This window comes from Nocardioides bruguierae, from assembly GCF_023554635.1.
In the GTDB taxonomy this organism is placed as follows: domain Bacteria; phylum Actinomycetota; class Actinomycetes; order Propionibacteriales; family Nocardioidaceae; genus Nocardioides; species Nocardioides bruguierae.
This window is the reverse complement of sequence record NZ_JAMJPH010000010.1, coordinates 113381-207172: the sequence shown is the minus strand read 5'-3', so window position 1 is coordinate 207172 and position 93792 is coordinate 113381. Positions and strand designations below refer to the sequence as shown.

The following is a 93792-nucleotide window of genomic DNA, read 5'->3' as shown; positions in this document are numbered from 1 at the left end:
CGGTTACGGGGGGGGCCCCCGGGGGGGGGGGGCCCGGGGGGGGGCGGGGGGGGGGGGGGGGGGGCGGGGGCGGGGCGGGGGGCGGCCCGCGGGGGGGGCCCCGGCCGCCCGGCCCGGGCGACGTCAGCGGGTCACAGGTTGATCATGTGACCGGCGATGCCGTGGACGGCCTCCTTCACGGCCTCCGACAGGGTCGGGTGCGCGAAGACGTTGCGGGCGATCTCGTCCGCGGTGAGGTCCCACTTCTGGGCCAGGGTGAGCGCGGGGAGCTGCTCGGTCACGTCGGGGCCGATCATGTGGGCGCCGAGGATCTCGTTGTGCTCGGCGTCGGCGACGATCTTGACGAAGCCGACGGCCTCGCCGAGACCCTGGGCCTTGCCGTTCGCGGAGAACGGGAAGGTGGCGGTCTTGACGTCGTAGCCCTTGTCCTTGGCCTGCTGCTCGGAGTAGCCGAAGGAGCCGATCTGCGGCTGGCAGTAGGTGGCGCGCGGGATGAAGTCGAACTCCACCGGCATGGTCTCCTCGCCGGCGATGACCTCGGCAGCCACGATGCCCATGGCCTCGGCCACGTGGGCGAGCATCATCTTGCCGGTGACGTCACCGATCGCGTAGACGTGCTCGACGTTGGTGCGGCCGTACTCGTCGATGGCGATGGCGCCGCGGTCGGTGAGGGCCACGCCCGTGCTCTCCAGGCCGTAGCCCTCCACGCGCGGCGCGAAGCCGAACGCGGCGAGCATCTTGTCGGCCTCGAGCACCTGCGAGTCGCCGCCCGCGGCGGGGCTGACGGTCACGCGGACGCCGGAGCCGGTGTCCTCGACCTTCTCGCACTTGGTGGAGGTCAGGACCTTCACGCCGAGCTTCTTGTAGTGCTTGGCCAGCTCCTTGGACACGTCCGCGTCCTCGGCCGGGACCATCCGGTCGGCGAACTCGACGATGGTGACGTCCACGCCGAAGTTCTTCATCACGTAGGCGAACTCGACGCCGATCGCGCCGGAGCCGCCGATGATGATCGAGGAGGGCAGCTCGGAGTCGAGGATCTGCTCCTCGTAGGTCACCACGTTGGCGGACTTCTCGATGCCCGGGAGCATCCGCACCTGCGCACCGGCGGCGACGATCAGGTCGGTGCAGGTGTAGGAGGTCACCGAGCCGTCGGCGGCCTTCACGTCGAGCGACGTGGGGCCGGTCAGGGTGCCCCGTCCGTCGATCTCGGTGATCTTGTTCTTCTTCATGAGGTAGTGGACGCCCTTGACGATGCCCTCGCTGACCTTGCGCGAGCGGGCGTGCGTGGGACCGAAGGACATCGAGGCGTCGCCCTCGATGCCGTACTTGGCCTTGTCGTGCGTCAGCAGGTGGGAGAGCTCGGCGTTCTTCAGCAGCGCCTTGGAGGGGATGCAGCCGACGTTGAGGCAGACACCGCCCCAGTACTTCTCCTCGACCACGGCGACGGACTTCCCGAGCTGAGCCGCGCGGATCGCAGCGACGTAGCCCCCGGGGCCGGCACCAAGAACCAGAACATCGAAGTGGGTCACGGGGCCACCCTAGTCGCCGGGCCGGAGGCGTTAACCTTCGGTCCCGTGACGCTGTACGCCGCCTACGGCAGCAACATGGACCCCGCCCGCATGAGCGAGCGCTGCCCGCACTCCCCGCTGGACACCACGGGGTGGCTCAACGGGTGGCGCCTGACGTTCGGCGGCGAGGAGCACGGCTGGGACGGGGCGCTCCCGACGATCGTCCAGGACCCCTTCGAGCAGGTCTTCGTCGCGCTCTACGACGTGACCCGCGAGGACGAGCGGGTGCTCGACGAGGTCGAGATGGCCTCCTCCGGCCTGTACCGCAAGACCAAGGTGCGGATCTCGACGATGAGTGGCGAGCGGGTCGCCTGGGCCTACGTGCTGGACGCCTACGAGGGCGGGCTGCCCTCGGCGCTCAACCTCGGCGTGCTGGCCGACGCGGCCGAGGCCGCCGACGCGCCCAGCGACTACGTCACGGCCCTGCGCACGCGCCCCTGCCGGTCCACGGGCCTCTGACGGGTTTCCCTGCGAGATCCCTGCGAGATCCCTGAGGACACCGGGGCGACACGCGGGGCGACGGCCCAGCACGTAGGGTCCTCCCGTGACCTCCGAGCAGTCCTCCGCGCAGACGTCCCCCTCCGCACTCGCCGAGCAGGCAGCCGCCCGGCTCGCCGAGATCACCGGCGTCGAGAAGCACGACGTCGCGCTCGTGCTGGGCTCCGGCTGGCTGCCGGCCGCGGCCTCCCTGGGCGAGGCAGACGTCGAGGTCCCCGTCACCGAGCTGCCGGGCTTCTCGGCCGCCGCGGTGGCCGGCCACAGCGGCACAGTGCGCTCCCTGCAGCTGGGCGAGAAGCGGCTGCTCCTCTTCGGCTCCCGCACCCACTACTACGAGGGCAAGGGCGTGGACGCCGTCGTGCACGGCGTCCGCACGGCCGCGGCCGCCGGCTGCAGCACCATCGTGCTGACCAACGGCTGCGGCGGCCTCAAGGAGACCTGGTCCCCCGGCACCCCGGTGCTGATCTCCGACCACATCAACCTCACCGGCCGCTCGCCGATCGTGGGCGCGAACTTCGTCGACCTCACCGACCTGTACTCCTCCCGGCTGCGCACGCTGTGCCGCGAGCTGGACCCGACCCTCGACGAGGGCGTGTACGTGCAGTTCCCCGGCCCCCACTACGAGACCCCCGCCGAGATCGGCATGGTCCGCGCCATCGGCGGCACGCTGGTCGGCATGAGCACCACGCTCGAGGCCATCGCCGCCCGCGAGGCCGGCATGGAGGTGCTCGGGCTCAGCCTCGTCACCAACCTGGCCGCCGGCATCACCGGCGAGCCGCTGGACCACGCCGAGGTGCTCGAGGCCGGCCGCGAGGCAGCCGAGCGGATGGGGGACCTGCTGGCCCGCGTCGTCCCCGCGCTCTGAGCGCCGGCGCGCCGCCACCCCCGGCCCGGCGCGCCCCACCACGAAGCAGCCCCGGCGGTCACCACCCCGCCTCCCCCTCGCCCGACTGCTCCCCGAGAACCGGTACGACCACTCCTGAGAGGTCCGAGACGTTGTCCTCCGAGCAGACGCCCGAGACGCAAGACACCAGCACCAACCCCGGCACGACCCCTGGCACCGATCCCGCCCGCACCGACCCGCGTGAGCTGGGCCGTGCGACGCGCGCCAAGCTGGTCGAGGCCGCGACCCGCGCCTTCGCCGAGCACGGGGCCTTCAACGCCTCGCTGCTCGACATCACCCGGCAGGCGGGGCAGCGCAACCGCGGTGCCGTCCACTACCACTTCGGCTCCCGCGAGAAGCTGCTCGCGGCAGTGCTCGAGCAGCACGCCGACTTCCTCGCCGAGCGCGAGCTGCGGCTGCTCGAGGTGGCCCGCTCGCGGCCGGTGACCGACCTGGCCTCCGCGGTCGAGCCGGCGGTGCGGCCCATGGTCGAGCTGGCCGGCACGGGGTGGCGCGGACGCTGCTACCCGGTGATCCTCGGCGAGCTGGTGGCCGAGGAGATCCTGGACGAGGAGCCGGACCTGCGCGCCGCGGTCGAGCACAGCGGCGGCTACGCCGTCTTCGAGCTCATCGCCCGGCGGATGCCGCCGATGTCCGAGGCGCTGCTGCGGGAGCGGCTCAGCCTGTTCAGCGGCTTCGCGCTGCGCGCGATCGGTGACCGGTCCCGCGCGCTGGACCGCGCCGAGCGGGGCGAGGCCGGACCGCACCACCGCCCGCAGCTCGACGAGGACGGCTTCGTGGCCAACCTGGTGGGCATGTCGGTGGCGATGCTCACCGCCCCGGTGCCCGACCCCGAGCCGGCGTTCCTCGCCGACCCCACCGGATGACCCACCTCTCCACCGCCATGCGCGAGGGCTCGCGCGCCGAGCACGAGGCGGCCGAGTCCTCCGCGTTCATGGCGACGCTGCTCGACGGCGGCATCGCACCCGCCGGCTACGTCGCCTACCTGGCCCGGCTGCGCCGGGTCTACGAGGCGCTGGAGCGGGTCGGGCGGACGCTGGCCGCGTCCGGGGACGCGGCGGCGGCCGCCGTCCACGACCCCGACCTCGAGCGCCTGCCCGCCCTCGACGCGGACCTCGCCCACTGGGCACGGGGCCGGGCAACGGGCGGCTGGGCACCGGGGGCGGCGCACGACGTCCACTCCCCCGCCACCGACGCCTACGTCGCCGCGATCGAGGCCTCGGCCTCCTGGGGCGGCGCCTACGCCGCCCACCACTACACCCGCTACCTGGGCGACCTCTCCGGCGGCCAGGCGATCGGCCGCGTGCTCCGGCGCCACTACGACCTGGCCGGCGACGGGGTGGCCTTCTACGACTTCGCCGCCGTGCCGAGGCCGAAGCCGTACAAGGACGCCTACCGCGCCCGGCTGGACGCGCTGGGGCTTCCCCCGGACCAGGCGGACCGCGTGGTGGCCGAGGTGCAGCATGCGTTCCGCCTCAACCAGGCCCTCTTCGCCGAGCTGGACGAGGAGCTGGGCCTGACCCCCGCTCCCACCGCCTGACCAGCCCCGACCGTCAGGTGAGGCCCTCGGGGCCACCCGCGCGGCCACGGGCTTGACCTGGAGCATGCTCCAGGTCGCAGACTGGAGAGGTGCCCGCAACCGCCGCCTCTACCGCCCCCACTCCCAGCACCGTGGCCACCGGGCTCCCGATCGCGGAGGCCGCGACCAGCAGCGGGCTGACCGCGGACACCCTGCGCTACTACGAGAAGGACGGCCTGATGCTGCGGCCGGTGCCGCGCACGGCGACCGGGCAGCGGCGCTACCAGCCCGAGGACCTGCGGTGGATCGCCCTGGTCACGAGGCTGCGCGCAACCGGCATGCCCGTGCGCGACGTGCGGCGCTACGCCGACCTCGTGCGCGCCGGCGACGGCAACGAGCCCGCACGCCTGGCGCTGCTGCGCGAGCACCGGCAGGTCGTGCTCGCCCAGCTCGCCGACGTCACGGAGCACCTGGGCGCCATCGACGCCAAGATCGGCATCTACGAGGACCGGCTGGCCGGGGTCGCCGACCTCTCACCCGCCCGGTCTTGACCTGGAGCGCGCTCCAAGGGGTTCGGTGGTGCCCATGACGCAGACGATCACGACCACCCGCACGCTGGGCACCGCCGACGCCGCCCTCACCGTCTCCACCCTCGGGCTCGGCTGCATGGGGATGAGCGAGTTCTACGGCACCCCGGACGAGGCCGGGGGCATCGCCACGATCGGCCGCGCGCTCGACCTCGGCGTCACCTTCCTCGACACCGCCGACATGTACGGCCCCTTCACCAACGAGCGCCTGGTCGGCCGGGCCATCGCCGGGCGTCGCGACGAGGTCGTCCTGGCCACCAAGTTCGGCAACGAGCGCGCCGAGGACGGCACCCGGCTCGGCATCAACGGTCGCCCCGAGTACGTCCGGGCCGCCTGCGACGCCTCGCTGGCGCGCCTCGGCGTCGACCACCTGGACCTCTACTACCAGCACCGGGTCGACCCCACCGTCCCGATCGAGGAGACCGTGGGCGCCATGGCCGAGCTCGTGGCCGCCGGCAAGGTGCGGCACCTGGGCCTCTCCGAGGCCTCGGCCGAGACGATCCGGCGCGCCCACGCCACCCACCCGATCACCGCGCTGCAGACGGAGTACTCCCTGTTCACCCGCGACCTGGAGGACGCCATCCTCCCCGTGCTGCGCGAGCTCGGCATCGGCCTGGTGCCCTACTCCCCGCTCGGGCGCGGCATCCTCACCGGCGCCTACGCCCCCGCCGAGGGCGACTCCCGCTCCAGCGCGTACTTCCCGCGGCTCAACGGCGAGAACCTCGTCACCAACCAGGCGCTCGTCGACGCCCTCGCGGCGATCGCCGCGCGCCAGGGCTGCACCCCCGGCCAGCTCGCCCTGGCCTGGGTGCTCGCGCAGGGCGAGGACGTGGCGCCCATCCCCGGCACCAAGCGCGTGCGCTACCTGGAGGAGAACGTCGGCGCCGCCGCCGTCAGCCTGGACGAGGCGGTGCTGGCCGAGATCGAGCAGGCCGTGCCCCGTGGCGCCGTCGCGGGCGCCCGCTACGGCGACATGAGCAGCATCGACGCCTGAGCCGCCCGACGACCACGCCGATGTCGGAGAGCGACCTCGTCGGCTCCTCCTCCCGGGCCCGGGAGCGCTAGCGTCGGACCCGTGAGCACCGCCGACCCCGCCGCCCGCGACCTGCCCGCCCTCCTCGACGCCGCCCGGGCGTGGCTGGCCCAGGACCCCGACCCGGCGACCCGCGCCGAGCTGGAGGGCGTCGTGGCCGCGGTCGGGAGCGGCGACGCCGCGGCCGAGGCGGACCTCGCGGGCCGCTTCGACGGCACCCTGGAGTTCGGCACGGCCGGTCTGCGCGGGGCGCTGGGTGCCGGCCCGAACCGGATGAACCGGGTCGTGGTGGGGCGGGCCGCGGCGGGCCTGGCCGCCTACCTGCGTGCGCAGGGCGCGAGCGAGAAGGACACCGTGGTCGTCGGCTACGACGCCCGGCACAACTCCGACGTGTTCGCCCGCGACACCTGCGAGATCGTGCAGGCCGCCGGCCTGCGGGCGCTGCTGCTGCCGCGGCCGCTGCCCACCCCGCTCGTCCCCTTCACGATCCGCGACCTGGGGTGCGTGGCCGGCGTGATGGTGACCGCGAGCCACAACCCGCCGCAGGACAACGGCTACAAGGTCTACCTCGGGGACGGCTCCCAGATCGTCCCGCCCGCGGACGCCGGCATCGCCGCCGAGATCGCGGCCGTCGGTGACCTCGGCGACGTGCCGCGCTCACAGGCCTGGCGGACGCTGGACGAGGCCGTCGTCGACCGCTACCTCGACACCGCGGCCGGCCTCGTCGCCGACGGCCCCCGGGACCTGGCGCTGGTCTACACCCCGCTGCACGGCGTCGGCGCCGCCCCGGTCGCCCAGGTGCTCGAGCAGGCCGGGTTCGCCCCGGCCCAGGTCGTGGCCGAGCAGGAGGAGCCCGACCCCGACTTCCCCACCGTGGCCTTCCCGAACCCCGAGGAGCCCGGCGCGATGGACCTCGCGCTCGCGCTGGCCGCCCGCACGGACGCCGACCTCGTGGTCGCCAACGACCCGGACGCGGACCGGTGCGCGGCCGCGGTGCCCACCCCGACCGGGTGGCGCATGCTGCGTGGCGACGAGGTCGGCGCGCTGCTGGCGCACCACCTGCTGACCCGGGGCGCGCGCGGCACGCTGGCCACCTCGATCGTGTCGTCCTCGCTGCTCGGGCGGATGGCCCGCGCGGCCGGCCTCCCCTACGCCGAGACCCTCACCGGGTTCAAGTGGATCGGCCGCGTCGACGGCCTCGCGTTCGGCTACGAGGAGGCGCTGGGCTACTGCTGCGACCCCGAGAACGTCAAGGACAAGGACGGGGTCACCGCCCTGCTGCTGCTGTGCGAGCTGGCCGCGGCCACCAAGGCCGAGGGGCGCACGCTGACCGACGTGCTCGACGACCTCGCGCGCGACCACGGGCTGCACGCCACCGACCAGCTCTCCGTGCGGGTCGCCGACGTCGCGCTCATCACCGACGCCATGGCGCGGCTGCGGGCCACCCCGCCGACCAGCCTCGGCGGGCTGGCGGTCCAGGCCGCCGACGACCTCGCGGAGGGCTCGGCCGACCTGCCGCCGACCGAGGGCCTGCGGTACCAGCTGGAGGGCGGGGCGCGCGTCGTCGTCCGCCCCAGCGGCACCGAGCCCAAGCTCAAGGCCTACCTCGAGGTCGTCGTGCCGGTCACCGACCTCGGTGACGTGGGTGGCGACGCGGCGGACGCCGTGGAGGCGGCCCGGGTCGCCGCGGCCACCCGCCTGGACGCCCTGCGCGGGGACCTCTCCCTGGCCCTCGGCCTCTGAGCCCTGGCTCGGACGGGCTCGGACGGGCTCGGACGGGCTCGGACCAGGGCTCAGACCAGGAACGCCACGACGCTGACCACGACGGTGACGGCCAGCAGGCCGATCTCGAGCCACGCCGGCGTCCGCGTCACCTCGGTCAGCAGGGCCTCCTGCTCGGGCGAGCGGCGAGCGATGTCCCGGTTGCCGCGCTCCTCGTTGGCCCGCTCGCCGATGCGCTGCTCGACGAAGTCGGCATAGACGACCTTCGCGTCGGTCTGGAGCCCCTCGCCGGGCACCGGGGACATGGCCAGGTCCCGGGTGCTGCGCGGCTTCTTGGCGGCCTGGCGCCACGAGCGGCCGGCGGCCGGGGAGGTGAACTTGCGTCCGCCCACCACGACGACCAGCACCTGCTGCACCAGCACGCTGGTGATGCCGGCCAGGGGCACGGTCACGGTCTCGAAGGAGTTCACGAGCACGAGCCGGTCGCCGACGATCCGCAGGCGGGGCTTGAGCATCGTGGCCCACGCGAGCACCCCCAGGACGGCGGCGATGCCGGCGACGGGCGCGGAGGCCCCGGCCCCGAGCACGGCGAGCACGACCAGCAGCAGGCAGATCGCGATGCCGATCGTCCCGGTCACCCGACCCGAGGTCGGGGCGAACCGCTCGACGGCGTGCTCGCCGGAGGTGCCGGCGCTCGAGGGGGGCGTGCTCATGGGGACCCAGGCTACGTGGTCGGCGGGTGGGGCCCGCCTCGTCGGATGCCAGGCCGGGGCCCCGGCCGCCGAGGCGGCTCCCGCGGCCCGTCCCGCCTATGCTGGCCGACCGTGAGCACCGAGCAGACCCCCAGCACCAGCCAGCCCGCCGACGCCCCGACCCCGGCGCAGGTCGCCCGCGCGATCGACCACACGCTGCTCAAGCCCGAGGCCACCCGCGGCGACGTGGCCGCCCTCGTCGCCGAGGCCGCCGAGCTGGGCACCTACTCGGTCTGCGTCTCCCCCTCCATGCTGCCCCTCGACGTGCCGGCCGGCCTGAAGGTCGCCGTGGTCTGCGGCTTCCCCTCCGGCAAGCACACCTCCGCGGTCAAGGCCGCCGAGGCCGCCGAGTCGGTGCGCCTGGGCGCGGACGAGATCGACATGGTCATCGACGTCGGCGCCGCCCGCGAGGGCCGGTTCGAGGACGTGCAGGCCGACGTGGCCGCCGTCCGGGCCGCCGCCCCCGCGCCGACCGTGCTGAAGGTCATCATCGAGTCCGCCGCGCTGGACGACGACCAGGTCGTCGGCGTGTGCCGCGCGTCCGCGGCCGCCGGCGCCGACTTCGTGAAGACCTCCACGGGTTTCCACCCCGCGGGCGGTGCGACCGAGCACGCCGTGCGCCTGATGAAGCAGACCGTGGGCGACGCGCTCGAGGTCAAGGCCTCCGGCGGCGTCCGGACCCTCGAGCAGGCCCGCGCCATGATGGCCGCCGGCGCCACCCGCCTCGGCGTCTCCGGCTCCCGCGCGCTGCTGGCCGGCGACGGCTCCGGCGCGGCCGGCTACTGAGCCACCCCGCCGGCGAGGAGGGGACCGTGCGCGCCCAGGTGATCGTGCTGGCCGGGCCGTCGGGGTCGGGCAAGTCCCGGCTCGCCGAGCGGCTCGGCCTGCCGGTGCTGCGGCTCGACGACTTCTACAAGGACGGCGACGACCCGACGCTCCCCCTCATCACCCACGGCGCGAACGCGGGGCTGGTGGACTGGGACCACCCCGACTCCTGGCACCCCGGGGACGCGCTGGCGGCCATGGCCGCGCTGTGCCGCGACGGACGGGCGGAGGTGCCGGTCTACGAGATCGCCGCGAACGGCCGCACCGGCACCCACGTGGTCGACCTGGCCGGGTCCCCCCTGTTCGTGGCCGAGGGCATCTTCGCCGCGGACGTCGTGGCCGGCGCCCGGGCCTCGGACCTGCTCGCGGCCGCCTACTGCGTGCGCCGCTCGGTGCTGCGCACCTTCTGGCTGCGCCTCACGCGGGACCTGCGCGAGCACCGCAAGCCCCCGCTGGTGCTGCTGCGCCGCGGTGTCGTGCTGGCCCGGGGCCAGCGCGGCGTGGTGGCCGACGCGGTGGGCAAGGGCTGCGTGCCCCGCACGCCCGACGAGGTCCTCACCGAGGTCGCGGCGCTGCGGGACGCACGGGTCCGATGACGCCCCCGGGGCCTCCGCGTCGCTCCCCGGCCGACTGGCCGGAGTGGGCCCGGCTGCGGCAGCCCGACCGGTACAGCTGTGGGCCGTCGTCCCTGGTCGTGGCGCGGTGGTGCGCCCGGGAGGAGGCCCCGACGGCGCTGGAGCACGACTTCGCGGCCGTCGTCCTCGCCACCCACCGGGCCGAGGGCCGGCGCTGGCCGCGCGTGCTGGGCCTGGCGCCCTGGGACCTCGCCGCGGCGCTGGGCCGCGACCCGGGCGGTCGCTGGTCGTGGTGGGCGGGGGTGCGGTCGGTGCGCGCCGGGGCGGTCGTCGAGGACGTGCTGGCCCACGCCCGCCGCGAGGTCGCGGTGCCCGTCTACGTCGGTGACCGGTGGCTGCCGCGGCACGTGGTGCTGGTGGTGGGCGTCGCGGACGGGGACGGCTGGGCCGTCTACGACCCCGCTCGTGGGCAGCTGGGCGCCGTCTCGCCGGCCCAGGTGCGCGAGGGTCGGCTGCCGGTCGGGCGCTGGACGCGGGTGTGGTTCCCGGTCCTGCCCGGCCCTGACCAACGCCTGACCAGTCCTGACCAGGCCTGACCAGCCCTGACCCGGTACGAGTGCCCGCCCGTCAGAGGGTGGCGACGACGACCCGGACGACCAGCCACGCCAGCGGCACGGCCAGCCCGACGGCGGCGAGCAGCCGGGCCAGGGCCCAGGCGGTGCCGCCCGCACCCAGGCGCGGGTCGGCCGCGGCGAGCACCACCTGGTCGGTGCGGAGGCGGTCGTAGCGCAGCGCCACCCGCTCCCCCACCCGCGGCACGGGCGGGGTGGTGCCGCTCAGCGTCTCGGCCCGCACGAGGCCGCCGTCGGGCAGCCTCCACTGGACGAGGTGGAAGTAGACGGTGGTCGGCTCCCCCGCCAGCGAGACGTCCTTGGCCCGGGTCTGGAGCACCTCGCCCTCGGCGGGCACCGCACGGCTCTCGAAGTCGGCGGCCTCCGCCCGCTGGCGTCCCGCACGCACCGCCAGCCGGGCGGCCGCGGCGAGCATGAGCACCGCCGCCACGAGCACGACGACGTCGACGCCGGACAGACCCATGCCGCTCCCCACCCTTCCGCTCGACCCTGCCGGCCCCGGACCCCCGCGGGGTCCCTCAGCCCTCGGCTCGCAGCGCGGCGTAGCCGGGCTTGATGACGTCCTCGATGATCGCCAGGCGCTCGTCGAAGGGCAGGAACGCCGACTTCATCGCGTTGACGGTGAACCACTGGAGACGGTCGAGGTCGAAGCCGAACGCCTCCACCAGGTCGGCCATCTCGTCGGTCATCGAGGTGCGGCTCATCAGCCGGTTGTCGGTGTTGACGGTGACGCGGAAGCGCAGGTCGGTGAGCAGGCCGATGGGGTGCTCGGCGATCGAGGCCGCGGCCCCGGTCTGCACGTTGGAGGCCGGCGCCAGCTCCAGCGGGACGCGCTTGTCCCGGACGTAGGAGGCCAGCGGGCCGAGGTGGACGGTGCCGTCCTCGGCCACGGTGATGTCGTCGACGATGCGGACGCCGTGGCCGAGCCGGTCCGCGCCGCACCACTGCAGCGCCTCCCAGATGGAGGGCAGGCCGAACGCCTCGCCGGCGTGGATGGTGATGTGCCCGTTGGCGCGCTTGACCTTCTCGAAGGCGTCCAGGTGCCGGGTGGGAGGGAAGCCGGCCTCGGCGCCGGCGATGTCGAAGCCGGCTACGCCCCGGTCGCGCCAGGCGATGGCCAGGTCGGCGATCTCGCTGGAGCGGGCAGCGTGCCGCATCGCGGTCAGCAGCTGGCGCACGACGATGCGGCCGCCGGCGGCGGCACAGCCCTCGTCGATGCCCTGCCGGACGGCCTCGACGGTCTCGTCCAGGCTCAGCCCGGCCTCGGTGTGCTGCTCGGGGGCCCACCGCAGCTCGGCGTAGACGACGCCGTCGGCCACCAGGTCCTCGACGCACTCGCGCGCCACGCGGGTCAGCGCCGCGGCGGTCTGCATGACGCCGACGGTGTGCGCGAAGGTCTCCAGGTAGCGCTCCAGCGAGCCGGAGTCCGCCGCCTCGGCGAACCAGGTCGCCAGGTCGTCCGCGGTGTCGGCGGGCAGCGCGTGGCCGACCTCGCCGGCCAGCTCCAGCACCGTGCGCGGTCGCAGGCCGCCGTCCAGGTGGTCGTGCAGGACGACCTTGGGCGCGCGCCGCACCTGCTCACGGGTGGGCAGGGAGGCGGTGGTGGGACCAGGGGTGGCGGCGGGGGTAGGTTGCGCGGGGGTGACGCTCATGAGCGTCATCCAACCACCTGACCACTCCCCCGGATGAGTCCGCACCGCCGCGGCCCAGGAGCTCCCCGTGATCGTCTTCACCACCGTCGAGGAGGTGCTCGCGGCCGCGGGCACCGAGCTGGGCACCTCCGACTGGCTCACCGTCGACCAGGCGCGCGTGGACGCGTTCGCCGACGCCACCGGCGACCACCAGTGGATCCACGTGGACCTGGCCCGCGCGGCCACCTCCACCTTCGGCGGCACCATCGCCCACGGCTTCCTCACCCTGTCGCTGCTGCCGGCGCTCGGGGCGGGCGTCTACCGGTTCGACACCCCGGGCGCGGTGCTCAACTACGGCCTGGACAAGGTGCGCTTCCCGGCGCCGCTGCCGGTCGGCCGACGCGTGCGCACCCACGTGCGGATGGCCGCGGCCGAGGACACCGGCGCCGGTGTGCGCGCCACCCTGGTGCACACGGTCGAGATCGAGGACCACCCGCGGCCCGCCTGCGTGGCCGAGACCCTCGTGCTGCTGGTCGCCCAGCCGGCCTGAGGCTCAGCGCTTGACGGCCGTGAGGGTGTAGGACGCGGCCAGGCGGTCGCGTCCCTCGCGCAGCGCGAACTCGCCCCCGCCGACCGGCTCCATGGCGCCGGGCAGCGCGTTCCAGGGCACGGAGTCGTGCTCGGCCAGCGAGGTCAGCGTGAGCCCCGCGTCGAGCAGGCCCTGGACGATCTCGCCGAGACCGTGGTTCCACTCGTGGGTCGTGCTCGCGGTGAAGACGTGGTCGGTCTCGACGTAGGTGCCGGCGTCGGAGAAGACCAGCGGCTCGGCGGTCTCGAAGTACGGGTACCGCGCGACCAGCAGGTCGTCGGCGCGCTCGTCGTCCAGCGCCCACAGCATCGGGTGCCCCTCGCGCAGGAACAGCCGCCCGCCGGGAGCGAGCAGCCCGGCGACGACCCGCGCCCAGGCGGCGACGTCGGGCAGCCAGCACAGCGCCCCGATGCCGGTGTAGACGAGGTCGAAGGACGCCGGCTCGAGCACGGCGCCCGCCGCGTGGACCTCGGACTCCACGTACTCGACCTCCGCCCCGGCGCGGGCCGCCAGGTCGCGGGCCTGGGCCAGCGAGGCGCCCGAGAGGTCCAGCCCCGTCATCCGCGCGCCCAGCCGGTGCAGGGAGAGGGTGTCGGTGCCGATGTGGCACTGGAGGTGCACGCCACGCAGGCCCGTGAGGTCGCCGAGGCGCGCACGGTCGAACGCCACCACGTCCGAGACCGCGGTCGGGTCGGCGAGCAGCCGGTCGAGCGCGTAGTCGGGCGAGGCCGCGTGCGCGGCGGCCCGGTCGTCCCAGCTGTCCCGGTTGACGCGGGCGTACTCCGGCAGGTCGTCCATGCCCCGGAGCGTAGGCCCGCTCAGCGGGCCAGGCGGGTCACCAGGTGCTCGGCGAACGCGTCCGCGACGGCGGGCACGAGGTCGAGGTAGAGCCCGGGCTCGACCAGCTCGACCTCGCTGACCACGAGCATCCCGTCCATCTCCAGCAGGTCGACGCGGGCGTAGTCGAGCGCCTCCTCCCGGCCGAGCAGCTTCTGCGTGGCCTCGACGGCCGCGCGGGCCAGCGCGCCGGCGTCGGGGTCGACCGGCACGGCGACGCTGGTGCCGCCGTACTCCTCGTGCACCCGCACGTCGGCGCCGTCCCCGGCGGAGCCGGGCCGCTTGTCGACCTGGGCGACGGGGCGGCCGGCGACGAGCACCACCGAGGACTCGCCCCGCGTGCGCACGGACGCCACCAGCGGCTGGGCCAGCCAGGGGCCGGGCGTCAGCCCGAGCAGGCGCGGGTCCTCGAGCCCGGTGGCGACCACGAGCCCCTGCCCGCTGGCCCCCACGCGCGGCTTGACCACCAGGGTGCCCCAGCGCTCGAACGCCGGACGCAGCCCGCCGACGACGTCCTCGACCTCGATGGGCACGCTCGGCACCGTCCACACCTCGGCGGACAGGCGCAGGAGGTACTCCTTGTCGCTGCTCCAGGTCATCGCGTCGGCGCCGTTGAGCAGCACCGTCGCGTCCTCGACGGCCCGGGCCCACGTCAGGAACGCCTCCGGCCGCAGGTGGTAGTCCCAGGTCGCGCGCACGGCGACGAGGTCGGCGCCCGCCCAGTCCACGGACGGGTCGTCCCAGACGGCCCAGGCGGCGTCGACACCGCGCGTGGCGAGCGCCGCGACGAGGGCGTCCCCGCCGGGCTCGCCCTGCGGCAGCAGCGCGCAGGTGGCCAGCAGGACGCGGGGCCGCGCCGTGCTCACGCGATCCGGTCGATCAGCAGCGGGCCGGGGGTGACCTCGGTGCCCGGGGCCGCGACCTCCCAGCCGCCCTCGAGCGAGGCCAGGGCCCGGTCGAAGCGCTCGGGGGTGTCGGTGAGCAGCGTGAACAGCGGCTGGCCCGCGGTGACCACGTCACCGGGGCGGGCGTGCCAGCGCACGCCGGCACCGGCCTGCACCGGGTCCTCCTGGCGGGCGCGACCGGCGCCGAGGCGCCAGGCGGCCAGGCCGACGGCCATCGCGTCGAGGCGGGCCAGCACGCCGTCGCTCGGCGCGGTCACCACGTGCGACTCCTGCGCCACCGGGAGGGTCGCGTCCGGGTCGCCGCCCTGGGCGGAGATCATCCGGCGCCAGGCGTCCATGGCCGAGCCGTCGGCGAGCTTGTCGGCGGGGTCGACGTCGGTGACGCCGGCGCCCGTGAGCATCTCGCGGGCCAGGGCGAGGGTCAGCTCGACCACGTCGGCGGGGCCACCGCCGGCGAGCACCTCGACGGACTCCTGCACCTCGATGGCGTTGCCGGCGGTGAGGCCGAGCGGCACGGACATGTCGGTGAGCAGCGCGGTGGTGCGCACGCCCGCGTCGGTGCCGAGCTCGACCATGGTGCGGGCCAGCTCGCGGGCCTTGTCGAGGTCCTTCATGAACGCGCCCGTGCCGACCTTCACGTCGAGCACGAGCGCACCGGTGCCCTCGGCGATCTTCTTGCTCATGATCGAGGAGGCGATCAGCGGGATCGCCTCGACGGTGCCGGTGACGTCGCGCAGGGCGTAGAGCTTCTTGTCGGCCGGGGCCAGGCCGGAGCCGGCGGCGCACACCACGGCGCCGACGTCCTCGAGCTGGGCCATCATCTCGGCGTTGGAGAGGCCGGCGCGCCAGCCGGGGATCGACTCCAGCTTGTCCAGGGTGCCGCCCGTGTGGCCGAGGCCGCGGCCCGAGAGCTGGGGCACGGCGACGCCGCAGGCGGCCACGAGCGGGGCGAGCGGGAGGGTGATCTTGTCCCCGACGCCGCCGGTGGAGTGCTTGTCGGCGGTGGGGCGCGAGAGCGCGCCGAAGTCCATCCGCTCGCCGGAGGCGATCATCGCGGCCGTCCAGCGGGCGATCTCGCGGCGGTCCATGCCGTTGAGCAGGATGGCCATGGCCAGCGACGACATCTGCTCGTGGGCCACCTCGCCGCGCGTGTAGGCGTCGATGACCCAGTCGATCTGGCTGTCGGACAGAGCGGCGCCGTCGCGCTTGGCGACGATCACCTCCACCGCGTCGTGCACTGCTGGTCCTCCTGGTCAGGTCCTGTGGGGCTCGCGGGGCGAGACGGGCGGGACCGCCGCCCGGGAGGGCGAGCCTGCCACAGCCACGCCCGGGCGGCGCAGCCGCCGGGCTCAGCGACCCGCGCAGGGCTCCGGGGCGTCCACGGGCTCCTCGGCCGGGCGCGCCGCGTCCCGGCCGGCGCGCCCCAGGCGGGAGCGACGCACCCCGACCACGACGGCGACCAGCGCCGCGACGGCGGCTGCCGCGACGAGGACGCGGCCGGGCGCCGCCGTCCAGAAGGCCTCGAGGACCGCGAGCCCGACGGTGAGGTAGACGCTCGCCCAGAGCGCGGCGCCGACCCCCAGGGCGGGCAGGTAGCGGCGCAGGGGCATCCGCAGGCTGCCCGCGGCGGCGTTGACCGCCGTCTGCACGCCGACGGTGAGGAAGCACAGGGTCACGGCCGGGGCGCCGAAGCGGCGCACGGTGCCCTCGGCCCGGACGACGGCCGGCCGCTCGAGCCAGGCCCGGCGACCGTCGTCGCGGGCGGCCACCCCGCGGGCGCCGCGGGCCAGGGCGTAGGTCGCCCCGCCGCGCGCGAACGCGACGACGACGAGGAAGCAGAAGAGCGGGACCACCGGCCAGTCGGGCACGGCAGCCAGTGTGCCCGCCGGACCGGCCCCTCCCCAGGGGTCCAACGGCACCGGTCCGGTGGCCGGGGGTCACGCCGGTCGGGCTCAGCCCGCGACCGGCACCCGGGTGTGCCCGCGCAGCACGAACGTGCCCCGCCGCACGCGCTCTCCGGCCAGGTGCAGGCCGGGTCGCCGTTCGCGCAGCACGGCCAGCGCCTCGGCGAGCTCGGCGCGGGCCAGCGGGGCGCCGAGGCAGAAGTGCACGCCGACGCCGAAGGAGAGGTGCGGGTTGGGGTCGCGGCCGGGCACGAACGTGTCGGGGTCGGCGAACACCGCCGGGTCGCGGTTGGCGGCGCCGGGCAGCGCGCAGACCCGCTCGCCCCGCCCGACCACGACGGAGCCCGGCCCCTCCCCCAGCCGGACCGGCTCGCTCGCGGTCCGCACGAACAGCTGGAGCGCCGCGTCCACCCGGAGCAGCTCCTCGACGGCGAGTGCGACGGGCGCCCCGGCCAGCGCCTGCTCGAGGGTGCGCCCCTGCGAGGCCGGCGCCGTCGGGTCCGGCGCCGTCGAGTCCAGCGTTGTCGGGTCCAGCGCAGCGACGAGTCCGTTGCCGAGCACGTTGACCGAGGCCTCGTGCCCGGCGTTGAGCAGCAGGACGACGGCGGCCACCACCTCGTCCTGCGAGAGCTCGGTGGCCACCAGGTCGCTGACCAGGTCGGCGGCCGGGCGTCGGCGCCGGTGCGCGGCCAGGTCGCGCACGAGCGCGGCGAAGTCCACCGACGCCGACACCGCCGCGTCCACCACCGCGGGGCCGGGGTCGACCTCGTACATGCGGACGATCGCCTGCGACCACCGCCGCAGGTCGCCGACGTGCGCCCTCGGCACGCCCAGCAGCTCGGCGATGACGAGCACCGGCAGGGGCTCGGCGTACGCGGTGACCAGGTCGAACCGGTCGGGGCCGGCCTCCTCCAGCAGCCCGGCGGCGACCTCGCGCACCCGGGGGCGCAGCCGCTCGACGTGACCGCGGGAGAAGGCGGAGGCGACCGGGCGCCGCAGCCGGGTGTGCGTGGGCGGCTCGTGCTCCATCATCTGGTGCCGGTGCAGCAGGTTGAACGGCTCGAGCGCGTCCCGGGGCTCGCGGTCGACCCAGCGCCGGCCGAGGCGGCGGTCGCGCTGGACCTGCCCGACCGTGGCGTGGGTGAAGGTCAGCCACGTCTGCGACGGCTCGTGCCAGGCCACCGGGTGGCGGGCCCGCTCCCGCGCCAGGGCCGGGTAGGGGTCGGCCAGGAACGCGGGGTCGCTCAGGTCAAGCGAGGTCGTGGGGGCCGAAGGCATCCGGCAGCACCTCGCTCATGGACCGCAGGCCGGCCACGGTGAGCAGGCGTAGGTCGGGGCCGCCGTTCTCGAACAGCAGCTGGCGGCAGCGGCCGCACGGCATGATCACCTGACCCTCGCCCCCGACGCAGACGAAGTGCGTGAGGCGACCGCCCCCGGTCAGGTGCAGCTGGCTGACCAGTCCGCACTCGGCGCACAGGCCGACGCCGTAGGCGGCGTTCTCCACGTTGCACCCGGTCACGAGCCGGCCGTCCTCGACGACGGCCGCGGCGCCGACCGCGTAGCCGGAGTAGGGCGCGTAGGCGTGCCGCATCGCGGCGGTGGCGGCCTCCTGGAGCGCCGACCAGTCGAAGCCGTCCGCGGCGGTGGCCTCGGCGGCCAGCGGGTCGGGCTGGGCGGTGGCGGGGGTCGGCTCGGCGGCGTCCATGGGTCCATCCTGCCCCGGGTCGCGGCGTCGGCCCGCACTGGTCCGGTGCCGGTCCGGCGCCCGCCGTGACCGAGCCGTGACCCGCGTCCCCCGTCCCGTCACCCGGCCGGGTGGCGGGCCGGCGGGCTGCAACGCTCGTTGCAGCGGTCACAGCGGGGAGCGTGACGTCCGGCTCCGCTGGACGGGACGTACGCCGCAGTAGACCGGCCCGGAGCGATGGATCTTTCGTTTCAAACATCGCAACTCGATAACCATCCGGTCCCGAGCCGCGACAAACGGGGGTCGAACCTGAAGTTTCCGTTAACGTCCCACCGATGCCCCCAGCCGGACGCGGGGCCACCCACACATCCTGATGGAGGAATCGAAGTGAAGAAGATGCGGAAGGCCGGTCTCGGCCTCTCCCTGGCCGTCGCGGCCAGCCTGGCGCTCACGTCCTGCGGCGAGGCTCCCGACGAGACGACCAGCTCCGACAGTGGCGAGACCACCTCGGACTTCCTCCCCTGCATCGTCTCCGACGCGGGCGGCTTCGACGACAAGTCGTTCAACCAGCTCTCCTACGAAGGCGTCCAGCAGGCCGCCGACGAGCTCGGTGCCGACTTCAAGGCCGTCGAGTCCAACTCGGAGTCGGACTACGCCCCCAACATGGAGAGCCTCGTGGCCGAGGGCTGCGACGTCATCGTCTCCGTCGGCTTCGCGCTCTCCGCCGCGACCGTCGAGTCCGCCACGGCGAACCCGGACCTGCCCTACGTCCTCATCGACGACCAGGCCGACAACGACTTCGACGGCACCAAGGACGCGGACAACATCAAGCCGCTCCTCTACGACACCGCCCAGGCCGCGTTCCTGGCCGGCTACGCCGCCGCCGACTTCTCCAAGACCGGCACCGTCGGCACCTACGGCGGCGCCGAGTACCCGACCGTGACCATCTTCATGGACGGCTACTACCAGGGCGTGCAGTACTACAACGAGCAGAAGGGCGCCGACGTCCAGGTCGTCGGCTGGGACGGCTCGACCGGCAGCTTCACCGGCGGCTTCTCCGCCAACCAGAAGGCCACCAACACCGCCCAGCAGATCCTCGACCAGGGCGCGGACGTCATCCTCCCCGTCGGTGGTCCGATCTACCAGGGCGCGCTCACCGCGATCGCCGACTCCGGCTCCGACGCCGTCATGATCGGCACGGACGCCGACCTGTACGAGTCCGACCCGAACAGCCAGGACGTCGTCTTCACCTCGATCCTGAAGAACATGAAGCTCTCGACCTACGAGGCCGTCATGTCCGTCGCGGACGAGGACTTCGACGCCGAGGCCTACGTCGGCACGCTCGACAACGACGGTGTCGGCATCGCGTCCTTCCACGACTACGAGGGCGAGGTCTCCGACTCCCTCCAGGGCGAGCTGGACGACATCACCGCCGGCATCATCGACGGGTCCATCCCCGTCACGTCCTACCTGAACTGAGCCCGTCCGCCCCGGGCACGCCCGAGGCCACGGCACCGAGGGGGGTCGACCACGTGGTCGGCCCCCCTCGGGCGCGTGCTGGTCTCGTGCGCTCCCGCCTCGTTCCCTAGGATCGCGAGCATGCAGCTGGCACTGCGCAACATCACCAAGCGCTTCGGAGCGCTCGTCGCCAACGACCACATCTCCCTGACCGTCGAGCCCGGGGAGGTGCACTGCCTCCTCGGCGAGAACGGCGCCGGCAAGTCGACGCTGATGAACGTCCTCTACGGCCTCTACCAGGCCGACGAGGGCGAGATCGTCCTGGACGGGGAGGTGCAGAGCTTCGCCGGCCCCGGTGACGCGATCGCCTCGGGCATCGGCATGGTCCACCAGCACTTCATGCTGGTGCCGGTCTTCACCGTCGCGGAGAACGTCGTGCTGGGCAACGAGCAGACCGGCTTCGCCGGGAAGCTCGACCTGGAGGCCGCCCGCGAGAAGGTCCGCGAGATCTCGGCACGGTTCGGCTTCCACGTCGACCCCGACGCCGTCGTCGAGGACCTCCCCGTCGGCGTCCAGCAGCGCGTCGAGATCATCAAGGCGCTCTCCCGCGACGCGAAGGTCCTCGTCTTCGACGAGCCGACCGCGGTGCTCACCCCGCAGGAGACCGACGAGCTGATGGGCATCATGCGCCAGCTCAAGTCCTCCGGGGTCGGGATCGTCTTCATCACCCACAAGCTCCGCGAGGTGCGCGAGGTGGCGGACCGGATCACGGTCATCCGCCTCGGCAAGGTCGTCGGCGAGGCCGAGCCGACCGCCAGCAACACCGAGCTGGCCTCGCTCATGGTGGGTCGCGCCGTCGAGCTGACCGTCCAGAAGGACGCCCCGACCCTCGGGGACGACGCGCTCGTGGTCTCCGACCTCGTGGTCCGCGACGACACCGGCCTCGCCCACGTCAACGGCATGACCTTCACCGTGCGCGCCGGCGAGGTGCTGTGCGTGGCCGGCGTGCAGGGCAACGGGCAGACCGAGCTCACCGAGGCGCTCATGGGCCTCCAGGAGCACGTGGCCGGGTCCATCACGCTGGACGGCAAGGAGCTCGTCGGCCGCAACGTGCGCCAGGTGCTCGACTCCGGCGTGGGCTTCGTGCCCGAGGACCGCCAGGTCGACGGCCTGGTCAGCTCCTTCACCATCGCCGAGAACCTCATGCTCGACCGCAGCTTCTCCGGCCCGTTCGTGAGCGCCGGCACCGTGCGCCGGGCCGACCTGGACGCCTTCGCCCAGGCCAAGCTCGAGGAGTACGACGTCCGCGCCCCCGGCATCACCACGCAGGCGGGCAACCTCTCGGGCGGCAACCAGCAGAAGGTCGTCGTGGCTCGCGAGCTGTCGAAGGACCTGCGGCTCCTCGTGGCCGCGCAACCCACCCGCGGCGTGGACGTCGGCTCGATCGAGTTCATCCACAAGCAGATCATCGCCACGCGAGACGCCGGCGTACCCGTCGTGGTCGTCTCGACCGAGCTCGACGAGGTCGTGGCCCTCGCAGACAGGATCATGGTCGTGTACCGAGGTCAGATCGTCGGCATCGTCCCCGCGGACACCCCGCGCGACGTGCTCGGGCTGATGATGACCGGTGAGCGTCCGGCGGGGGTGGCCTGATGAGCGACGACGACGCCGCCACCGCCCAGGCCTCCCCTCCCCCGGAGAGCGAGCAGCCGACGCCGCCGGAGCAGCACAACTACTGGCACACCGTGCTGCGCTCCATCACCCAGGGCAACGCGCTGGTCGCGGTGGGCGCGATCATCCTGGCCGTCCTGGTCGGCTCGCTGATGATCCTGTTCACCGACGAGGAGGTCCGCACGACCTTCGGCTACATCGGTGCGCGCCCCAGCGACTTCTTCGCCGCGTCCTGGAACGCGATCGAGGGGGCGTACTCGGCGCTGTTCCGCGGGTCGGTCTACAACACCAACGCGGACGACTTCCTCTCCGGCATCCGACCCTTGACCGAGACCCTGAAGTACGCGGCACCGCTGATCCTCGCGGGCCTCGGCGTCGGCCTGGCCTTCCGGGCCGGCATGTTCAACATCGGTGGCCAGGGCCAGATGCTGCTGGCCGGCGGCGCCGCCGGCTGGATCGCGCTCTCGGAGTCGCTCTCCTCGCTGACCATCTGGATCCACCTGCCGCTGGCGATCATCGTGGGCGCCCTGGCCGGTGCCCTGTGGGCCGGGCTCGCGGGCCTGCTCAAGGCGCGCACCGGCGCGCACGAGGTGATCGTCACGATCATGCTCAACTACGTCGGCTACTACCTGCTGTTCTTCGCGCTCTCGCGGCAGGGCCTGCTCCAGCAGCCCGGCTCGTCGAACCCGAAGTCGGCGCCCGCGCAGGACACCGCGATCCTCCCCGACCTGCTCGGGGACCGCTTCAACCTGCACGCCGGCTTCCTGCTCGCCGTCGCGGCCGTCGCCTTCTGCTGGTGGCTGCTGAACCGCTCGGCGCTGGGCTACCGGTTCCGCGCGGTGGGCGAGAACCCGCACGCCGCCCGCACCGCCGGCATCGACGTCGGCCGCACCTACGTGGCCGCGATGCTGATCGCCGGTGCCCTCGTGGGCCTGGCCGGCGTGAACCAGGTGCTGGGCACCGTCACCAGTGGCGTCGCCCTCGACCTGGACTCCGGCATCGGCTTCGACGCCATCACCGTGGCCCTCCTCGGGCGCTCGCGGCCGATCGGCATCTTCTTCGCGGGCCTGCTCTTCGGCGCCTTCAAGTCCGGCGGCTTCCTGATGCAGGCCTCGGAGGGCATCCCGGTCGACATCGTGCTGGTCGTGCAGTCCCTCATCGTCCTGTTCCTCGCGGCTCCGCCCCTCGTGCGGGCCGTCTTCCGCCTGCCCACGAAGGAGGCCGCATGAGCACCACCGCCCCCGCCTCCGCGCCGGTCGCGTCGCCGGACCGGGTCGAGATCGTCCCGCGCAAGGTCCCGGTGATCCTCACGGTGATCACGGTGGCCCTCGCGCTGGCCGTGGCCCTGGGCGCCCAGGACGGCGACACCACGTTCCGCCTGGCCACCGGCAAGGACCTCTTCCAGCTGCCCGACGTGGTCGTCCCCGCGGAGCTGACCGCGTGGATCGGGATCGTCGTGATGGCCCTGGTCTCCGTCGACTCCTGGCGCCGGCAGCTCACCGGGCACCGCACCCCGATGTGGGAGACGGCGCTGTACGCCGTGGTCGGTCTCCTGGCGTTCCTGGCCTGGGCCGCCGCGGACGGCACCATCCCCATGGTCGGCCTGCTGTCCGGCTCGCTGGCCCTGGCCGTCCCGCTCGTCTTCGGCGCCCTGGGCGGCGTGCTCGGCGAGCGGGCGGGCGTCGTGAACATCGCGATCGAGGGGCAGCTGCTCTTCGGCGCGTTCGCCGCAGCCATCGTCGGTTCCCTGGCCGCTCCCCCGCTGGTCTCCGCGCTGGGCGAGAGCGCCGGTGACTTCACCGGCGCGATCGTCGCCTCGGCGGGTGCCGCGTTCGCGGGCATGCTCGTCGCGGTGCTGCTGGCCGTGTTCGCGGTCCGCTACTTCGTCGAGCAGGTGATCGTCGGTGTCGTGCTCAACGTGCTGGTCATCGGCGTCACGAGCTTCATGTTCAGCCAGGTGCTCGCGCCCAACGCGGCCACGCTGAACTCGCCGCCGCGGTTCCGCGCCATCGACATCCCGATCCTGGGCGACATCCCGCTCATCGGTCCGGTGCTGTTCCGGCAGACCCTGCTCGTCTACGCGCTCTACGTGGCCGTGGCACTGGTGACCTTCGCGCTGTGGCGCACCCGGTGGGGCCTGCGGCTGCGGGCCGTCGGCGAGCACCCGAAGGCCGCCGACACCGTGGGCATCAAGGTGAACCGCACCCGGTTCCGCACCGTGCTGCTCGCGGGCGCCATCGCCGGCCTGGGCGGCGCCTCGTACACGCTGGTGGCCGTCTCGCAGTTCAACCGGGAGATGACCGGCGGCGCGGGCTACATCGCCCTGGCGGCGGTCATCTTCGGCAAGTGGGACCCCATCCGGGCCACGCTGGCCGCCCTGCTGTTCGGCTTCGCCTCCCAGCTCCAGGGCACCCTGTCGGTCATCGGCTCGCCGGTGCCCAGCCAGTTCATGCTGATGCTGCCCTACGTGGTGACGCTGTTCGCCGTCGCCGGCCTGGTCGGGCACTCCCGGCCGCCCGCGGCGTCCGGGCAGCCGTACAAGCTCGGCTAGCACTCCTCGGGCGGCCGCACGGCCGTCCCACGCAGCACGAGGGCCGGTCCTCCCCGCGGGGAGGACCGGCCCTCACTGCGTCCAGCGAGGGCTCACCGGTACTCGCACGGGTCGTTGCTCGTCAGGGTGGTGGAGGTGACGCGCCAGTCCGGACCCTCGCGGACCAGGAGGTCGGTGGTCTGGGCGAATGCGACGGCGGGCTCGACCGGCTTGCGCGTGCGCGCGTCCACGTCGACCGCGCTGTTGCGGAAGCAGGTCAGGACGCGGGCCCGGTCGCCGGTGACGCTGACCCGGCGCACTCCCAGGATTGCCCCGCCCATCTGGTCGTGGCCCTGGCGGGCCAGCTCGCGGCTGTAGGAGACGACGAACGCGGCGGCCGCACCGGTGGCCAGCTCGTGGACGCGGCCCTGGTCGACGCGCTGGGTGCGGAACGAGCGCAGCCGCTCGTCCCAGTAGGCCAGGTGCACGTCGAGGACGGCGCGTTGCTCGGCGTCGAGGCGCCGCGGCTCCCGCCCGGCGATCAGCTCACCGTCGCGGGGGTCGCGCGGCACGGTCCGGTCCGCGCCGTCTTTCGAGCCGTCCGTCGCGCCGGCGTCGGCGCCGGCCGAGGCGTCCGGATCATCGGGCGCGGCCGCACTGGGGGATGCGTCGAGCTCGATCTCCTCGGTGGCACCGCCGTCGTCCGCGCAGCCCGCGGTGGCCAGGAGCGCGGCGAGCACCAGTGCCGGTGCCGCGACGCGCGCGCGGGGGCGCCGCTGGGAGTGGCGTCGCACAGGTCGTCCTTCCCGAGGAGTGATCCGACCCAGCCACGGTGCCCGCGTCAGGAAGGACTAAACACCCGTTGCCCCACCGGGCGCCGCGAGCGAGGTGAGCGAGGTGAGCGAGGTGAGTGCTGCGCCCGCGAGCATCCGCGCGCCCACGCCGATGGCGGCCTCGTCGACGACGAGGTCGCCCTGGTGCAGGTCGTAGACCCGGCCTCCGGGCGTCCGCGTGCCGAGCCGGAACATCGCGCCCGGCACGGTGTCGGTGTACCAGCCGAAGTCCTCGCCGCCGAGGCTCTGCACGGCCTGGTCGGCGTGGCCGGGGCCGAGCAGGGCGGCGGCGGTTGCGGCGAGCGCGGCGTGGGCGGCGGGGTCGTTGACCACGGGCGCCACGCCCCGCTGGTAGTCGAGGTGGGCGGTGACGCCGTAGGGCCGCACGATCTGCGGGACCAGCTCGCGGACCATGTCCTCGCAGGAGTGCCAGGTCTCGCGGTCGAGGATGCGGATGGTGCCGGCGAGCAGGCCGTCGCGCGGGATGACGTTGACCGCCGAGCCGGAGCGGACCACGCCCCACACCACCGAGACCCCCGCGCGGGGGTCCAGCCGCCGCGAGAGCACGGCGGGCAGCTCGGTGACGAGCTTGGCCAGCGCGAAGGTCAGGTCCCCGGTGAGGTGCGGGCGGGAGGTGTGGCCGCCGGTGCCCTCCAGCCGGATCTCGATCTTGTCGGCCGCGCTGGTCAGCGCGCCCGAGCGCAGCGCGACCCGACCCACCTCGACCACCGGGTCGCAGTGCAGCGCGAAGATCCGCTCGACCTCGTCGAGGTGTCCCTCCGAGAGCACCTCGAGGGCGCCCCCGGGCATGACCTCCTCGGCCGGCTGGAAGACCAGCCGCACCCGCCCCGGCAGCAGGCCGGCGCGGTGCACCTCGGTCAGCGCGGCCGCGGCCCCGACGACCGCCGTCATGTGCACGTCGTGCCCGCAGGCGTGGGCGACGCCGGGCACGGTGCTGGCGAAGGGGACGTCGGAGACCTCCTGCACCGGCAGCGCGTCGATGTCCGTGCGCAGCGCGACGAGCGGCCCGGCGTCCCCGAGGTCGGCCACGAAGCCGGACCGGGCCAGGCGCTGCGTGCGCCAGCCCAGGGAGGTCACCGCGGCCACGAGCCGCTCGGTGGTCTGCTCCTCGGCCCAGGAGACCTCCGGGTGCGCGTGCAGCTCGCGGCGCAGCGCCACCAGGTCCGCCGTCCGCTGGTCGACGACCTCGGTGAGGATCGCGGCGGTCGGGGACGGCAGGGCGGGAAGACTCGGCATGGCGGTCTCATCCTAGGCGGGACGGAGCCGTGGGCACCCGTCCGGGCGGCCCACGCGCCGGCACGGCGGACCGCACCGGGCGGGGGCGGTCACGAAGACCCGGTCGGGGCCGCGTCGAAGGCCGCCAGCAGCCGGTCGGCGGCCACGGTCGCGGGCAGCTCTCCGGCGAGGACGGCGGCGCGCACCTCGTCCCGCACCGCCCGGACGCCGGGCGAGAGCCGCAGCCGCTGGTCGAGCTCGTCGCGCACCAGGGCCCAGGTGAAGTCCAGCTGCTGCTCGGCGCGCTTGGCGCCCAGGCCGGCCTCGCCGAGGTGCTCCCGGTGCGCCTGCACCCGCTGCCAGAGGTCCTCGACGCCGTCCCCGTGCAGCCCGGAGCAGGTCACCACCGGCGGCGCCCACTCGTCGTGACCGCGCACCATGCGCAGTGCGCCGGCCAGGTCGCGGGCGGCGGCGCGGGCCTCGACCGCCCGGTCGCCGTCGGCCTTGTTGACGGCGATGACGTCGGCGATCTCGAGGATGCCCTTCTTGATCCCCTGGAGCTGGTCGCCGGTGCGAGCCAGCGTGAGGAAGAGGAACGTGTCGACCATCCCGGCCACCGTCACCTCGCTCTGGCCCACGCCGACGGTCTCCACGAGCACCACGTCGAAGCCCGCGGCCTCCAGCACGGTCATCGCCTGCACCGTGGCGCGCGCGACGCCGCCCAGCGTGCCCGCCGACGGGGAGGGGCGGATGAACGCGGCGGGCTCGGAGGCGAGACGGCCCATCCGCGTCTTGTCGCCGAGCACGGAGCCGCCGGTGCGCACGGACGAGGGGTCCACGGCCAGCACCCCGACCCGGTGGCCGGCCTGCGTCAGCCGCACCCCGAGGCCCTCGATGAAGGTGGACTTGCCGACGCCGGGGACGCCGGAGATGCCGACGCGCACGACGCCGGGCCCCGCCGCCAGGTCGGCCACCCGGGTCAGCAGCACCCGCGCCATCGCCCGGTGCTGGGGCCGCGTCGACTCCACCAGTGTGATGGCCTGCGCCACCTGGGCGCGTCGCCCGGCGCGCACGCCCTCCACGAGGGCGTCCACGCGGGCGGCGGAGCGCTCGTCGAGGTCCGCGCCGGTGCCCGCGTCGGTGTGCGGGAGCTCGGGCGAGCCCGGCATCAGTGCCCGAGCTGCTCGCGCAGGCCGGCGAGCAGCGACAGCGCGGACTCTGCGATCACCGTGCCCGGCAGGAACACCTCGGCCGCGCCCATCTGCTTGAGCGTGGGGACGTCGTCGGGCGGGATGACGCCGCCGATGACGACCATGATGTCCTCACGCCCCTGCTCCGCCAGCGCCTGCCGCAGCGCGGGGAGCAGCGCGAGGTGGCCGGCGGCGAGCGAGGAGACGCCGACGATGTGCACGTCGTTGTCGACGGCCTGCTGCGCGACCTCCTCGGGGGTGGAGAACAGCGGCCCGACGTCGACGTCGAAGCCCATGTCGGCGAAGGCCGAGACGATCACCTTCTGGCCGCGGTCGTGCCCGTCCTGGCCCATCTTGGCCACGAGGATGCGGGGGCGGCGCCCCTCGGCCTCGGCGAACTCCTCGGTCTCGGCCAGGACGCGGGTGACGGCGGACCCGCCCTCGCCCTCGGCAGCAGTGTCGCGGTACACGCCGGAGATCGTACGGATGACGGCCTGGTGGCGCCCGTAGACCTTCTCCAGGGCGTCCGAGATCTCCCCGACGGTCGCCTTGGCCCGCGCGGCGTCGACCGCCAGGCCCAGGAGGTTGCCCTCCAGGCCCGACCCGGCGCCCTGCTCGGCCGCGTTCGTGATCTTCTCCAGCGCCGCGGCGACCTCGCCCGCGTCCCGCTCGGCGCGCAGCCGCTCGAGCTTGGCGACCTGGGCGCGGTAGACCTCGTCGTTGTCGACGCGCAGGACGTCGAGGTGGTCCTCGGCGGCCGGGCGGAAGGTGTTGACCCCGATGACCTTCTGGGCGCCGGAGTCGATGCGCGCCTGGGTGCGGGCGGCTGCCTCCTCGATGCGCATCTTCGGGATGCCCTGCTCGATCGCGGCGGCCATGCCGCCGGCGGCCTCGGCCTCCATGATGTGGGCCCAGGCCTTCTCGGCGAGGTCGTGGGTGAGCCGCTCGACGTAGTAGGAGCCGCCCCAGGGATCGATGGTGCCGGTGGTGCCGGACTCCTGCTGCAGCAGCAGCTGGGTGTTGCGGGCGATGCGCGCGGAGAAGTCGGTCGGCAGCGCGATCGCCTCGTCCAGGGCGTTGGTGTGCAGCGACTGCGTGTGGCCCTGGGTCGCCGCCATCGCCTCGATGCAGGTGCGTCCCACGTTGTTGAACACGTCCTGGGCGGTCAGCGACCAGCCGGAGGTCTGGCTGTGCGTGCGCAGCGAGAGCGACTTGGGGTTCTGCGGGTCGAACTGGCGCACGAGCCGCGCCCAGAGCGCGCGGGCGGCGCGCATCTTCGCGACCTCGGAGAAGAAGTTCATCCCGATGGCCCAGAAGAAGGACAGCCGCGGAGCGAAGGCGTCGATGTCGAGGCCGGCCTCGAGGCCGGCGCGGATGTACTCGACGCCGTCGGCCAGCGTGTAGGCGAGCTCGAGGTCGTTGGTCGCCCCGGCCTCCTGCATGTGGTAGCCGGAGATCGAGATGGAGTTGAACCGTGGCATCCGTGCGGCGGTGAACGCGAAGATGTCGGAGATGATCCGCATGCTCGGCGCCGGCGGGTAGATGTAGGTGTTGCGGACCATGAACTCCTTGAGGATGTCGTTCTGGATGGTCCCGCTCAGCTGCTCCGGCTTCACCCCCTGCTCCTCGGCCGCCGCGATGTAGAGCGCGAGGACGGGCAGCACGGCGCCGTTCATCGTCATCGAGACCGACATCTTGTCCAGCGGGATGCCGTCGAACAGGGTGCGTGCGTCGTAGATGGAGTCGATGGCCACGCCCGCCATGCCGACGTCGCCGCGCACGCGCGGGTGGTCGGAGTCGTAGCCGCGGTGGGTGGCCAGGTCGAAGGCGACCGAGAGGCCCTTCTGGCCGGCCGCCAGGTTGCGTCGGTAGAAGGCGTTGGACGCCTCGGCGGTGGAGAAGCCCGCGTACTGCCGGATCGTCCACGGCTGGGTGGTGTACATCGTCGGGTAGGGCCCCCGCAGGAACGGGCTGAGCCCCGGCAGGGTGTCGAGCGCGTCCAGGCCCTCGAGGTCGGCGGGCCCGTAGGACTGCTTGACCTCGATCCCCTCGGGGCTGGTCCAGGTCTCGTCCTGGCCCCAGCCCATGGTCCAGTCGGGGCTGGTGCCCTCGTCGCCCGGCGCGGCGGTCAGCGGCAGGCCGGTGAAGCTGGTCGGGACGCTCACAGCGACTCCCCCTCGGTGCTCTCGAGCGCGGCCCCGAGAGCCGCTCTGGTGCGGGTCAGGAACGCGAGCGCGTCCACGCCCATGGCGCAGGAGTCGTCGGCGTGGTCGGCCGGCTTGCCGGCGACCACCACGCGGGTGGCGCCGGCGGCACGCAGGGCCTCGGCCGCGGCGGCGCCCCACTCCTCGTAGGTCGGGTCGCTGCCGGCGAGGACGACGACGGGCTGGCCGTCCCAGGCCGCGACCAGGTCGTCGGGGCCGGTGGTGGCGCCGGCGACGTCGACGGCGATCCCGCCGGCGGCCAGCAGGTTCGTGGCGAACGTGGCGCGGGCCGTGTGCTGGGCGACCGGGCCGAGGGTGGCCAGGAAGGCGTGCCTGGCCGGCGGCTCGTCTCGCATCGCCTCGTAGGCCCGGGCCCAGCCGACGACGTCCTCGAACGCGGCCGACGGCTCCCGCACGGGCAGGTCCTCGGCCAGGTTCGGGAACTCCGAGACGCCGGTGACCGGACGCCTCCGGGTGGCGACCTGGGCGTCGCGCTCGGCCACCGTCGCGGCGATGCGCTCCTCCAGGAGCCCGAGGTCCGGGCCGTCGGGGGTGTCGAGGTCGATGAACAGCGCCCACGCGGCCTCGGCGAGGTCGTGGGTCAGCCGCTCGATCGCGTACGAGCCGCCGGCGGGGTCGGCGACCCGGGCGACGTGCGACTCCTCGACCAGCAGGTGGGAGGTGTTGCGCGCGATGCGACGACCGAAGGACTCCGAGCGGCCCAGCGGGGCGTCGAAGGGCAGCACGGTGACGGCGTCCGCCCCGCCGACGCCTGCGGAGAACGCGGCGACCGTGGTGCGCAGCATGTTCGTGTAGGAGTCGTAGCGCGTCATCATCGGCCGGCTCGTGACCGCGTGGATGCGCGACCCCACGCCGGCGTGCCCCGTGCTCACCTCCAGCACCCGGTCCCAGAGCCGACGCAGAGCCCGCACCTTGGCGACCGAGGCGAGCTGCTCGTCGGTGACGGCGACCCGGAGCTCGATCAGCGTCGACGCCACCAGCGGCGGGAGGCCACCCGCCTCGAGCACCCGCAGCACCCGCACCCCGGAGGCCAGGACGTGGGCCAGCTCCGTGCCGTCGGAGGCGCCCCGGTCGTGGACCGCGGTGCCGTCCACCACCACGCCGGCGACACCGGCGCTCTGGGCCAGGCGGGCCACCGCGACCAGCGCGTCGGCGTCGGCGTCGGCCGGGCAGCCGAGGTTGGTGCCGCGGGCGGGCAGGACACCCTCCTCCAGGGAGGAGCCCAGCACGGAGAGGAAGGCGTCGGCCGCCGCGAGGGGGGCGGCCGGGGCGTCGAGCACGACGCCGGCCAGGTCGAGCAGGACGCCGTCCAGGCGCTCGGCCAGCTCGTCGGTCAGGTCCTCGCCGGTGGCCGTCTCCTCGTCGAGCTGCAGCCACACCGAGGTGGTGCCGCCGTCGAGGTCCGCCAGCGCGGTCTCCCTGGCGAGGTCGGCCGGCATCGGCTCGACCAGCCCGCGCACGTCCCAGCCGCGGGCGACCCTCGGCCGCTCCCGCTCCGGGAGCTCCGCGACCGAGGCCGCGGTGCCCAGCGGCGTCACCCCGACGCCGTCCAGCGTCCGTCGGGTCAGCTTCTGCCAGACCAGGCCGTCGGCGTCGTCCTCGCCGAGCCGACGGGCCTTGCGCAGGACGGCGGCGGCGGCCGCCTCCCAGGCCGCGACCGGCCGCTCGTCCTCGGGGGTCGCGAGCGCGAGGGTGCCCTGGTCAGGGCCGTCGGTGGGGCGGGGACTGCTCATGAGGGGACCCTAGGCCGGGGCAGTGACGCCCGCCACCCGGTGTGATCTGCTCGACGGACGCTTGCGCCCGCTGGTGAGGGAGGTCCGGGCCCGGCAGGACCTCCGACCCCGTCGCCGGGGCCGGACGCCGGGACGCCCGGGAGGTCAACCCCGCCCAGGGCCGCCACGGCAGAGGCGTTTGTCACACAGGCCGTGGTGAGCGCCACGTCGCGGGAGAGGTAACCTACCGGCCGTGGCAACACCGACTCTCGTACGAGGAGCGCGTGCGTCGCGCTCGATGATCACGCTCAAGATCGTCATGGCCGGCAGCGGGCTGATCTTCATCGCCTTCACGCTGCTGCACATGTACGGCAACCTGCACGCGTTCGCGGGGGAGGTGGCCTTCAACGAGTACGCCGAGCACCTGCGCACGCTGGGCGAGCCGATGCTCCCCTACAGCGGCGCGCTGTGGGTGATCCGCATCCTGCTGATCGTGTCGCTGGTCGCCCACGTCTACAGCGCGGCGAAGCTGTGGCGTCGGTCGAACGAGGCGCGCCGGGTCAAGTACGCGGTGAAGAAGAACGTCCACTCCTCGCTCTCCTCGCGGACGATGCGGTGGGGCGGCATCACGCTGCTGGCCTTCATCATCTGGCACCTGCTGAACTTCACCATCGGCAAGGTCAACGTGACCGGGGGCGAGACCAACAACCCCTACCAGCTGGTCGTGGACTCCTTCTCCACCTGGTGGCTGACGATCATCTACCTGATCGCCATGGCCGCCCTGGGCATGCACCTGCACCACGGCACCTGGAGCGCCATGCAGACGCTGGGCTTCACCACCTCCCCGGTGGCGCGCAAGCGCGCCAAGATCGCGGGCTGGGTCGTGGCCGTCGTCATCGCCGGCGGGTTCTCCCTCGTGCCGCTGTTCACGCTCTTCGGCGTGATCACCTACTGACCCCCCGCTGAGAGGACACCTCACATGGCTTCCAACGCCGACGTCAGCGGTCTCACGCAGCTGACCCAGCCCCCGCACCAGACCTCCGACGACGCCCGCGGCTACTACACGCCGGGCGAGCCGATCGCCGACACCAAGGCGCCGGCCGGTCTGATCAAGGACCGCTGGACCACGCACAAGATGAACAACCGGCTGGTCAACCCGGCCAACCGCCGCAAGATGAGCGTCATCATCGTCGGCACCGGCCTGGCCGGTGGCGCCGCGGCCGCGACCATGGGTGAGGCCGGCTTCCACGTGAAGTCGTTCTGCTACCAGGACTCCCCGCGTCGCGCCCACTCGATCGCCGCCCAGGGCGGCATCAACGCGGCGAAGAACTACAAGGAGGACGGCGACTCCGTCTACCGCCTCTTCTACGACACCGTGAAGGGTGGCGACTACCGCTCGCGGGAGTCGAACGTCTACCGCCTGGCCGAGGTCAGCGCGAACATCATCGACCAGTGCGTCGCGCAGGGCGTCCCGTTCGCCCGCGACTACGCCGGCCTGCTCGACAACCGCTCGTTCGGCGGCGTGCAGGTCTCCCGGACGTTCTACGCCCGCGGCCAGACGGGTCAGCAGCTGCTGATCGGCGCCTACCAGGCCCTCGAGCGCCAGATCGCCGCCGGCACCGTGGAGGAGTTCACCCGCCACGAGATGCTCGAGCTGATCATGGTCGACGGCAAGGCCCGCGGCATCATCGCCCGCGACCTGGTCACCGGTGAGATCGAGACCCACCTCGCCGACGCCGTCGTCATCGCCTCCGGCGGCTACGGCAACGTCTTCTTCCTCTCCACCAACGCGATGGGCTCCAACGTCACCGCGTCGTGGCGCGCGCACCGCAAGGGCGCCTACATGGCCAACCCCTGCTACACGCAGATCCACCCGACCTGCATCCCGGTCTCCGGCGACCACCAGTCGAAGCTGACCCTGATGTCGGAGTCGCTGCGCAACGACGGCCGCATCTGGGTGCCGAAGAACCGCGAGGACTGCGACAAGGACCCGCGCGACATCCCCGAGGAGGACCGCGACTACTACCTGGAGCGGATCTACCCCTCCTTCGGCAACCTGGTCCCCCGCGACATCGCCTCCCGCCAGGCCAAGAACGTCTGCGACGAGGGTCGCGGCGTCGGCCCGCTGGTCGGCGACTTCCGCCGCGGCGTCTACCTCGACTTCACCGACGCGATCTCCCGCATGGGCATCGACGGCGTGAAGGAGAAGTACGACAACCTCTTCGACATGTACGCCCGGATCACCGGCGAGAACCCGTACGAGACGCCGATGCGGATCTACCCCGCGGTGCACTACGTCATGGGCGGCCTCTGGGTGGACTACGACCTCCAGTCGAACCTGCCGGGCCTGTTCGTGGCCGGCGAGGCGAACTTCTCCGACCACGGCGCCAACCGCCTGGGCGCCTCGGCGCTCATGCAGGGCCTGGCGGACGGCTACTTCGTCCTGCCGAACACGATCCGCGAGTACCTCGCGGACGCCCCGTTCGACAAGATCGACGAGAGCCACCCGGCCGTCGTCGAGGCCCGCGAGTCGGTCGAGCAGCGCGTCTCGACGTTCCTGTCGATCAACGGCACCCGCAGCGTGGACAGCTACCACAAGGAGCTGGGCCACATCATGTGGGAGTACTGCGGCATGGAGCGCACCGAGGAGGGCCTGCGCAAGGCGATCGACCAGATCCGCGAGCTCAAGGCCGACTTCTGGTCCAACCTCAAGGTGCTGGGCACCGCCGACAGCCTCAACCAGAGCCTCGAGAAGGCCGGCCGCGTCGCCGACTTCCTGGAGCTCGGCGAGCTGATGTGCATCGACGCGCTGAACCGGCGCGAGTCCTGCGGCGGGCACTTCCGCGCCGAGTCCCAGACCGAGGAGGGCGAGGCGCTGCGTCACGACGACGAGTTCGCCTACGTCGCCGCGTGGGAGTTCGGCGGGGACGGCGGCCAGCCGGTCCTGCACAAGGAAGACCTGATCTACACCGCCATCGAGATGAAGCAGCGGAGCTACAAGTGAGACTCACCCTCAAGATCTGGCGGCAGGCGAACGCGACCGCGACGGGCGCGCTCAAGACCTACCAGCTGGACTCGGTCTCCGAGGACATGTCCTTCCTGGAGATGCTCGACGTCCTGAACGAGGACCTCAACGCCAAGGGCGAGGACCCCGTCACCTTCGACCACGACTGCCGCGAGGGCATCTGCGGCGCGTGCTCGCTGATGATCAACGGCGAGGCGCACGGGCCGGAGGTCACCACGACCTGCCAGCTGCACATGCGCTCGTTCAACGACGGCGACACCATCACCATCGAGCCGTGGCGTGCCGGGGCCTTCCCGGTGGTCAAGGACCTGATGGTCGACCGCTCCGCCTTCGACCGGATCATCCAGTCCGGCGGCTACGTCTCCGCGAACACCGGCTCCGCCCCCGAGGCCAACTCGGTGCCGGCGCCCCGCGACAAGGCGATGCGTGCCTTCAACACCGCCACGTGCATCGGCTGCGGCGCCTGCGTCGCGGCCTGCCCCAACGGCTCCGCCTCGCTGTTCCTCGGCGCGAAGATCACCCACCTCGGTGAGCTGCCGCAGGGCCAGCCGGAGCGCTGGGACCGCGTGGTCTCCATGGTCGGCCAGCACGACGCCGAGGGCTTCGGCGGCTGCACCAACATCGGCGAGTGCGCCAGCGCCTGCCCGAAGGAGATCCCGCTCGACGTGATCTCCCAGCTGAACAAGGACCTGCGCACCGCGCTGAAGAACGGTCACTGACCCACCGCCACTGACTCAGGCTGACGAGAGCCCCTCCCCCGCTGCGCGGGTGAGGGGCTCTCGTGCGTCCGGAGGGCGTCCGGGGGCTCGGTGGTTGCCCGGGCCTACTCGCCGGAACGGAGACGACGCGTCAGCGCGACCGCGGCCAGCGCCACGGCGGAGCCGGCAGCGAACGGCGCCCGCCAGCCCCCGCCGCGGGGTTCCTCGGCCGCGGCCAGCACGGGGCTCGCGTCGCCGCTGGGCAGCGGCGGGCCCTGCACCGGCTCCCCCGCGGGCTCCTCGAGCTCCGCACGGGCCTCCTGGGCCTGCTCCGTCGTCCACGCCCAGCACGCGGCGTAGAGGACCAGCCTGCTGAAGTAGTTGATCCACACCAGCACCACGAGGGCGAGGCCGAACGCCTGGAAGGCGGGCTGGCCCTCCGTGAGGCCGATGACCTGGGCAGCCAGCTGCTTGAGGACCTCGAAGAGGACGGCGCCCAGCACCGCGCCGCCGACGAGCGACCGGTTCGGCACCTCGTGCCCACCGAGCAGCCGGAACATCCAGAAGAACAGGGCGACGTTCGCCGCCATGCTGAGCACGTAGGTGAGCACGGAGACGAGCCCGCCGAGCTCCTCGTCGAGCTCGAAGAACCCCAGGATCGCGGGGGCGTAGCGGCTCAGGACGCCGCTGAGCGCCACGGTGAGCAGGAGGGTGAGCCCGAGGAGGGTCAGCGTCGCCAGGTCGCGCAGCTTGCCGGGGACGAACCCCAGCCGCTCGTCGTCGGACTGCTCGAAGACCGCGCCCAGGGCACGGCGCAGGGCGGAGATCCACCCGAGCCCGGAGTAGAGGACCGCGACGAAGCCCAGCACGCCGGCGAGGCCGGAGAAGGTGCGGAAGTCGCTGAGCTGGAGGTCCCCCTCGTTGGGGCCGATGATCTCGGGGAACATCGCCGAGATCGCGTCGCGCAGGGCCTCGTTGGCGTTCGGCCAGATGTTGGAGACCAGGCCGACGACGAAGAACGCGATCGCCAGCACCGGGAAGAAGGACAGGAACGCGAAGTAGGTGATCGCCCCGGCCTGCTGGGCGGCGTAGGTGTTGCCGTAGTGCTGCTGCATCCGGATCAGGTGGTCGAGCCACGGGGCGCGATCGCGCACCTCGGTGACTCCCTGGGACGCCCTGTCCTTGACGTTCGACACGGTGCTCATGCGCGCTCCTCCCCCGTCGTGGGGCCTGTCGTGGGGCCCGTCGTGGGGCCCGTCGTGGCCAGCGCGAACTCCGCGGCCGTCTGCCAGCCCCGGTCCGCGTCGTGCACCCACAGCGCCAGGGAGTCGACGGTGAAGGTGGCCTCGAAGTCGGCCAGGTCGGCCGCGGCGGCGTCCAGCCGCTCGTCGTCGAGGTGGTGCGCCACGGTCACGTGCGGGTGGTACGGGTAGTCCAGCGGCACGTCCAGGGGGCCGGAGCGGGCCGCGGCCTGGAGCCGGCCGCAGCTCTCCGCCCCGTCCTCGAGCGCGACGAACACGACGGGCGAGACGGGCCGGAAGGTGCCGGTGCTGAGCAGGTGCACGTCGAAGGCCTCGACGCTGGCCGCGGCCGCGTCCAGGTGCTCGCTGACGGCCGGCAGGTCGCCCTCGGGCACCTCGGTGGGCGGCACGACGGTGATGTGGGTGGGGATCAGGGACGCGGAGGGGTCGCCGAGATCGGTGCGGAAACCCTGGAGCTGACTGGCCCAGGGCTCGGGCACGGCGATCGCGACTCCGATGGTGGGCATGGGCACGTCCCTACTGTTCTACGCCGGAGGGGCGACGAAACCCACCCGGGAGTAGACGTCGCGCAGCGTGGCCGCGGCCACCTCGCGGGCCTGCTCGGCGCCGCGGCGCAGGACCTCGGTGAGGTACGCCTGGTCGTCGAGCAGCTCCAGCGTGCGGTCGCGGAACGGCGTCACGAAGTCGACCACGACGTCGGCGAGGTCCTTCTTCAGGTCGCCGTACCCCTTGCCGGCGTACTCCTCGACGAGGTCGGTGACGCTGCGGGCGGTGAGCGCGGAGTAGATGGTGAGCAGGTTGCTGACCCCCGGCTTGGCCTCGGGGTCGAAGCGGATCTCCGCCTCGGAGTCGGTGACGGCCGAGCGGATCTTCTTGGCCGAGCGCGCCGGCTCGTCCAGCATCTCGATGATGCCCGCCGGAGAGGAGGCCGACTTCGACATCTTCGCCGTGGGCTCCTGGAGGTCCGTGATCTTCGCGGTGGCCTTGAGGATGTAGGGCTCGGGGAGCCGGAAGGTCTTCTTGTAGCGGCTGTTGAAGCGCTGGGCGAGGTCGCGGGTCAGCTCCAGGTGCTGGCGCTGGTCCTCGCCGACCGGCACGTAGTGCGGGCGGTAGAGCAGGATGTCGGCCGCCTGGAGCACCGGGTAGGTGAAGAGGCCGACGCTGGCCGCGCCCTCGCCGCCCTTGGCGGACTTGTCCTTGAACTGCGTCATCCGGCGGGCCTCGCCGAAGCCTGTGAGGCACTGGAGCACCCAGCCGAGCTGGGCGTGCTCCGGCACGTGCGACTGGATGAAGATCGCGGACCGCTCGGGGTCGATGCCCATGGCCAGCAGCTGGGCGGCCGAGCGCAGCGCCCGCTCGCGCAGCACCTTGGGGTCCTGCTCCACGGTGATGGCGTGCAGGTCGGCGATGAAGAAGAACGGCTGGTGGTCGCGCTGGAGGTCGACCCACTGGCGCAGCGCCCCGAGGTAGTTGCCGAAGTGGAACGAGTCGGCGGTCGGCTGGATGCCGGAGAGGACGCGGGGTCGCGCGCCTCCCGTGGCGGCCGGGACCTCGACCTGGGGCTGCGTCGTTGCCATGGGCCCCATTCTGTCCGATCCGGCCCGCTCGCCCGCCTCCGGGTCCGGGTGCCCCGGTCCGGGTGGCCCCGGGTCCGGAACGGGCCGCGGGCGCGTCCCGGGCCGTGCGGCCGGGGACGCGCCCGCGGGTGGTGCGCGGTGCCCGGGTCAGACCAGGGCGGAGGTCTCGACGGCCCCCGGGGCCTGCCCGGCGGAACGGGCACGCGCGGCCAGGACGACGACGGTGAGACCGAAGACGGCCAGCAGCGCACCGACCAGCAGCGGGGAGCGGAAGCCCCAGCCCGCGGCGATCACGGCGCCGCCGACCCAGGCGCCGAGGCCGTTGCCGATGTTGAGGGCGGAGTGGCTCAGGGCGGCGCCGAGGGTCTGGGACTCCCCCGCCGCGTCGATCAGGCGCATCTGGAAGCCCAGCGCCAGCACCGAGCCCGTCACCGTGGTGGTGAAGGCGGCCACGAGCGCGCCCCAGCCGGTGGGGGCCAGGACGAAGTAGGCCAGCAGGGAGACCGCCAGGCCGACCGAGCCCAGGCGCAGGCTGTTCTCCACCGACCAGTCGCACAGGCGACCGGCGAGCATGTTGCCGACGACCATGCCGATGCCCAGCACGAAGAGGAACACCGCGACGGCGCTCTCGCCGAGGCCGCCGACGTCCTGCGTGAGCGGGGAGATGTAGGAGATGAGGGCGAACATGCCGCCGAAGCCGCCGCCGGCGGCGAGGACGGCGAACCAGAGCTGCGGCTGGCGCAGGCCGCTGATCTCGCGGCGGCTGGTGGCGGTGCGGTCGCCCGGCATGCGCGGCACGGCCAGCAGGACGAGGACGACGGTGACGAGCGAGAGCACGCCGACGACCACGTAGGCCCAGCGCCAACCCAGCTGCTGGCCGACGAGGGTGGTCAGCGGCACGCCGACGACGTTGGCCAGCGGGATGCCCATCATCACCATCGACAGCGCGAAGCCGCGGCGGTTGGGGGCGACCATCGACGCCGCGACGAGCGCGGCCAGGCCGAAGTAGGCGCCGTGCGGCAGCCCGTCGAGGAAGCGCAGCACCGCCAGGAGCCGGTAGTCGGTGACCGAGGCCGAGGCCAGGTTGACCAGGCCGTAGAAGGCCATGAGCCCGACCAGCAGGCCGCGACGCGGCAGCTTGGCGCCCAGCGCGGCGATGAGCGGCGCACCGACGACGACGCCGGCGGCGTAGAGGGAGATGAGGTGGCCACCCTGGGAGATCGAGATCCCCAGGCCGGCGGAGACCTCGGGCAGCAGGCCCATCGCCACGAACTCGGTGACGCCGATGGCGAAGCCACCGGTGCCGAGCGCGAGCACGGCGATCCAGAAGCGCAGGCCGGGCCGCTGGTCGGCGGCCACGACAGGGAAGGAACCGGTGGGCGTGGGGTCTTCGGTGCGGACGTCGGCGAGCGACATGACGAAACACCTCCTGGAGGGGCGCGTGGGGACCGGCCCGGAGGCCGGCGTGGTCGGTGGTCGTGCGGGCCGGCGGTGCCGGCCGTGGTGCGGGCAGTGCTGCGCCCGGCCCGTGCGGTGCGCCGGGGCGCGGTCGTCACGGGGGTGCCGGGCGGGGGGGGTCGTGCGGGTGCTGCGAGAGGTGGTCGCCGGGACGCGTGAGGCGCCTCGGGCAACGGGCAGCCGTACTGCCGTGCGTCCACTGTCCAACGCCGGGCTGGTTTACCGCTATTCCTGAACGCCGTGTCTTCAGACACATGACGGTCTGCGCCCCACCGGGCCACCTCCGGAACGCCGCGGCCCCGGCCGACCGTGTGGTCGACCGGGGCCGTGGGACGTCGTGCGCCGGGCGGCGCTGCTGGGGGGGGTGCCGCCGCCGGGGGCTCAGCCCACCGGCACGACCTCGGACTCGATCAGCTGCACGCTGTCCGCGCCGGCGGCGCAGGCCGCGGTGCCCGTGTAGTCGGTGTCGGTGGTCGTCTCGCCGGAGGCCGTGATGGACGTCCCGGTGCGGGCCACGAGGCTGCTGGTGTCGTCGTAGAGGCTGATGACGCCGCTCTCGGACTCCTGGGCCGTCCATCCGGCCGGCCACACGGGCCACACCCGGGTGCCGTCGGTGGCGTCGAGGTAGACGCACCCACCCTCGCCGGCCACGAGCTCACCGGCGACCGGGGACGCACCGACCGCCTGGCCCGGGAGCCAGCTGTTGGTGGGCAGCCGCACGGAGGTGCCCTCGCCCGTGCCGGTGCGCTGCGCGTTGAGCGCGACGAGGCCGAACAGGAGCGCCGCACCGAGGAACGGGATCAGCGCCATGATCACGTAGCCGCGGGTGCTCATGGCCCGGCCGTCCCAGCCCTCGGCGATGGCGGTCGCCGAGTCGTGCCCGGTGCCCTCCGGCCCCTGCGCGGGGCCGGAGGAGCGGTCGTCGTCGGAGGTGCTCACAGCGCGGCGAGCGCGGCGTTCAGCGTCGCGGAGGGGCGCATCACGTCGTCGGCCTTCTCGTCGACGGGCTGGTAGTAGCCACCCACGTCGGCCGGCTTGCCCTGGACGCCGTTGAGCTCGGACACGATGGTCTCCTCCTGCTCGGCCATGGTGGCGGCCAGCGGGGCGAAGACCTCGGCCAGGGCCGGGTCCGCGGTCTGCTTCGCCATCTCCTGGGCCCAGTACAGGGCCAGGTAGAAGTGCGACCCGCGGTTGTCGATGCCGCCGATCTTGCGCGTCGGGGACTTGTCGTTCTCCAGGAACGTGGCCGTGGCGGCGTCGAGGGTGTCGGCGAGGATCTTCGCGCCGGCGTTGTCGGCGTAGCCGGCGAGGTGCTCCAGCGAGGCGGCGAGGGCGAAGAACTCACCCAGGCTGTCCCACCGGAGGTAGTTCTCCTCGAGCAGCTGCTGGACGTGCTTGGGGGCGGAGCCGCCCGCGCCGGTCTCGAAGAGGCCGCCGCCGTTCATCAGCGGGACGATGGAGAGCATCTTCGCCGACGTGCCGACCTCGAGGATCGGGAACAGGTCGGTGTTGTAGTCGCGCAGGACGTTGCCGGTCACCGAGATGGTGTCCTTGCCCTGGCGGATGCGCTCGAGGGAGTAGGTGCAGGCCGCGGCCGGCGCCATGATCTCGATGGTCAGACCCTCGGTGTCGTGCTCGGGCAGGTACTCCTTCACCTTGGCGATGAGGTTCGCGTCGTGCGCGCGCTCCTCGTCCAGCCAGAAGACGGCCGGGTCGCCGGTGGCCCGGGCGCGGGTGACGGCGAGCTTCACCCAGTCGCGGATCGGGGCGTCCTTGGTCTGGCAGGCGCGCCAGATGTCGCCGGGCTGCACGTCGTGGGAGATGAGCACGTCGCCCGCGGCGTTGGTGACGGTCACCGTGCCGGCGGCCGGGATCTCGAAGGTCTTGTCGTGGGAGCCGTACTCCTCGGCCTTCTTGGCCATGAGGCCGACGTTCGGCACCGAGCCCATGGTGGCCGGGTCGAGCGCGCCGTGGGCCTTGCAGTCGTCGATGACGGCCGAGTAGACGCCGGCGTAGGAGGAGTCGGGGATGACGGCGAGGGTGTCGGCCTCCTTGCCGTCGGGGCCCCACATGTGGCCGCCGATGCGGATCATCGCCGGCATCGAGGCGTCGATGATGACGTCGGAGGGGACGTGCAGGTTGGTGATGCCCTTGCGGTCGTCGACCATCGCCATGCGCGGGCCGTCGGCCAGGCCGGCGGTGACGGCGGCCTTGATGGCCTCGCCCTCGGGCAGGGACTCGACGCCGGACAGCAGGCCGCCGAGGCCGTCGTTGGCCGAGACGCCGGCCGCGGCCAGCTGCTCGCCGTACTGCTCGAACAGGGTCGGGAAGAACGCCTGCACGACGTGGCCGAAGATGATCGGGTCCGAGACCTTCATCATCGTGGCCTTGAGGTGCACGGAGAAGAGGACGTCCTCGGCCTTCGCGCGGGCGATCTGCTCGGTCAGGAAGCGGCGCAGCGCGGCGACGTCCATGTAGGTGGCGTCGACGACCTCGCCGGCCTCCACCGGGATCGACTCCTTGAGCACCGTCACGGTGCCGTCGACGCCGGTGTGCGTCACCGTCAGGGTGTCGGCGGCCTCCAGCACGACGGACTTCTCGTTGGAGAAGAAGTCGTTCTCGCCCATGGTGGCGACGTCGGTCTTGGAGTCGGCGCTCCAGGTGCCCATGCGGTGGGGGTACTTCTTGGCGTAGTTCTTCACCGCGCCGGGCGCGCGACGGTCGGAGTTGCCCTCGCGCAGGACCGGGTTCACGGCCGAGCCCTTGACCTTGTCGTAGGCGGCGCGGGCGGCCTTCTCCTCGTCGGTGGTGGGGTTCTCCGGGTAGTCCGGGATCGCGTAGCCCTTGGCCTGGAGCTCCTTCACGCACGCCTTCAGCTGAGGGACGGAGGCCGAGATGTTCGGCAGCTTGATGATGTTGGCCTCGGGCTTGGTAGCCAGCTCGCCAAGCTCGGCGAGGGCGTCGCCGATGCGCTGCTCCTCGGTCAGGTGCTCCGGGAACTGGGCGAGGATGCGGCCGGCCAGCGAGATGTCGCGGGTCTCGACGTCCACGCCGGCCTTCGCGGCGTAGGCCTGGATGATCGGCAGGAACGAGTAGGTCGCGAGGAGCGGTGCCTCGTCCGTGTGGGTGTAGATGATCTTGGCCATGGTGCGGGCAGCTCCTGGAGCGATCGAGGGCGAAACTTTCTTGACGTCAAGATACCGGACGGGCCGGGCGGACCGGGGTCCGGCCTCAGCCTGACAGGCCCGAGCCGGTCGGGTCCACGGCGCCGACCACGTCCGAGCCGGCGGTGTAGGCGACCAGGCCGGTGCCCGGCAGGTAGTAGGAGGTCGTGCTCGCGCCGTCGCTGACGGTGCGCACGACCAGGGCGCCCGAGTAGGCGCCGTCGGCGAGCACGACCTGGCCGTCCAGGCTGACGACGGTCGCCACGCCGGCGTCCGGCACCGCCTCGCCGGCGGTCGCCCAGCCGTCACCCCGGCGGGGCTCGGCCGGCAGCAGCAGGCCGGCCTCGGCACCGTCCTCCCCCGCCCGCCAGTCGGCGGCCGCGTCCTCGGAGTCGTCCTGGCCGAGCCACCAGACGTTGCCGCTCGCGTCCTGGGCCAGGTAGGTGGTGCTGGTGGCGCCGTCGGCGTCGGTCCGCACCAGCGCCGAGGCCGCGACGCCGTCGACGTCGGTCGTCCCCTCCGCGAGGCGGAGCACGGAGCCGTCGTCGAAGGTGGTGCCGGCGGCCGGCACGGCGAGGTCGGGGTGGGTCAGGCCCTCGACCCACGCGCGCGAGCCCAGGTCGGGCAGCGGCGAGGTGAGGGTGTCGACGCCGGCCTCCGCGACCTGCGGGGGCTCCATCCAGGCGCAACCGCCGAGGAGGAGCAGCAGGGCCGGCGCGGCGCCCAGCACCGTGGCGCGCGCACGACCTGTGCGAGTGCCGACGCGGGCGGCGGGGCGGGTCCGGACGAGGCGCACGACCCCATCGTCGCAGCAGGCCCAACCCGGGCACCGACCGGCCGGGCGGGCGCCCGGCGACCCGGGTGCCCGTCCGCGCGGGTGCGCCAGGGTCGGTGGTGTGCGAACAGACACCTTTCGGCACACGCGACGCGGGTCACACACTGCTAGGTTCGCCACGAGGCTCCTGCCCCGGCCGCCGCGCGCGGCCGGACCTCGACGGGAGCCCGCGACGAGAAGCCCGTCACGCCTACTTGAGGAGACGACGTGAGCACCACCCCGCTGAAGGTCGCCGTCACCGGTGCCGCCGGCCAGATCGGCTACAGCCTCCTGTTCCGCCTCGCGAGCGGCGCCCTCACCGGCGGCCGCCCGATCGAGCTGCGGCTGCTGGAGATCACCCCTGCCCTGAAGGCGCTCGAGGGCGTCGTCATGGAGCTCGACGACTGCGCGTTCCCCGGCCTGGCCGGGGTGCAGATCGGCGACGACGCGGAGACCGTCTTCGACGGCGTCAACCTCGCGCTGCTCGTCGGCGCGCGCCCGCGCGGCCCCGGCATGGAGCGCAGCGACCTCCTCGAGGCCAACGGCGCGATCTTCACCGCTCAGGGCAAGGCGCTGAACAAGGTGGCCGCGGACGACGTCCGCATCGGCGTGACCGGCAACCCGGCGAACACCAACGCCCTCATCGCGATGAGCAACGCCCCCGACATCCCGGCCGAGCGCTTCTCCGCGCTGACCCGCCTGGACCACAACCGCGCGATCTCCCAGCTGGCCGCCAAGACCGGTGCGCCCGTCACCGACATCTCGAGGATGACGATCTGGGGCAACCACTCGGCCACCCAGTACCCCGACCTGTTCCACGCCCAGGTGGCCGGCAAGAACGCCGCCGAGGCCGTCGGCGACCAGGACTGGCTGGAGAACACCTTCATCCCCACCGTCGCCAAGCGCGGGGCCGCGATCATCGAGGCCCGGGGCTCGTCCTCGGCCGCGTCGGCGGCCTCGGCCACCATCGACGCCGCCCGTGACTGGCTCTACGGCTCCGCCGAGGACGACTGGGTCTCCATGGCCGTCGTCTCCCGCGGCGAGTACGGCGTGCCCGAGGGCATCATCTCCTCCTTCCCGGTCACCACGAAGGACGGCGACTGGAGCATCGTGGAGGGCCTCGAGATCGACGACTTCTCGCGCTCGAAGATCGACGCCACGACCGCCGAGCTGGTCGAGGAGAAGGAGGCCGTCACCGGCCTCGGGCTGATCTGAGGCTCGGCCCCACCCGCACGCACCACGGGCCCCGTCCCTCCTCGCGGAGGGCGGGGCCCGTGGCGTGCGTGCGGGGCAGGCGGGCGTCTCAGCCCCCCATGGGCACCGGGATCGAGTGCACGAGCGCCAGCACCGCCAGCGCCGTCGCGCTCAGCAGCGTGACGTCGATCCAGCGGGAGCGGACCGCGAGCATGCCCGCGTCCACCTCCCGCAGGACGAGGCGGAGCGCCGCGGCCGCGAGCAGCGCGCCGGCGAAGACAGTGATGCCGGCGCGCCACTCCCCCAGCGCGGCCCAGGCCAGCGACCCCACGGCCACCAGCAGCACGAGGATGTAGAACGCGCCACCGATGGTGGAGGGCTTGCGCCGCGGCTCGACGGCCGCGATCTCCTCGGCGATCTCCTCGGTGCTGGGCACCGCGGGGTCGTCGGAGGCCGGTTGGTCCACTGCTGGTGCTCCTCTCAGGCCAGGCCGGCCTGGCGCTCGGCCATCTCCACGACGTTGGAGAGCAGCATGGCGCGCGTCATCGGGCCGACTCCACCCGGGTTGGGCGAGACCCACCCGGCGACGTCCCACACGTCGGCGGCCACGTCGCCGGCGATCTTGCCGTCGACGCGGCTGACGCCGACGTCCAGCACCGCGGCACCGGGCTTGACCATGTCGCCGGTGATGATGCCGGGCACGCCGGCCGCGGCGATCACGACGTCGGCCTCGCGCACGTGCTTGGCCAGGTCCCGGGTGCCGGTGTGGCACAGCGTGGCGGTGGCGTTCTCGCTGCGGCGGGTGAGCAGCAGGCCCATCGGTCGGCCGACGGTGAGGCCGCGGCCCACCACGACCACCTCGGCGCCGGCGAGCGCGACGCCGTGGCGGCGCAGCAGCTCCAGGCAGCCGACCGGGGTGCAGGGCAGGGAGCCGGGCACGTTGAGCGCGAGGCGTCCGAGCGAGACCGGGTGCAGGCCGTCGACGTCCTTGTCGGGGTCGACGCGGGAGAGCAGCGCGTACTCGTCCAGGCCGGTGGGCTGCTGGATGAGGAAGCCCGTGCAGGCGTCGTCGGCGTTGAGCCGGTCCACCTCGGCCTCGACCTCGGCCTGGGTGGCCGTGGCGGGCAGGTCGACGCGGATGGACTCGATGCCGATCTCGGCGCAGTCCTTGTGCTTGGCACCGACGTACCAGTGCGAGCCCGGGTCGTCGCCGACCAGGATCGTGCCCAGGCCCGGGGTGACGCCGGCGTCCTTCAGCTTCTCGACGCGGACCTTCAGCTCGGCCTTGATGGCCTTGAGGGTCCCCGAGCCGTCCAGCTTCTGTGCAGTCATGTCAGGCCCCCGCTCAGTGGAAGAAGTGTCGCGTGCCGGTGAAGTACATGGTCACGCCCGCGGCCTTGGCGGCCTCGACGGTCAGCTCGTCGCGCACCGAGCCCCCGGGCTGCACGATGGCGGTGACGCCGGCGTCGATGAGGATCTGCGGGCCGTCCTCGAACGGGAAGAACGCGTCCGAGGCGGCGACCGAGCCGCGGGCCCGCTCCTCGCCATCGGCCAGCGTGTTCGCGCGCTCCACGGCCAGCTTGCAGGAGTCCACGCGGTTGACCTGGCCCATGCCGACGCCGACGGAGGCGCCGTCCTTGGCGAGCAGGATCGCGTTGGACTTGGCGGCGCGGCAGGCCTTCCAGGCGAACGCGAGGTCGGCGAGCACCTCGGCGGAGGCGGGCTCGCCGGCGGCCAGCGTCCAGGCCGACGGGTCGTCCCCGCCACCGTCGACGACGGCGTCCACGTGGTCGCGCTGCTGCATCAGCAGGCCGCCGGACACGGGCCGCATCTCGACCTCGCCCTTGCCGGGCAGGGGGCACACGAGGATGCGGATGTTCTTCTTGCGCGCCAGCACCTCGACGGCGCCGTCCTCGTAGCCGGGGGCCACGATGACCTCGGTGAAGACCTCGGCCACCTGCTCGGCCATGGCGACCGAGACGGGGCGGTTGGCGGCGATGACGCCGCCGAACGCCGAGAGCGAGTCGCAGGCGTGGGCGCGGGCGTGGGCCTGCGCGACGTCGCTGCCCACCGCGATGCCGCACGGGTTGGCGTGCTTGATGATCGCCACGGCCGGCTCGTCGAAGTCACCGGCCGCACGGCGGGCGGCGTCGGCGTCGACGTAGTTGTTGTAGGACATCTCCTTGCCGTGCAGCTGCTCGGCCTGGGCCAGGCCGGCACCCCACGCCGAGGTGTAGAGCGCGGCCGCCTGGTGCGGGTTCTCGCCGTAGCGCAGCGTGGAGGACTTCTCCCAGGTCGCGCCGACGAACGCCGGGAAGCCGGTGCCCTCGGAGGTGTCGGTGAGCACGTTGCCCATCCAGGAGGCGACGGCCACGTCGTAGGCGGCGGTGTGCGCGAACGCCTGGGCGGCCAGCTGCTTGCGCTGGGCGTAGGTGAAGCCGCCGGCCGCGACGGCGGCGAGCGCGTCGTCGTAGGCCTCGGGGCTGGTCACGATGCCCACGCTGGGGTGGTTCTTCGCGGCGGCGCGGACCATGGACGGGCCGCCGATGTCGATCTGCTCCACGCACTCGTCCGGGCCGGCGCCACTGGCGACGGTCTGGGTGAAGGGGTAGAGGTTCACGACCACCAGGTCGAAGGGCTCCACGCCCAGCTCGCCCAGCTGGGCGGCGTGGGCGTCGAGGCGCCGGTCGGCCAGCACGCCGGCGTGCACGCGCGGGTGCAGCGTCTTCACGCGGCCGTCGAGGCACTCGGGGAAGCCGGTCAGGTCCTCCACCTTGGTGACGGGCAGCCCGAGGGACTCGATGAGGCGGGCGGAGCCGCCGGTGGAGACCAGCGCCACGCCGGCGTCCACGAGCCCGCGGACGAGGCCCTTCAGGCCGGTCTTGTCGTAGACCGAGACCAGCGCCCGCTTGATCGGGACGCGGCCGTCGCCGGCGGTGGGGTCGATGGTCAGGACGGGGTCAGACATGCGTCTCTCCTGCGTCGGATGCGAGGAGGAGCACCCAGGCGTTCGATGCTCCCGACGTCACTCCCTGGTGGTGGCCCACCTGCGCCAGTCGTGGTGCGGCCAGCCTACCGGTGCTCAGGCCCCGACGACGACGCGGCGTCCGTCGACGCGGAAGCCCTCGCGGGCCAGGCGGCCGACCTGCTCCACGAGCATGCCCCGCTCGGCGGTCTTGATCCGCTCGTGCAGGCTCTCCACGGTGTCGTCGACCTCGACCCGCACCACGGTCTGCTCCACGATCACGCCGGTGTCCACGCCCTCGTCGACCACGAACAGCGTGCAGCCGGTGACCTTCACGCCGTACTCCAGCGCGTCCGCGGGGCCGTGCATCCCGGGGAAGGACGGCGAGAGCGCCGGGTGGGTGTTGAGCGTGCGACCTCCGAAGGCCGCGAGGAACGCGGGGCCGACCAGCTTCATGAAGCCCGCCAGCACGACGAGGTCCGGCTCGTGCGCGGCGACGGCGGCGGTGAGCGCCTCGTCCCAGGACCCGCGGTCGGGGTGGTCCTTGACCCGCTCCACGAAGGTCGGGACGCCGGCCCGCTCGGCGCGCTCGAGGCCGGCGATGTCCGTCCGGTCGGCGCCCACGGCCACGACGTCGGCGCCGTAGGCCGGGTCGGCGGCCGCGTCCAGCAGTGCCTGGAGGTTGGTCCCCGAGCCGGAGACCAGCACGACGAGACGGGGGCGTGCGGAGGCGTCGTTCACGGGCAGGACTGTAGTTCCAGCCCGCCGCGTCAGCCGCGGCGGCGCTGGAGCAGCAGGGTCACCAGCGCCCCGACCGCGCCGCCCAGCGCGAGGGCGGGCACGGCGTGCGCCAGGACGTCGACGGCCGACGGCCCGACCTCGGCCATGCGGCCGGGGCCCGCGGCGCCACCGGAGAGGGCGGTGACCAGGCCCAGCAGCAGCCCGGCGAGGACCGAGCCCAGCGCGCCGCGCAGGGTGGCGTCCACGACGCCGGGCACCGGGTCGCGGCGCTGGGCCAGCGCGGCACCCGCGCCCGCCACGAGGGGCGCGAGCACGAGCAGCCCGCCCTGCCAGGCGCCGGGGGTGCCGGCGTCCGGGAGGGCGGCGAGCAGGGGGAACATCGGCAGCGCGCCGAGCACGACCGCGGCCGGGCTGACCACCGTGCCGGTGCCGACCACGAAGCCGGGGCCGAGCAGGTAGGCGCTGGCCCACAGCGCCGCGTTCGGCAGCAGCAGGAGGCACACGACCAGGTAGGCGGTGACGTCTCCGGCGTCCACGTGCAGCTGGGAGAGGATGTTGGCGAAGGTGGAGAAGTCGGTCGCCACGGCCAGCAGGACGACGGCGGTGCACAGCGCCAGCCAGAGGCCGAGCACGCGACGGGTGACGCCCACCAGGCCGCGCACGGAGTCGGGCAGCCGGGCGGCCAGCACGGCGGCGCGGCCGGAGCCCACCGCCAGGCCCGGCAGCCCGACGCCGAGGCTGAGCACCAGCGAGACCAGCACGACGCGGCCGGTGTCGGGGTCGGTGTCGGCGGTGGCCGCGACGGTGTCGGTGACCAGCGCGACGAGCAGGTAGCCGAGCGTGAAGCAGCCCGAGGCGACGGCCACGGTCCAGTCGCGCTCGCCGTCGGCCAGGCGGTCGGCGTCCGGGCCGTGGCCGGCCAGGGCCTCGCCGGCGCGCACGGCGCGACGCCACGTCGCCCAGGCGGCCAGCAGGGTGACCGCGAGCGGCACGAGCGTGACGGGGGTGTTCTCGACCTGGACGCCCGATCCGTGGCCCATCAGCCAGCCCAGCGCGCCCACGCGCAGCGCGTCGCGCGGGGCGCCGTGCAGGCCGGCGTCCGCCAGGAACCAGCCGAGGAGGCCCAGCACCAGGCACACGACCAGCGAGAGCCCCGCGGCCCGCACCCCGGCGACGCCCGCGACCAGCGGCAGCGGGCGCTGACGCGCGGGTCGTCCGCCACGTCCGCCACGTCCTGGGCGTCCCGGGCGGCTCGACGCGCCGCGCCCCCGTGCCGCGGCCCCGGACGGGCGGCGCTGGGTGCGGGAGGACAGGGTGGATGTCTCGGGAGGCGTCATGACGCCCCCATGCTCCCTCGGCCGGGGGCCCGGACGGCGACGGCACGCCGGTTCCCGCGTCTCTGGGGGCCGCCCGTAGTCTGGACCGGCCATGACCGACCAGCAGGACTTCGACGACTTCTACGCCGAGGCCCGCGAGCGGCTCCTGCTCCAGGCCTACGCCCTGACGGGGGACCTCAAGGCCTCCCGCAGCGCCGTCCGCGACACGACCGTGCAGGCGTGGCACCACTGGCGCAGGATCACCGCCGACGGTGCGACGCCGGAGTCCTGGGTGCGCCCGCGGGCGTGGGCGCTGGCCCACCGCCGGCAGCGCACGCACGTCTGGCACCGCGAGAAGTCCCTGGACGAGGGGGTGCGCACCACCCTCGAGGCCCTCGCCGGCCTCTCCTGGACCCAGCGCCGGGTGCTGGTGATGAGCCACCTGGCCGGGCTCTCGATCACCGACGCGGCCCGCGAGGTGGGCGTCACCACCGACCAGTTCACCCGCGACCTCCAGCTCGGCACCGCCGCCGTCGCCCTGGCCGCCGACCAGCCGAGCACCCAGGTGCCCGTCATGCTGCGCGGCCTCGTGGCCAGCCTCGACGACGTCCGGTGGATCCGCCCGGCCCGCCTGCGCCGCAGCGGCGCGACCCGGCGCCGTGGCCACCTCGTGGCGGGCGTGGCACTGGTCGTGGCCTCCGTCGCGGTCACCGGCCTCGTCGTCCACGACCCCGAGGGCGCCCGTCCGTCGCTGGACCGCTCCCTGTCCGGCGTCAGCACCGCCGCCCCGCGCTCCGGGGACGCCTCCGCCGCCGCGGGTTCGGCCGACGCCTCGGCCTCCGGCTCGGCGTCGGCCGACCCCGAGCCGGCCGAGCTCGCCGAGGACGCGATGCTCACCGCCGGTCAGCTCCAGGGCACCCTCACCGGCCGCGGCTGGAAGGTGCTGGAGACCGACCACAACGTCGACGGCGACGGCCTCGTCCTCTCCTGCCAGCAGGTGCGCTACGCCGACACCGAGGTCGAGGACGCCCTCGTCCGCACCTTCCGCTCCGCCCCGGCGCGGGGCACCGTGCGCACCACCACGCAGATGACGGAGCAGTCCGCGGACGCGGCCGTGGCGGCCGACTCCTTCGAGACCTGGTCGGAGTGGCTCTCCGGCTGCACCGACGCCCGGACCCAGCTGATGGCCGTCCGGGAGGTCTCCGGGGTGGGCAACGAGGCGCTCCAGGTCGTGCTGCGCGACTGGGGCGGCGTCTCCACCACGGTGCTGGGCGTCGCGCGCACCGGCCGCTACCTCACCGTGGTGGCCACCCAGCGCGACGGCGAGACGGTGGAGGACGTCCCCGCAGGGGCCCGCGTCCTCGCCTCGGCCGTCGACGACGTCTGCGACCTCGACGGCGGTGGCGCGTGCAGCGAGAAGGTCTCGGCCGCGGCCGCCGACCCGGTGCCGGTCGCCGACGTGCCCACGATGATCGTGGACGCCGACCTCCCGCCGGTGGCCAAGGTCCGCTTCGACTGGGTCGGCTCCGACACCGACCGCCGGGTGAGCGTCAACGACGCCTCCACGCGCTGCGACGCCACGTCCTTCTCCGGCCGGTTCCGCGGTGCCCGGTTCACCCGCAACGCCACGCGCACCTTCCTCATCCCCGACGCCTCCCGCCTGCCCGTCGAGTTCGGGCTCACCGAGACCGTCGGCGAGCTGCCCGTGGGCCGCGCCGAGGCGCTGGTGGACCGCATCCGCTCGCAGATGTCCTCCTGCGAGGAGCGGGACCCCGGCACCGAGGTGACGCTGCTGCGCGAGCGCGTCACCGGCCAGGGTCGGCGCGGCGAGGAGGTCTCCGTGTGGCGCGTCTCGGTGGAGGTGACCGCGCGCCGCACCATCGTCTACGACATGGCCGTCGTGCGGCACGGCGGCGCGGTGGCCCAGGTCGGCTTCGTCGCGGCGGGCGAGCGCACCGTCACCCAGGGCTCGTTCCTCGCGCTCGCCGAGCGGGCGCTCTCCCGGCTGCGCGCCGGCGTCCGCGCCCGCTGAGGGATTTCCTCCTCGCCCACGCAACCGGCTACGCCCCTGCGGCGTAGTACTCGGTGAGACCCTCGCTCGGAGGGCTATCGGGACCACCGGGCCGCCCCGTCAGTGCGGCCCGCAGCAGAGGACGTGAGATGGACGAGGTCGAGTTCGACGACTTCTACGCCGCCTCCTACGCCCGCGTCGTCGGTCAGGTGCACGCCATGATCGGCAGCCGCGACGAGGCCGAGGAGTGCGTGCAGGAGGCGTTCGCCCGGGCCTGGGCGCACCGTCGGCGGCTCAGCGCCGCCGAGCACCCCGAGGCGTGGGTGCGCACCACCGCCCACCGCCTGGCCGTGAGCCGCTGGCGACGGGTGGTGCGCGGACGCCGGCCCGCCGACCGGGCCGTCGCCACCCCGGTGACCGCTCCCCCGCCCGACGAGCGGCGCGTGGCGCTGCTCGCGGCCCTGGCGCGGCTGCCCGAGGACCAGCGCCGCGCCCTGGTGCTGCACCACCTGGCCGACCTGCCCGTGCGCGAGGTCGCCCGCGAGGTCGGCGCCCCCGAGGGCACCGTCAAGGCCCGGCTCAGCCGTGGTCGCACCGCCCTGGCGGCCCTGCTCGCCGACGAGCCCGACACCCAGCACGAAGGAGCGAACCGTGGCTGACCACTGCACGGACGACCTGTTCGACCTGCTCCGCGAGGACCCGTCGACCGTCCGCACCCCCGCCCCCGCCGACGTCCGCCGCCGCGGCGACGTGCTGCGCCGGCGCCGCACCGCGGTCGCCGTGAGCGGCACCGTGGCGGCCGTCGTCCTCGCCGTGGGCGTGCCGTTCGCGCTCGCCGGCGGCACCCCGCGTGCCGCACAGACCCCGATCGCGGTCTCCCCCACGGCCGCCTCGGGCACGTCCGAGCAGGCAGACGTCATCCCGCCCGGCTTCCCCCTCACCGAGGGCATGCCCGACGAGACCGACGGCGGCACCCTGACCGTCGGGGCAGTGGGGGCCGCCGAGCGGCTCGGCTACGAGATCGACGCCTGCGAACCCTCCAGCCTCCTGGACGGGGCCTCCGACTCGCGCCTGGCCACCTACACCGACCCCAGCGAGGGCGGGGTCCAGCGGCTCCTGGCCGTCTACGCCGACGAGGACGCCGCGGCACGTGCCGCGGACAACGAGACCGACCGGGTCTACGGCTGCGTGGAGTCGCTGACCGGTGACGCCGACGACGCCCGCGTCGACGACCCGACGCTGACGCAGCGGTTCCTGGCCGACTCCCGGGTCGACGAGGTCTGGACCCTGGTCGAGCCGATGGACGGCGGCGAGGGCTACGTCGTCGTGCTCGTCCGCTCGGGGCGGGCCCTGCTGCTCGACGCCCGGTACACCCAGGGCACCGGCAACGCCGGCGTCCCGGCGGGCCTGGCGTCCATCCAGCTCGCTCAGCTGCCCCTCGAGCCGCTGTTCGAGGTCGGGGGTGGCCGGGAGGACGCCGACACCGACTCCACCTCCTCCCCCTCGAGGTCGGCGTCGGCGGGGCCCCAGGTGGACCTGACCGTCGGCGGCTACCGATCCGTCCCGCGCGGCCAGCGGATCGGCTGGTACTACTGCGACCAGGGTGTGCCGGTCGACGGCACGCGGACGGAGCACGCCCGCACCGGAGACCCCGGCGACGGGACGCAGCGCCTGCTGCTGACCTACGCCGACGAGGCCGCCGCGACCGCGGCCGTGGCGGCCGCTGCCGACCTGGCCGACGCCTGCGCCGCCGAGGGCTTCACCGGGGGCGGCGGCGAGACCGCCGACGCGCGGACCGAGGTGGTCGGCTCCGGCGGTGACCTGACCACCGTCACCCGGACCGCCGACGGCGCCGACGACTTCTCCTACCTCGTCGTCCAGCGGGTCGACCAGGTCGGCGAGCAGGTGCTGGTCACGCTCGCGCAGACCTGGGGGGAGTCGTCGGCGGCGAAGACCGACGAGACGCTCGCCGCTGCCGAGGCAGCCGCCCGCCCCGTCCTCGACCAGCTGTCCTGACCCCCTCTCTCCCATCCCCCCCGCCGAGTCGGCAGCACCTTTCAGGGTCTCTCAGGGGCAGGACGCAGAACGGCCCCCGGAGCGGTGCTCCGGGGGCCGTGCGGTGCTGCTGGGGACCAGCAGGCTCAGAGAGCCTTCATGATCTCCCGCATGAGCTCGGCGGTCTCGGACGGCGTCTTGCCGACCTTCACGCCGACGGCCTCGAGGGCCTCCTTCTTCGCCTGCGCGGTGCCGGCGGAGCCGGACACGATCGCACCGGCGTGGCCCATCGTCTTGCCCTCGGGGGCGGTGAAGCCCGCGACGTAGCCGACGACCGGCTTGGTGACGTTGTCCTTGATGAAGGCGGCGGCACGCTCCTCGGCGTCACCACCGATCTCACCGATCATGACGATGGCCTTGGTCTCCGGGTCGGCCTCGAACGCGGCGAGCGCGTCGATGTGGGTGGTGCCGATGATCGGGTCACCACCGATGCCGATGGCGGTGGAGAAGCCGAAGTCCTTCAGCTCGTACATCATCTGGTAGGTCAGGGTGCCCGACTTCGAGACGAGGCCGATCGGACCCTTGCCCGCGATGGTGTGCGGCGTGATGCCGGCCAGGGACTCCTCCGGCGTGATGATGCCGGGGCAGTTCGGGCCGATCATCCGGGTGCCGGCGTGGTTCGCCTCGGACTGGAGGTAGCTCCAGACCTCGGCGGTGTCCTGCACCGGGACGCCCTCGGTGATGACCACGAGCAGGCCGATGCCGGCGTCGATGGCCTCGATGCAGGCGGCCTTGGTGAAGGCCGGCGGCACGAAGACGACCGACACGTCGGCGCCGGTCTCCTTCATGGCCTCCTCGACCGTGCCGAACACGGGCTGCGTGGTGCCGTTGAGCTCGACGGTGGTGCCGGCCTTGCGGGCGTTGACGCCACCGACGATGTTCGAGCCGGCCTGCAGCATCAGGGTGGTGTGCTTGGAGCCCATGCCACCGGTGATGCCCTGGACGATGATCTTGCTGTCGGCGTTGAGGTAGATGCTCACTGTTCTCTGCTCTCTATCTCTCTCAGGCGTTCGCCAGCTCGGCGGCCTTGTCGGCCGCACCGTCCATGGTGCCGACGAGGGTGACCAGCGGGTGCGCCAGCTCGTCGAGGATCGCGCGGCCCTTGTCGACGTTGTTGCCGTCGAGGCGGACCACGAGCGGCTTGGTGGCCGCGTCGCCGAGGATCTCCAGCGCGCCCTTGATGCCGTTGGCGACCTCGTCGCAGGCGGTGATGCCGCCGAAGACGTTGACGAACACGCTCTTGACCTGCGGGTCGTTGAGGATGACGTCGAGGCCGTTGGCCATCACCTGGGCGTTGGCGCCGCCACCGATGTCGAGGAAGTTGGCGGGCTTGACGCCGCCGTGGGCCTCGCCGGCGTAGGCGACCACGTCGAGGGTGCTCATGACGAGACCCGCGCCGTTGCCGATGATGCCGACCTGGCCGTCGAGCTTGACGTAGTTCAGGCCGAGGTCCTTGGCCTTCGCCTCGAGCGGGTCGGCCTCCTCCCGGATCACGAACTCCTCGTGGTGCGGGTGGCGGAACTCCGAGGCGTTGTCGTCGAGCGACACCTTGCCGTCGAGGGCCTCCAGCTTGTCGTCCGCGAGGCGGGCGAGCGGGTTGACCTCGACGAGGGTGGCGTCCTCCTCGACGAAGGTCGTGTAGAGCGCCTGGATCATCGTCACGGCCTGCTCGAAGACGGGCTCCGGGAAGGCGGCCTCGGTCGCGATCTCGCGGGCCTTGGCCTCGTCGACGCCCGTGCCCGGGTCGACCGGGATCTGCTTGACGGCGTCGGGGTTGGTCTTGGCGACCTCCTCGATCTCCACGCCGCCCTCGACCGAGGCGATGCACAGGTACTGGCGGTTCGCGCGGTCGAGCAGGAAGGAGAAGTAGTACTCCTCCACCGGCGGGGTCGCCGGCGTCACGAGGACGCGGTTGACCGTGAGGCCCTTGATCTCCATGCCGAGGATGTCGGAGGCGTACTCGAACGCCTCGTCCGCGGTCTTGGCGAGCTTCACGCCGCCCGCCTTGCCGCGGCCGCCGGCCTTGACCTGGGCCTTGATGACGGTCACACCACCGATCTCCTCGGCAGCGGCCTTGGCCGCCTCGGCGGTCTCCACGACCTTGCCGAGCGTCGTGGTGACACCGTGCTTGGCGAAGAGCTCCTTCGCCTGGTACTCCATCAGATCCACTGATCCACCGTCTTCTCGTCTTGGCAGCCTTCTGGGAGCGGCCGCCTCGTCGTCATCGTTGACGCCGCGACGTCGCCTGACGGGGTGGACCCGGTGACGGGCCCGCGCCAGGCGGCGGGCGATGTCGTTCGCCCGCGACGATAGACCGGGGTGTCCGACGCCACGAGACCGCCCCGAGTGACGTGACCCACGTCACCGTGTCGTTCCAGCCGCGTGACGGGCTTGTGAAAATCGGCACGAGAGTGCGCCCAGCCATCGACAAGCCTGGGTAAAGACTGGTCCCCACAGTTCCCGCACGTGTGGGCCCATCCGTTATGGTCGGCGAGGCCGTCACCCACTCGGGTGCTCGGCACACAGGGGCACACCCACCCCCCTCCTTGCACCGCACCAGCCAACCGACACCCCGGGGAGCACGCAGCAGATGGGCCAGCACCGACCGGAAGGTTCCACCGCCGGAACCCCCGTCGAGCCCACCTCAGCGACCTCGACCCCCTACGTCGGACGGCGGCGTGCCGCCGCACCTGCCGCGGAGCCCGCGGCCCCGGCAGCCCCCTACGTCGGGCGCCGGCGCGCGGCAGCACCCGCGCCCGCAGCCCCGGCGGCACCCGCCCCGCAGGAGGCCGCACGCTCCTACGTCGGTCGTCGCCGACTGGCGCAGGACGCCCCCGCCACGAGCCCCGCGGCCCTGCCGGTCGTGCGCAGCGAGGTCGCCCTCCTCGAGGTCGACGCCGCGACGGTCCCCGCGACCGCGCCCACCACGCAGGAGATCGCCGCGATCGTGGACGGTCCCGCACCGGCCACCACCGTCGGCACCAGCATCGACACCGGCACTGGCACGGGCACCTCGTCCCTGGACACCGGCGTCATCGCCGCCGTGCTGGCCGACCTCGAGCCGCGCGACCACTCGACCTCGTTCGCCGCCGAGGAGACCGAGATCCTCCCGCTGCTGCGCGCGGCCGAGCCCGGCCGCCGGCGAGCCGCCCGCGGCCGCAAGCCGCGCACCCGCCTGCCCGGCGTCCCGCTCGTGGCCGGCCTGGCCACGCTCGCGGTCACCGTCGGCGGCGTCGTGTGGTCCGGCCAGTCCGACGTCGTCCCGGACACCAGCGCCCCCGACAGCGTCACCGCGCTGGTCGGCAACACCGGCACCGTCGTGGGCAACGACCGTGACGTCGTCTCCCGCAGCACCGACCGGGCGGCCACGTCGCTCGGCGAGGCCGTCGGCCTCACCGACGCCGACGCGGACGCCACCACGGACGAGGACTCCGAGGCCGTGACCGAGGCTGCCGCCGAGCGCGCCGAGGCCCTCCAGTCGATCGACGACCAGGCCAGCGAGCGGTCCGAGGACCTGGCCAACATGTGGATACTGCCCGTCTCGGGCTACCGGCTCACCGCCCGCTTCGGCGAGTACGGCCTCTGGGCCAGCTACCACACGGGCCTCGACTTCGCCGCCGACGCCGGCACGCCGATCTACGCGGTCGCCTCCGGCACCGTCACCTTCGCCGGCTACGACGGCGCCTACGGCTACAAGACCGTCGTGACGCTCGAGGACGGCACCGAGATCTGGTACGCCCACCAGACCACGCAGTACGTGACCGTCGGCCAGGTCGTCACCGCCGGCGACACCATCGGCACCATCGGGTCCACCGGCAACGTGACCGGCCCCCATCTCCACCTCGAGGTCCGCCCCGGTGGCGGCGACCCGGTGGACCCCTACGCCGCGCTCGTCGAGCACGGCATCACGCCCTGACGTCTCCTCGCCCACCGGCACCTCGGTGTCGGCGCACGTCCTGCGCACGTGCGGGATGTCTCGAGCCGCACGTCGCGACCTCGTCCCTCGGTCGCGGTGCTCCCTCGACCTTGTTCGGTGTCGTGGCCCCTCGTTCCTCGGGGCCACGACCTCACAACTTCTGGACGGGGGCGTAGCGCAGGAGGAGCCGCTTGACGCCGGCGGAGCCGAAGTCGATGGACGCCACGGACTTGTCGCCCTGACCCTCGACGGAGACGACCGTGCCGAGGCCGAAGGAGTCGTGGGTGACCCGGTCGCCCGGGTCGAGGTTCGGCACGACCTTGGCCGCCTTGGCCTTGCCTGCCGCGTCCGCCCGGGCCGCGGCTGCGGAGAAGTTGCGGCGGCCGGCCGCCGTCGGGGAGCCGAACGAGCCCGAGGACTCCCCCGAGCCGTAGGTCCGCCCCTGGCTGCCCCACTGGCTCGACAGGTCCGGCCGCGACCACGCGGCCTGGGCCGCCTCGGTGCGGCGCCAGTCGACGAGATCGACGGGCAGCTCGTCGAGGAAGCGGGACGCCGGGTTGTGCGCCGGGGCCCCCCACGCGGAGCGGACCATCGCCCGCGAGAGGAACAGCCGCTGCCGGGCGCGGGTGATCCCGACGTAGGCCAGCCGCCGCTCCTCCTCCAGCTCGGGCTGGTCGCCCAGGGCCCGGGAGTGCGGGAAGACGCCGTCCTCCATGCCGGTGAGGAACACGACGGGGAACTCCAGCCCCTTGGCCGTGTGCAGCGTCATCAGGGTGACGACGCCGTCCCCGTTCTCCTCGTCGTCGGGGATCTGGTCCGCGTCCGCCACCAGGGCCACCCGCTCGAGGAAGTCCCCGAGCCCGGGTGCCACGGTGCCCGCGTCGACGTCGGCGGGGTCCGCCGAGGGGCCGGCCTGCGGGTCCTCCGAGAACTCCCGGGCCACGGCCACGAGCTCGGCCAGGTTCTCCAGCCGGGTGGCGTCCTGCGGGTCCTCGGACTCCTCCAGCGCCACCAGGTAGCCGGAGCGGTCCAGGGTGGTCTCGAGGATGACGTCGGCCCGCTCGCCGGCCGCGACCATCTGCCCCAGCTCGAGCAGCAGGTCGGTGAAGGTGCGGATGCACGACAGCGAGCGGGTCGCCAGGCCCGGGGCCACCTCGGCGCGCTGCAGCGCCTGCCAGAAGGTGATCGACTCCCGCTCGGCGTAGGCGTTGACGCAGGCCACGGCACGGTCACCGATGCCGCGCTTGGGGGTGTTGAGGATGCGGCGCAGGGAGACCTGGTCCTCCGGGTTGGCCAGGACCCGCAGGTAGGCCAGGGCGTCGCGCACCTCGCGCCGCTCGTAGAAGCGCACGCCGCCGACGACCTTGTAGGGCTGGCCGGTGCGGATGAACGTCTCCTCGAAGATCCGCGACTGGGCGTTGGTGCGGTAGAACACCGCGACGTCGCCCGGGCGGCCGCCGGCGTCGGTGAGCGCGTCGATCTCGGAGGAGACGAAGCGTGCCTCGTCCCGCTCGTCGTCGGCGACGTAGCCGACGATCTTCTCCCCCGCGCCCGCGTCCGACCACAGGCGCTTCTCCTTGCGGCCCTTGTTGTGGCCGATGACCGCGTTGGCCGCGGTGAGGATCGTCTGGGTGGAGCGGTAGTTCTGCTCGAGCAGGATCGACGTCGCGTCGGGGAAGTCCTGCTCGAAGTCGAGGATGTTGCGGATGTTGGCGCCGCGGAAGGCGTAGATCGACTGGTCGGCGTCACCCACGACCATCAGCTCGGCGGGCGGCACGCGCTCCGCGGACGCCTCGGCCCCGGCGTCCCCGCCCGCGAGGGTGCCGGCGTCGAACGGGTCCGCGCACAGCTGGTGCACGAGCGCGTACTGCGCGTGGTTGGTGTCCTGGTACTCGTCGACCAGCACGTGCCGGAACCGGCGGCGGTACGTCTCGCGGACCTCCGGGTTCGACTGGAGCAGGTGCACCGTCGTCATGATCAGGTCGTCGAAGTCGAGCGCGTTCGCCTCGCGCAACCGCCGCTGGTACAGCGTGTACGCGGCCGCATAGGTCTCCTCGAGCTTGTTGGACGCCTCCGCCGTCGCGGCCTCGGCGTCCTTCAGCTCGTTCTTGTGGTCGCTGACCCAGTTCAGCAGCGCGTTGGGCTGGTAGCGCTTGGGGTCGAGGTCCAGGTCGTTGCAGACCAGCGTCATGAGGCGCTTCTGGTCCTGCGCGTCGTAGATGGAGAAGTTCGACTTCAGACCGGTGCGCTCGACCTCCTTGCGCAGGATGCGCACGCACGCGGAGTGGAAGGTCGAGACCCACATGATGCGGGCGCGCTTGCCCACGAGGTCCTCCACCCGCTCCTTCATCTCGGCCGCGGCCTTGTTGGTGAAGGTGATGGCCAGGATCGAGCCGGGGTGGGCACGCCGCTCCTGGATCAGCCAGGCGATCCGCCGGGTCAGCACCCGGGTCTTGCCCGACCCGGCACCCGCCACCACCAGCAGCGGCGCGCCCTCGTGGACGACGGCTGCCGCCTGCGGCTCGTTGAGGCCCTCGAGCAGCTGCTCGCGGGTCGGCCCGCGGCGCTCGGTGCGGGCCGGCGCGGCCGGGGTCAGGTGGTCGAACCCGGGCAGCATGCCACCCAGGTCGGCGCTGGCGGAGGGGCTGAAGTCGGTGTCGCTCATGCTGCCTCCAGCCTACGGCGCGCCGCCGGCCGCGGCCGAGTCGTCTCCACAGCCCCGGCCCCGGCCCCGGCCCCGGCCCCGGCAGCAGCACCTCAGGAGCGAGGCTCGACCTCCAGCACCACCTCGGGCGCCAGCCGGTAGGGCCCGCTGAGCACGAGGGCACCCAGGACGCGGCGCAGCCGCGAGACCTCGGCGCGCACGGTCACCAGGTGCTCGGCGTCCCCGTGCAGCGCGCGGCTCAGGCCGGCCGCGTCGGTGCCGGCGGACCCGGCCGCGGCGAGCGCCCGCACGATCTCGGCGTGCCGCGGCGTCAGCTGCACCCGCCAGGGCGCCCCGCCCCCGCCGTCCGCCACCTCGAGGACGGCGGGCGGGCCGGCCAGGAGCCGGGCGCGCAGCGGTCGGGCGGACGCCGCCGTGGCCGCCGGGCGCACCAGCCACCCGTCGCCGGGGCGGTCGCCGAGCGGCTCGGCCAGGCAGACCCCGAGGCCGGGCACGGCCAGCGGCCGCCCCGCCGAGGGTGCCTCCAGCCGCGGCCCGGCGGCGACCCCGACCCGGTGCGCCACCCAGCCCTCGTCGTCCACCACGAGCAACGGTCCGCTGCCGCCGACGACGTGCTCGGTGCGACGCCGCAGCCGCTCGAGGTCCTCGTGGTGGCGCCGCCACAGCCCGGCCTCGCCCAGGCGCACCGCCGAGGCCACCAGCCCGCCGATCGCCGGGTGCAGGGTCAGGGCCGGGCCGCTGACGTCCACGACCCCCAGCAGCGACCCGTCGCGCGGGTCGTGGACCGGGGCGGCCGTGCAGTACCAGGGGTGCTGCTGGGCCTCGAAGTGCTCGGCCGAGAACAGCTGCACGGGCGCCGCCTCGGCGATGGCGGTGCCGATCGCGTTGGTGCCGACCTGCCGCTCCGTCCAGGTCGCCCCCTCGGCAAAACCCAGGTCGTCGGCCTTGCGGCGGACGCCGGCGGCGCCGTCGCGCCACAGCACCACGCCGTCGGCGTCGGTGATCACCACGAGGAAGTGCGAGGCGTCCGCGACGCTGCCCAGGACGAGGCGCAGCTCGTCGACCACGAGGGAGAGCCGGCTCGCGCGCCGGGCCTCCTCGACCGCGGCCGGGCCGAGCGGGTCGCGGGCGTTGTCGCCGTCCGGGTCCAGGCCCACGTCCAGGACGCGCCGCCAGGAGCGGGCCACCAGGGCCCGGGGCCGCGACGGAGCGCGTCCGCCACCGAGCACCGCGTCGCGGATGCGGCGCAGCTCGCGGGCGCGCACGCCGAGGTCGGTGCCGGGCGCGACGGCCTCGAACCGCGGGTCGGACGCGGGAGACCGGGTGGGCATGCGGTGAGCGTAGAGCGGCATCGTGACGCACGCCACAGGAGAACCGCCCCGCGGAGCCTGCAACACGACGCAACGGTTCCGCGACCGGCACGCCCCGGAGTGTGCTGCCGGTCACACCGAGCAGGGCAGCCCGGTGAGCGAAGGGAGCACCCATGACCGAGATCCTCGACAGACCCGCCGGCACCGCGGCGGCGCCCACCCCGAGCGAGCGGGCCACCCGCTGGCTGGGCGACTTCGAGGCGGCGCTCGCCGCCCGCGACGTCCGGGCCGCGGCCGGCATGTTCGCCACCACCAGCTTCTGGCGCGACCTCGTCGCGTTCTCGTGGAACCTCACCACCGTCGAGGACCGCGCCGGGGTCGCCGACCTCCTGGAGCACACCCTGGAGCGGGTCGACCCGCACGGCCTCGTCCTCGAGGAGGAGGCCAGCGAGGACGGCGGCGTCGTGACCGCCTGGTTCGGGCTCACCACGTCCGTGGGCCGGTGCCGCGGCCTGCTGCGGCTGCGCGAGGAGGACGGCACCGACCGCGCATGGACCATGCTCACCACGATGTACGAGCTCGTCGGGCACGAGGAGCCGCGCGGCACCCGCCGCCCGATGGGGGCGGAGCACGGCGCCCGGCGCGACCGCTCGTCCTGGCTGGAGCGGCGCGAGGCCGAGGACGCCGCCCTGGGCCGCACCGAGCAGCCCTACGTCCTCGTCGTCGGGGGCGGGCAGGGCGGCATCGCCCTGGGCGCGCGCCTGCGCCAGCTCGGCGTGCCGGCCCTGGTGATCGACAAGCACGCCCGGCCCGGCGACCAGTGGCGCAGCAGGTACAAGTCCCTGTGCCTGCACGACCCCGTCTGGTACGACCACCTGCCGTACCTGAAGTTCCCGGACAACTGGCCCGTCTTCGCCCCCAAGGACAAGGTGGGCGACTGGCTGGAGATGTACACCCGGGTCATGGAGGTGCCGTACTGGTCCTCCACGGTCGCGACGTCGGCGTCCTTCTCGGAGGAGACCGGGCAGTGGACGGTCGAGGTCGAGCGGGACGGGGAGGCGCTGACGCTGCGCCCCACCCAGCTGGTGATGGCCACCGGGATGTCGGGCAAGCCGAACCTCCCGTCCTTCCCGGGCATGGAGGTCTTCCGCGGCGACCAGCACCACTCCTCGGCCCACCCCGGCCCCGACGCCTACGCGGGCAAGCGAGCCGTCGTCATCGGCTCGAACAACTCGGCCTTCGACATCTGCGGGGCCCTGTGGGAGCACGGCGCCGACGTGACGATGGTGCAGCGTTCCTCCACGCACATCGTCAAGAGCGCCTCCCTCATGGAGCACGGCCTGGGCGACCTCTACTCCGAGCGGGCGCTCGCGGCCGGCATGACCACGGAGAAGGCCGACCTGGTCTTCGCCTCCCTGCCGTACCGGATCATGCACGAGTTCCAGATCCCCGCCTACGAGAAGATGGCCTAGGTCGACGCCGACTTCTACGCCCGGCTCGAGGCGGCGGGCTTCGACCTCGACTGGGGCGACGACGGGTCGGGACTGTTCATGAAGTACCTGCGCCGTGGCTCGGGCTACTACATCGACGTCGGTGCCGCCGAGCTGGTCGCGGACGGCGAGGTGCACCTCGCGCACGGGCAGGTCGACCACCTCACCGAGGACGCGGTGGTGCTCGCCGACGGCACCGAGCTGCCGCCGACCTCGTCGTGTACGCCACCGGCTACGGCTCCATGAACGGCTGGTGCGCCGACCTGATCAGCCAGGAGGTCGCCGACCGGGTCGGCAAGGTGTGGGGCCTCGGCTCGGAGACCACCAAGGACCCCGGCCCGTGGGAGGGCGAGCAGCGCAACATGTGGAAGCCGACCCAGCAGCAGAATCTGTGGTTCCACGGCGGCAACCTGCACCAGTCGCGGCACTACTCCCTCTACCTGGCGCTCCAGCTCAAGGCCCGCCACGAGGGCATCGAGACGCCGGTCTACCGGCTCCAGGAGGTGCACCACCGGTCCTGACCCAGCATGCAGCAGCGCGCACGACAGCGCCCCACGACCCAGGACGGGTCGTGGGGCGCTGTGCGTGCGGCGTGGGCGGGTCGCCTCAGACGGTGCTGCCGCCCAGCCGCAGGAACTCCAGGTGCCGCTCGTACTGGTCGAGCACGTCGTCGATGAGCTGCACGCGGCTGTAGCCCATCACGTCGTAGCCCTGCCCGCCCTCGCGCAGGTGCACCTCGAGGCGGAAGTACCAGTCGTCGCCGCGCGACATCCGGCCGCCGTAGCTCGGGGTGGCGGCGCGGGTGCGCTGGAGCCGGTAGACGAAGGGACGCTCCCCCACGCCGGCACGCAGGACGACGGCGGGCTCGGCGACCCCCTCGTCGGCCGACTCCGTGCCCGGCTCGGGCTCGGCGACCACGGACTCCACGACGACCTCGACGCCCTGCTCGCGCAGCTCGCCCGCCACGTCCTCGAGGGCCGGGACGGCGGTCTCGGAGAGGTAGGTGTCCGCGCGGCGCTGGTCGGGGAAGTCCATGGACCGGCGCAGGCGCGACTGCCAGGAGCCGCGCTCGCGCTCGCTCGGGGTGCTGCGGCCCGAGAGCACGCCGGGCATGGCGCCGCGGCGGCTGTCGGCGAGGTGCCCCTCGGCCGAGAGCGCCTTCCACAGGCCCCACATGACGCCGATCATCACGAACGCGAACGGCAGGCCGATGATCACCGTGGCGTACTGCAGGGCGTAGATGTTGCCCGCCGCCAGGATGGCCAGCGTCAGCGCGCCGGTGGCGACCGCCCAGAAGATCCGCAGCGAGGGGCCGGCGTCGTGGTTGGCGCTCTTGAGGCGGCTCGACAGGTTCGCCATCACCAGGGCGCCGGAGTCGGCGGAGGTGACGTAGAACAGCAGGCCGATGAGGATGAACGCGCCGGCGACGAACGTGAAGCCGGGGTACTGCTGGAGCAGCGACCACAGGGCGGTGTCGGGGCCACTGGCGTCGTTGACCACGTCCGCCAGGTCGGTGTTGCCGCTGCGCAGCTCGTCGAGGGCGGCGTTGCCGAAGATCCCGATCCACATGACGATGTAGCTGAACGGGATGATCATCGTGCCGGCCACGAACTGGCGGATGGTGCGGCCGCGGGAGATGCGGGCCAGGAACATGCCGACGAAGGCCGCCCAGGCGATCCACCAGGCCCAGAAGAACAGGGTCCAGTAGCTCATCCAGTCACCGGTGTCGGTGTAGGCGAACGTCCGGTTCGTCATGCCCGGGAACATCGTCACGTAGTCGCCCACGTTCTGCACCAGCGAGTTGAGCAGGTGCGCCGTGCGGCCGGTGACGAGCACGTAGGCGGCCAGCACGATGGCCAGCAGCACGTTGAACTGCGAGATGAGCTTGATGCCGCGGTCCACGCCGGTCACCGCGGAGAGCGTGGCGATGGCGATGGCCAGCACGACCAGGCCGATCTGCACGGGCAGGCCGACGGAGAGGCCGAAGACGATCTCCAGGCCCACGTTGAGGCTGACGACGCCGATGCCCAGCGAGGTGGCGACGCCGAAGATGGTGCCGAGGATGGCGGCGGTGTCGGCGGTCGTGCCGATGGGGCCGTTCACCTTCTTGCCGAAGATCGGGTACAGCGCCGAGCGCACCGCCAGCGGCAGGCCCTGCCGGTAGGCGAAGTAGGCCAGCGCCATGCCCATCAGCGAGTACATGCCCCAGCCCGAGAGGCCGTAGTGGAACAACGTCCACACGGTGCCCTCGCGGGCGGCCTCGGTGGTGCCGCCCTCGATGGCCGGCGGGTTGAGGTACTGGAAGGCCGGCTCGTAGACGGCGTAGAAGATCAGGTCGGTGCCGATGCCGGCGGCGAACAGCATCGCGGCCCAGGCGCCCGTGGAGAACTCCGGCCGGGAGTGCTCGGGGCCGAGCCGGACCCGCCCGAACCGGGAGAAGCCCAGGCCCAGCACGAAGAGCAGCACGCTGGTGGTCAGCGCGACGTAGTACCAGCCGAACCAGGTCGACACCCAGCCGACCACGGACTCCAGGGTCGAGTAGGCGTGGTCGGGCCAGGCCACGCACCACACCGTCACGGCGAGGGTGATCGCCGCGGCGGTGAGGAACACGGGCTTGTCGAGGGTCCAGTCCTTCTGGTCCTCCGGTGGCCCGGCCGCGTCGGCGGACGGGGTGGGCGGGGTGTCGATGGCGGTCACGAGTACCTCCTGCTGGTCGTGGGGAGGGCGGGCGTGCGGCTCAGCGGCCGGCGCGGACGGTGCCGGGGGCCGCGGCGTTGCGGGGGTCGCCCTCCGGGTAGAGCGGCATGCCCGTGCCGTGCCGGTAGAACGGCGCGTCGAGGGCGGGCAGCGGCGTGTTCCCGGCGATCAGGTCGGCGGCCTTCTCGGCCAGCATCATCACGGGGGCGTAGATGTTGCCGTTGGTCACGTAGGGCATCACCGAGGCGTCCACGACGCGCAGGCCCTCGACGCCGTGCACCTTCATCGAGGACGGGTCGACGACCGCGTCCTCGCCGGTGCCCATCTTGGCGGTGCACGAGGGGTGCAGAGCCGTCTCGGCGTCCTTCGCCACCCAGTCCAGGATCTCCTGGTCGGTCTCGACCGACGGGCCGGGCGAGATCTCTCCGGCCGAGAACGGCGCGAAGGCCGGGGCCTCGAGGATCTCGCGGGCCTTGCGGATCATCTCGATCCACTCGCGCCGGTCGTTCTCGGTCGAGAGGTAGTTGAACTGCATGGCCGGGTGCTCGTACGGGTCGGTGCTGCGGATCTTCAGCCAGCCGCGCACGTCGGAGTACATGGGCCCGATGTGCACCTGGTAGCCGTGCTCCGCGGCCGGCTGCGAGCCGTCGTAGCGGATCGCGATCGGCAGGAAGTGGAACATCAGGTTCGGGTAGGCCACGTCGTCGTTGGAGCGGATGAAGCCGCCCGCCTCGAAGTGGTTGGAGGCGCCGACGCCGCTGCGCCCGAAGAGCCACTCGGCCCCGATGCGCGGCTTGTGCCGGTGCTTGAGCCAGGGGGCGATGGAGACGGGCTGCTTCGCCGCGTGCTGGATGTAGACCTCGAGGTGGTCCTGCAGGTTGGCGCCGACGCCGGGCAGGTCGGCGACGACGTCGATGCCGAGGCTGCGCAGGTGGTCGGCCGGGCCGATGCCTGCCAGCTGCATCGTCTGCGGGGTGTTGATGGCGCCGCCGCAGAGGATGACCTCGCCGGCCTCGACGGTGCTCGAGCGGCCCTTGCGGGTGCCGCGGGTGTACTCGACGCCGGTGACGCGGTTGCCCTGGGTGCGCAGCCCCGTGACCATCGCCAGGGTGCGCACGGTCAGGTTCTTCCGCGAGCGCACGGGGTGCAGGTAGGCGCGGGCCGCGGAGAGCCGGCGGCCGCGGTGCACGTTGCGGTCGAACCGGGCGAAGCCCTCCTGGCGGTAGCCGTTGACGTCGTCGGTCAGCGGGTGACCGGCCTGCTGGGCGGCCTCGAAGAACGCGTTGAAGAGCGGGGACGTGGCGGGGCCCTGCTCGAGCACCAGCGGCCCGGACCCGCCGCGCCAGGCGTCCGCGCCGACGCTGCCGTCGGCGAGCATCCGGGTCTCCATGCGCTTGAAGTACGGCAGCACGTGGGAGTAGTCCCAGTGCTCCATGCCGGGGTCGCCGGCCCAGCGCTCGTAGTCCATCGGGTTGCCGCGCTGGAAGATCATCCCGTTGATCGAGGACGACCCGCCGAGCACCTTGCCGCGGGCGTGGTAGACGCGACGGCCGTTCATGTGCGGCTCGGGCTCGGACTCGTACTTCCAGTCGTAGAGCTTGTTGCCGATCGGGTAGGGCAGCGCCGCCGGCATGTGGATGAAGGGGTCCAGCCGGAAGTCGCTGCGGCCCGCCTCGAGCACCAGGACGCTGGTGCCGGGGTCGGCCGAGAGGCGGTTGGCCAGGGCCGAGCCCGCCGAGCCACCCCCGACGATCACGTAGTCGTACTTCTCGCTCACTGCCCGTCCTCCGTCCGGTCGGTGAACCAGCCCGCACGGGCCGGTCGCGTGTTGTGCCAGATGTGCTTGGTCTCGCGGTACTCCTCGAGCCCGGCGAGGCCGAGCTCGCGGCCGGTGCCGCTCTGCTTGAAGCCGCCCCACTCCGCCTGGGCGACGTAGGGGTGGTAGTCGTTGATCCAGACGGTGCCGTGGCGCAGCCGCTGGGCGACGCGCTCGGCGCGGCCGCCGTCCGCGCTCCACACGGCGCCGGCCAGGCCGTAGATGGTGTCGTTGGCTATCGCCACGGCGGCGTCCTCGGCCTCCTCGCGGGTCTCGCCGGAGAAGGTCTCGACGGTGAGCACCGGCCCGAAGGACTCCTCCTGCACGCAGGTCATCGCCGAGGAGCAGGCGTCGAGGATGGTGGGCGGGAAGTAGAACCCGTCGTCCCAGGCGCCGCCGGTGGGGCGCTCGCCGCCGGTGCGCAGCACCGCCCCCTCGGCCACCGCGGCGGCCACGTAGGCCTCGACCTTCTCGCGGTGCGCGGCGGAGATGAGCGGGCCGGTCTCGGCGTCGTCGTCGAAGGGGCCGCCGAGGCGGATGCCCTCGGCCCGGCGCACGAGGGTGTCGACGACCTGGTCGTGGATGCTCTCCTCCACCACCAGCCGGGCGCCCGCGGAGCAGACCTGGCCGGAGTCGAGGAACACGGCCGTGAGCGCGTTGTCGATCGCGGCGTCGAGGTCGGCGTCGGCGAAGACGACGTTGGGGTTCTTGCCTCCCAGCTCCAGGGCGACCTTCTTCACGGTCGGCGCGGCCGAGGCCATGATCCGCCGGCCGGTGACGATGCCGCCGGTGAAGGAGACCAGGTCGACGGCCGGGTGCTCGGTCAGCGTGGGGCCGACGCGGTCGCCGGCGCCGGTGACCAGGTTGGCCACGCCCTCGGGCAGGCCGAGGTCGGCCAGGGTGCGAAGCAGCCACATCGACGTGGACGGGGTGATCTCGCTGGGCTTGAGCACGAACGTGCAGCCGGCGGCCAGCGCGGGGGCCACCTTCCAGGACGTCTGGAGCAGCGGGTAGTTCCAGGGGGTGATGAGCGAGCACACGCCGATCGGCTCGTGCACGACCCGGCTGGAGACGTCCGGGACGCCGGGGTCGACGACGCGGCCGGCCTCGGCCTGGGCCAGGGAGGCGAAGTGCCGGAACACGGTGACGATGTCGTCGACGTCGATCTGCGACTCCACGAACCGCTTGCCGGTGTCGAGGGACTCCAGGCGGGCGACCTCGTCCTTCTCGGCCTCGAGCCGGTCGGCGAGGCGGTGCAGGAGGGCGGCGCGCTCGGGGGCCGGCGTCCGGGGCCAGGGGCCCTCGTCGAACGCACGGCGGGCGGCCAGGACCGCGGCCTCGGCGTCCGCGGCACCTCCCTCGGCGACGGTGACGACGTGACTGCCGTCGGCGGGACAGCGGATCTCCCGCGTCTCGCCGTCGGCGGCCGCGCGCCACGTGCCGTCGATGTGGAGGCTGGGGGTGGGCTGGGTGCTGGTGGACATGGCTCGCGCGGTCTCCTCCGGGTCTGGGACGGGCGGGTCTCGGGCTGGCGGGCTGCCGGCCGGCGGGCTGCTGGCCGGCGTGTCGGTGGTGGGGCGCCGCCCCCGACGGGCGCGCCGCGGCACCCCGCCACCGCGGGCGCGGTCGGGCGTGGCGTCGAGGGGGATCGACGAGGACGTGGTGACGACGGCGTTCCGAGAGGGGCCGGTCTCCCGGCCGGACGCGGTCTCACCCCTGCCTCCACGGTTACCGCCTGAGGGCAGGCTGAAACACCGGTGCCGGGTTTCTTTACCCGGCGCGGCGCTTGTGCGACACCCGTCGTCGCAGGTCAGGCGCCTGCCAAGAGGTTCCGGACGCAGCGACGCCGGGCCGCCCGGGGAGGCGACCCGGCGTCGCCGGGGGTACGTGTCAGCGCGGGTGCGTCACCAGAAGACGGCGACGCAGACGTTGAGGATCGTGAGGCCGAGCAGCCCGACCCACAGGCCCTGCGGGATCGACGGCTTCCTCATGTTCGCCATCACCAGCACGAGGAGCACGAGGCCGACGACGAGCTTCACGCCGATCTTGGCGTGGTTGACCGGGTCGTCACCCGCCTCCAGCACGCCGACGAGGCCCAGGCCCATGACGAACGCGGTGCCGATGCCGTCGCGCATCGCGGCGTTGACCTTCTTCTCGGGGTCGCGGGCCTGCACGAGCAGCCCGCCGAAGAGCGCGGCCCAGCCGAGCAGGTGAAGGACGAGCAGGGCGTGCCGCAGGATCTCCATGCGCTCAGCGTAGGGGGCTCAGAGGAGCCGTCGGTCGCTGGCCCACCGGGTCAGCTCGTGGCGCGAGGAGAGCTGGAGCTTGCGCAGGACGCTGGACATGTGGGTCTCCACGGTCTTCACCGAGATGAACAGCTCCGAGGCGACCTCCTTGTAGGCGTAGCCGCGGGCGATCAGCCGCATCACCTCGCGCTCGCGCTCGGTGAGCCGGTCGAGGTCGGTGTCGATCTGCGCGACCTCGAAGGTGCCCGAGAACGCGTCGAGCACGAAGCCCGCCAGCCGGGGCGAGAACACGGCGTCGCCGTCGCGCACGCGGCGGATCGCGTCGACCAGCTCGGCACCGGTGATCGTCTTGGTGACGTAGCCGCGGGCCCCGCCACGGATCGTGCCGATGACGTCCTCGGCGGCGTCGCTGACGCTGAGCGCGAGGAACCGGGCCTCGGTGCGCGCACGCCGCATCACCTCCGCTCCCCCGCCGCCGGGCAGGTGCACGTCCAGCAGGACGACGTCGGGCTGGTGGGCCTCCACGGCCGCCACCGCCTCGTCCACGTCGGCGGCCTCCGCGACCACCTCCACCACGCCCGCGCCGGCGTGGCCGAGCTCGGCGCGCACGCCGGCGCGGAACATGGCGTGGTCGTCCACCACGACCACGCGGGCCGGGCCGGTGCCGGGGGTGGGGGTGCTGCTCATCGGTCGTCTCCTGGGGCGGGGTCGGGCAGGGGCAGGTACAGCCGGATCTCGGTGCCCTCGCCGGGGGCGGTGCGGACGACGGCGCGGCCGCCGTGCCGGGCCATCCGCTCGTGCACGGAGCGACGCAGGCCCAGCCGGTCCTCGGCGACCGCGTCGGGGTCGAACCCGGCACCGCGGTCGCGGACGTCGACCTCGACCTCGCGCGCCCCGACCTCGGCGTAGACGTCGACCCGGTCGACGCCGGCGTGCTTCGCGGCGTTCACCACCGCCTCGCCGGCCGCGGCCACGACGGGCCGCAGCCCCTCGGACCAGGGGGCGTCCCCGACGACGACCACCTCGACGGTCACCGGGAAGCGTCCCTCGGTGTCGGCAGCCAGGGCGCGCAGCGCGCCGGCCAGCGTCTCGGCACCCGTCTCGTCCTGGGCGTAGAGCCAGGAGCGCAGGTCCCGCTCCTGGGCGCGGGCGAGCCGGGCGACGGTGGCGGGGTCGTCCGCGGAGCGCTGGATCAGCGCCAGGGTCTGGAGCACGGAGTCGTGCAGGTGGGCGGCCATGTCGGCGCGCTCCTGGCTGCGCACGCGCTCCTCGCGCTCGGCGCCGAGGTCGCTGGCCAGGCGGTGCACCCACGGCCCGACAACCACGGCGATGCCGGCGACGCCGAGGCCCGCGGCGAGCGCCAGGTCCCACGCGCCGGCCAGGGAGCCGTCGCTGAGCACGAACCACCCCAGCGCCGCGAGCACCAGCAGCAGGCCGGCGGCGACCCGGGCGTAGGCGGCCCAGCCGCCGTTGCCGAAGACCATCCGGACGGGGTCCAGCCCCGAGCGGGGGTCGAGCCACCGCTCGCGCTGCGCCTCGTCGGCCTGACGCCAGAGCAGGGCGACGCCGACGACCGCGACGGCCAGCGGCCAGAACACCGCGGCCCGGCCGAGCACCGCCTCGAGCAGGAGCAGCACGCCGACGCCGAGCGCGGCCAGCGCGACGAGCGGGCCGACGTCCGCCATCCGTCGTCCGGCGCCCTGGCGGCGGCCGGTGCGCTCGTGCCCGGCGAGCCCGGGGGCCAGCGCCGCCTCGCGCGCGGGCGGGAGGAAGAGCCACAGGCCGGCGTAGAGCGCGACCCCGAGGCCGCCGAGCACCGCGGCGACGAGGAACGCGACCCGCACGGTCAGCACGCCCAGCCCCAGGTGGTGGGCCAGGCCGGCGGCCACGCCGCCGAGCACCGGCGCCTCGGTGTCGCGGTAGGCGCGGCGGGGGGCGGCCCACGGACCGGGCGCAGGACCGGGCGCAGGACCGGGCACAGGACCGGGCGCGGCGCCGGGCGGGGGTGGCTGCTCCGCCGGTGCCGCGGGTCGGGGCTCGGTGCTCGTCATGGTGCTCCCACTCTCCCACCAGCCGGGCGCGCGCGGGACCGGTGAGGCCCCTGGTCCTGCCCGCCCGGGACTCAGGGTCATCACGGAGACGAGGGGCGACCCCCTCCACCGCCGAGGGGCGACCCCGGGGCCCGGGCCGGAGGTCCTCGGGGTCGAGGACGGTGCCGGACCAGGGTCGTCCCCGATGGTGGTGGGGTCGCCGGCGCTGGAGAGTGGAGCCATGGACACCACCAGCCCCGACGCCTCGGGCAGCGACGCCCGCGGCGAGTCCGCGCCCGGCCCGGCCGCCCCCGGCCCGGGCCCGCAGGACGGCGGACCGCGCGTCACCGGCGCCCAGGTCCGCGACCTGCGCCGCCTGCGCCGCTCCACCTCCGACAAGACCGTCGCCGGCGTGGCCGGCGGACTGGCCCGCCACCTCGACGTCGACCCGGTCATCCTCCGCGTCGGGTTCGTCGTGCTCGCGTTCTTCGGCGGCGCCGGGCTCCTGCTGTACCTGGCCGGCTGGCTGCTGCTGCCCACCGACGACGGCCGTCCCGCGACCCTGCGGCTGGACGACCGGAGCCGCACCGTGGCGCTCACCCTGGCCCTCGCCGTGGCCGCGCTGGCCCTCGTGGCCGACCTGGTCGACACGAGCGTCGGGGTCTTCGACATCCCCTGGGGCCTGGTCCTGCTCGCCGCCCTGGTGGTGTGGCTGGTGACGCGCCGCTCGGGGGACCAGCCCCCGCAGACCCCGCCGTACCACCAGCCCCCGCACCCCCAGTCCTCGCACCCCCAGGCGGGCCCTCAGCAGCCCGGGACGGCGTACGCCGTCGGGACGACGGGCCCCGCGACGGGCCCCGCGACCGGGCCGGTGACCTCGCCCGCGGCCGAGGGCGTGGCCTACCGCCCCTTCCAGCCACCCCTGCCCCCGCGGGACCCGCGCAAGCGCGGCCCGCTCCTCTTCGGCCCCACCCTGGCGCTGCTGCTGCTCGCCTGGGGCGTCCTCGGTGTCGTGGACGTCGCCGGCCTCGACGTGCCGGGCTCGGCGTACCCGGCCCTCGGCGTGGTCGTGGCGGCCGTGGTGCTCCTCGTGGGTGCCTTCTGGGGTCGGGCGGGCGGCGTCATCGCCCTGGGCCTGCTGCTCGCCGTCGCGACGCTGGTCAGCGGCGCGGTGGAGCGGATCGAGGCGCCGAGCACGCTGGTGGCGCCGCTCAGCGCGGCCGAGCTGCAGGACTCCTACTCGGAGGATGTCGGTCAGGTCGAGATCGATCTGACGGGGCTCCCGGCTACCGAGCTGGCGGCCCTGGACGGCCGCACCCTCGACCTGGAGCTCGGGGTCGGCGAGCTGGTCGTCGTCGTCCCCGAGGGCCTGGCAGTCGACGTCACCGGCACGGTCAACGGCGCCGGGGAGATGCAGCTGCTCACCTTCTCCCGGGAAGGCTTCGGCGGCGAGGACCCCATGATCGCCCGGGTCTACGACCCCGAGGGCGACGGCACCGCAGAGCAGCTCCCGCCGGCCCGCACCACGTCCATGACCGAGCCCGAGGCCCCGCTGCTCACGATCGACGCGAGCGTCGAGCTGGGCCGGATCGAGGTGACCACCCGATGAGCACGCAAACCGTCCCCGACCTGCGCGAGCCGCAGGAGCCCAGCGGCGGCACCCACCCCGTCAACGTCACGCACCTGGTCATGAGCGTCGTGCTCCTCGGCCTCGCCGCCACCTGGGCCCTCGTCCAGGCCGACGTCGTCGAGCGCGGCGACCTGCGCTGGCTGCTGCCCCTGCCGTGGGTCCTGGCCGGCGTGGCCGGTCTCCTCACCGCCGTGCTCGGCGGACGACGGCGGCGCGAGCGCGCCGAGGAGGCCCACCGCGAGGCCTACCGCCACTGGCTCGAGGAGGAGGACCTCCGCCACCGCCGGCAGGCGTGGGAGGAGTACCAGGCCCAGCAGCCCACCCAGCAGACCGCCGCCCCCGACGAGACCCGCCCGCTGAGCGTCTGGGACCACCCGGACGAGGCGCCGCCGGGCACCACCGACGAGACCACCGATGAGACAGGAGAAGGACGATGAGGAAGCTGTACCGCTCGCAGGAGGACAAGATCGCTGGAGGCGTCTGCGGCGGCCTGGCCGAGCACCTGGACGTGGACGCCAACCTGGTACGCCTGGCCGTCGTGGCCGGCACCGTGCTCGGCGCCGGCGTCCTCGTCGTGGTCTACGTGGCCGCCTGGCTGCTGGTGCCGCAGGCCCCCGCCACCCTCGGCTGGGCCGGGGCCACCGACACCCCGCCGGCCCCGGCCGCCACGGAGAAGTCGGAGAAGTCGGGGCAGACCGGGGAGACCGGGCAGCCCGTCGCTGCCGGCGCTCAGCCCGCCAGCGACTCCTGAACGTCGGCGTCCCGGGCCGCGAGGCACACGTCCGGGGCGTCGGTGATGAGGGCGTCGACGCCGTACTCCAGCAGCCGCTGCGCGTAGCCGGCCAGGTCACCCTGGCCGGCTGCGTCGTCCGGACGTCGGAAGGCGGCGGGCAGGAAGCGGTTCTCCGGGCGCAGCGTCCAGGTGTGGACCGTGAGCCACTCGCGGTGCGCGTGCCGCACGAAGTCGGTGGGGACGACGGCGGCGCTGCCGTCGGGGCCCACCACCTCGTCCACGAGCCAGGTGTGCCGGGGGCCGACGCCGTCGGCGTACCGCTCGATCAGCGCGAGGCCGGCCGGGGTGCCCAGGTCGGCGAAGGTGCGGGGGTCCCCCGCCGCCTCGAGGTCGGCCGGGCGCAGGTGCGGCTCGTCGAGCAGCTGCACCAGCGGCACCCGGGTCAGGGGCGCGAGCCGCTGGAGGATCGTCGGCTCGAAGGACATGATCGTGACGCGTGAGCGGGCGTGGTCGAGGCCGAAACGGGCCAGGGAGTCCAGCAGCGGCTCCTCGATGGGCAGCCCCCGGGAGGCGAAGTAGGCGGCGTCCTTGATCTCCAGCCGCACGCCCACCGTGCGGCCGCGGGCCGCGGTCTCCCGGGCGACGAGGCTGAGGACCTCGTCCAGGGTCGGGACGCCGAACGCCCCGTCGTGCTCGGCGGAGACCGGGCGCACGTCCGCGAACCGCTCGACGGCCCCGAGCGTGCGGATCTCCGCCAGCGTCAGCTGGTCGGCGAACCAGGACTCCACCGGCTCCCCGTCGATCACCCGGACGCTGCGTCGGTCGGCCAGTGCGGGGCGGGAGGCGACGTCGGTGGAGAAGGCGAGGTCCGGCTCGTGCCGGGCGAGGAGGACACCGTCAGCACTGACCACCAGGTCGAGCTCGATGTCGTCGGCGCCCTGGGCGATGGCGAGCCGGTAGGACTCCAGCGTGTGCTCGGGCCGGTAGCCGCTCGCCCCACGGTGCCCGACAACGGCCGGGGTCACGGCGAGGGAGCCGGTGCGGTGGAGCGGGTGACGCGCGCGGAGCTTCTCAGTCACGCCACCCAACGTGCGCGGGGACCCTGACAGCGCGACGACAGCGAGGTGAACGCGAGGTGAGAGGTGGACGGCGGGCGTGCGCGCTGCCTCACACGCCCCGCCGGCCGACATCTCCCTCACCGGGGCCTGCCTCACCGGCGCTCGCGCAGGATGGGGGCGTGACCGACCCGCTCGACGCCCTCCCCGCCCTGGCCGACCACCCGGCCCTGCTGGCCCTCGACCCGGTGCCCGCCCTCGAGCGCCCCGACCTCCTGGCCGACCCCGTCACCGCCGCCCTGCGCGGGTGGGCGGACGCCGGCCGCGCGCTGGTCGTCGGCATCGACCCCGACCTCGCGGACACAGCGGCGCTCAACGCCGCCCTCGGCCTGCCGGACGCCGCCGGCGCGAACTGCGTGGTGGTCGCGGGGCGACGGGCCGGGGAGGAACGGGTCGCGGCGTGCGTGGTGCGCGCCGACACCCGGGCGGACGTCAACGGGGCGGTCAAGCGGCTGCTCGACGTGCGCAAGTGCTCGTTCCTGGCGCACGAGCGGGCTGTGGCGGAGTCCGGCATGGAGCATGGCGGCATCACCCCGCTCGGTCTGCCGTCCGGCTGGCCCGTGCTGGTCGACGCCGCCGTCGCGCAGGCGCCGCTGGTGGTGCTGGGCTCGGGCCTGCGGCGCTCGAAGGTGCTGCTGCCCGGCGACCTGGTGCGGACGCTGCCGGGCGCGCAGGAGGTCGAGGCGCTGGCGCGCCCGGTGGGCTGAGCGCCGCTCGCGGCCCTCCCGAGCGGAACCGTGACAGTGCTACTGTCACGGTTGCGGGTGACGCGCGCCACGTCGGGCGCGCCGGCCCCGCCTCGTCCGGCCACGGCGTCGGGCGACGCCCAGTCCCACCCCCGGCCCCACCCGCCCAGCGAGCCACAGCGAGGTCACCCGTGAAGCTGTCCATGCCCCTCATGTACGCCGGCAACCCGCGCGAGGCGGCCGACCAGGTCGCCGCGCTGGAGAAGGCAGGCCTCGACACCGTGTGGGTGGCCGAGGCCTACGGCTTCGACTCCCCCACGCTGATGGGCTACCTGGCCGCCAAGACCGACACGATCGAGATCGCCTCGGGCATCCTCAACGTCTACTCCCGCACCCCGGGCGCCCTGCTGCAGACGGCCGCCGGCCTGGACAACGTCTCCGGCGGGCGCGCCGTGCTCGGCCTCGGCGCGAGCGGCCCGCAGGTCATCGAGGGCTTCCACGGGATGCCCTACGACAAGCCGCTGGGCCGCACCCGCGAGGTGATCCGCCTCGTGCGCTCGGGGCTGCGCCGCGAGCCGCTGACCAGCGAGGGCATCTTCAGCCTGCCGCTGCCCGCCGACCAGGGCCTGGGGCTGGGCAAGCCGCTGAAGATCCTCACCCGGCCCGAGCGCGACACGATCCCGATCTACGTCGCCGCGCTGGGCGAGAAGAACGTCGCGATGACCGCCGAGGTCGCCGACGGCTGGTTGCCCTTCCTCTTCCTGCCCGAGAAGGCGGACGAGGTCTGGGGCGCCGCCCTCGCGAAGGGCGCCGCCAAGCGGGACGCCTCGCTGGCCCCGCTCGAGATCAGCACCGGCGGCATGGTCTGCATCGGCGACGACGTGCAGCCCATGCTCGACCTCGCCCGCCCCATGTACGCGCTCTACGTCGGCGGCATGGGCGCGCGGGGCAAGAACTTCTACTTCGACCTCGCCTGCTCCTACGGCTTCGAGGAGGAGGCCACCAAGATCCAGGAGCTGTACCTGGCCGGGCACAAGAAGGACGCCGAGGCCGCCGTGCCGACCGCCTGGCTGGAGGCCGGCAACCTGGTCGGCCCCGAGGGCTACGTGAAGGACCGGATCGAGGCGTTCCGCGCCGCCGGCGTCACCAACCTCCAGGTCATGCCGGCCACGCAGGACCCGGCCGCGACCATCGCCCAGCTCAAGGAGTGGGTGGCCTGAGCGGCACCCCTCCAGCACGACCCCAGCACGACCCCGGCACGACGCCCCGGCACGACGCCCCGGCACGACGCCCCGGCACGACGCCGGACGGCGACGAGGGCCGGGCCGGCAGGTCTCCCTGCCGACCCGGCCCTCGTCGTCGTTGTCGTGCTCGTGCCGGGGACCGGTGCGCGTCGCTAGCCGCGCCCGGAGCTGGTGCGTGCCTTGCGGGAGACCGAGTCGATGGCCACCGCCAGCAGCAGCACGGCACCGGTGACGATGAAGCGGACCGAGGAGTCCACGTTCATCAGGTTCAGCCCCGACTGGATCGACTGGAGCACCACGATGCCGAGCATCGCCGACCAGGCCGAGCCGCGGCCGCCGAAGAGGCTGGTGCCACCGATGACCGCCGCCGCGATGGCGGTGAGGTTGGTGTCGGTGGTGCCGGAGCTCTGCGAGACGCTCGTGAGCTGGCCCGCGATCAGGATGCCGCCGAGCGCCGCGAAGGTGGAGCAGAGCGCGAACACGGAGACGTAGATCGCCGGCACCCGGATGCCGGAGCGGCGGGCCGCCTCCTCGTTGCCGCCCACGGCGAACACGTGCCGGCCCCAGGTGGTGCGCCGCAGCGCGAGGTCCACGAGGAAGACCAGCAGCGCGAAGAGCACCGGCAGGTACGACCAGCCGCGGTCGATGCCGAGGTAGTAGGTGAGGTAGCCCAGCCCCACGAGGAGCAGGCCGGCCTTCACCAGCACCAGGGGCAGGGACGGCGGGGTGAGGCCCGCGGCCCGCCGACGCCGGATGGTCAGCAGGTTGCTGACCACGTAGGCGACCACGATCACCACGAGCAGGACGTAGGCCTGTCCGTCGGAGAGGAACTTCTCGCGGGCGAAGCTGCGCAGCGCCGAGTCCTGCGGGAGCACCACGGTGCCCTTGTCCCCCAGGACGAACAGCAGCGCGCCCTGGAAGGCGAGCAGGCCGGCCAGCGAGAACACGAAGCTCGGCACGCCGATCCACGTGTACAGCAGCGCGTAGAGGCAGCCGATCGCGGTGCCGACGAGGATGCCGACGAGCAGCGCCGGCAGCAGGTCCCAGCCACGGGAGTCCATCAGGACGGCCATGGAGGCGGCCGCGAAGCCGGAGACGGAGCCCACCGAGAGGTCGATCTCGCCCAGCAGCAGGACCAGCACGATGCCCAGCGAGATGACGCCCACGGGGGCGGCGAACTGGGTGATCGACACCAGGTTGCGCGAGGAGAGGAACGTCGGCTCGTTGAGCTGGAAGACGATCGCGATCACGATCAGGCCCACGATCACCGGGAGCATGCCCAGCTCGCCACCGCGCACGCGGTTGACGAAGCCGGACAGGACGCCCCCGATGCCCTGGCTCTGGATCAGCCGCTCGTCGGAGGCGTCCGCGGCCACGGACGAGGCGGTGGGCTCGGTCGGTGCCTGGCTCATGCCGGGCCTCCCTTCGAACCGTCGGCGGCGCCGGTGCGCGCCGCGCGAGCGGTGACGACGTTGTCCGAGGCGCCCGTGATGGCCGCGACCAGCTCGGCGGTGCTCGTCTCCTTGGTGACGAACTCCGCGGCGTTGCGGCCCAGCCGCAGCACCGCGATGCGGTCCGAGACGGCCTGGACGTCGGCCATGTTGTGGCTGATGAGGATGACCCCGAGACCGTTCTCGCGCAGCCGCTCGACGAGGTTGAGCACCTCGGCGGTCTGGGCCACGCCCAGGGCCGCGGTCGGCTCGTCCAGCATGACCACCTTGGGGTTGCCGATGAGCGAGCGGGCGATCGCGACCGTCTGGCGCTGACCGCCCGAGAGCCCGGCGATCGGGATGCGCACCGAGGGGATCTTGGCGGAGAGGGTGCGCAGCAGGCGCCACGACTCCTTCTCCATCTCGACCTCGTCGATGAGACCCCCGCGGCGCTTCTCCTGACCGAGGAACAGGTTGGCCACCACGTCCAGGTTGTCGCACAGGGCGAGGTCCTGGAAGACGGTGGCGATGCCCAGGGCCTGCGCCTCGCTCGGGCCACCCACGGTGACCTTGCGGCCGGCGAAGGTGATGTCGCCCTCGTCGGGCTGGTAGACGCCGGAGATGACCTTGACGAGGGTCGACTTGCCCGCGCCGTTGTCGCCCACCAGCGCGACGACCTCGCCGGCCGCCACGTCCAGGTGGACGTCCGTCAGCGCCTGGACGGCGCCGAACCTCTTGTTGATGCCGGTGAGGGAGAGCACGCTCTCCCTCACCGGCGCAGCAGCGGTGGTCATCAGGAGATGCCAGCCGCCTCACACGCGGCGGCGTAGTCGCCGGTGCAGATGTCGGAGGCGGAGTAGAAGCCGTCGGCGATGATCGTGTCGGCCACGTTGTCCTGGGTCACCGCGATGGGCGTGAAGATGAACGACGCCACGTCGTTGTAGGTCGACTGGTCGACCCCGGTGTCGGTGGTGTCCGGGACGTCCGCGCCGGTGGCTAGGTCGACCGCGATCTCGGCGGCGGTCTCCGCCTCGATCGGGATCGGCTTGTAGATGGTCATGGCCTGCTCGCCCGCGAGGATGCGCTGGATCGCGGCGATCTCGGCGTCCTGGCCGGTGATCGGGGGCAGCGCGTCGCGGGCCACGCCCGAGCCGGTGAAGGCCGCGACGACGCCGCCGGCCTGGCCGTCGTTGGCGGCGTAGACGCCGGCGACCTCGGAGGGGTCGTACTTGCTCAGCTGGTCGGTGGTCCACTGCTGGGCGTTCTCGGGGCTCCAGTCGGGGTTGTCGTACTCCTCGAGGATGGTCACCCCCGAGGTGGAGTCGAGCACCGAGTGGGCACCGGCCTTGAACTGCGCGGCGTTCGGGTCGGACGGGGCACCGTTGAGCATGAGGATGTCGCCGGAGCCGCCCATGGCGTCGACGAGGGCCTCGGCCTGCATCTTGCCGACGGTCTCGTTGTCGAAGGACATGTAGTAGTCCGCGCCCTCGATGAACCGGTCGTAGGCGATGACCGGGACGTCCTGGCCCTGGGCCTCGGAGACCATCCCGGTGGCACCGGCGCCGTTGACGGGGTCGAGGACGATCACGGAGGCGCCGGCGTTCAGCGCGGTGGTGAGCTGCTGCTGCTGCTTCGACTCGTCCTGGTCGGCGTTGTAGTAGTCGACGGTGCAGTCGGAGCAGAGGTCGGCCACGGCCGCCTCGAAGAGCGGCTTGTCGAAGGCCTCGTAGCGAGTGGTCTTCGACTCGGGCAGCAGGAGCGCGATGGTGGCGCCGGACGCCGAGTCGGAGCCGGAGCCCGAGTCGGTGGTGGCCTCGTTGGCGCCGCAGGCGGCGAAGGTGCTGGCGCCGAGCGCCACGGTCGCCCCGATGAGGGCGAGACGGGAAAGACGACTGGTCAAGGCAGAGAACTCCTTCGTGTGACGGGCACCACGACCCGGCGCCCAGGAGGAGTGTTGGCCGTCACATCGATATTCGTCAAGACGTGAACGCATAACGACCTTGCTACCGCTCTCTCGGCGACTAACGTTCAGGTGTTGAACGTTGCGGCTTGCTTGAAGGAGAGACGTGCGTCACAGTTCGCTCATGGTTCAGGCTCCTGGTTCCCCGTCCTCCCTGCGGACGGCGAACCGACGTCGCGTGCTCGACGTCCTGCGTCGGCTGGCGGTGGACGACGACGCGGTCGCGGACGGCAGCGCGTCCGCCGAGGACGCACCGGTGCCGCCCACTGCCTTCTCCCAGGCGAGCCTGGCCCGCGAGACCGGGCTGGCGCCGGCGACAGTCTCCAACATCGTCCGCGACCTCACCGCCGCCGGCGTGCTGGAGACCCTGGCCGGCGGTGGGCGTCGCGGGTCCGTCGTCCGTCTCTCCCCCACGGCCGGGTACGTGGCCGGGGTCGACTTCGGCCACGAGCACGTGGCCGTCGCGGTCGGCGACCTCTCCGGGAGGCTCCTGGTCTCCGAGCGGGTGGCCCTCGCGCCCGAGCCCGACCACGGCCGCGCGCTCGCGGCGGCGCGGTCGACGCTGGAGGCGCTGCTCGGCCAGGTGCCGCAGGCCCCGCTGCGCCACGTCACGCTGGGCCTGGCCGCGCCCATCCAGGGCCAGAGCGTCGGGTCGGCCAACATCTTCCCGGGCTGGGAGGGCGTGGACGCGCTCGCGGCCGCCCGGGCGGCGTTCTCGGTGCCCGTGACCCTGGAGAACGACGCCAACCTGGGCGCGCTCGCCGAGCACCGGCTCGGGGTCGCCCGAGGGCTGCACAGCTCGTTCTTCGTCAAGATCAGCCACGGCGTCGGCGGCGGGCTGATCGTCGCCGACCAGCTCTTCCGCGGCGCCAGCGGCAGCGCCGGCGAGATCGGCCACCTCACGCTGGACGAGCAGGGCCCGCTGTGCCGCTGCGGCAGCCGCGGCTGCCTGGAGGCCTACGCCTCGATCCAGACCGTCCAGCAGATGATGGCCGGCCAGCTCCCGGACGCCGGGTTCCCCCAGATCGTCAGCGCCGCCGAGGAGGGCTCGGTCGCCGCCCGACGCGCGATCGAGGACGCCGGCCTGCACCTCGGCTGGGCCCTGGCGAGCATCGTCAACCTCTTCAACCCCGCCATCGTGGTGATCGGCGGGCGCATGGGGCAGGCCGGCGAGCTGGTCCTGGAGAGCGCGCGGATCGGCCTGCGTCGGCACGCGCTGGACGCCGTCGCGCTCACCCCCGTCGCCGTCGGGTCGCTCGGCGAGCGCGCCAGCCTGCTGGGCAGCCTGCTGGTGGCGGCCGAGCAGGTGGACCTGGCCGAGGTGGTCTGAGGCTCCCGGGTCCGGCCCGGGTCCGGCCCGACGATCAGGCCCAGCGATCAGGCCCAGCGATCAAGCCCAGGGCTCCACGGCGGCCTTGAGCGCGAGGTAGGCCTCCCGGACGGCGGGGGTCGGCTCTGCCTCGAGCACCTGCAGCCCGGGCATCGGCCACGACGGCGGCTCGTCCGCGCCCGACAGCGCCCAGGCGGCCTGGCGCGCGGCGCCCAGGGCCACGTACTCCCCCGGCGGCGGCAGCTCGACCGGGCGACCGAGGACGGCGGGGAGGATCTGCTGCAGCGCGGGGCTGCGGGTCGCGCCACCGACGAGCGGCACCCTGCCGGCGTCCCGACCGCTCAGGGCCGACAGCTGCTCCACGCCGTCCGCGAGGCTGCAGGCGAGCGCCTCGAAGGCGGCGCGTGCCAGGTCGGCGCGGGTGGTGGTGGAGCGCAGGCCCGTCCACGTCCCGACGGCGTCGGGGCGGTTCGGTGAGCGCTCACCGCCGTAGTAGGGCGAGAGCACGACGCCGTTCGCCCCCGGCGGGGCCTGGAGCGCGAGGTCGGCCAGCGCGTGCACGTCGACCCCCAGCCAGACGGCCTGGAGGTCGAGGATGCGCGCGGCGTTGATCGTGGTGACCATCGGCAGGAAGCCACCGGCCGCGTCGGCGAAGCCGGTCACGGTGCCGGTGGGGTCGGCGATCGGCGAGGAGCTGATCGTCGAGGCCACGCCGGAGGTGCCGACGGAGAGCAGCACGTCGCCGGTGGCCAGCGACAGCCCGAGCGCCGCACCGGCGTTGTCCCCGGTACCCGCGGCCAGCACCTGCCCCGCGGCGGTGCGACCGGCCACCTGGCCGGGCCCGACGACCCGGGGCAGGGCGACCTCGTGGCCCAGCGCGGCAGCGGCCAGGTCCGGGCGCCAGCGGCCCTCGGCGGTGGCGAAGTAGCCGGTGCCCGAGGCGTCGCCGGCGTCGGTGAACGGCTCGGTGCCGGACGCGGCCAGGTGCGCGGAGAGGTAGTCGTGCGGCAGCAGCACCGAGGCGGTGCGCGCGGCGTTCTCGGGCTCGTGGTCGCGCATCCAGCGCAGCTTCGAGGCGGTGATCGAGGCGACCATCACCGAGCCGGTGACCTGCGCGCACGCCGCGGGGCCGCCCATCTCGGCGATCAGGTCCACCGCGGACGAGGCGGAGCGGGTGTCGTTCCACAGCAGCGCGTCGCGCACCGGCTCGCCGGCGGCGTCCAGCGCCACCATGCCGTGCTGCTGCCCCGCCACCGCCACGGCCTCGGCGCGCTCGAGCAGCCCGGCGGAGGCCTCGTCGAAGGCGGCCAGCCAGGCCCGCGGGTCCACCTCGGTGCCCGGGGGGTGCGGTGCCGACCGCTGCTCGAGCACGGTGCCGTCGTCCGCGTCGACGAGGACGACCTTGGTCGACTGGGTGCTGGAGTCGACTCCCATCACGATGGCCACGCGCGCCAGTCAACCCGGCGGTGTGACCTCGGTCAACGTGAGGTCGAGGCGGGCGCGTGATGTCGGCCACCCGCACACCGACCATGCCCGAACGGGCGCTCGCGGGCGCTTGGGTGGCACCGCGACGATGGGGCGCATGCCGGATCTCGTCGACGCCCTGGTCGCCGCTCTCGTCTTCGCCCTCCTCGGGCTCGCCGTCATCATCGGCGCCCGGGTCGTGCTCACGGTCGCCGGGAGGAGGTGGAAGCCCGCCACCTGGCTCGCCGACGCGTGCCGCAAGCCGTTCCGGGTCATGGTCGTGGTGCTGAGCGTGACCGGGTGGGTGCACTCGATCACCCCGCGCGACGACTCGGACTGGTGGTGGACCTTCGCCCAGCTGGCGCTGCGGATCGTCTCGATCGGCGTCGGCGCCTGGCTGCTGACCAGCGTGCTGCTCTTCCTCGAGGACCTCACGCTCGGCCGGGCCCGCACGGACGTGAAGGACAACCGGGTGGCCCGCCGCGTCCGCACCCAGATCCTGCTGATCCGTCGCCTCACCGTCGCGGTGGTGGTGATCATCGCGGTCGGCGCGATCCTGCTCAGCTTCCCGGGCGTCCGCGCGCTGGGGGCCTCGGTGCTGGCCTCGGCCGGCCTCATCTCGGTGGTCGCGGCCCTGGCCGCGCAGTCGACGCTGGCCAACGTCTTCGCCGGCATCCAGCTCGCCTTCAACGACGCGATCAAGGTCGACGACGCGGTGATCGTGGAGAACGAGTGGGGCTGGATCGAGGAGATCACGCTCTCCTACGTGGTCGTGCGGATCTGGGACGAGCGGCGGCTGATCCTGCCGTCCACGTACTTCATCTCCAACCCGTTCCAGAACTGGACCAGGAAGTCCTCGGAGCTCATGGGCACCGTCGAGTTCGACCTCGACTGGCGCGTCGACACCCTGGGCATGCGCGAGGCGCTGACCCCGCTCCTGGAGGACGCCGGGGCGATGTGGGACGGCCGCGTCGGCCACTTCCAGATCACCGACGCCGTCGGCGGCTGGGTGCACGTGCGCATCCTCGTCACCGCGGTGGACGCGCCGACGCTCTACGACCTGCGCTGCCACGTGCGTGAGGGGCTGATCCGCTGGGTGCGCGAGCACAACCCGGAGGGCCTGCCGACCCAGCGCGTGATGCTCACTCCCCCGGGTGTCGGCGAGCCGCCGGCGTCACACCAGGCCTGACCGCGTCCGCCTGGTGACAGCACCTCTGACCTGGTCGTATCCAGGCGGCGGGCACGCCAAACCCTGCTCCCGGGTGTGCCCGCCGGGGTGAGTGGAGGGGCCCGTTCGCGGCCCTAGTGTCGGAGCCATGAGCACCGGACCGCACGACATCGAGGAGACCTACGAGGGTCACTCCGTCGAGGAGAGCGACCAGCTGCCCACCGAGGACACGCTGGCCGATGACGACGTCGCCGACGCCCTCGACCGCGGGTACTCGCCGCCGGAGAAGTACTCCACGGCGCAGGACCACGGCACGACCGCCTACGAGGAGGCCACCGGGGAGACCCTCGACCAGCGCGTCGAGCAGGAGGTCCCCGAGCCCGACCCGTACGCCGAGTCGACCGAGATCTCCGAGACGGAGCACCTCGCCGACGGCGAGGTGGGCGACGAGCGCGCCGGGCGCCTGGTGGCGCCCGACGAGGGCCTGGCCGCCGACACCGAGAAGGACCTCGTCGGCGACGACGTGGGCATCGACGGCGCCGCCGCGTCCGCCGAGGAGGCGGCCGTGCACGTCGTGGAGGACCCCGCCGACGACCTCGCGGACGGCTGAGGGGAGCTCGTCCGCACCGCGGCCCGCCTCACCCGGCGGTGCCGCACCCCCCCGGGGACAGGGAGCCCCCGGGTACCGAAAGGAAGTATCAGCATGGAGTTCATCCTGTGGATCCTGGCCGTGATCCTCGTGGTCGCGGGCATCGTCAACTTCTTCAGGGGCCAGATCCTCTGGGGCGTCGTGCTCGTCATCGTCGGCCTCCTGGTCGGCCCGGGCGGTGTCTCGCTCTTCACGTGACCTGCCCGCGTGCGGCGCCCGATGCCGCACGCGGGAGACAGGACGCCGGTGTGCCACCGTCGTCCGCGACGAGGCCCCGGACGCTGTGCAGCGTCCGGGGCCTCGTCGTGTCCGGGGCGTGCTCGGGGCAACTCCGCGCCTCCTAGAGGACGTGCACCTCGGTGACGCCGGGGACGTCGTGGCCGGCCAGCTCGGCCAGCGCCCGCTCGCCCGGCCCCATGGGGCCCTCGACGAGCGCCACGCCCTCGTGCACCTCGACCAGCCAGTCCGGGTGCCCCAGCTGGAGGAGCTCCGCGTCCAGGTCGCGCTCCAGGTCGGCGTCGCTGCGCGCCAGCACCCGGACCACGTCGCTGCGCGAGATGATGCCGACGACCCGGTCGTGGGCGTCGAGCACCGGCATCGACTTCGCGCCCGTGGTGGTCAGCAGCTCCACGGCGACGGCCAGGTCGGTGCTGGGGTGCACGGTGAGCACGTGGGTGTTCATGACCTCCTCGACGTACGCCGGCCGGTCGTCGACCTGGGCGTCCCAGGACGAGGCGGGGGTGTGCGTGGGCCACAGCCGGGCCCGCGCGTCGGGCGTGAGGGCGTCGCGCAGCAGGTCGGCCTCGCTGACGATGCCGACGAGGCGCCCCTCGGCGCTGACGACCGGGAGGCTGGTCAGGCGGTTCGTCGCCAGCAGCCGCATGGCCGACTTCACGCGCGTGCGGGGGCCGATGGAGATCGGGCGGGACGTCATCACCTCGTGGACCAGCATGACTTCATGCTGCTCCCGGCGGGGCGGGGGCCGGAGGGGCGAACGTCCCGGTCCGCGGCGGCGAGCGGCCTGACCTGGCCAGGGGCCTCGGCGGCCCCCGGGCCGGCAGGCCCGACGGGGTGCCGGAAAAGTAGAGAACCGCTGGCGTCTCGGGTCACCAGCGGTTCAAGAGGAACTGTACGCGAGCGTCCGCAGATCTGTCACTGATCCCCTGCCACCCGTCTGGACCAGGTGCCCGGCAGTCGAACGGCAGGCGAACGTCGCGGGCCGGCCGCGAGCAGGCGACCCACCCACCGGTCGGGTGTCCGGAGCGCCCCCGCCACGCACTAGCGTCGAGGACGCGAGACTGTGCCGCGCCCGGAGTTTGCGCGGGCCCGCTCCGGGCAGGAGGGGTGCGCACGCACGAGGAGAGACGATGAGCAACGAGCAGGACCCCACCACCGCGTCGACCGACGCGCCCACCCAGCACGAGCCCGGCACCCCCGAGGCCGGCACCGAGGTGCAGCCCACGACGGACGGCACCCCGCCGGCCACGCGTGACCCGCACGAGCACGAGCCCACCGCGCGCCCGGCCGAGGACCACCCGGACCGCGACCCGATGCGCGGCTCCCGCACCGGCGCCTTCTACGCCGCGACCGTCGGCCTGGGCCTGGTGCTCATCCTGGTCGTCATCTTCGTCGCGCAGAACACCGCAGCCACCACGGTGACGTTCCTGTCCTTCTCCGGCTCGTTCCCGGTGGCCGTCGTCATCCTGGTGGCGTTCGCCGCCGGCATCCTGTTCACCGCGCTCGGCGGCTCGCTGCGGATCATGCAGCTGCGGCGCCGCGCCAAGGCCCGCGAGCGCCAGCGGAAGAAGGCCGCGAAGGCGGAGGCCAAGGCCGCCCGCTGACCGCTCCCCCGGCCCCGCACGTGCGAAGGGCGCCCCGGCCTGGCCGGGGCGCCCTTCGCGCGTCAGGGAGCGATCACTCCCACTCGATCGTGCCCGGGGGCTTGGAGGTGATGTCCACGGTCACGCGGTTGACCTCGGGCACCTCGTTGGTGATCCGGGTGGAGATGGTCTCGAGCACCTCGTAGGGCAGGCGCGCCCAGTCGGCGGTCATGGCGTCCTCGGAGGTGACCGGACGCAGCACGATCGGGTGACCGTAGGTGCGGCCGTCGCCCTGGACGCCGACGGAGCGGACGTCGGCGAGCAGCACGACCGGCATCTGCCAGATGTCGCCGTCGAGGCCCGCGGCGGTCATCTCCTCGCGGGCGATCTTGTCGGCGGCGCGGAGGATGTCGAGGTTGCTGCGCGTGACCTCGCCGATGATGCGGATGCCCAGGCCGGGGCCGGGGAACGGCTGGCGCTGGACGATCACGTCCGGGAGGCCGAGCTGGGCGCCGACGGCACGCACCTCGTCCTTGAACAGCTCGCGCAGCGGCTCGACGAGCTCGAACTCGAGGTCGTCGGGCAGGCCGCCGACGTTGTGGTGGCTCTTGATGTTGGAGGTGCCCGCGCCGCCGCCGGACTCCACCACGTCGGGGTAGAGCGTGCCCTGCACGAGGAAGGCGATCTTGCCGTCCTCCTCGGTGCCGACGGTGGCGGCCGGGTCGCTGCCGAGGATGTCGGCCTGCGCGGCCTCGAACGTGCGGATGAACTCGCGGCCGATGATCTTGCGCTTGGCCTCGGGCTCGGTGACGCCGGCGAGGGCGTCGAGGAACTGCTTCTCGGCGTCCACGACGACCAGCTGGGCGCCGGTGGCGGCCACGAAGTCCCGCTCGATCTGCTCCGTCTCGCCGGCGCGCATGAGCCCGTGGTCGACGTAGACGCAGGTGAGGCGGTCGCCGATGGCGCGCTGCACGATCGCGGCGGCCACGGCGGAGTCGACGCCACCGGAGAGCCCGCAGATCGCCTTGCCACGCTCACCGATCTGGGCGCGGACCCGCTCGATCTGCTCCTCGGCGATGTTGCCGATCGTCCAGGTCTGGCGGCAGCCGGCGATGTCGACCAGGAAGTGCTCGAGCACGGTCTGACCGTGCTCGGAGTGCAGCACCTCGGGGTGCCACTGCACGCCGGCGAGGCGGCGCGAGAGGTCCTCGAACGCGGCCACCGGGGTGACGGTGGTGGAGGCCAGCACGGAGAAGCCCGCGGGGGCACCGGTGACGGAGTCGCCGTGGCTCATCCACACCTTGTGCTCGGCGGGCACGCCGGCCAGCAGCGTCCCGCCGTCGGTGACGGTGACCGGGGTGCGGCCGTACTCGCGGGCGCCGGTCGCGGCGACCTCGCCGCCCATCCCCGCCGCCATCAGCTGGAAGCCGTAGCACATGCCGAAGACGGGGACGCCGGCGGCGAACAGGGCCGCGTCGATGCCGGGCGCGCCGTCGGCGTAGACCGAGCTCGGGCCGCCGGAGAGCACGATCGCCGCAGGCTTGCGGGCGAGCATCTCCTCGACCGGCATCGTGTGCGGCACGATCTCGGAGTAGACCCGCGCCTCGCGCACGCGACGGGCGATCAGCTGGGCGTACTGGGCGCCGAAGTCCACCACCAGCACGAGGTCGTGCTCGTCGTGGGCGTGCTCCGGGGTCACCGCTGTGGTGGGGGCCTCGCTCATGGCGCGATCCTAGCCGTGGGCCGCCGTCCGCCCTGCACCGGCGAGACCCCTGGACACCCGCGGTCACGACGCGTCGCCGAGACGGGCGCCGGGCGCACCCCCGGCGGCGCCCGGTGCCCGCTTCCGGATGCGTCAGGGCCCGGCCGGGGAGGGAGAAAGTGGCCGGGCCCTGACCGGTCCACGCACCGTGCTGGGGACGGTGCCTGGACCAGGGGACGACCCGGCGACATTCGGGAGGGAGCATGCCGGGTCGACCGGCTCAACGCCCGTGGCACCGGCGGGTCACGGGGGCGCCGCCACCCGGCCCCGCCGGTCTGGACCAGCGCCGACCGCGCCCTTCAGGACACCCCGACGATCGGCAGCCGCAGGGCCGCGGGCGCGGACGGCGGCACCGCCGGCGAGACCGGCTCCACCGGCGAGACCCGGGCGTAGCCCGCACCGAGCGCCGGGCGCGGGTCGGCCTCGCCCTTGTTCGGCCACAGGGCCAGCGCCCGCTCGGCCTGTGCAGTGATGGTCAGCGACGGGTTCACCCCGAGGTTGGCGCTGATCGCCGACCCGTCCACCACGTGCAGACCGGGGTGCCCGAAGACCCGCTGGTAGCCGTCCACCACGCCGGTCTCGGCCGTGCCGCCGATCGCGCAGCCGCCGATGAAGTGGGCGGTCAGCGGCCGGTTGAACGGCTCCCCCACCGTGCCGCCGGGGGTGCCGCCCACGCGCTTGGCGATCCGCCGCACGGCGTCGTTGGCCAGCGGGATCCAGGTCGGGTTGGGGGCGCCGTGCCCCTGCTTGGAGGTCATATACCAGCCGAACGGGCCGCGCTTGCCGTAGGTCGTGATCGAGTTGTCGAGGCTCTGCATGACCAGCGCGATCACCGACCGCTCGGACCAGTGCGCGAGGTCGTAGAGGTCGCCCACGCTGCGCCGCTGCTTCCACAGCTCGCCCAGCCACGTCCGCCAGCGGGGCGCCGGGCCGTCGCCGTCGGTGAGCACCGTCTGGAGCATCGACATGGCGTTGAACCCGTGGCCGTAGCGGCAGGGCTCGATGTGGGTGTCGGCGTCGGGGTGGAACGAGGAGGTGATCGCGACGCCGCGGGAGTAGTCGACGTCGCCGCCCTTCGGCGCGATGGCGCCGAGGATCGACTCGGAGTTGGTCCGCGAGAGGTGGCCCAGCCGCTCCGAGAGGCGCGGCAGGTGCCCCTCGTCCTTCATCCGGTGCAGCAGCTTCTGGGTGCCGAGGCTGGCCGCGGCCATCACCACCTGGCCGGCGGTGAGCACCCGGGTGGTGGCGCGGGTGGCGCGGCGCGCCTTGGTCCAGCGCACGTGCACGTCGTAGCCGCCGTCGGCACGCTCGGTGATCCGGGTGACCGTGGTGAGCGGCAGGACGCGGGCGCCCTTCTTCTCGGCCAGGTGCAGGTAGTTCTTCACCAGCGTGTTCTTGGCGTTGTGCCGGCAGCCGCTCATGCACTCCCCGCAGCTGCGGCAGGGGTTGCGGTCCGGGCCCTCGCCGCCGAAGTACGGGTCGGGCACGGCGGTGTCGGGGTCCTGCCCGGGCCCGCCGAAGAAGACCCCGACCGGCGTGGGGTGGAACGTCTCGCCGACGCCCATCTCCTCGGCCACGTCCCGCATCACCTCGTCGGCCGGGGTGGTCTCGGGGTTGGTGACGACGCCGAGCATCCGCTTGGCCTGGTCGTAGTAGGGCGCGAGCTCCTCGCGCCAGTCGGTCAGGTCGCGCCACTGCGGGTCGTCGTAGAAGGCCTGCGGGGGCTCGTAGAGGGTGTTGGCGTAGACGAGCGAGCCGCCGCCGACGCCCGCTCCGGCGAGGATCATCGTGTCCTTGAGCGCCTCGACCCGCTGGATGCCGTAGCAGCCCAGGGCCGGCGCCCACAGGTAGCGCGCCAGGTCGAAGGTGCCCGAGGAGAAGTCGTCGTCCTCGAAGCGCGCGCCGGCCTCCAGGACGAGGACGCGGTACCCCTTCTCCACCAGCCTCAGCGCGGCGACCGAGCCACCGAAGCCGGAGCCGATGACGATCACGTCGGCGTCGAGGCCGGTCTCGACCCCGGGCTGCCCGCTCATGCGCGCCCCAGCTTCCTCATCACCTTCAGGGCTCCCGTCATGACCTGCGCGTAGCGCCGGTCGTCGAGCCCGAAGGCCGGGGCGATCGGCATGACGCGCTGGGTGGCCACCGACTGCGCCTCGGTGAAGCGGAGCAGGCCCTCGGCGCCCTGGCGACGGCCGAGGCCGCTGGTGCCCATGCCGCCCATCGGCGCCGCGATGGAGGCGAACGTGGCGCCGAAGCCCTCGTTCACGTTGACCGTGCCGCACCGCACCTGGCGGGCGACCTCGCGGGCGTGCGCGGTGTCGCGGCCGAAGACGGCGGCGTTGAGCCCCTCCTCGCCCTGGTTGGCGCGGGCGATCGCGTCGGCCTCGTCGGTGAACCGGTGGATCGCCACGACCGGGCCGAAGGTCTCCTCGGCGAAGCAGGCCATGTCGGGGGTGACGCCCTCCAGCACCGTGGGCTCGAAGACGTAGGGGCCGAGGTCGGGGCGGTGCCGACCGCCGGTGAGGATCGTGACGCCGCGCGCCATCGCGTCCTCGACGTGGGCGGCCACCTTCGACAGCTGGTCGGCCGAGGTCAGCGAGCCCATGTCGACGCCCCAGCCGGTGCCCGCGCCCAGCGAGAGCGCCTGGGTGCGGGCCACGAACCGCTCGACGAAGTGGTCGTAGACCTGGTCGGCCACGAACAGCCGCTCGGTGGAGACGCACAGCTGCCCGGCGTTGGAGAAGCACGCGCGGACGGCGCCCTCCGCCGCACGCTCCACGTCGGCGTCGCGCAGCACGATGAGCGGGTTCTTGCCGCCCAGCTCCAGGGAGCAGCCGATCAGCCGCTCCGCGCAGCCGGCGGCGATGCGCCGCCCGGTGGCCGTGGACCCGGTGAAGCAGACGTAGTCGGCGCGCTCGACGATCGCGCCGCCGACCTCCGCGCCCGGCCCGGCCACCACCTGCCACAGGCCGGGCGGTGCTCCGGCCTCCTCGAGGAGGTCGACGCCGAGCAGGGCGGTGAGCATGGTCTGGGCGTCGGGCTTGGCCACCACGGCGTTGCCGGCCATCAGCGCGGGCAGCCCGTCGCACATCGCCATGGTGAACGGGTAGTTCCACGGGCTGATCACGCCGACGACGCCCTTGGGCACCCGGTTGACCTCGACCTTCGTCAGCCCCGGCACCACGCCGGGGGCGCGCCTGCGGGCGAGCGTGGCGGCGCCGGTGCGGGCGTAGTAGCGGGCCGTCAGCGCGACGTGGGCGGGCTCGTCGTAGGCGTGGATGCGCGCCTTGCCGGACTCCCAGCAGATGAGGTCCATGATCTCGTCCGCGCGCTCCAGCACGAGGTCGTGGAAGCGCAGCAGGACGGCGGCGCGGTGCTGCGCCGTCGTCCTCGCCCACGCGGCCTGAGCGACCCGGGCGCGGGCGAAGGCCTCTGCCACGTCGGCCTCGCTCGACTGCGGCACGTGGGCCAGCGGGGCGTCGTTGACGGGGCTGCGGACCTCGGCCGTGCGACCGGTCGTGCTCACCACGCGGGAGGTGAGCCGGGCGACGTGGCTCGGCTCGAGCACGTAGGCGGCACGGGGGTCGTGCTCGGGGTCGTGCGGGCCGTCCAGCAGGGGGTCGCCGGGACGCGGGTGGGAGTCACCGTGGGGGGCGGTCATGACCCGAGGGTAGGTGACGTCCGTCTCGCTGACGAGCCCCTTGTTGACAATCGTTCAGTTGCGGCGGGAGTCGTCGTGGCGGCTCACGCGCCGCGCACGGCCTCCTCGCGGCCGCGGTTGGCGAGCCGGTCGGCGGCCTCGTTGCCGGCGTCCCCCGCGTGGCCCTTGACCCAGTGCCAGTTCACCTCGTGGCGGCCGCACTCCTCGTCCAGCTCGCGCCACAGGTCCTCGTTCTTGACCGGCTGCTTGGCCGAGGTCTTCCAGCCGTTCTTCTTCCACGACCGCATCCACGAGGTGATGCCGCCGCGCACGTAGGAGGAGTCGGTGTAGATCTCCACCCGGCACGGGCGCTTGAGCGCGCGCAGCGCCATGATCGGCGCCATCAGCTCCATGCGGTTGTTGGTGGTCGTGCCGGGCTCTCCCCCGCACAGCTCCTTGACGTGGCTGCCCTGGCGCAGCAGCGCACCCCAGCCGCCGGGCCCCGGGTTCGGCGCGCACGACCCGTCGGTGTGCACGGTCACGACGTCGTCCGGGTGGGGGCTGGTCTCGCTCACGGGGCGCGATCCTCACACGTCGTGGTCGCCAGCGCCGTACCGACCCGCACGAAGCCGACGGCCTCGTAGACGCGCGCCACGGCCTCGTCGCTGGCGGAGCAGAACACGGTGCGGACGCCGGCGGCCCGGGCGTGCCGGGCGAGCAGGGCCGTGAGGGCGCCGGCTGCGCCGCGGCGACGGGAGGCCGGGAGCGTGGCGACGCCGACGATCTCGGTGGCGCTGACCCCGTCGCGCTGCACCGGGTGGTGCGCTCCCCCGCCGACCGCGCCGACCCCACCGACCCCGCCGACGTCGAACGCGCCGGCCTGCACGCGCGTGCCGGCGCGCAGCATGCCGCGCACCTGGTCGAGCGAGTGCTGCGGACCGGCGGCCCGCTGGTCGCGCTCGACGGCCCCGGCCTCGCCCACGGCGGTGCCCGGCGTCGCGAACCCGAGACTGATGCAGGCGTGGACCGCGGGCAGGTCGGCGTCGTCCGCCCCGAGCAGGCGCACCTCGAGGTCGGTCGCGGGGGCGACCGGCTCGACCCCGGGCGGGAGGACGAGCAGCGGGTGCCGGTCGACGTGCAGACCCGCCTCGCGCGCCGCCGCCTCCAGGGTGGGCGCCTCCTCGGCGACCCACTCCAGGTCGTGGCTGCTGCCCAGCCGGGTCTGCGCCGCGGCCAGCGCACGCACGTCGTCGGCGGTGAAGGGGTGCGTGGTGCCCAGCCGCGGCCGGGCGTAGTAGCCCCAGGCGCCGCGGCCGACGAACTGGGTGAACGGGCCGACCTCGTGGACGTCGGCGTCGTCCCGGGCGACCAGGTCCAGGTGCGCGAGCACGTCGGCGGGCACTCCCCCGGCCGCGTCACCGGCCCCGTGCGGAGACCTCACGACCGGCGCCGGTCGACGTGCATCGTCTGGCGCGTGCGCACCTCGGCGACCACGTCGCTGTCGAGCACCGCCAGGGCCAGCGCCCCGTCGTCGTCCGCCACCGAGGCGAGCAGGTGGCCCTCCGGGCCCCACACGGACGAGCCCCCGGTGATCGGGACGCCGCCGCACTCCCCCAGCGCGCCGGCCATGACCACGTAGGTGCCGGTGTCCAGCGCGCGGGCCGCGAGGGCCACGTCCCGGCCCCGGGTCG

85 protein-coding genes and 1 riboswitch (1 of these 86 running past the window's edge) are annotated in these 93792 nt (G+C 73.7%); of the genes, 36 read left to right on the top strand and 49 right to left on the bottom strand.

Annotated features, from left to right (window positions below):
* Positions 1-131: 131 nt before the first annotated feature.
* Positions 132-1529 carry a dihydrolipoyl dehydrogenase gene (gene lpdA, locus M8316_RS07465; RefSeq protein WP_250053353.1) on the bottom strand — a complete coding sequence of 466 codons (1398 nt, stop codon included), beginning with the start codon at positions 1527-1529 and terminating at the stop codon, positions 132-134.
* Between the two features lie 45 nt (positions 1530-1574).
* On the opposite strand from lpdA, the gene M8316_RS07460 reads away from it, so the two are divergent.
* The 7 genes from M8316_RS07460 to M8316_RS07430 all read left to right on the top strand — a co-directional run bounded on the left by M8316_RS07460 (position 1575) and on the right by M8316_RS07430 (position 7852).
* Entirely contained in the window at positions 1575-2027 is a 453-nt protein-coding gene (locus M8316_RS07460) for a gamma-glutamylcyclotransferase family protein (protein WP_250053351.1), read from the top strand.
* Positions 2028-2112: 85 nt separating this feature from the next.
* The gene (locus M8316_RS07455; RefSeq protein WP_250053349.1) at positions 2113-2931 is read left to right on the top strand and encodes a purine-nucleoside phosphorylase; all 819 of its coding nucleotides are present in this window, start codon (positions 2113-2115) and stop codon (positions 2929-2931) included.
* Positions 2932-3062: 131 nt separating this feature from the next.
* Positions 3063-3836, top strand: coding sequence for a TetR family transcriptional regulator (locus M8316_RS07450; protein ID WP_250053347.1), 774 nt, complete (start codon positions 3063-3065; stop codon positions 3834-3836).
* Positions 3833-4510, top strand: a complete 678-nt coding sequence (locus M8316_RS07445) for a biliverdin-producing heme oxygenase (protein ID WP_250053346.1) — start codon at positions 3833-3835, stop codon at positions 4508-4510. The genes M8316_RS07450 and M8316_RS07445 overlap by 4 nt, the downstream gene beginning before the upstream one ends.
* An 89-nt stretch (positions 4511-4599) precedes the next feature.
* On the top strand, positions 4600-5040 hold the full coding sequence (locus tag M8316_RS07440; protein ID WP_250053345.1) for a MerR family transcriptional regulator: 441 nt from the start codon (positions 4600-4602) through the stop codon (positions 5038-5040).
* Positions 5041-5074: 34 nt separating this feature from the next.
* On the top strand, positions 5075-6070 hold the full coding sequence (locus M8316_RS07435; RefSeq protein ID WP_250053344.1) for an aldo/keto reductase: 996 nt from the start codon (positions 5075-5077) through the stop codon (positions 6068-6070).
* Positions 6071-6151: 81 nt separating this feature from the next.
* Positions 6152-7852, top strand: coding sequence for a phospho-sugar mutase (locus tag M8316_RS07430; protein ID WP_250053343.1), 1701 nt, complete (start codon positions 6152-6154; stop codon positions 7850-7852).
* A 50-nt stretch (positions 7853-7902) separates the two neighbouring features.
* Here M8316_RS07430 and M8316_RS07425 read toward each other — a convergent pair whose 3' ends face one another.
* The gene (locus M8316_RS07425) at positions 7903-8544 is read right to left on the bottom strand and encodes a hypothetical protein (protein WP_250053342.1); all 642 of its coding nucleotides are present in this window, start codon (positions 8542-8544) and stop codon (positions 7903-7905) included.
* A gap of 111 nt (positions 8545-8655) precedes the next feature.
* On the opposite strand from M8316_RS07425, the gene deoC reads away from it, so the two are divergent.
* Genes deoC through M8316_RS07410 form a run of 3 tightly spaced genes read left to right on the top strand, consistent with a single transcriptional unit; the run spans position 8656 to position 10579 of the window.
* A complete protein-coding gene (deoC, locus tag M8316_RS07420; protein ID WP_250053341.1) occupies positions 8656-9369 on the top strand; it encodes a deoxyribose-phosphate aldolase in 714 nt (237 codons plus the stop codon).
* A 26-nt stretch (positions 9370-9395) separates the two neighbouring features.
* Complete coding sequence (locus M8316_RS07415) at positions 9396-10004, top strand: ATP-binding protein (protein WP_250053340.1); 609 nt, start codon at positions 9396-9398, stop codon at positions 10002-10004.
* A complete protein-coding gene (locus M8316_RS07410) occupies positions 10001-10579 on the top strand; it encodes a hypothetical protein (RefSeq protein ID WP_250053338.1) in 579 nt (192 codons plus the stop codon). The genes M8316_RS07415 and M8316_RS07410 overlap by 4 nt, the downstream gene beginning before the upstream one ends.
* Before the next feature lie 31 nt (positions 10580-10610).
* Here the strand turns inward: M8316_RS07410 and M8316_RS07405 are convergent, their stop codons facing one another.
* Entirely contained in the window at positions 10611-11078 is a 468-nt protein-coding gene (locus M8316_RS07405) for a DUF3592 domain-containing protein (protein WP_250053337.1), read from the bottom strand.
* 55 nt (positions 11079-11133) lie between these two features.
* Positions 11134-12267 (bottom strand): adenosine deaminase, encoded by a 1134-nt coding sequence (locus M8316_RS07400; protein WP_250053335.1) that lies wholly within the window; start codon positions 12265-12267, stop codon positions 11134-11136.
* 67 nt (positions 12268-12334) lie between these two features.
* On the opposite strand from M8316_RS07400, the gene M8316_RS07395 reads away from it, so the two are divergent.
* Positions 12335-12796 carry a MaoC family dehydratase gene (locus M8316_RS07395; protein ID WP_250053333.1) on the top strand — a complete coding sequence of 154 codons (462 nt, stop codon included), beginning with the start codon at positions 12335-12337 and terminating at the stop codon, positions 12794-12796.
* Between the two features lie 3 nt (positions 12797-12799).
* Here M8316_RS07395 and M8316_RS07390 read toward each other — a convergent pair whose 3' ends face one another.
* The 6 genes from M8316_RS07390 to M8316_RS07365 all read right to left on the bottom strand — a co-directional run bounded on the left by M8316_RS07390 (position 12800) and on the right by M8316_RS07365 (position 18186).
* A complete protein-coding gene (locus M8316_RS07390; protein ID WP_250053331.1) occupies positions 12800-13633 on the bottom strand; it encodes a class I SAM-dependent methyltransferase in 834 nt (277 codons plus the stop codon).
* Between the two features lie 20 nt (positions 13634-13653).
* Positions 13654-14538 carry an ATP-grasp domain-containing protein gene (locus M8316_RS07385; RefSeq protein WP_250053329.1) on the bottom strand — a complete coding sequence of 295 codons (885 nt, stop codon included), beginning with the start codon at positions 14536-14538 and terminating at the stop codon, positions 13654-13656.
* Complete coding sequence (locus M8316_RS07380; protein WP_250053327.1) at positions 14535-15815, bottom strand: thymidine phosphorylase; 1281 nt, start codon at positions 15813-15815, stop codon at positions 14535-14537. The genes M8316_RS07385 and M8316_RS07380 overlap by 4 nt, the downstream gene beginning before the upstream one ends.
* A 111-nt stretch (positions 15816-15926) precedes the next feature.
* Positions 15927-16445 carry a DedA family protein gene (locus M8316_RS07375; protein WP_250053325.1) on the bottom strand — a complete coding sequence of 173 codons (519 nt, stop codon included), beginning with the start codon at positions 16443-16445 and terminating at the stop codon, positions 15927-15929.
* Between the two features lie 84 nt (positions 16446-16529).
* Positions 16530-17759, bottom strand: coding sequence for a cytochrome P450 (locus M8316_RS07370; protein WP_250053323.1), 1230 nt, complete (start codon positions 17757-17759; stop codon positions 16530-16532).
* Complete coding sequence (locus M8316_RS07365; RefSeq protein WP_272494844.1) at positions 17731-18186, bottom strand: cytidine deaminase; 456 nt, start codon at positions 18184-18186, stop codon at positions 17731-17733. Before M8316_RS07365 ends, M8316_RS07370 begins: the two co-directional genes overlap by 29 nt.
* 375 nt (positions 18187-18561) lie before the next feature.
* On the opposite strand from M8316_RS07365, the gene M8316_RS07360 reads away from it, so the two are divergent.
* From M8316_RS07360 to M8316_RS07345, 4 genes are all read left to right on the top strand, one after another.
* Complete coding sequence (locus M8316_RS07360) at positions 18562-19644, top strand: BMP family lipoprotein (RefSeq protein ID WP_250053365.1); 1083 nt, start codon at positions 18562-18564, stop codon at positions 19642-19644.
* Between the two features lie 120 nt (positions 19645-19764).
* Positions 19765-21276, top strand: coding sequence for an ABC transporter ATP-binding protein (locus M8316_RS07355; RefSeq protein WP_250053321.1), 1512 nt, complete (start codon positions 19765-19767; stop codon positions 21274-21276).
* Positions 21276-22523, top strand: coding sequence for an ABC transporter permease (locus tag M8316_RS07350; RefSeq protein ID WP_250053319.1), 1248 nt, complete (start codon positions 21276-21278; stop codon positions 22521-22523). The genes M8316_RS07355 and M8316_RS07350 overlap by 1 nt, the downstream gene beginning before the upstream one ends.
* Positions 22520-23845, top strand: coding sequence for an ABC transporter permease (locus tag M8316_RS07345; protein WP_250053317.1), 1326 nt, complete (start codon positions 22520-22522; stop codon positions 23843-23845). The genes M8316_RS07350 and M8316_RS07345 overlap by 4 nt, the downstream gene beginning before the upstream one ends.
* Before the next feature lie 92 nt (positions 23846-23937).
* On the opposite strand, the gene M8316_RS07340 is transcribed toward M8316_RS07345, so the two are convergent.
* The 5 genes from M8316_RS07340 to M8316_RS07320 form a co-directional block, all read right to left on the bottom strand.
* Positions 23938-24618, bottom strand: a complete 681-nt coding sequence (locus tag M8316_RS07340; RefSeq protein ID WP_250053315.1) for a hypothetical protein — start codon at positions 24616-24618, stop codon at positions 23938-23940.
* Positions 24619-24675: 57 nt separating this feature from the next.
* Positions 24676-25914, bottom strand: coding sequence for an amidohydrolase (locus M8316_RS07335; RefSeq protein WP_250053313.1), 1239 nt, complete (start codon positions 25912-25914; stop codon positions 24676-24678).
* Positions 25915-26003: 89 nt separating this feature from the next.
* The gene (gene meaB / locus M8316_RS07330) at positions 26004-27062 is read right to left on the bottom strand and encodes a methylmalonyl Co-A mutase-associated GTPase MeaB (protein WP_250053311.1); all 1059 of its coding nucleotides are present in this window, start codon (positions 27060-27062) and stop codon (positions 26004-26006) included.
* Entirely contained in the window at positions 27062-29221 is a 2160-nt protein-coding gene (scpA, locus tag M8316_RS07325; RefSeq protein ID WP_372490565.1) for a methylmalonyl-CoA mutase, read from the bottom strand. The genes meaB and scpA overlap by 1 nt, the downstream gene beginning before the upstream one ends.
* Positions 29222-29244: 23 nt before the next feature.
* Positions 29245-31041 carry a methylmalonyl-CoA mutase family protein gene (locus M8316_RS07320; RefSeq protein WP_250053309.1) on the bottom strand — a complete coding sequence of 599 codons (1797 nt, stop codon included), beginning with the start codon at positions 31039-31041 and terminating at the stop codon, positions 29245-29247.
* A 232-nt stretch (positions 31042-31273) separates the two neighbouring features.
* On the opposite strand from M8316_RS07320, the gene M8316_RS07315 reads away from it, so the two are divergent.
* Genes M8316_RS07315 through M8316_RS07305 form a run of 3 tightly spaced genes read left to right on the top strand, consistent with a single transcriptional unit; the run spans position 31274 to position 34764 of the window.
* On the top strand, positions 31274-31975 hold the full coding sequence (locus M8316_RS07315; RefSeq protein WP_250053306.1) for a succinate dehydrogenase cytochrome b subunit: 702 nt from the start codon (positions 31274-31276) through the stop codon (positions 31973-31975).
* Positions 31976-31999: 24 nt separating this feature from the next.
* On the top strand, positions 32000-34024 hold the full coding sequence (locus M8316_RS07310; protein WP_250053304.1) for a fumarate reductase/succinate dehydrogenase flavoprotein subunit: 2025 nt from the start codon (positions 32000-32002) through the stop codon (positions 34022-34024).
* Positions 34021-34764, top strand: coding sequence for a succinate dehydrogenase/fumarate reductase iron-sulfur subunit (locus tag M8316_RS07305; protein WP_250053302.1), 744 nt, complete (start codon positions 34021-34023; stop codon positions 34762-34764). The genes M8316_RS07310 and M8316_RS07305 overlap by 4 nt, the downstream gene beginning before the upstream one ends.
* Before the next feature lie 104 nt (positions 34765-34868).
* Here M8316_RS07305 and M8316_RS07300 read toward each other — a convergent pair whose 3' ends face one another.
* The 7 genes from M8316_RS07300 to M8316_RS07270 all read right to left on the bottom strand — a co-directional run bounded on the left by M8316_RS07300 (position 34869) and on the right by M8316_RS07270 (position 43000).
* Positions 34869-35948 carry a YihY/virulence factor BrkB family protein gene (locus M8316_RS07300; RefSeq protein WP_250053300.1) on the bottom strand — a complete coding sequence of 360 codons (1080 nt, stop codon included), beginning with the start codon at positions 35946-35948 and terminating at the stop codon, positions 34869-34871.
* Positions 35945-36511, bottom strand: a complete 567-nt coding sequence (locus M8316_RS07295; RefSeq protein ID WP_250053297.1) for a 2'-5' RNA ligase family protein — start codon at positions 36509-36511, stop codon at positions 35945-35947. Before M8316_RS07295 ends, M8316_RS07300 begins: the two co-directional genes overlap by 4 nt.
* 18 nt (positions 36512-36529) lie before the next feature.
* Complete coding sequence (trpS, locus tag M8316_RS07290; protein WP_250053295.1) at positions 36530-37582, bottom strand: tryptophan--tRNA ligase; 1053 nt, start codon at positions 37580-37582, stop codon at positions 36530-36532.
* 147 nt (positions 37583-37729) lie between these two features.
* Positions 37730-38998, bottom strand: a complete 1269-nt coding sequence (locus tag M8316_RS07285) for an MFS transporter (protein ID WP_250053294.1) — start codon at positions 38996-38998, stop codon at positions 37730-37732.
* Positions 38999-39421: 423 nt separating this feature from the next.
* Positions 39422-39979 carry a hypothetical protein gene (locus tag M8316_RS07280; protein ID WP_250053292.1) on the bottom strand — a complete coding sequence of 186 codons (558 nt, stop codon included), beginning with the start codon at positions 39977-39979 and terminating at the stop codon, positions 39422-39424.
* Positions 39976-42186, bottom strand: a complete 2211-nt coding sequence (locus M8316_RS07275; RefSeq protein WP_250053291.1) for an NADP-dependent isocitrate dehydrogenase — start codon at positions 42184-42186, stop codon at positions 39976-39978. The genes M8316_RS07280 and M8316_RS07275 overlap by 4 nt, the downstream gene beginning before the upstream one ends.
* Before the next feature lie 85 nt (positions 42187-42271).
* Positions 42272-43000 (bottom strand): hypothetical protein, encoded by a 729-nt coding sequence (locus M8316_RS07270; protein ID WP_250053289.1) that lies wholly within the window; start codon positions 42998-43000, stop codon positions 42272-42274.
* A gap of 246 nt (positions 43001-43246) precedes the next feature.
* On the opposite strand from M8316_RS07270, the gene M8316_RS07265 reads away from it, so the two are divergent.
* Positions 43247-44233 (top strand): malate dehydrogenase, encoded by a 987-nt coding sequence (locus tag M8316_RS07265; RefSeq protein ID WP_250053287.1) that lies wholly within the window; start codon positions 43247-43249, stop codon positions 44231-44233.
* An 88-nt stretch (positions 44234-44321) separates the two neighbouring features.
* On the opposite strand, the gene M8316_RS21025 is transcribed toward M8316_RS07265, so the two are convergent.
* From M8316_RS21025 to M8316_RS07240, 5 genes are all read right to left on the bottom strand, one after another.
* Positions 44322-44678: a DUF3017 domain-containing protein gene (locus M8316_RS21025; protein WP_250053285.1), complete on the bottom strand. Its 357-nt coding sequence runs from the start codon at positions 44676-44678 to the stop codon at positions 44322-44324.
* A gap of 14 nt (positions 44679-44692) precedes the next feature.
* A complete protein-coding gene (locus M8316_RS07255) occupies positions 44693-45544 on the bottom strand; it encodes a bifunctional methylenetetrahydrofolate dehydrogenase/methenyltetrahydrofolate cyclohydrolase (RefSeq protein WP_250053283.1) in 852 nt (283 codons plus the stop codon).
* A gap of 13 nt (positions 45545-45557) precedes the next feature.
* Complete coding sequence (purH, locus tag M8316_RS07250; RefSeq protein ID WP_250053281.1) at positions 45558-47180, bottom strand: bifunctional phosphoribosylaminoimidazolecarboxamide formyltransferase/IMP cyclohydrolase; 1623 nt, start codon at positions 47178-47180, stop codon at positions 45558-45560.
* A gap of 25 nt (positions 47181-47205) precedes the next feature.
* A riboswitch (ZMP/ZTP riboswitch) is annotated at positions 47206-47282 on the bottom strand.
* A gap of 12 nt (positions 47283-47294) precedes the next feature.
* Positions 47295-47918, bottom strand: coding sequence for a phosphoribosylglycinamide formyltransferase (gene purN / locus M8316_RS07245; protein WP_250053278.1), 624 nt, complete (start codon positions 47916-47918; stop codon positions 47295-47297).
* A 29-nt stretch (positions 47919-47947) separates the two neighbouring features.
* On the bottom strand, positions 47948-49255 hold the full coding sequence (locus tag M8316_RS07240) for a cell division protein PerM (RefSeq protein ID WP_250053276.1): 1308 nt from the start codon (positions 49253-49255) through the stop codon (positions 47948-47950).
* Between the two features lie 91 nt (positions 49256-49346).
* On the opposite strand from M8316_RS07240, the gene M8316_RS07235 reads away from it, so the two are divergent.
* The 3 genes from M8316_RS07235 to M8316_RS07225 all read left to right on the top strand — a co-directional run bounded on the left by M8316_RS07235 (position 49347) and on the right by M8316_RS07225 (position 53261).
* Positions 49347-51266 carry a hypothetical protein gene (locus M8316_RS07235; RefSeq protein WP_250053275.1) on the top strand — a complete coding sequence of 640 codons (1920 nt, stop codon included), beginning with the start codon at positions 49347-49349 and terminating at the stop codon, positions 51264-51266.
* Positions 51267-51394: 128 nt separating this feature from the next.
* Positions 51395-51904, top strand: a complete 510-nt coding sequence (locus tag M8316_RS07230) for an RNA polymerase sigma factor (protein WP_250053274.1) — start codon at positions 51395-51397, stop codon at positions 51902-51904.
* Positions 51897-53261: a hypothetical protein gene (locus M8316_RS07225; RefSeq protein WP_250053273.1), complete on the top strand. Its 1365-nt coding sequence runs from the start codon at positions 51897-51899 to the stop codon at positions 53259-53261. Before M8316_RS07230 ends, M8316_RS07225 begins: the two co-directional genes overlap by 8 nt.
* A gap of 125 nt (positions 53262-53386) precedes the next feature.
* Here the strand turns inward: M8316_RS07225 and sucD are convergent, their stop codons facing one another.
* On the bottom strand, positions 53387-54280 hold the full coding sequence (sucD, locus tag M8316_RS07220; RefSeq protein WP_250053272.1) for a succinate--CoA ligase subunit alpha: 894 nt from the start codon (positions 54278-54280) through the stop codon (positions 53387-53389).
* A 22-nt stretch (positions 54281-54302) separates the two neighbouring features.
* A complete protein-coding gene (gene sucC / locus M8316_RS07215) occupies positions 54303-55469 on the bottom strand; it encodes an ADP-forming succinate--CoA ligase subunit beta (RefSeq protein WP_250053271.1) in 1167 nt (388 codons plus the stop codon).
* 421 nt (positions 55470-55890) lie between these two features.
* On the opposite strand from sucC, the gene M8316_RS07210 reads away from it, so the two are divergent.
* Positions 55891-57216 (top strand): M23 family metallopeptidase, encoded by a 1326-nt coding sequence (locus M8316_RS07210; protein WP_250053270.1) that lies wholly within the window; start codon positions 55891-55893, stop codon positions 57214-57216.
* 151 nt (positions 57217-57367) lie between these two features.
* Here M8316_RS07210 and pcrA read toward each other — a convergent pair whose 3' ends face one another.
* Positions 57368-59833, bottom strand: coding sequence for a DNA helicase PcrA (pcrA, locus tag M8316_RS07205; protein WP_250053361.1), 2466 nt, complete (start codon positions 59831-59833; stop codon positions 57368-57370).
* 140 nt (positions 59834-59973) lie between these two features.
* The gene (locus M8316_RS07200; RefSeq protein WP_250053269.1) at positions 59974-61212 is read right to left on the bottom strand and encodes a sigma-54-dependent transcriptional regulator family protein; all 1239 of its coding nucleotides are present in this window, start codon (positions 61210-61212) and stop codon (positions 59974-59976) included.
* A gap of 152 nt (positions 61213-61364) precedes the next feature.
* On the opposite strand from M8316_RS07200, the gene M8316_RS07195 reads away from it, so the two are divergent.
* The 3 genes from M8316_RS07195 to M8316_RS07185 all read left to right on the top strand — a co-directional run bounded on the left by M8316_RS07195 (position 61365) and on the right by M8316_RS07185 (position 63202).
* A complete protein-coding gene (locus M8316_RS07195; RefSeq protein ID WP_250053267.1) occupies positions 61365-62663 on the top strand; it encodes an NAD(P)-binding domain-containing protein in 1299 nt (432 codons plus the stop codon).
* A 78-nt stretch (positions 62664-62741) separates the two neighbouring features.
* Positions 62742-62927, top strand: coding sequence for a hypothetical protein (locus M8316_RS07190; RefSeq protein WP_250053265.1), 186 nt, complete (start codon positions 62742-62744; stop codon positions 62925-62927).
* Positions 62900-63202, top strand: a complete 303-nt coding sequence (locus M8316_RS07185) for a hypothetical protein (protein WP_250053263.1) — start codon at positions 62900-62902, stop codon at positions 63200-63202. Before M8316_RS07190 ends, M8316_RS07185 begins: the two co-directional genes overlap by 28 nt.
* Before the next feature lie 85 nt (positions 63203-63287).
* Here M8316_RS07185 and betT read toward each other — a convergent pair whose 3' ends face one another.
* The 6 genes from betT to M8316_RS07155 form a co-directional block, all read right to left on the bottom strand.
* Entirely contained in the window at positions 63288-65378 is a 2091-nt protein-coding gene (gene betT, locus M8316_RS07180; RefSeq protein WP_250053261.1) for a choline BCCT transporter BetT, read from the bottom strand.
* Positions 65379-65418: 40 nt separating this feature from the next.
* Positions 65419-67155, bottom strand: a complete 1737-nt coding sequence (betA, locus tag M8316_RS07175; protein ID WP_250053259.1) for a choline dehydrogenase — start codon at positions 67153-67155, stop codon at positions 65419-65421.
* On the bottom strand, positions 67152-68678 hold the full coding sequence (locus tag M8316_RS07170; protein ID WP_250053257.1) for an aldehyde dehydrogenase family protein: 1527 nt from the start codon (positions 68676-68678) through the stop codon (positions 67152-67154). Before M8316_RS07170 ends, betA begins: the two co-directional genes overlap by 4 nt.
* Before the next feature lie 420 nt (positions 68679-69098).
* On the bottom strand, positions 69099-69440 hold the full coding sequence (locus tag M8316_RS07165; protein WP_250053255.1) for a hypothetical protein: 342 nt from the start codon (positions 69438-69440) through the stop codon (positions 69099-69101).
* Positions 69441-69458: 18 nt separating this feature from the next.
* Positions 69459-70127, bottom strand: a complete 669-nt coding sequence (locus M8316_RS07160) for a LuxR C-terminal-related transcriptional regulator (protein WP_250053253.1) — start codon at positions 70125-70127, stop codon at positions 69459-69461.
* Positions 70124-71491, bottom strand: a complete 1368-nt coding sequence (locus M8316_RS07155) for an ATP-binding protein (RefSeq protein ID WP_250053251.1) — start codon at positions 71489-71491, stop codon at positions 70124-70126. The genes M8316_RS07160 and M8316_RS07155 overlap by 4 nt, the downstream gene beginning before the upstream one ends.
* A gap of 220 nt (positions 71492-71711) precedes the next feature.
* Here M8316_RS07155 and M8316_RS07150 point away from each other — a divergent pair, with 220 nt between their 5' ends.
* Genes M8316_RS07150 through M8316_RS07140 form a run of 3 tightly spaced genes read left to right on the top strand, consistent with a single transcriptional unit; the run spans position 71712 to position 73851 of the window.
* The gene (locus tag M8316_RS07150) at positions 71712-73079 is read left to right on the top strand and encodes a PspC domain-containing protein (RefSeq protein WP_250053249.1); all 1368 of its coding nucleotides are present in this window, start codon (positions 71712-71714) and stop codon (positions 73077-73079) included.
* The gene (locus M8316_RS07145; protein ID WP_250053247.1) at positions 73076-73537 is read left to right on the top strand and encodes a hypothetical protein; all 462 of its coding nucleotides are present in this window, start codon (positions 73076-73078) and stop codon (positions 73535-73537) included. Before M8316_RS07150 ends, M8316_RS07145 begins: the two co-directional genes overlap by 4 nt.
* On the top strand, positions 73534-73851 hold the full coding sequence (locus M8316_RS07140; RefSeq protein ID WP_250053245.1) for a PspC domain-containing protein: 318 nt from the start codon (positions 73534-73536) through the stop codon (positions 73849-73851). The genes M8316_RS07145 and M8316_RS07140 overlap by 4 nt, the downstream gene beginning before the upstream one ends.
* Here M8316_RS07140 and M8316_RS07135 read toward each other — a convergent pair.
* Entirely contained in the window at positions 73830-74912 is a 1083-nt protein-coding gene (locus tag M8316_RS07135) for a glycerophosphodiester phosphodiesterase family protein (RefSeq protein WP_250053243.1), read from the bottom strand. The two genes, M8316_RS07140 and M8316_RS07135, sit on opposite strands and share 22 nt — an antisense overlap.
* A 158-nt stretch (positions 74913-75070) precedes the next feature.
* Between M8316_RS07135 and M8316_RS07130 the strand changes: the two genes are divergently transcribed.
* Entirely contained in the window at positions 75071-75655 is a 585-nt protein-coding gene (locus M8316_RS07130) for a YbaK/EbsC family protein (RefSeq protein WP_372490564.1), read from the top strand.
* Between the two features lie 182 nt (positions 75656-75837).
* The gene (locus M8316_RS07125; RefSeq protein WP_250053241.1) at positions 75838-76854 is read left to right on the top strand and encodes an LLM class F420-dependent oxidoreductase; all 1017 of its coding nucleotides are present in this window, start codon (positions 75838-75840) and stop codon (positions 76852-76854) included.
* Positions 76855-77030: 176 nt separating this feature from the next.
* On the opposite strand, the gene M8316_RS07120 is transcribed toward M8316_RS07125, so the two are convergent.
* Genes M8316_RS07120 through M8316_RS07110 form a run of 3 tightly spaced genes read right to left on the bottom strand, consistent with a single transcriptional unit; the run spans position 77031 to position 80208 of the window.
* Positions 77031-78290, bottom strand: a complete 1260-nt coding sequence (locus M8316_RS07120; protein WP_250053239.1) for a sugar ABC transporter permease — start codon at positions 78288-78290, stop codon at positions 77031-77033.
* Entirely contained in the window at positions 78287-79102 is an 816-nt protein-coding gene (locus M8316_RS07115) for an ATP-binding cassette domain-containing protein (RefSeq protein ID WP_250053237.1), read from the bottom strand. Before M8316_RS07115 ends, M8316_RS07120 begins: the two co-directional genes overlap by 4 nt.
* Complete coding sequence (locus M8316_RS07110; RefSeq protein ID WP_250053235.1) at positions 79102-80208, bottom strand: substrate-binding domain-containing protein; 1107 nt, start codon at positions 80206-80208, stop codon at positions 79102-79104. Before M8316_RS07110 ends, M8316_RS07115 begins: the two co-directional genes overlap by 1 nt.
* 184 nt (positions 80209-80392) lie before the next feature.
* Between M8316_RS07110 and M8316_RS07105 the strand changes: the two genes are divergently transcribed.
* Positions 80393-81598: an ROK family transcriptional regulator gene (locus tag M8316_RS07105; protein WP_250053233.1), complete on the top strand. Its 1206-nt coding sequence runs from the start codon at positions 80393-80395 to the stop codon at positions 81596-81598.
* Positions 81599-81658: 60 nt separating this feature from the next.
* Here M8316_RS07105 and xylB read toward each other — a convergent pair whose 3' ends face one another.
* Positions 81659-83044 carry a xylulokinase gene (xylB, locus tag M8316_RS07100; RefSeq protein WP_250053231.1) on the bottom strand — a complete coding sequence of 462 codons (1386 nt, stop codon included), beginning with the start codon at positions 83042-83044 and terminating at the stop codon, positions 81659-81661.
* Between the two features lie 136 nt (positions 83045-83180).
* On the opposite strand from xylB, the gene M8316_RS07095 reads away from it, so the two are divergent.
* The 3 genes from M8316_RS07095 to M8316_RS07085 all read left to right on the top strand — a co-directional run bounded on the left by M8316_RS07095 (position 83181) and on the right by M8316_RS07085 (position 85077).
* Positions 83181-84251: a mechanosensitive ion channel family protein gene (locus tag M8316_RS07095; RefSeq protein ID WP_250053229.1), complete on the top strand. Its 1071-nt coding sequence runs from the start codon at positions 83181-83183 to the stop codon at positions 84249-84251.
* 127 nt (positions 84252-84378) lie between these two features.
* The gene (locus tag M8316_RS07090) at positions 84379-84840 is read left to right on the top strand and encodes a DUF5709 domain-containing protein (RefSeq protein ID WP_250053227.1); all 462 of its coding nucleotides are present in this window, start codon (positions 84379-84381) and stop codon (positions 84838-84840) included.
* Positions 84841-84933: 93 nt separating this feature from the next.
* Positions 84934-85077: a GPGG-motif small membrane protein gene (locus M8316_RS07085; protein WP_250053224.1), complete on the top strand. Its 144-nt coding sequence runs from the start codon at positions 84934-84936 to the stop codon at positions 85075-85077.
* A gap of 142 nt (positions 85078-85219) precedes the next feature.
* Here the strand turns inward: M8316_RS07085 and M8316_RS07080 are convergent, their stop codons facing one another.
* Complete coding sequence (locus tag M8316_RS07080; RefSeq protein WP_250053222.1) at positions 85220-85831, bottom strand: CBS domain-containing protein; 612 nt, start codon at positions 85829-85831, stop codon at positions 85220-85222.
* 415 nt (positions 85832-86246) lie between these two features.
* Here M8316_RS07080 and M8316_RS07075 point away from each other — a divergent pair, with 415 nt between their 5' ends.
* Positions 86247-86720: a LapA family protein gene (locus tag M8316_RS07075; RefSeq protein WP_250053220.1), complete on the top strand. Its 474-nt coding sequence runs from the start codon at positions 86247-86249 to the stop codon at positions 86718-86720.
* 73 nt (positions 86721-86793) lie between these two features.
* Here M8316_RS07075 and guaA read toward each other — a convergent pair whose 3' ends face one another.
* The 6 genes from guaA to M8316_RS07045 form a co-directional block, all read right to left on the bottom strand.
* Positions 86794-88422 (bottom strand): glutamine-hydrolyzing GMP synthase, encoded by a 1629-nt coding sequence (gene guaA / locus M8316_RS07070; RefSeq protein ID WP_250053218.1) that lies wholly within the window; start codon positions 88420-88422, stop codon positions 86794-86796.
* Positions 88423-88760: 338 nt separating this feature from the next.
* The gene (locus tag M8316_RS07065) at positions 88761-90494 is read right to left on the bottom strand and encodes a GMC family oxidoreductase N-terminal domain-containing protein (RefSeq protein ID WP_250053216.1); all 1734 of its coding nucleotides are present in this window, start codon (positions 90492-90494) and stop codon (positions 88761-88763) included.
* The gene (locus M8316_RS07060) at positions 90491-92122 is read right to left on the bottom strand and encodes a succinic semialdehyde dehydrogenase (RefSeq protein ID WP_250053213.1); all 1632 of its coding nucleotides are present in this window, start codon (positions 92120-92122) and stop codon (positions 90491-90493) included. The genes M8316_RS07065 and M8316_RS07060 overlap by 4 nt, the downstream gene beginning before the upstream one ends.
* An 83-nt stretch (positions 92123-92205) precedes the next feature.
* A complete protein-coding gene (gene rnhA / locus M8316_RS07055; RefSeq protein ID WP_250053211.1) occupies positions 92206-92676 on the bottom strand; it encodes a ribonuclease HI in 471 nt (156 codons plus the stop codon).
* Positions 92673-93542, bottom strand: a complete 870-nt coding sequence (locus M8316_RS21020) for a GNAT family N-acetyltransferase (RefSeq protein ID WP_250053209.1) — start codon at positions 93540-93542, stop codon at positions 92673-92675. Before M8316_RS21020 ends, rnhA begins: the two co-directional genes overlap by 4 nt.
* On the bottom strand, positions 93539-93792 hold the final stretch of the coding sequence (locus M8316_RS07045) for a carbon-nitrogen hydrolase family protein (protein ID WP_250053207.1). 541 nt of this gene lie beyond the right edge of the window; only the last 254 of its 795 coding nucleotides appear in the window; the start codon falls outside the window, past its right edge; it ends in the stop codon at positions 93539-93541. The genes M8316_RS21020 and M8316_RS07045 overlap by 4 nt, the downstream gene beginning before the upstream one ends.

Coding starts and splice junctions, on each gene's coding strand:
- M8316_RS07370 (WP_250053323.1), bottom strand. CDS start 17,759: ATGCCTTCGGCCCCCACGACCTCGCTTGACCTGAGCGACCCCGCGTTC.
- M8316_RS07075 (WP_250053220.1), top strand. CDS start 86,247: ATGAGCAACGAGCAGGACCCCACCACCGCGTCGACCGACGCGCCCACC.
- M8316_RS07350 (WP_250053319.1), top strand. CDS start 21,276: ATGAGCGACGACGACGCCGCCACCGCCCAGGCCTCCCCTCCCCCGGAG.
- M8316_RS07105 (WP_250053233.1), top strand. CDS start 80,393: ATGGTTCAGGCTCCTGGTTCCCCGTCCTCCCTGCGGACGGCGAACCGA.
- M8316_RS07400 (WP_250053335.1), bottom strand. CDS start 12,267: ATGAGCGTCACCCCCGCGCAACCTACCCCCGCCGCCACCCCTGGTCCC.
- M8316_RS07405 (WP_250053337.1), bottom strand. CDS start 11,078: ATGGGTCTGTCCGGCGTCGACGTCGTCGTGCTCGTGGCGGCGGTGCTC.
- M8316_RS07195 (WP_250053267.1), top strand. CDS start 61,365: ATGACCGAGATCCTCGACAGACCCGCCGGCACCGCGGCGGCGCCCACC.
- M8316_RS07150 (WP_250053249.1), top strand. CDS start 71,712: ATGGACACCACCAGCCCCGACGCCTCGGGCAGCGACGCCCGCGGCGAG.
- M8316_RS07345 (WP_250053317.1), top strand. CDS start 22,520: ATGAGCACCACCGCCCCCGCCTCCGCGCCGGTCGCGTCGCCGGACCGG.
- pcrA (WP_250053361.1), bottom strand. CDS start 59,833: ATGCTGCCCGGGTTCGACCACCTGACCCCGGCCGCGCCGGCCCGCACC.
- M8316_RS07095 (WP_250053229.1), top strand. CDS start 83,181: ATGCCGGATCTCGTCGACGCCCTGGTCGCCGCTCTCGTCTTCGCCCTC.
- M8316_RS07320 (WP_250053309.1), bottom strand. CDS start 31,041: ATGAGCAGTCCCCGCCCCACCGACGGCCCTGACCAGGGCACCCTCGCG.
- M8316_RS07065 (WP_250053216.1), bottom strand. CDS start 90,494: ATGAGCGGGCAGCCCGGGGTCGAGACCGGCCTCGACGCCGACGTGATC.
- M8316_RS07160 (WP_250053253.1), bottom strand. CDS start 70,127: ATGAGCAGCACCCCCACCCCCGGCACCGGCCCGGCCCGCGTGGTCGTG.
- M8316_RS07425 (WP_250053342.1), bottom strand. CDS start 8,544: ATGAGCACGCCCCCCTCGAGCGCCGGCACCTCCGGCGAGCACGCCGTC.
- M8316_RS07240 (WP_250053276.1), bottom strand. CDS start 49,255: ATGACGCCTCCCGAGACATCCACCCTGTCCTCCCGCACCCAGCGCCGC.
- M8316_RS07230 (WP_250053274.1), top strand. CDS start 51,395: ATGGACGAGGTCGAGTTCGACGACTTCTACGCCGCCTCCTACGCCCGC.
- M8316_RS07145 (WP_250053247.1), top strand. CDS start 73,076: ATGAGCACGCAAACCGTCCCCGACCTGCGCGAGCCGCAGGAGCCCAGC.
- M8316_RS07295 (WP_250053297.1), bottom strand. CDS start 36,511: ATGCCCACCATCGGAGTCGCGATCGCCGTGCCCGAGCCCTGGGCCAGT.
- M8316_RS07235 (WP_250053275.1), top strand. CDS start 49,347: ATGACCGACCAGCAGGACTTCGACGACTTCTACGCCGAGGCCCGCGAG.
- M8316_RS07210 (WP_250053270.1), top strand. CDS start 55,891: ATGGGCCAGCACCGACCGGAAGGTTCCACCGCCGGAACCCCCGTCGAG.
- purH (WP_250053281.1), bottom strand. CDS start 47,180: ATGTCTGACCCCGTCCTGACCATCGACCCCACCGCCGGCGACGGCCGC.
- M8316_RS07335 (WP_250053313.1), bottom strand. CDS start 25,914: ATGCCGAGTCTTCCCGCCCTGCCGTCCCCGACCGCCGCGATCCTCACC.
- M8316_RS07355 (WP_250053321.1), top strand. CDS start 19,765: ATGCAGCTGGCACTGCGCAACATCACCAAGCGCTTCGGAGCGCTCGTC.
- M8316_RS07445 (WP_250053346.1), top strand. CDS start 3,833: ATGACCCACCTCTCCACCGCCATGCGCGAGGGCTCGCGCGCCGAGCAC.
- M8316_RS07085 (WP_250053224.1), top strand. CDS start 84,934: ATGGAGTTCATCCTGTGGATCCTGGCCGTGATCCTCGTGGTCGCGGGC.
- M8316_RS07360 (WP_250053365.1), top strand. CDS start 18,562: ATGCGGAAGGCCGGTCTCGGCCTCTCCCTGGCCGTCGCGGCCAGCCTG.
- M8316_RS07300 (WP_250053300.1), bottom strand. CDS start 35,948: ATGAGCACCGTGTCGAACGTCAAGGACAGGGCGTCCCAGGGAGTCACC.
- M8316_RS07115 (WP_250053237.1), bottom strand. CDS start 79,102: ATGACCACCGCTGCTGCGCCGGTGAGGGAGAGCGTGCTCTCCCTCACC.
- M8316_RS07165 (WP_250053255.1), bottom strand. CDS start 69,440: ATGGAGATCCTGCGGCACGCCCTGCTCGTCCTTCACCTGCTCGGCTGG.
- M8316_RS07410 (WP_250053338.1), top strand. CDS start 10,001: ATGACGCCCCCGGGGCCTCCGCGTCGCTCCCCGGCCGACTGGCCGGAG.
- M8316_RS07200 (WP_250053269.1), bottom strand. CDS start 61,212: ATGCCCACCCGGTCTCCCGCGTCCGACCCGCGGTTCGAGGCCGTCGCG.
- M8316_RS07155 (WP_250053251.1), bottom strand. CDS start 71,491: ATGACGAGCACCGAGCCCCGACCCGCGGCACCGGCGGAGCAGCCACCC.
- M8316_RS07285 (WP_250053294.1), bottom strand. CDS start 38,998: ATGTCGCTCGCCGACGTCCGCACCGAAGACCCCACGCCCACCGGTTCC.
- M8316_RS07435 (WP_250053344.1), top strand. CDS start 5,075: ATGACGCAGACGATCACGACCACCCGCACGCTGGGCACCGCCGACGCC.
- guaA (WP_250053218.1), bottom strand. CDS start 88,422: ATGAGCGAGGCCCCCACCACAGCGGTGACCCCGGAGCACGCCCACGAC.
- M8316_RS07255 (WP_250053283.1), bottom strand. CDS start 45,544: ATGACTGCACAGAAGCTGGACGGCTCGGGGACCCTCAAGGCCATCAAG.
- M8316_RS07365 (WP_272494844.1), bottom strand. CDS start 18,186: ATGGACGCCGCCGAGCCGACCCCCGCCACCGCCCAGCCCGACCCGCTG.
- M8316_RS07125 (WP_250053241.1), top strand. CDS start 75,838: ATGCCCCTCATGTACGCCGGCAACCCGCGCGAGGCGGCCGACCAGGTC.
- M8316_RS07390 (WP_250053331.1), bottom strand. CDS start 13,633: ATGGACGACCTGCCGGAGTACGCCCGCGTCAACCGGGACAGCTGGGAC.
- meaB (WP_250053311.1), bottom strand. CDS start 27,062: ATGCCGGGCTCGCCCGAGCTCCCGCACACCGACGCGGGCACCGGCGCG.
- M8316_RS07090 (WP_250053227.1), top strand. CDS start 84,379: ATGAGCACCGGACCGCACGACATCGAGGAGACCTACGAGGGTCACTCC.
- M8316_RS07190 (WP_250053265.1), top strand. CDS start 62,742: ATGAAGTACCTGCGCCGTGGCTCGGGCTACTACATCGACGTCGGTGCC.
- M8316_RS07310 (WP_250053304.1), top strand. CDS start 32,000: ATGGCTTCCAACGCCGACGTCAGCGGTCTCACGCAGCTGACCCAGCCC.
- M8316_RS07120 (WP_250053239.1), bottom strand. CDS start 78,290: ATGAGCCAGGCACCGACCGAGCCCACCGCCTCGTCCGTGGCCGCGGAC.
- M8316_RS07140 (WP_250053245.1), top strand. CDS start 73,534: ATGAGGAAGCTGTACCGCTCGCAGGAGGACAAGATCGCTGGAGGCGTC.
- M8316_RS07170 (WP_250053257.1), bottom strand. CDS start 68,678: ATGTCCACCAGCACCCAGCCCACCCCCAGCCTCCACATCGACGGCACG.
- M8316_RS07275 (WP_250053291.1), bottom strand. CDS start 42,186: ATGGCCAAGATCATCTACACCCACACGGACGAGGCACCGCTCCTCGCG.
- M8316_RS07060 (WP_250053213.1), bottom strand. CDS start 92,122: ATGACCGCCCCCCACGGTGACTCCCACCCGCGTCCCGGCGACCCCCTG.
- M8316_RS07080 (WP_250053222.1), bottom strand. CDS start 85,831: ATGCTGGTCCACGAGGTGATGACGTCCCGCCCGATCTCCATCGGCCCC.
- trpS (WP_250053295.1), bottom strand. CDS start 37,582: ATGGCAACGACGCAGCCCCAGGTCGAGGTCCCGGCCGCCACGGGAGGC.